This is a genomic window from Aquimarina sp. 433 (assembly GCF_054054605.1).
In genome coordinates, this window is record NZ_JBSWZK010000014.1 from 1 (window position 1) to 93,166 (window position 93,166).

The window sequence follows — 93,166 nt, forward strand, 5'->3', positions numbered from 1 at the left end:
AGAAAATCATTGCTCAATATGTAAAAAATCAAGGCAAGGAAAAAGAATATGAAGTGTTACATAAAACAGATCAGTTAGATCTATTCTAATCTAATGCCTCGGGGCTTGCCCCGAGGATTATTTACGATATTTTCCCTTAAAAGATGATAGTTTTTACAAGCTTGTAAAATGATTTTAAATAGTTAATCTATTGATTTACTGGGGTGTGTTTGATGGAAAAGATTAGGGTTTAGAAGGGTTTTTGATGTTTTTTATCCTATCTTTAAGATTGTTAAAACCAATTTAAAATTAAACACTGCTTCTTAACCAAGGCAGAACTTACACAAACACTCTTAAAACCATGAAGAAAACACTATCGTTTATCTTATGGATCGGTATGATCCTAAGTTATCCTATGTTTGCACAGCAAACTCCAAAAGAACAGGCTATTGAATATATAAACCTTAAAGGAGAAGTAATATTTGATATAACTATTAAAAACCCTTTGCAAATTCAATCTATTAGTCAGGGACTTTCAGTTGTTAATTATGATGAAAGCACTGGAATTCTAAAACTTATGGCTAATCAATCTCAATTTGATCAGTTTTTGCAAAGAAACGTCTCATTCACAGTTAGTAAAGAAGATAATATTGTTGGTTATCAAACCATGACTTCGGATCTTTCCGTAAAAGCTGCAACCTTTCCATTAACAGCCTATCCAACGTACACAGATTATGTAAGTATGATGAATGATTTTGCAACGAATAATCCTACTATTTGTCAGGTGGAAAATATTGGTGCAACTACAGAAGGGGATAAATCAATACTTTTTGTAAAACTTTCGGATAACGTATCGGCTAATGAACAAGAACCTAGAGTGATGTACACATCTTCTATGCATGGTGATGAGATCGCAGGATATCCAATGATGCTTAATCTTATTGATTTTTTGCTAAATACCTATAATGACGCTTCGCATCCAAGACATGCAGAAATTAAACAATTGTTAGATAATAATGAGGTATGGATTAATCCACTAGCCAATCCAGATGGAACGTTTAGAAATAGTGCGAATAATACTTCGGTAGCTAATGCTACCCGAGGGAATGCTAATAATGTAGATCTGAATCGAAACTATCCAGATCCAGATGATGGGCCAAATCCTGATGGGAATAGTCATCAGATAGAAACCCAACATTTTATGAATTTTGCAGCCGATAAACATTTTGTGCTATCTGCAAATTTTCACGGAGGAATTGAATTGATTAATTATCCTTGGGACACCTACGCTGGAGCACATCCAGATCAAGATTATTTTATTCACATCTCCGAGGAATATAGAGATTTTTGCCAGCAAAATAGTCCAAATGGATACTTTGATGCTCTTAACAATGGAATTACAAACGGATATGCTTGGTATGAAGTACAGGGAGGAAGACAAGATTATCAAATTTATTTTCATAAAGGAAGAGAAGTAACGGTAGAACTTTCGAATGCTAAAACTCCTCCCGCAAATCAATTGGTCAATTTTTGGAATTATAATCAAGAAGCACTTATCGGATTTTTGAAACAAGTCAATTATGGAATTCGAGGTGTGGTTACCGATGCAGTAACTAATCAGGCGATTGATGCAAAAATAACAGTAGTTGGAAAAGAGAATTATGAAACCTGGACTCCTACCGAATTACCAGAAGGAGATTATTACAGACCTATCAAAGCTGGAGTATATGACGTGCTTTATGAAGCAGAATGCTATGAGTCCAAAACCATTACAAATGTGGTGATCGCTGATGATCAGGCAGTCATACAAAATGTGCAGCTAACTCCAATTGGAGCGGTAGCTCCAACAGGATTAACCGCATCTGCAGTACAGTCTAGTAGCGCTAGTTTAAGCTGGACAGGAAGTGCTGGAGCCACCTTTGATCTTAGATATAGGGAAATAGGAACGACAAATTGGACAGTAGTAAATCTATCTACAAATACGACTACACTTAGTGGATTATTATCAGAAACTACTTATGAAGCTCAAGTTCGTAGCATCTGTTCGGGAGCTACTACATCTCCTTATAGCGATGCTATCTCATTTACAACAACGGCAACTCCAGCATGTGCTGGAATTAGCACATTTCCGTATACAGAAGGTTTTGAAACCGATTTGGGTGTTTGGTTAAATGCTAATAATGACGATATAAATTGGACAAGAGATAGTAATGGAACTCCATCCAGTGGAACAGGACCGTCTTCTGCTCAAGAAGGATCTTTTTATTTATTCACCGAAGCTTCAGGGAATGGGAGTGGTTATCCGGGAAAAGTCGCTTTGTTAAAAAGTCCTTGTATTGATTTAGGAAACCTAAGTGGAGCTACCTTGGAGTTTGCGTATCATATGAACGGTACTAATATGGGGTCGTTAGAAGTATTAGTTAGTACAGATGAAGGAGCAAGCTACACATCTCTTTGGTCTAGAAGCGGAAGTCAAGGGAATCAATGGAATCAAGCATCGATAGATTTATCGTCGTATGCCGGATCTGTAATTGAATTTCAGTTTAAGGGGACTACTGGAAATGGATTCAGAAGTGACATAGCAATAGATGATTTTGCGATTATGTCTAGCACACCAGATACGCAAGCACCTTCCATACCAACAAACCTTACAGCATCAAATGTTACAGGAACAACTGTAGATTTATCTTGGAATCCATCTACCGATGACATTGGAGTATCAGTTTACGAAGTGTATCAGGGAACAACACTCTTTGCTAGTTCAACTTCTGTAAACACCACAGTAAGTGGATTAACCCCAAATACTACATATACATTTGTTGTGATTGCTAAAGATGCTGCAGGTAACAGTTCAGCCGAAAGTAACGACCTTACTATTACCACGACAGGAGTTGTAATTACTTATTGCGATAGTCAAGGTAATAACGTAAATGATGAATTTATTGATTACGTAAGTATTGGAGGAATTGATAATATTTCTGGAGCAACAACAGGATACTCTGATTATACAAACCAAACAGGAACAATTGCTTATGGACAAAACACTATTGTTCTCAGCCTAAATTACACTGGTACGGTATATACAGAATACTGGAATGTATGGATAGATTATGATCAGAGTGGAACTTTTGAAAGTTCGGAGAAAATTGTTTCAGAATCTACCAGAAGTGATGCAAATCAATCTTATGATTTCACGGTGCCTTCTAGTGCATTATCAGGAACAACGAGAATGAGAGTGACTTTAAAATATAATGCTACAGCTACTCCTTGCGAAACCTTTACCTATGGAGAGGTAGAGGATTATACCGTAAATATTGGTAGCGCAAAGGTGGTAACAACTATAAACAATACGGATGATTTTGATAATAATGCAAAACTTCGGTTATATCCTAATCCTGTAACGAACGGAATTCTTTTTATTGATGGAGTTAATGATTCAAATACAGAAATAAAAGTTTATAATTACGCAGGTCAAATACTAATAAATTCAAAGTTCAATAACGGAAAAATAGATGTAAGTAATTTATCTAATGGTCTATATTTGTTACAAGTTGGTGATCAGTCTGATAAAAGAATAGAAAGATTTATAGTACAATAGTTTTTCTGTTTTATAAGCAATAAAATATCTTTTTTAGAAGGTCAAAATTCAAAGAGTTTTTCTTTTGAATTTTGATCTTTTTTCATCCCGTAGTTGCAGTAGGTAGTGGGCGAAATTTTTCTCAAAACCTTAATGTATTCGTATATTTGTATACGCTTTTCAAAGCACTGTAAATCATTGATTTTGATGACGATTCAATGATCAGAGTGTATTAACAGTTTACTGTGTAATGTGCAAAAAAAGAACGGGTTTTTGGGTTCCTGCAGGTATTATAATTAAGCCTAAAAACTTCACTCTTTTTAAGTGCAATTAACCAAGTTCTGCGTAATTAAAAAGATTCAAAAAAAAGGCAAACATATCACCAGTTTTCGGAGTGAATTAAGTGTTTTTTTGAACAATATTATTTACGTGGGAGTAATCAATCATTTTTAACATGTGAAATAAGCCATGATTACTATGTAGGTAGTAACCTAGGTGGTTAATGGCAAATTACATCTGATAGTCAAATAAACTAAAAAAACAAAAAACAGATGAATATTTTAGAAATGGCGCTATCTCAGTATGGCGTTACGGAGATTAATGGCTCCAAAGATCATCCACAGATCATTTCCTATTTTAATGAACTTGGCTTTGATGGCGCTCAATTGCATGATGAAACTGCTTGGTGCAGTGCATTTGCTAATTGGGTGGCTAAAAAATCTGGTTATTCCTATTCTGGTAAGCTTACGGCTAGGAGTTGGCTTAATGTTGGACAATCTACAAACACTCCAGGTGTGGGAGATGTTGTAGTCTTATGGAGAGAAAGCCGAACCAGTTGGAAAGGCCATGTTGGTTTTTTTATCAAAGAAACAAAAGGATTTGTATATGTTCTGGGAGGAAATCAAAACAATAAGGTGTGTATTCAGGCATATCCTAAAAATCGAGTTTTAGAGTATAAAAAATTAACAAAAAATGGATAAGATTATTAATATATTATTTTGGCTGCTTGCGATCCTGTCTCCAGTGAATGGAGTGATGATGACAATGGTCTTCCTGATTCTGGTGGATTTTATTACAGGTTCATATGCATCCTATAAAAACAAAGTTCCTATAAGTAGCGAACGAATAAGTAATACGATCTCTAAATTTTTTATCTATAATTTGGTAATTCTAGCATCTTTCTTATTAGAAACTTTTATCGTAGATGAAGTTCCTTTTCTTAAAATAATTGCTGGATTTATAGCCATTACAGAGATAAAATCAATTTTAGAAAACTTCAATAAAATTTATGGGATAGACCTTTTTAAAGCTTTAGTTAGTATGCTAAGATCAGGAGGTATTTCTGAAACCATAAATACCATCTCTAAAGAAGGAAAAAAATAGAGAGATGATCAGAATCACTACACTTTAGATAACACAATCTTAGGTAAGCATTTGCGTATGAGTAATACCTGGCAGGTAGTTGCGTGGACGATTATATGATAAATTTTAGGATTGATACTAGCAAAAGTGTAGTGGTTTTTTTAATGAAATAGAATAATAACTAATAGAAATACATAAAGAATGTCTATAAAAACAAAAGAAGAATTAAAATCATATTTCGAAACTGGGGATATTCCAACAGAACAGCAATATGAAGAATTAATAGATGGTTTTTATCATAAAAATGAGGGAAAACTTGTAAAGAAGATAATAGAAGATAATGATGAAGCTGTTGTAGTTGAATTTACGGATGGAACCGTACTAAATATTTCTAACTCTTGGGATATTGACCAGATAAACGGATTGTTAGAGGCACTAACGAATAAAGTAACTGTTGAGGATGGTAAAGGATTATCTTCTAATGATTTTACAAACGAAGAAAAACAAAAATTAGCATCATTATCTTCAACTGGTGGTAATATCACAGTGGATAGTGTGTTATCTGACGCTTCTGTGAACCCCGTTCGAAATAATGCGATTACAGTTGCATTAAAAAATAAGGTATCTATAAATGAAGGTGAATATAGAGCATTAAAGAATTCTGTTTTGAAACACAATGTTAGAACTTATGCTAACGTAAAAGCAGATGAAATTACTTTTGATACTGATTTTATCGAAGTTGATAAATTGCTTGATACTGATGGTACATCCATAGGGAGTTTTTTCTTTGTAAAAAACGTGTATTCTTCTTCTACAGGAGCATTTGCCTATTTTAAAAATAAAGGTAAAGTTAAAATCAGAGCGAACAAACATCCTCTTTCTTTAATTGTGGATACCACAAAAGAAACTGTTTCCTATAATAATTATAAGGGTTATAGGATGCAATCGTATAGTGGTCCAATTACTAATAAACTTTTGGAAGATGTCTCTCTAAAATTTGAATTGATTTTCATAGAAACAGAAGCGGATCAAATTGAAGTAATGAAAGATCGTATGATAGAAAACATTGATATCGTAAACGGAAATTTACAATTAACGACTGCAACAAACCCTAGAAAGATAGTTGCTCAAATATCTCTTAAAAGTTTGAAAATAGCATTGGATAATGTGGTCTAATTCTGAGTAGTTCATTAATTCAAATAACTCTAAAAATACCAGATTGATGTACTTCAATCTGGTATACCTTTCTAATTTAAAATATATTCGAATGTGGTATAAAATGTCGAGCAATAAAGTGCTGTTGATTATTATTTTAGTCTTGTCTGTATATATTTTGGCTCAAAAACAATGTTCTTCTGATCAAAATATACAATCAGAAAGTACTAAAGTTACTGTTATGACAGATACTGTTTATCAGGTTAAAATAGACACATTTTATTTACAAACCTAGAAATATAAAACAGTGTATATTCCTAAAAAGGTAGCATCTACAAAAATTAATCTAAATGTTAAGGAAAAAGAAGCTTTAACAAAAGAAGAACAAGTTCTTTTTGAGGAAGCTAGAGAATACCGGGATACTTTATTTAAGGATGATCTAGAGATTTATAGTTACAATTTGTTAAAGGGAGAATTACTTTCCAGTAGTTTTTCTTATAAATTAAAAGTCCCTAGAGAAATTAAAATAACAAATACTATAGAGCACCCGAAGGCTTATCGAAGTGGTTTGTATGCTTTTGGAGAAGTAGGTGGTAATCAAAGACAGTTTAATAATATTAGTTTGGGACTTCAATATAACAGGAAAGGAGACTGGTTCATAAGCTATAGATCTAATTTTAGTAGATTATCTAATGTAACCCATCATATAGGAGTAGGGTTTCGAATAAAATAACCGAAGAAGATAAATAATCAGACCAAGGTTTATGATGCTTTGGTCTGATATATGTGTATGATTTTAACTAGCTGATTAAAGCTTTTTTTGTAATAATTTCAATACCACTATCGATTAAATGAGCGATAGAAGGCTTTGCTGTTTTAATATGATCTAGATGTTTTAAAATATGATCCGCAAAATTAGGGTCTCGATCATGAATAAGCTCATATATCTCAATAGGTAATAACCAATCTTCAGAATGATCTTTTTTTATAATCGCAAAAACCGCTTCCAGAGAAAATTTTGTGTTTTCACCATTTCTAACATTTTTTACAGCCTGATATAGAGCGTGTAATTCTTTTTCCTGATCGGTATATGACCTTTTTATGGTATTCATATTGGGATTATGAGTAATCATATCAAAAGAATAATCATCTGCAGGACCCGAAAAAGCAGAAACAATTTCTTTCCCTACAGCTAGGTCAAAAGTTCCCCATTCAGGTCTGAATAAGAACTCATCTTTATATTTGATAGTACATTCTTTAAACTGAATAAGGATAAGTTCTCCTTTGATATTACGCATTCCAGTAACGTTGATTCCAGCTACCGTAATACCACTTTCAAACTCAAATTCAATATGTTCTCCATCATAAAAGTTATAAGCTTTTAAATCTCTTGGAGACATGTTTTCTATCGCTAGATTAATTCCTTTTAGTTTTCCTAATGGGGATCTAAATCCATTTGGGTGTGCATCAATTCCTTGTCCAATTAATTCTTTTTCTCTAAAAGAAAGAGCAGTAGGACCTTCGGTTTCAAAATAAATAACTTCATTGTCTTCATTCTTGATCATTCTAGTAAAAACACCAGAGACTTGTAGACCAGTACTCAACTCTATAGTCCCTAAGTTTTGAGATTCTATTAGTTTTGCAAGTCCTCGATGACCTCCTTTTCGTAAGGCCATTGTATCAGCAAACTCTTCTAATACCTGACATAGATAAGCAAAATCAGGAGTTACAAAAAGCTGAGGTTGAGGTTTCGTAATGTCAAAATCTTGAAACGCAGCATCTGGATGATAAGAAAGTTTTGTTACATTATCAGTCATACACCACTCACTTTCTCCAATAGATGAGAGTAATCCTGCACCATAAATTTTAGGATCTTCCACTGTTCCTATTAAACCATACTCAACCGTCCACCAATGCAGATTTCTTATCAGTGCCATTTCAGAAGGTTCTGATTTTTGGTTTTGTAGTTCGTTTACCCTTTTTTCCGCATTTTCAATCTCTCTAGGATCTGTATCAGGAGATTCTTTTAGTATGGAAAGCGTTCTTACAGCGTCATACATATCGTAGTCTCTCTTTGAAGAAATCGCTTTACAGCCAATTTTTCCAAAACGACGGAGGTATTCTGCATAATCCGGATTAGCGATGATAGGAGCATGTCCTGCTGCTTCATGAATAATATCAGGAGCAGGTGTATATTCTATATTTTCAAGTTGTCGAATGTCAGAAGCAATAACTAATATGTTGTACGCCTGAAATTCCATAAAAGCATTTGGAGGAATAAACCCATCTACAGCTACAGCTGCCCATCCAATTTCTTTAAGAATTCTATTCATACCATACATACTGGGAATTTCATCAATAGAAATTCCAGTCTTTTCTAACCCTTTTAAATATGATTTATGAGCTACTTTGCTTAATGTAGCAATGTTTTTACGCATTACATACCTCCAAACAGCCTGATCTATAGGTGTGTATTCGTCATAATTTTGCGGTTTGATGAACTGTTTAAGATGAGGTGGTAGTCTATCAAGTAAAGGATTAGATTCTATTGGTGATGACATGTATAAATCAAATTTTGTGTGCTAATTTTTGGATTCCGAAAAGTACTAGTTTTAAAACTAAGATTAGAATTAATTAACTAATTTTGTTAACGAACAGTAGGGTTTTATTCTAATATTATGTTATAATTATAGATAGTAGTTTAATTTTTGTTCGCTTTGTCCGTTATAAGAAAAAGATTGTCAATCTTATTAAGATTATATACAATGATAAGAAAATTTATATGTGTTAGCGTTTCATTACTTTTTACCGTAGTGGTATTTGGTCAGGTAACTAATGAACTTCCTAAAAGTTCAGAAGTACAATTTAGCAAAACATTAGATAATATAGAGATACCTTCTGTAAAGATGGCTTCTATAGATCTAGAGGCATTAAAGAGAGAAGACGCTATAAATGATCAGGATAAGTCTAAGGTATATCGATTCGGTCATGAGTTTAAAGTAGATCTTGGGATTGCAAATGCAGGAGTATGGACAGAATTGCCAAATGGAGATAGAATATGGAGGATACGAATCATATCGGAAGGTGCAAACACCTTAAATTTTGTGTTTAATTCGTTCAGACTTCCCGAAGGAGGAAAAGTTTTTTTATATAACGAGGATAAATCATTTCACCTAGGAGCCTACACAGATAAAATGAATAATCCAGATGAAACAATAGGAACCTGGCTTGCCGATGGTGATAATATAATAATAGAATATTATGAGCCAAAACCTGTTAGAGGTTTAGGAAAATTAAATATCGGTTCTGTAGTTCATGGCTACAGAAGTAAGAGTAACTTCCAGGCGTTTCAAAAGGGATTGAACACTTCTGGGGATTGTAATCAAGATGTAAATTGCCCTGTAGGATCTGATTTTGATAGTATTAAAGATATTGTAAAAAAAGCTGTGGGTATTATTCTGGTGGGAACAAATGGATTTTGTACAGGTACCTTGATTAATAACACTAGTAGAGATGGAGCACCATATTTTCTTACAGCGAATCATTGTGGTACTGCTAATGCTAATTGGGCGTTTCGATTTAATTGGATAAGTACAAATGCTGTTTGCGCAACCACAGAGGATAGTGTAGATAATGGTTCTTCTAATTATTTTCAAACTACAAGTGGTGCAACACCACTAGCGGTAAATCCAGAATCTGATGTGCAATTAGTAGAGATTACTGGCGGATTGGATCAAGATTGGGATATCGAATGGGCAGGATGGGATCGTACAGGAAATACTCCTGACTTTGTGGTCGGAATTCATCATCCAGATGGTGATATTATGAAAGTATGTCGAGAAGATATAAGTCCAACAATAGCTGATAATGTAAATATTGGAGGGATACCAGATCCCGTAGATACTTGGAGAGTAGATGATTGGGATTTAGGGGTAACAGAAGGAGGTTCTTCGGGTTCTGCGATTTTTGATCCACAAGGTAGAATAGTAGGGCAATTAGCAGGAGGAGGAGCCGCTTGTTCTGGAACAGATGATAATGGAGCACCTGATTTTTATGGACGATTTAGTATTTCTTGGGATTTCGGAACTACAGATGCTACCAGATTATCTAATTGGTTAGATCCAACAAATACGGGTCAAACAGCTCTTAATGCACTGTCACAAGGAAATGATCCTGATCCTGGAGAAGGTGGAGAACCGTCAACAGAGATTGTTCTTTATCCAAATCCTACGGAAGGAATGATTACAATTTCTGAAGAAGAAAGCACTTTTGATTATCTAGTATTTGATATTTTTGGTCAGGTAGTTGCTAGAGGACAAATTACTAATGAAAGAACCATAGACTTATCATCGATAGCTTCAGGAATGTATTTTGTATACATGGAAAACCTTTCCGAAGGAGGTGATTTTACTAAAAAGATTATAGTAGAATAAGAAAAGGATATTTTCCTTAAAGTTTTTTCTTAGCAGAAAGGATAGTTATGCCCTTGTGGTTCGTTAAATTAAGTGTATTGCCTTCTAAGTTTTTGTATTTCTCTTCTGCGAACACTTTAAAAAACTCTTTCTCTACATTAGATGTTTCTTCGCAATAGATTTTAGTACCTATTGGGAAACCAGTATTCAAAGAGTTTTTGTCTGCTATATAATCACAAGTGTAAGAATTACATCCCGAAAAACCAGAAATACTGTTTTTAGAAGTATCAAAAATCATAGTTAGTTTATACTCAGAAACGTCCTTTCCGTAGAGATTGGTAACCATGTAAGTACCATTAAGTTTGGATGTATCTTGGGCTTCTTTATTGTTAGAATTTACAGCATTTACGCTATTACAGTTAGTTAGTAATAGAAAAAAAGTAAACAATAAAGTATAATATTTCATAGGTTTTCGATTTTTATCAAAAAACGGAGTAAAGGATGTCGTATAATTTCTAATATAACAAATTTATTATATTTTTAGTGTTTAATCTGTAATCAAAACATGGAATAAGTTTTTTGTAATGTTTGATTAACAGTCGTAAAACCCCTGCGCCAATGAAACAAGAGAGTAGAAAGCAAGAAATTGTAAATGCTGCGGCAATTCTTTTTAAAGAGAAAGGTTATAGTGCAGTTACTATGAGAGATTTAGCCACTGCTATGGGAATCAAAGCTGCTAGCCTATATAATCATATCCAGTCTAAGCAAGAGATCTTATCCACGATTATAATAGAACTGGCTGAAGAGTTTACTACCGGAATGAATCAAATTGTAAATTCGGATCATAGTGCTATTCAAAAATTAGAAAACATAATAAGTCTTCATATAGATGTTACTTTGCGTAATTCGGATGGATTGGCTTCGCTAAATAATGATTGGATGCATCTGGAAGAAGATAATCTCCTATATTTTGAAAAAATGAGAAATGATTATGAGGAGAATTTTAGACAGATTGTGATTTCAGGGGTAAATACAAATGAAATAAAACCTAATAATATAGAGATCATAGTATTTTCAACTTTATCTACTCTTAGAACACTTTATTTATGGTATCCTAAGCAGAAGAATATAGAAGCAGATATTCTAAAAAAAGATATGATTTCGGTACTGTTAAAAGGCTTGGTTTAAAATTAACAATTAATTAGTTGTGTATAAAACTAACAATTGTTAGTTTTGTTATACTATAACGTTATAGTGTAGCATGTATGAGTGATTTTTACACAGTTAAAATAGCTGAGGTTCAGGAAGAAACAAAAGATTGTACCTCTATTACTTTCGAGATTCCTCAAAAGTTAAAAAACGTCTTTGCTTTCACACAAGGACAATATCTTACGCTAAAAACTAACATTGATGGAGAAGAAATAAGACGTAGTTATTCCTTATGTTCTAGCCCTGTTGAAGATGTTTGGAAGGTAGCGGTTAAAAGAATAACGGGAGGTGTTTTTTCTAATTACGCTTGTGACGTTCTAAAAGCTGGTGATGAATTAGAAGTGCTACCTCCTACAGGTAGTTTTTTTACTCCAGTAGATCATAATAGCGCCAAAAATTATATTGTTTTTGCTGCAGGAAGTGGAATAACTCCCATACTTTCTATTATTAAAACACATCTCGCGCTAGAACCTGATTGTACGTTTAAGCTGTTTTATTTGAACAGAAATGCGAAATCCATTATCTTTAAAGAAGAGATAGAAGCCTTACGAAATAAATATTTTGGTCGATTAGAGATATTTTATTTCCTAACTAAAGAGCATAGAGATATTCCATTGTTAAATGGAAGATTTACTTCTGAAAAGTTAGAGGATTTAACTACAAAAGTTTTTGATGTAAATAACATAGATGACTGCTTTATTTGTGGTCCTGAAGAAATGATATTTCTAATAAGAGACGAGCTGGTAAAGGCAGGAATGTCTAAAGAAAAAATTCATTATGAGCTGTTTTTTACTGGAGGTTCTGAAGAGAATCAGAAAAAGATAGCTGAGGTACTTGATAAAAAAGTTGATGGAACCGAAATAACGATTATCGATGGGGGAAAAGAATTTCACTTTGCCATGGATGATGATTACGATAATATACTAGATGGAGCACTTGCTGCGGGAGCAGATCTTCCTTTTGCTTGTAAAGGAGGTGTTTGTAGTACCTGTAAATGTAAGGTTGTAGAAGGAAGTGTGGAAATGAAAATTAATTATGCTCTCGAAGAAGATGAGGTAGCCAAAGGTTTAGTGCTTTCTTGTCAAGCTGTTCCTACTGCCGAAAAAGTGGTAGTAGATTTTGATGTTTAACATTCTTAATGACTCGCTTCGTTGCTAGGATTTGAGTCATAATAAAAACTATTGTTATGAGTGAAAAAGAAATAAAAAATCTAGAAGAAATCTTTGAACAAAAGATTGCCAGAGATGAAAAGATTGAGCCAAAGGATTGGATGCCGGAAAAATATAGAAAGACTCATATTCGTCAGATATCTCAGCATGCACATTCTGAGATCGTAGGAATGTTACCAGAAGGTAATTGGATTACAAGAGCACCTTCTCTAAGACGAAAAGTAGCATTACTAGCAAAAGTACAAGATGAGGCAGGACATGGGCTATACTTATATAGTGCTTGTGAAACCCTAGGTATTTCTAGAGACGAATTATATGATCAATTACATACAGGAAAAGCTAAATATTCGAGTATCTTCAACTATCCAACAATAACTTGGGCAGATATTGGAGCTATTGGTTGGTTAGTAGATGGTGCGGCTATTATTAATCAGGTACCATTATGCAGTACTTCTTACGGTCCGTATGCAAGAGCTATGATCAGAGTATGTAAAGAAGAAAGTTTCCACCAGAGACAAGGTTTTGAAATTATGATGACTTTAGCTAATGGAACTCCTGAACAGAAAGAAATGGCACAGGACGCTTTAAATCGCTGGTGGTGGCCATCTTTGATGATGTTAGGTCCTACAGATGCAGAGTCAGTGCATACAGCGCAATCTATGAAATGGAAGCTAAAACGTAAAACGAATGACGAATTACGTCAGCAGTTTATTGATCAAACAGTGCCGCAAGCTGATTTAATTGGACTAACGGTGCCAGACCCTGATCTAAAATGGAACGAAGAAACTGGTCATTATGATTTTGGAGAAATTGATTGGGAAGAATTTTGGCAAGTTGTTAAAGGACATGGTCCTTGTAATAAAGAGCGTATGAGCGCTAGAGTAAATGCTTGGGAAAAAGGAGAATGGGTAAGAGATGCAGCTATGGCCTATGCAAAGAAGCAAGAAGATAAAAAGCTGAGAGAAGCAATCTAAAATATAAGAAATGAAAAATAATTGGCCGCTTTGGGAAGTATTTGTTAGAAGTAAAAATGGCTTAGAACATAGACATTTTGGAAGCCTACACGCTGCAGATGCAGAAATGGCTTTAGAAAATGCCAGAGATGTATACACCAGGAGAAGTGAAGGAGTTAGTATATGGGTTGTGGAGTCAAAGAATATTACAGCTTCAAATCCCGATAATAATGGAGAACTTTTTGAACCTGCGCAAGATAAAATATACAGACACCCAACGTTTTATGATCTACCTGATGAGGTAAAGCATATGTAATTCTTCTAAAAAAGGGAGTTTTTAGGTAAAAAAAGTTAATTAAAAGATACCCGCTTTGGCGGGACAGTATCATGAAAAACGAAAATTTAGTTCAATATATATATGGTATAGCTGATAATGCCTTGATCTTAGGACAACGCTTATCAGAACTATGCGGTCATGGTCCTAGTTTAGAAACTGATATTGCAGGTACTAATATGGCTCTTGATCTTTTAGGTCAAACACGCAGTTATTATCAATATGTAGCCAGTCTAGTAGGTGAAGGAAAAACGGAAGATGATATAGCTTTTCTAAGAACAGAAAGACAATATAAAAATGTACTGTTAGTGGAACAACCTAATAGACATTTTGGATATGTAATCGCAAGACAATTTCTATTCGATGTTTTTCACCTTTTACTACTTCAGGAATTGCAAAGAAGCGAAGATGAAACCTTAGCAGCAATTGCTAAAAAAGGGATCAAGGAAGTAAGCTATCATAGAAGATTTTCCTCTGATTGGATAAAAAGATTGGGTGATGGAACAGAAGAAAGTCATCAAAAAGTTCAAGAAGCGATTAATGATTTATGGAGATTCACAGACGAATTATTCCATATGACAGAGAATGATATAATAATTGCTGATGAAGGAGTAGGAATAGATGTGAAACAACTAAGAGAAGATTATTATAGGATTGTAAAAGAAGTTCTCGAAGAAGCAACCTTAGCAGTTCCTGAAATAAAATATTTTCAAAAAGGAGGCAAGCAAGGAATTCATAGTGAGCATATGGGGTATTTGTTATCCGACTTGCAATATATGCAGAGAACTTATCCTAATATGAAGTGGTAAGAAATGTTTTTAAGTGCGAAAGAAAACCATTAGATTCTCATCTTTAATATAAAACAAGTAAACATTGACTATAGAATTGCAACCTCATATCGATCCAAAACTGATTCCAATTCTGGAAAAGGTTCACGATCCTGAAATTCCCGTGTTGGGAATTTTAGATATGGGTGTAGTTCGTTCCGCAATAATGAAAGACAATGTAGCTCAAATTAAAATTACTCCAACATATAGTGGATGTCCAGCGATGGATGTTATTGGTGATGATATTGTAAGCGCATTTGCTAAAGAAAACATTACAGCCAAGGTGCAATTAGTACTTTCGCCAGCTTGGACTACCGATTGGATAACTCCAAACGGAAGAAAAGCATTAGAGGAGTATGGTGTAGCAGCTCCACTAGGAGAAGAAGCTGATAAGGCTGTTTTATTAGAAGGAAAGAGGATTGTGAAATGTACCAATTGTGGTTCTACAAATACGAAAATGATCAGTCAATTTGGTTCTACGGCCTGCAAAGCATTGTTTCAATGCGAAGACTGTCTAGAACCTTTTGATTATTTTAAATGCTTAAAATGAATGTTAGGACTTAGAACTACCATATACAAAGTAAGTGATCTTGAAAAAGCCAAAAAATGGTATACAAAGGCTTTTGAAGTAGCACCTTATTTTGATGAACCTTACTATGTGGGGTTTAATGTTGGTGGATTCGAATTAGGTCTACAACCAGAAGAAGAAACTCCTGCAAAAAAAACTGAAAATGTGCTATCCTATTGGGGAGTTAGTGATGTTGAAAAAGAATTTCAAAGACTTATTGATTTAGGAGCTATATCTCATGAAAAACCAACTAATGTAGGAGGAGAACTCATGGTGGCAACAGTGAAATGTCCTTGGGATAATGTTATCGGAATTATTTATAACCCATACTTTAAAATAGAAACACAATAATCAAAAAAATAATCCTTAAAAATTTTTCTTCTTGAAAAAAATTAGGATACATAGTTTATGAGCTCAATACAAATAAAAATAGAAAACGGAGTTGCCTGGATTACCTTAAACCGTCCAGAAACATTTAATAGTTTTAATAGAGAAATGGCACTTTCACTTCAAAGTACGCTAGATGATTGTGAAAGTAATAATGAGGTAAGAGCTATTGTGTTAACTGGTAATGGAAAAGCATTTTGTGCAGGACAAGATTTAAATGAAGTTACATCTCCAGAACTAAATCCTGGTTTTAGAAAAATTCTAGAAGAACATTACAATCCTATTGTTCAACGTATCCGAAAAATTGAAAAGCCTATCATAGCTGGAGTCAATGGAGTTGCTGCGGGAGCGGGAGCAAATATTGCTTTAGCTTGTGATATTGTTATTGCGTCAGAGGCATCAAGTTTTATTCAGGCATTTAGTAAAATAGGGTTGATCCCAGATAGCGCTGGAACATTCTTTTTACCAAGACTTATTGGTTTTCAAAAAGCGTCAGCATTAATGATGCTAGGAGATAAGGTTTCAGCTAATGAAGCAGAATCCTTAGGTATGGTTTACAAAGTAGTTCCGATAGAAAGCTTCATGGAAGAAGTTGGGAAAATAGCAAATAAGATGGCAATGATGCCAACAAAAGCTTTAGGATTGACGAAAAGATTGCTTAATCAATCTATGGTTAATAATTTAGATCAACAACTCTCATTAGAGTCAGATCTTCAAATAGAAGCTGCTGAGACCGAAGATTATTCGGAAGGTGTTAATGCCTTTATAGAAAAAAGAAAACCTGTTTTTAAAGGAAAGTAAATGATAGTAGGTATTATAGGATCAGGAACAATGGGTAGCGGTATTGCACAAGTGGCAGCCACAGCTGGTAATACTGTAAAAGTATTTGATACTAGAAAAGAAGCACTGGAGAAAAGTAAACTCGCTTTAGAAAAAATATTATCACGTCTTGTAGTAAAGGGAAGAATAAACGAAGCTGATAAAGATCGTATTCAAGGTAATATTCAGTATGTTGATTCCTTAAAAAATTTGGATAATACCGATTTGGTAATCGAAGCTATTGTAGAGGACTTAGATATTAAACAAAAGGTGTTTTCTGAACTAGAATCATATGTTTCAGAAAACACCATTATTGCTTCGAATACATCTTCTTTATCAATTGCATCTATTGCCGCTTCATTACAAAAGCCAGAAAGATGTATAGGAATTCACTTTTTTAATCCGGCACCATTAATGAAGCTGGTCGAAGTTATTCCAGCAGTACAGACTTCAGGAGGTGTTACTCAAAAAGTTGTAGAAACTATTTCTGACTGGAAAAAGGTAGTTGCATTAGCAAAAGATACTCCTGGATTTATAGTGAATCGAGTAGCTAGACCCTTTTACGGTGAGTCACTGCGAATTTTTGAAGAGGGTTTAGCAGATGTCAGTACCATTGATAAAAGTTTAAAAGAGTTAGGAGGTTTCAGAATGGGCCCCTTCGAATTGATGGATTTTATTGGTAATGATGTCAATTATACAGTAACCGAAACCGTGTTTACGGCTTTTTATTATGATCCGAGATACAAACCATCTTTTACACAAAAAAGACTGTCCGAAGCAGGATATTTGGGTAGAAAATCGGGAAAAGGATACTACAATTATAATAACGAAGGGAAGATAGATTCACAAAATGTAGTAAGTCCTAAAAGCTCAAGTAAAGTCGAGAAATTATCCAAAGAAGAACTTCCGCAATATATTTTCAATCGAGTATTGGTGATGTTGATTAATGAAGCTGCAGATGCATTGTTTTGGAATGTTGCTTCAGCAGAAGATATTGATAATGCTATGACCAAAGGAGTAAATTATCCTAAAGGTTTATTGGCATGGGCAGATCAAAAAGGTATAGATTGGTGTGTGAATAAACTAGATAAGCTCTATAACGAATATCATGAAGATCGATATAGATGTAGTCCAATATTACGAAAAATGTTGAAAGAAAATAAACGGTTTTTCTCATAGGTATGAATGGTGAGGTATTAGGTTATAGGATTATCAATAGAAAATATGGAGTCTAAATATAATTTTAAGTTTGAGAATTTAACGGTCTATAACAAAGCAATGGAATTTGGAGAAGTTGTTAATTCTTTGACTAAGAAATTTCCAAAGGAAGAGCGATTTGAATTGACTTCTCAATTTAAACGTGCAGCTGATTCTATAGGTCTAAATATAGCTGAAGGTGCCTCAGGAAGTGATGCTCAGTTTCATAACCATTTAGGTATTGCTTGGCATAGTGCGCATGAATGTGTTGCTTGTAGTTCTAAAGCAAGAATGAGAACCTACATTACATTCGAAGAAGATGAAGAAAATAGAAGAATGATTACTGAACTTTCAAAAATGATTACCACTTTGAGAAATAGAATTTCAACCAGAATTAAAAATAAAATATGAAATGAGCCATAATAATTGGGTGATACCCATCGAAATGATTAATGGCGAATTCGATCTGACAATTGAAGAAAAAATATAATATAAACAGATGAAAAATCTAAAACCTCTTTCCTCAAACCTAATACCTATTAAAATGCTGAGCATTGATCCGTTTAGTCAATGGTTAGGTATCGAAGTTTTAGAAGTAGAAAAAGGTAGATGTAAAGTAGGAATGACGGTTAGAAAAGAAATGTTGAATAGTATGGGTAAAGCCCACGGAGGCATATCCTATAGTTTAGCAGATACAGCTTTCGGTTTTTCCGCCAATACTCATGGTAAGTACGCTGTCTCTATAGAAACATCTATCAATCATATCGAAGCCTTAGAAGAAGGAGATTACCTAACTGCAGAAGCCGTTACCGATATAGCAAAAACAAAAGTTGGGTTTAATATCGTAGAGGTAAAAAGAGGAGAACAAATTGTAGCGCTTTTTAAAGGAGTCGTTTACAGAACAAATAAAGATTGGGAATAGCTTTTTAACTAACTATTTATTATTAACACAAACAAATGAGAGTATTATTAACAACAGCAGTCCTGTTATTATTTTTTTCCTGCGGGAAAGAAACAAAGTCTGAAAAAGAAACGCTAGAAGGAACAGAACCAGTTACCACTGAAACCGCAGAACAAAGATCCGAAGAGGTAGAAAGTGCTTTGGGAGGGCTGTTTAATGATCAAATTGATATGGAAGTTGATGAATCCGTTTTCGTAATTGATAATGGAACGAATAGAGCAAATGAAGATATGTCGGCAGGTATCATGAAAATGTTAGCGCCACAACCCTATGAAGCGTTTAAAAAGAGAATGATGGAAGAACCCGAAGATCAAAATGGAGTTACTTCTTTAGGAATAGAAGAAGTGGATTTACGAGGGAAAACTGTTTTAGTCCAAAAGTCAAAAACGTTGGATGATGCTGGAGGAGAAATGATGATGATCATGCATGCTTTTGATGCAGGAGAGAACAAAACGATCATGATTTCTTCCTACTTTATGAAAGAGGAAGAATCCAAATATTTACCGCTAATAGAAAAATCAGTACTATCAGCAAAATTGAAAGAATAAAAAACAATGAAAGAAGCATATATCATAGATGGAGTAAGAACTCCGATCGGTAATTACAAAGGAAAGTTATCAGCTGTTCGTACGGATGATTTAGGTGCTTTGGTTATTCAAAAACTGGTAGAAAACAATCCTAATATCCCAAAAGAAGCCTATGACGATGTAATTATGGGATGTGCTAATCAGGCTGGAGAGGATAATAGGAACGTTGCGAGAATGTGTTCTTTGTTGGCAGGCCTACCTTTTACCGTTCCTGGAGAAACTGTAAATCGTTTATGTAGTTCTGGATTGTCAGCAATTATTCATGCTAATAGAGCAATTAAAGCAGGAGATGGAGATCTCTTTATCTCTGGAGGAGTAGAAAATATGACTCGCGGTCCTTACGTAATCGCAAAGCCATCTTCGGCCTTTGGTAATGACTCTAAAATGTATGATTCGAGCTTTGGATGGCGATTCGTGAACCAAAAAATGCACGAATTGTATGGTACTGATGGTATGGGGACTACGGCAGAGAACTTGGTGGAGAAATATAATATCTCTCGAGAAGATCAGGATGCATTTGCTTATTGGAGTCAAATGAAAGCTACAAAAGCAAAAGAATCTGGAAGGTTAGCAAAAGAGATTACGACAGTAGAAATTCCACAACGTAAAAAAGATCCAATCCTGTTTTCTGAGGATGAGTTTATAAAGCCAACTACAACAAAAGAGGTGCTTGCAAAGCTACGCCCTGCTTTTAAGAAAGAAGGTAGTGTTACTGCGGGTAACTCTTCAGGTCTTAATGATGGAGCAGCAGCAACCATTATTGCTTCAGAGGATGCAGTAAAGCAATATGGGTTGAGTCCTATTGCAAGAATAGTAAGTTCTGCCGTAGTTGGAGTGGAGCCGAGAATTATGGGAATAGGCCCTGTACAAGCATCTAATAAGGCGCTAGAAAAAGCAGGGATTACGATGGATGATATTGATATTATAGAATTAAACGAGGCTTTCGCTTCACAAGCACTGGCTTGTATAAGAGCATGGGGATTAAAAGATGACGATCCTAGAATTAACCCAAACGGAGGATCTATTGCAATAGGTCACCCTCTTGGAGTAACAGGAACTAGAATTGCCTATTCCGCAGCACTCGAATTACAAGAGCAAAATAAACGATATGCCCTTATTACGATGTGTGTAGGAGTTGGTCAAGGATATGCCTGTGTAATTGAACGAGTGAGTTAGTCGATTAGTTTTGAGTACACTCGCTTCGCTCGCTGTGAGGTTTGAGAATATAAGAAAAATTGTCATTCCTGCGGAGGCAGGAATCTATATAAGATTAGATTTTTTTGTTTCTTTTTTACATTACACAAAATGGAAATAAAAAAAGAAAAATAAAAAGCGAAAGCATGAAAATACTACAAAGCTATATCAATGGAACATGGGCAGAAGGGGAAGGTGATGGTATCATTATGCATGATGCCGTAACCGGAGAAGTAATTGGTCGTTCAACAACAGATGGTTTGGATATACCATCAGTATTACAATACGGCAGAACCAAAGGAGGTGAGGTATTAAGAAAAATGACCTTTCAGGAGAGAGGAAATATGCTTAAAAAATTAGCATTGTTCTTAACTAAGAGAAAAGAGCAGTTTTACGAGATAAGTTATCGTACCGGAGCAACGCGTATTGATAGTTGGATAGATATAGAAGGAGGATTCGGAAACTTGTTTGCCAATGCATCTCTTAGAAAATTATTTCCTAATCAATCGTATCATGTAGAAGGAGATCCTATAGATTTATCCAGAGGCGGAAGATTTATGGCGCACCATATTTTGGTGCCAAAACGTGGAGTAGCAGTGCATATTAACGCGTTTAACTTTCCTATTTGGGGGATGTTAGAAAAATGTGCAGTCAATTGGATGGCTGGTATGCCAGCAGTAGTATTACCTGCTCCTCAAACAGCTTATTTGACTGAAGCACTAGTACGTGTGATAATCGATTCTGGAATTCTGCCAGAAGGTTCATTGCAATTACTAAGCGGTATGACCAAAAATATTTTGGACACAGTAGAATCTCAGGATGTAGTGACTTTTACAGGATCTGCACATACAGGTAAATTGTTAAAAGCACATCCTAGATTAATTGAGGAATCAGTTCCTTTTACAATGGAAGCAGATTCTTTGAATGCATCAGTATTAGGTAAAGATGCAATACCAGGCACTCCAGAATTTAATCTTTTTATCAAAGAAGTTAGAAAAGAAATGACCGTTAAAACAGGTCAGAAATGTACCGCAATCAGAAGAATTATTGTTCCATCTAGTTTAGTAGAAGATGTTCAAATTGCATTAGGACAACAATTGGATAAGGTTACTATCGGTGATCCAAGGTTGAAAGAAGTAAGAATGGGAGCTTTGGCGAGCAAACAACAAGTAGAAAGTTTCCGTAATAATGTATCCGAAATAGCAAAAACTGCACAAATGGTATATGGTAGTTTAGATACCATAGAAACGGTTGGTGCTGATGCAGAAAAAGGAGCCTTTGTTAGTCCAATCTTGATGAGACAAGATGATCCCTTCAAAAATACAGAAGCACATATCATAGAAGCATTTGGACCAGTTTCAACCATCATGCCATATGATACATTGGATGATGCCATCACTCTTGCGCATATGGGTAAAGGATCTTTGGTATCTTCTATTTTTACCTATGATGATCGGATAGCCAAAGAGTTTGTAGTTGGAGCAGCTTCACATCACGGACGTATTTTAGTTGGAAATCGTGAAAACGCTAAGCAAAGTACTGGTCATGGTTCTCCATTACCAATGTTAACCCATGGTGGTCCAGGTCGAGCTGGTGGTGGTGAAGAGATGGGTGGAATGAGAGGAATTAAACATTATATGCAACGATGTGCCGTACAAGGTACTCCAACAACTCTCACTGAAGTAACCGGGATTTACCAAGCCAATTCAAAATACAAAGAAACGGATAAGCATCCATTTGCATATCACTGGGAAGATATCGAACCAGGAATGTCTTTAAAAACACATAAAAGGACAGTTACGGATACTGATATCATAAACTTCGCTAATCTTACTTGGGATCACTTTTATGCTCATACGGATATTACTTCATTGGATGGAAGTATTTTCGAAAAAAGAACAGCACACGGATATTTTATATTAGCAGCGGCAGCAGGTCTTTTTGTATATCCTAATAAAGGACCGGTAGCGGCAAATTATGGTTTAGAGGAGTGTAGGTTCCTGAGACCTATCTACCATAATGATACGGTATATGTAAGACTTACTTGTAAGCAAAAGATTGATCGTGATCATAGAGGTAAAGAGTTACCGAGTGGAATCGTAAAGTGGTTCGTAGAGGTATTTGATCAAGAAGATGAATTAGCCGCAATAGCTACAATTTTAACGATGGTACAAAAAAAATCACCATTTGTACAAGTGAACCGTTCAAATATTGAAGGATATTTAGCAAAGCTTACTGAAGATATGAAACCGAAGTGGGGCATCATGACACCACAACATATGATAGAACATCTAGAATATACAGTACGCATTGGAGCTGGTGAAATTCAGGATTTTGAGATCGCTACTCCAGAGGAGTATTTAGAAAAAGTACAAGAGATGGTTTATAATCATAAACCCATGCCAAGAGAACATCAACATCCTTTGATGAAAAAAGGAGACCTAGAAGTTTTAAGACATGAAAACCTTGCTACTGCTAAAACCAAATTGTTAGAAGCATTAGATAATTTGGAAATATTTTTCAAAGAAAATCCAGAAACAGTGACTAAAAATGCAGTTTTTGGGGAGATGAATAAGTTTGAGTGGGATCTACTTAATGTAAAACATTTGAATCATCACTTTGAACAGTTCGGATTATTATAAAATTTAAGAATAAAAAATTGACAGCACCTTACGTACATATAGATATAGAAAATGGGATAGGAACTATAGAGTTCTTTCATCCAGCGCATAATTCATTACCAGGAGATATTCTGGCTAAACTAGCACAAACAATTACTGAAGCTGGTGAAAATGACCAGATAAAAGTAATTATTTTAAAGAGTGGAGGTAATAGAACCTTTTGTGCAGGAGCTAGTTTTAAAGAGTTAATCAATATCAATGATGCAGAGACAGGTAAAATCTTTTTCTCTGGTTTTGCCAATGTGATCAACGCTATGCGTAAATGCCCAAAATTCATTATTGGTCGTATACAGGGTAAAACTGTAGGCGGAGGTGTAGGACTTGCGTCTGCTACAGATTATTGTATGGCTAGTAAATTCGCTTCGATTAAATTAAGTGAACTAAATGTTGGGATTGGACCTTTTGTAGTAGGTCCTGCGGTAGAGAGGAAAATTGGATTGTCTGCTATGTCACAAATAGCTATTGACGCGAATTCTTTTTATGAAGCAGAATGGGCTCGTGATAAAGGATTGTTTACCAAAGTTTTTGAAGATACAGAGACCTTAGATGAAGAGGTGAAAGCATTTGCAGCGCATCTATGCACTTACAATCCTGAAGCCATGTCAGAAATGAAAAAAGCATTTTGGACAGGTACAGAACAATGGGATACTTTACTGGCAGAAAGAGCAGTAATAAGCGGTAGATTAGTACTAAGTGATTTTACAAAAGAAACATTAAAAAGATTCAAATAAAAACCTGGTTGTCACACTGAGCTTGTCGAAGTGTAACAATTAGTGAATAGGAAAAGAGTCTTCCACAGGCTCAGACTGACAAAAATAAATATGATTTATAGCTTCAAAGGATACATACCTGTTGTACACCCAAGTAGTTTTGTGCATCCGCTGGCAGCGGTAACCGGTAATGTGATTATTGGTAAAAACTGTTATATCGGTCCTGGAGCAGCCATTCGTGGTGATTGGGGAGAAATCGTTTTAGAAGATGGAGTAAATGTACAAGAAAATTGTACCGTACATATGTTTCCAGGTAAATCTATTGTGCTTAAAGAAAGTGCACATGTAGGCCATGGAGCGGTAATTCATGGAGCTAATTTAGGACGTAATTGCCTTATAGGTATGAATACAGTAATTATGGATGATGCAGAAATTGGAGATGAGTGTATCGTCGGAGCGATGTCGTTTGTAAAAGCAAAAACAATTGTTCCCAAAAGAAGTCTTATTGTTGGTAATCCGGCAAAAGTTATTAAAGAGGTTACTGATGAAATGATTCATTGGAAAACCAAAGGAACCCAATTATATCAGCAGTTACCGACAGATTGTTTTGAGTCGTTACAAGAAGTAGAGCCCTTAAGAAAAATTCCTAAGGATAGACCAACTCAAGAAGCTTTTTATAAAACACTAGAAGAATTTAAAGAAAAAAGATGAATATAGATCAACTGATACAAGAATTAGAACCATTGCGATTACAGCTTGCAAAACATCCTTTGTATAATCAAATGAAGGAAGTACAGGATGTAAGAGTTTTTATGGAAAGTCATGTTTTTGCAGTTTGGGATTTTATGTCATTGCTAAAAAGTTTGCAAATACATTTGACAACGGTTGATCTTCCTTGGATACCCTCTAGTAATCCAAAAGTGAGAAGATTTATTAATGAAATTGTATTAGGAGAAGAAAGTGATATTGATCGATCGGGTAAATCAGTTAGCCATTTTGAAATGTATCTGGATGCAATGGAAGAAGTGGGAGCAAATACTGATCAGGTAAGTGCTTTGGTTAAGAATATCGCTGCAGGAGAAAATGTCCAAAATGCAATAGATAGCTTACCTATTTCTGAACAAGTAAAAATGTTTATGAAGTTTACATTCGAGGTTATCGCAACCGGTAAACCTCATATTATAGCCGCTGTATTTACGTTCGGTAGAGAAGATCTCATTCCTGATATGTTTATCGAAATAGTAAAAGGAATTCAAAACAATTCCGACGTTACTCTAGAAAAATTGGTGTACTATTTAGAAAGGCACATAGAATTGGATGGTGACGAACATGGACCACTTAGTTTAGAAATGATAGCGTCTCTTTGCGAAATTAAAGAGCATTGGGAAGAGGCATTGTTATATAGTAAAATGGCTCTAGCAAACCGAATAGCACTATGGGATAATATCTCGGAAGTGTTACAAAATAGTACAGTAACATAAGAAATTTTAATTTTAGATTTAAAACTAACAAACATTAGTTAACCAAATGTCGACGATAGAATTAAAAATGCCCAAAATGGGTGAAAGTATTTCCGAAGCAACCATTTTAAATTGGTTAAAAAAGGTTGGGGATCCTGTGGAAGAAGATGAAACTATTCTAGAAGTAGCTACAGATAAAGTAGATTCTGAAGTGCCTGCTCCATGTAACGGTGTTATTTCTAAAATTCTTTTTGAACCGAATGAAGTAGTAACAATAGGAAGCGTTATTGCTATTATAGATGCAGATGGTGAAGTAGCACAAAAAGAAACCAAAAAAGAAGAAAGCTCTATAGAAAGAGTTCAAGAAAAGGAATCAAGTTCAGCTTCTCTCCCTTTGGGAGAGATGTCCACTTCAAGTGGACAGAGAGGGCAATTTAAAGCAATAGGTTCTTCTGAGAATGATGGTTTTCTTTCGCCTTTAGTCATTAGTATAGCTAAAAAGGAGAATTTAAGCATAGAAGAAGTTCAAAATATAGCTGGAACAGGAGAAGGAGGACGTATCCGTAAGAGTGATATTATTGGGTATTTGAAAAACAGAAAATATCCATTGCCTAGTAGACCTCAACAACCTCAGGTTTCAAAATCAACCTATAAAGCACCGCCAATTTCTTTTGTTGAAGGAAAGGATCGAATTGTTGAGATGGATCGGATGCGTAAGATGATCGCTGATCATATGGTATACTCAAAACATACCTCTCCTCACGTAACCAGTTATATAGAAGTTGATGTGACCAACTTGGTTGAATGGAGAAATAATCATAAAGTAAAGTTTCAGGAAAAGTATGGAGAGAAACTAACCTTTACACCAATTTTTGTTGAAGCAGTGGCAAAAGCCATTCAAGAATATCCTATGATCAATGTGTCTGTTGATGAAAACAAAATCGTTGTGCATAAAGATATTAATATAGGAATGGCAACAGCACTGCCTAGTGGTAATTTGATTGTGCCTGTGGTAAAACAAGCGGATGAAAAAAATCTATTAGGATTGGCAAAACAAGTAAATCACCTTGCCAATAATGCCAGAACTAATAGTTTGAAACCAGAAGAGATTCAAGGTAGTACATTCACCATTTCTAATGTAGGAACATTCGGTAGTTTAATGGGTACACCTATTATTAATCAACCGGAAGTTGCTATTCTGGCTTTAGGAATTATCAAAAAACGTCCAGAAGTTATTACTACAGATAAAGGAGATGAAATAGCAATAAGAAGTATGATGTATTTATCCTTATCATTTGATCATAGGGTAGTAGACGGTTTCTTGGGAGGATCCTTCTTAAGAAAAGTAGGAGATGAGTTAGAAGCTTTTGATAGTAATCGAGAAATATAATATGCGCAAGGGATAGTAACGGCATCCTTTTTTTGCGTCAGTTCGAGTATCCTTCTTATTAAGGATGTATCGAGAACAAGTAAAAAAGATATAGTGAATAGCCCGACCCGACTAAAGAAGGGATGCGCCAAAAAAAATATAATTATGGAACAACAAATCAAAATTACAAGAACTTCAGATTCAAGATTAAAAGAAGTAGATTTTGATAATATTCCTTTAGGAACAGTTTTTACGGATCACATGTTTATATGTGAATATGAAAATGGAAGCTGGAACAATCCAAGAATAGAACCTTTAAAATTAATTTCTACGCATCCAGCAGCCATGGCACTGCATTATGGCCAAGCTATTTTTGAAGGAATGAAGGCAACAGTAGGAAATGATAATACGCCATTGCTATTCAGACCCGAAGAAAATGCAAAACGTTTTAATCATAGTGCAAGAAGAATGGGAATGCCTACCGTTCCAGAATCTTTATTTGTAGAAGCCGTAGCAAAAATTGTGGGAGTCGAGCATTCTTGGATTCCACCAATGGAAGGTAGCGCACTATATCTAAGACCATTTATGTATGCAGATGAACCTTTTATCGGAATGCGAGCAGCGACAAGTTATAAGTTCATTGTGATTTGCTCTCCTGCAGGACCATTTTTTACCAAAAAAATTAGGTTGTATGCAGAAACTGAATATATCAGAGCTGCCGATGGAGGTACAGGAGAAGCAAAAGCTGCGGGTAATTATGCAGCAGCTATTCTGCCTACTGAGAAAGCAAAAGCCAAAGGATATGATCAGGTATTGTGGCTAGATGCCAATGAACATAAATATGTACAAGAGGTAGGAACCATGAATATCTTCTTTAAAGTAGAAGGTAAGTTTATTACTCCTAGTACAGATGGATCTATCCTAAAGGGAATTACTAGAGATAGTGTGATTACGTTATTAAAAGATAAAGGATTTGAGGTCATAGAAAGACCAATTACAATCGATGAGGTTATTGAATATTCAAAGCAAGGAAAATTAGAAGAAGCTTTTGGTACTGGAACGGCTGTTGCTATCGCTATGGTTGAAGCAATAGGGTATAATGATGAGGTGATTACATTACCATCCGAAAATCCAGTAAGTCAGGATATGAAAAAGACCATGGATGAGATCAAAACCCAAAAGCAAGCGGATAATCATGGTTGGATTATTCCTGTACAGATAGAAGAAAAGGTAAGTTAATTTACGAATTATGATTTCAGATTTACGATGGAAAGGCTTAAAAAGTAATCGTATCTCGTAAATCCTACATCAAAAATCTAGATGATATGATAGTATCAACAACGGTAGCAAAGGAAGTTTTACAAAAAGCATTTTCTTTATTATGCACCGCCAAGTCTATGGCTGAGTTATATGAAGATAATTTCAAAGTAGTATCAAAGTATGTACATGCCACGTCTCGTGGGCATGAAGCTATTCAAATAGCTGCAGCAATGCAGTTGCTGCCACAAGATTATGCATTTCCTTATTATAGAGATGATGCTATGTTATTGGGTATAGGAATGCGTCCGTATGATCTGATGTTGCAATTATTAGCAAAAAAAGAGGATCCTTTTTCTGGTGGTCGTACCTATTATTCGCATCCAAGTTTAAAGGATGCTGATAAACCTAAAATTCCGCATCAATCTTCTGCAACGGGAATGCAAGCAATTCCGGCTACTGGTGTGGCATTAGGAATGCAGTATAAAGAGTTAGTAGATATTCCCCATAACGATTCCAGCAACAGTGAGATGTCTGAACAGCTTATGGCTGCACCACTAGTGTTGTGTTCGTTGGGAGATGCTTCGGTTACTGAGGGAGAAATTGCAGAGGCGTTCCAGATGGCAGCATTAAAACAATTACCAATATTATATTTGGTACAAGATAACGGATGGGATATTTCTGCAAATGAAGAAGAAACCAGAGCACAAAGTGCTTATGAATATGCGGCAGGTTTTCATGGATTAGAAGCCATTACTATTGATGGAGCTAATTTTATGGAAAGCTACTTGGCTGTTCAGGAGGTGATTAAAACAATTCGCGAAGAGAGAAGACCTATGTTGGTACATGCCAAGGTTCCGTTATTAAACCATCATACTTCTGGTGTACGGATGGAGTGGTATCGTGATGATTTGGAAGAAGCTCGATCTAGAGATCCATATCCAGTACTTAGGAATCAACTATTAGAAAATGGATTTACAGAAGAAGAAGTTCAAAAAATTGAAGCAGAAGCGCAGACAAATGTAAAAAAGGATTTGGAAGAAGCTATGAAAGCTGAAGATCCAACTCCTGAGGATTTGTTTACTCATGATTTTGCACCAACACCAATTCTTGAAGAATCTGGGGAACGCGCACCTGATGATAAGGATGAGGTGGTGATGGTAGACTGTGCTTTATTCGCAGTAGAAGAATTAATGAAGAAACACAAAGAGTGTTTGTTGTATGGGCAAGATGTAGGAGGAAGATTAGGAGGTGTTTTTAGAGAGGCAGCTACCCTAGCTCAGAAATTTGGAGATGAACGTGTATTTAATACACCTATTCAAGAGGCATTTATTGTAGGATCTACAGTTGGAATGTCTGCAGTTGGTTTAAAACCAATAGTAGAGGTTCAATTCGCAGATTATATTTGGCCAGGATTAAACCAGTTATTTACAGAAGTGAGTCGCTCTTGCTATTTGTCTAATGGTAAATGGCCGGTATCTATGATATTGAGAGTTCCTATAGGGGCGTATGGAAGTGGAGGACCTTATCATTCATCTTCGGTAGAATCCGTAGTAACAAATATTAGAGGATTAAAGATTGCGTATCCTAGTAACGGAGCAGATCTTAAAGGACTAATGAAAGCAGCGTATTATGATCCTAATCCCGTAGTGATTTTTGAACATAAAGGATTGTATTGGTCCAAAGTAAAAGGTACTGATGCTGCAAGAACTATAGAACCAGCAGAAGACTATGTCTTACCATTCGGTAAGGCAAATGTAGTACAACGCATCTGGCCACAAGATGAGAAAGAAACCATAACGATAGTTACCTATGGTATGGGAGTGCATTGGGCGTTGAATGCTTCTAGAGAAATAACAGATGTTGTAGAGATTATTGATTTGAGAACATTGCATCCTTTAGATGAAGAAACTATCATGGAATCTGTAAGAAAAACTAAAAAGTGTTTAGTGGTTACAGAAGAGCCTTCAAATAATTCATTTGCCAGAGCACTAGCTGGAAAAATACAGGAAGAGTGTTTTAGATCCTTAGACGCTCCTGTGATGACTATTGGGGCCGAAAATATGCCAGCGATTCCGTTAAATAGTACATTAGAACAGACCATGATTCCTTCAACAGAAAAAGTAAAAAATAAAATATATGAGTTATTGAAGTATTGATACGTACAAAATATAATAGTTTCATCCCTAGTTATTTATATAGCTAGGGATTTTTTTACTAGTAAAAATAAATAAAAGAAAGAAAAAACCTACAAAACATAATAATATTTGATTATAAATATGTTAAAAAGCATATTTTTTAGACAAAATACACGATTTTGTTTGGAGAATTAAAAAATGATCGTATCTTTACACCAGAGTTAATGAGTTAGCGCTTTCATTCCCCCCAAGATGAAAGCATTTTAAAAAAGTGAGTTTTAATTTTAGAATAAGCCCCTAAATTAAGATGATTTGTGTGAAGAAAAAGAGCGTGGAGACGCTCTTTTTTGTTTTTATAAGTTTATTTTGTTTTTTTCAATTACTTCTAAGTCTTATCTGATTAAACTAATGCCTTAATAATGCGAGTTTATCAAAGTAATAATGATGTTAAGATTTTTTATTGTAAAGTGTTTACTTTTTTGTTTTGAATGACATCAATACCCTTTCCTACACGGCAACTTTTCCGTGACTATCAGGATATATTAGAATCTTTGATATAATGATAAGGCTTCTTTAGTTCTATATACTAGTAGAGTAGAAAATCATATGTTCATTTACTGTTTTATATTCTTTATCAAATTCTTTTCTATATTTTAATTCCACTGTATTCCAATCAGATGCCCAGCCTTTTACAATATTATTCAGATATACAATTTTGAGCTTATGTTTTCCTTTTTTAAGTGCAATAGAGCTTTCTTCAGGATGTTTTTTTATTATTTTTTGGTAATCAATAACTAATTGATTACCAATCCATATTTGATCTTGCGTACTGGAGAAATAGTATATCCCGTCTTCCGGGATATCAATATATCCTTCTAAAAATACAGCTTTAAAATTTTCTTTATTTACTTCATGTCCCCAATCGAAAGTATTATTCGCTTCTCTAATATTTTTAACAACTGATACTTCTGAAGGGATCTCTTTTTTGATTTCATTTATGTTCAAGAAATGTCCCTTGATCGTTTTTATCTTTAATCCCGGTGATAGATCTACGGATTCTGAAATAGATGGGAGATACGATTGCTTGACAATATCTATAGTTCTTGTTTTACTAATTTTGCCATGCGGTAATATAGAAGCGATTTTTAATGTTGTACTTTTATGAAAAGTAAGAGGAGAAGTATATTCTTCGCTGTTGTACGTTGGGTTTGATCCATCTGTGGTGTATACCATTTTCACAGGATGGGTAGTGCTAAATGGCAAAGTCACACTATCTATAAATACTACGTGATCGGATGAAGGTCCTTCTGGTAATGGTATATGGTAATTTATTTCATGATCATCTAGTATTGGGTAAAGACTATTTAATCGGTTCAAGAAATTATTGAAGTTTTTGTTTTTACGAACTGTCCATCCAATTTCTGCAATCGCTATTAATCTAGGATATAGTTGATATTCTGCAATATTATCGTTATCCGTTTGCTCGGCCCACAAATTTCCTTGTAATCCTAAAATATGATGCCTTTTATCTTCTTTTATAGCATCCGGAATTGGATTGTACAAGTATGTTTTTTGTAATGGTGTATGCCCCCCAAAAGCCATGGGTTCAACTTGTTTACTACCTTGATAAAAATTAAGATATACATAATCCAATGGAGTCATTATTACATCATGACCTTGATTTGCCGCCTTTATTCCTCCTTTTTCGCCTTGCCATGACATAATGTTAGTAGTCTCAGTAATTCCTCCTTCAAGTATTTCATCCCAACCAATCATTACTTTATGATGTTTGTGCAATATCTTTTCTACACGTTCCATAAAGTAACTCTGTAGTTCTTCTTCGTCTTTTAACCCTTCTTTTTTCATCAACTTTTGACATAATTCTGATTCTTTCCAGTTGCGTTTGGGAACTTCATCACCTCCTACGTGAAAGTACTGATAAGGAAATAATGTTGCCATTTCTGCTATGACATTTTCTATGAAGACATATACATTTTCTTTTCCTGCACATAAGATGTTGTAATCCACACCCCAAATTTCTCTTATTTCAAAAGATTTTTTCTCGCACGCCAATTCTGGATATGCAGCAAGAATTGCTCTGGCATGGCCAGGCATGTCAAATTCAGGAATGACATCTATAAATCGCTCTTGAGCATACGCTACAACTTCTTTTATGTCTTCCTGTGTGTAAAATCCGTGATAGATAGTATTATTATTATCTCCTCTTTTAGCACCAATTTCAGTTAGTTTTGGATATTGTTTTATTTCTATACGCCAACCTTGATCATCTGTTAAATGCCAGTGGAATTTGTTGATTTTTAGGGTTGCTAAGAAGTCTAACTGCTTCTTAATAAATTCTACTGTAAAAAAATGCCTGGATACGTCTAATAAAACACCCCTCCATTTAAAAGCTGGTTCATCCTTAATATCTACCGATGGAATGATAATTTCGATGTCTGATGTATAATCTTCTCTTGATACAGACGGTAGTAATTGTAATAAAGATTGTGTCCCATAAAATAACCCCTTAGCGGTTTTTGCAGTTATTATGATGTGATCTTCAAAGGTTTTTAGCAAATAGCCTTCTTCGTTTATGGATAAAGAAGAATCTATCACTAAATGGATGGAGTTTTCTTTTTTTTCTTCGGATGTATTAAGAAGTAATCCGGTTTTTTCCTGAATCATTTCTATGAAAAAAGTGGCAATTTTCTTTGCTTCTTCTTCTTTTGAAAAGAATGAGGTCTCTTTGTCGATTGTAAAACCTCCTTGTTTTTCCAATAATGACAATGGCATTGGAGTAATTCTGGGGCTTGTATTAACGGCGATGTTTTGTTCATTTTTTTTGTAACAAGAGATGAATAAAACAAAAATGGATAGTATATATAGAATGGATCTATTCATATGTTAAGATGTTTTTTGCAAAGGATACTCATTAGAAACAATATGGTTAATTAGATTTTTAATAGGTTTTTTGACAAAGCTTTTGACCGAAAAACCCCTTTCCGATATCATTTTATTGATGATGTCTTGGGTAGAGTATGCTATGGAACCAACAAAATGTAAGGGATAATTTTGTAGCTCTTTTGCATAAAGCATTATATAATTGTCTAGGAATACCTTGATTCCTTTGTGTAAAATTCTTTCGATAAAAGGATGACCTCGATGCTCGAATAAAAAGATCGCATATGACGCCAAATAAGCATTAGGTCGTTTTAGCTCATATAAATTATACAAGAGTTGCTCTAGATCAGCGCCAAATTTGCTCTTAAAACCTATAGCAAGGCTGGAAGGCATATTCCGGAAATAGAAACTTTTTAGTAATTCTTTCCCAAAATAATTACCGCTGGCTTCATCGGCTAATAGATATCCTAAAGAAGGCGTATGCTGTATTACTTTCTTTCCATCAAAGTAGCAGCAATTAGATCCTGTTCCAAGAATAGCGATGACTGCGGGTGTTTTTGTTGTAGCGTGAACAGCAGCAATCATATCCTCTTCAATTTTTAGTAGTTTTAAGTTTTTAAAAATGGAATAGAAGGATGCTTTAATTTTTTGATTAGATGTATCAGTGCCACAACCAGCTCCGTAAAAGTGTATTTTATCTATTTGATTTCTCTTTTCGAATACCTCAGAAATTTCGAATATTATATTTTCAATTTTACTTTGTGACATGTTTAATGGATTGATTCCAATGGTTGTTTGTGAGGATATATGATTCCCCAGTTGATCAATTAAAGTCCAATCACATTTTGTAGAACCACTATCAGCAATTAGTATCATACTTTATAATTTTATAGTTTGCTTGATAATTGAGATGTAAATGATTTATAGCTTATTTCTAAATCTGAATTTCGTTTTGATCCAAAACTTTTGCCTTGGTTTTCTCTATAAAGTGATCTACATCTAAATCAATGGTTAGTCTTGTTATATTTTTCATCATGCACCTTTTAGATTCATAAAAAATGATGTGGTTATATGCACTAAAAATAATGCCTTTTAAAAGCTTCAATAGCTTCATAATCAGCTAACCCAAGTTTATCATATAATTCTGCAGTATTTTTGTTTCTTTCTTCCGCTCTTAACCAAAATTCTCTAGAATCTTCTCCTTGAAACATTACTTTATCCTTTTGTGATTGGTGAAAAAGAATGGCATTTGTCTTTCTATTTACTTCATCCGGACTTAGAGGTACAGCCATTTCGATATCATGGATATCCCATTCGTGCCAAGCTCCTCGATATAACCACAGCCAACAGTCATTCATAAATTCTTCCTCCTTCAGAATGGATACGGTTTCTAAAATGGCATCAAGACAAAGTTTATGTGTTCCGTGCGGATCTGCCAGGTCTCCTGCAGCATAAATCTGATGTGGTTTTATACCCGTTATAATATCTTTTATGATATTGATATCGACATTGTCGATTGGGTTTTTCTTTACTTTTCCAGTTTCATAAAAAGGAAGATTGAGGAAATGTACTTTATGATCGGGAAGCCCTAAATAACGAGTCGCTCCGTAAGATTCCATTCTTCGAATAAGACCTTTGGTTAATCTAACTTCTGCGGTATCAATATCTCTATTGTTTTTATGTTTTATTGCGTCTATTATTTTTTTGAAAATTGGATCATTTTCAGACAGACATCGTGCTACCTCACCAAATTTTAAAGCTTCCTGATCTGTTACAGCGATATTTCCAGAGGTTTGATAAGCTACATGTACATCATGCCCTTGATCAATAAGTCTGGAAAATGTACCTCCCATAGAAATTACATCATCGTCAGGATGCGGACTAAAGATCAGGACTCTTTTTTTAGCTGGGTTGGCTCTCTCTGGACGTTTGGTGTCATCAGCATTTGGTTTTCCACCAGGCCAGCCAGTGATGGTATTTTGTAAATGATTGAACATTTTGATATTAAGTTCGTATGCGGACCCTTCTAATGTGAGTAGGCTAGACATACCATGGTCATTATAATCTTTATCTGTTAGTTTTAACAATGGTTTCTGTACCTCCTGGCTTAGCCAGGTGACTGCCTTTAGCTTAAGCTTAGGCGTCCAGATACATTGATCTACCAACCATGGTGTTTTTATTCTGGTAAGATCCTCGGCAGCTTCATTATCTAGAATTATGGTTATGTTTTTGTGTTCCTGAAGGAAGGAAGCAGGAATCTGGGATGTTACTTCACCTTCGATCGTTTTTTTAACAACAGATGCTTTTTTATGTCCCCAGGCAAGTAAAAGAATACGCTTAGCTTTCATGATTGTGCTAATTCCCATGGTAATTGCTCTTTTGGGAACATTTTCTAAACCATTAAAGTCTGAAGCGGCATCTCTTCTTGTAATATGATCCAATGTTATAATTCTGGTTCCAGAATTACGATGTGATCCTGGTTCATTAAAACCAATATGCCCAGTTCTGCCAATACCAAGTAGTTGAAAATCCAGTCCACCAAGTTTTTTGATTTTCATCTCATAATCGATACAGTATTGATCGATTTCTTCTACATTAATATTTCCAGAAGGTATATTAATGTTTTCGGGATTTATATCAACGTGATCAAACAAATGTTGATGCATAAAGTGATAATAACTTTGCTGGTTGTCTGTATCCATTGGGTAGTACTCATCCAGATTAAAAGTAATTACATTATTAAAACTGAGTTCTCCCAGTCGATGCAATGTAACGAGTTCTTCATATACTTTTATAGGAGAGGATCCAGTAGCTAAACCTAAAACACAGGGTTTACCTTCCTTTTGTTTTTGTTTTATTAAGTCTGAAATTTCTAAAGCTGCCAATTTAGAAGCATATGAAGAATCCTGAAATATTTCATTATGGATTTTTTCAAACTTCGTATCTTCAAATTTGCCGACTTGTCTGAATTTAATTTCTTTAATCATTTTTAGTCTTTAATGGTACCATATTTATTTATGGAGGGTTAATAAGAGTTTCTATGATAATTATTCAATATCCCACCAGATGGGGGTGGTCATTGTATCTGGTCCTTGTCTTTCTATGGCTTCTTTTACGTTTTCTTCGTTTGCAACCAATTCGGTAGTAGAGTATTGCAGTCTTCTAGGGATTCTTCCATTGTTGGGTTCAGAAACAAAAAACATCGAATCATCCGTTAAGGGAGGAATCAATTCTGTCCTTCTAACCAGAGACCAAGCCTCATATCCATTCATTAATAATGCTAACCATCGCTGGTTCCAGACAGCTTCTAGTTGTTCTTCATTAGATCCCGATAAAGTCGCAATAGGTTCGTTCATAATAAAAGTTTCGATGTCGCCAGAATCGACTCCCCAAAATTTCATGCTAGCTCTTATACCTTCTTCATATAAGGCTTGCGGATTTCCTGTATATCCCAGAAGGGCTGCTTCTGCCTGTAAAAAGTACGACTCAGCTGCGGTGAGTATTTGAGTAGGCACTACATTAGTAATATCGGTTGTTGAAGTTCCTATGATTTTTTCAGATGGGATTGCAAGATTATTTCTTGGGATAATTCCTCTCATGGAAATTGCAGTGCCCTCAAAAGTATTATTCGGAGATGGGTCAGCCACTTGAAAGACTCTAGGGTCGTTGTTATTATTTAATAAATTCATATAACGATCGGAGAATACCCACTTAGATCCCAATCCACCAAATCCCCAATATACATCTTCAAAACTTCCATCGAGGAATGATAATATCAATGCAGATTCGGATTTCTTTAATAAAGCTTCATTAGAACTGTCTAGTAATGGATTACTTAGACATTCATTAATCACTGTATCTATAAAAGATTGGTCACCATCTCGCATAAAAGCATCTCTGGATCGTATCGCGATGCGTAATCGTAAAGTATTAGCAAAAGTTTTCCATTTTTGAGGATCACCATTATAGATAAAATCTCCCTCTGCACCAGCAATTATTTCTGATGATGCACCAATCTCATCCATTTGTGTTTTTAGGTCATTTAATAATCCAGTATAAATATCTTTCTGAGAATCATAAGCTGGTTGGGGATTCTCTAAAATTAATTCATCTCCAACAACTTTACTGTAAGGAATATCCCCATAAATGTCTGTCATTTTTTGATAAAACCATGACATCATAATTTTGGTAACAGCCGCACCATTTTTATCTCCTAAATCATTGTAGGTACCCAGCAAGTTTCTAATGTTTAAAGAGACTTTTTGATAAGAAGCATCAAATATAGCATTCGTCCAACCCTGATTATTTTGATAAGCATCGCCCGCAAACCAAGAACCTTCAGCATTATAACTAAACTGATGTGCGAATTGACTTGTATAAATTAGATTACCTCTCCATGTCAGGAAACGAGGTTCTGCAAATTCAAAATACTGTACTCCAGCCATGATCCCTTCTACGGTTGCAGTCTCAGGATTTATAGGATTTGTATTTATTTCTTCGAAATCTTCTGTACAAGAAATTGTGGTAATAATTAGTATAAGAAAACCAACAAATAGTCTTATCGTGTGTTTTGGAGTTTTCATAATTCTTTGTTTATTAATATCATTATTCATTTTTTAAAAAGTAACGTTTACTCTAAGTCCGTGGCTACTTGCAGAGGGAATTCCAAAAAATTCAACACCTCCAAAACTTGTATTAAACCCTGTTTCCGGATCAAAATTATCAGTATGGCTATGCAGTATGGCTAAGTTTCTTCCTACATAGCTTATGGATAGATTAGAAAGATGCAATCCTTTAATACTTTTTTCTGGGAAATTATATCCAAAGGTTAGTTCTCTGAATTTGATAAAGCTCCCATCGTACACCCAATTTTCTCCGATCTGACCAACTCTACCCCAATATATTTGAGGATTTACCCCTCTTTGTGCAACCTCCGGATCTAAAGTACCGTCTACAGTTGCGTTTTCAGGAACTACTATTCCTTGTCCTCCAGTAAAAAATTCTCTACCTTGTAATGTCTCGACTGCGGTGCCTTGTGTATGTCTTTGTATTTCGGAAAGCGAGAATACATCGCCACCAAATCTTGCATCAAATAAGAAACCTAAAGAGAATTGTTTATAGGTGAAAGAGTTTCCCCAGTTTACAAAAGCATCCGGAGCCACGTCTCCAATTTGAGATATTTCAGTATTCACTACTGGTAATCCATTCGTATCATATACTATATTTCCGTTATCATCTCTGGTAAAGGTAGTGCCGAATAATCCCTGAGCACTGGAGCCTACTTCTGCAGCTACCTGTACAATATCATTAAATTGTCGTATCAATATGTTTCTGTCTACTCCTTGTGCTAATTCTTCTACTTTATTTTCGTTTGTAGTCACATTTACGGTAGTGGACCAGCTAAAATCTTCGGTCTTTATAATATCAGCATCCAGAGAGAGTTCGAGTCCTTTATTTGTTACTAAACCTGCATTGATAATTTGATTTGCAGCGCCACTTGCAGGAGGAAGCGTCAATCTTAATATTTGATCTTCAGTTCTGATGGTATAATAGGTAGCAGAAAGTCCAATTCTATTGTCCATAAAACGGGCGTCTAGACCAAACTCAAGTGCATTTGATATTTCTGGAACTAAATTAGGATTATTAAGTTCTGGACCAGAACCTGCACCTTCTTCTGCATTTCCGAAAAAGAAAAAACGTTGTCCATTAAAGAGATTTGAAGATACGTTATACGTATTTACCAAAGAAAAAGCGCTGGTAGCATTTCCCGTTTGTGCAAAACTTCCTCTTAATTTTAAATTTGATAATACCCCACTATCTTGTAATGATGGAAAAGCATCGGTTACCACAAAACTTAGACCCACTGATGGATAAAAAAACGAAGCATCATTTATCGGCAATGTGGAACTCCAGTCATTTCTAGCTGTAAATTCCGCAAATAAATAATTATTAAATCCTAAAGTCATAGAACCGAAGACAGAATTTGATGAATTTTTAGCATTGCCTGGAACTACACTAATACTTTCAAAATTATTCAGTGAGAAAAAATTGGGTAGTAAAAAAGTTTCTCCAATAGCTTGTAGTGATTTAAAAGAAACATCAGAATGACTAAAACCTAAGGTGGCCCCTAAATTGAAATTATTGCTTAAATCTGTATTATACTTAAAAATCAAATCATAATTATTGGTTCTTGCAGTGGAATTGGTATCAGAAAAACGGCCATTACCTGCGATGTCAAAAGCTCCGAAAGGATTGAATATCTGCTGATTAGTTGTAATGTGATCCTGAGAAAGTCTCATAATACCCTTTAATCCGGGTAAAATATCTATGTTTAATTCTAGTAGCCCTATATATCGATCAACCTCATCCTCATTCAGAAGCGTATTTGATGTGTAAAAAGGATTTGTGATGAAAGCTCCAGCCCAGTTATTGGGTGTGCCATCTGGTTCTAAAAAATTATCTCTTAGCAAAGCATTAGAAATATTTCTGGGTCTTAGAGAAAGTGCACGTGTAATATTTGTTTGTCCTCCAGTAAGTTCAGGTCGGTTTTGTGCATCTTGGTGGATATAGTCAACTTTTCCCACGATTTTCAACCAGTTGGTAATAGAAGCTCCTGCTTTAATACTAAAGTTTTGACGTTTCAGGTTACTTCCGGGAACGATCGACTCATCATCTAACCTGGAATAACTAAACCTATAGTCAAATTTTTCCGTACCCTGTGAAACCGAAACTGAGTTTAAAAAAGAGAAACCTGTTCTAAAAAAATCTTTGAATTCATTATCATTTGCCGCATAAGGCGCTGTTCCAATACCATCGAAACGTTCTTGTAATGACCCATCCAATCTCGGACCAAAACTACTACCATTGGTAATGTCATATACCAATTGATTTGTAGAGGTATCGAATACACCTTGTCCATATTCATTTTGGAATTTTGGAGATACCAATATAGAACTGGCTGTTACAGCAGAATTTATTTCTACAGTAGGTTTATCAGAACGTCCTTTTTTTGTGGTTATGACTAAAACACCATTTATTCCTCTAAAACCGTAAAGTGCTGTAGCGTTTCCACCTTTTAATAAGGAGATGTTTTCAATATCATTAGGATTTAAATTAGAAAGTGTATTACCATAATCGAGCCCTGAAGCAAAATCTCCTTGACCGCCCTGATTATCATCAATAATAACACCGTCTAATACAATTAGAGGTTGATTATTAGTGCCTAATGAACTGATTCCTCTAACATTAATAGATATGGAGGATCCAACTCCTCCTGAGTTTGAATTAATATTAACACCAGCTAATTTTCCTCGAATAGCGGATCCTACATTAGGATCTGCTGTTTGTACAATGGATTCAGATTTAATTTGCTGTACGGAATATCCTAGTTTTTTTGATTCTTCCCTAATACCAAATGCAGTGATTACCACATCTTCTAGTTGTTCTGTGTCCTGTTCCAAGCGGATATTAATAGAACCGGATGAATCAACTAACTTTTCTATCGTTTTAAATCCGATATATGAGAAAACTAATACGTCACCTACAGAAGCATTAATAGTATACAAACCATCAAAATCGGTCTGTACTCCATTAGAAGTTCCTTTAACAATTACATTTACTCCTGGTAATGGAGTATCGTTAACCATATCTGAAACTTTTCCTGATATACTTTTGTCCTGAGCGGCAACTCCTATTATTAAAAATAAAAATGAAATGAAAGTTAATTTTTTTTGCCTCATGTTTTCCTTTTATTGATTATTTGTGTTGTTCTAAATTAATAGATAGAAGGTTTTCTTTTTTTTTTTTTATCCAAACAGCAGCATTTTGATAATGAACGACATGTAACCGTAGATAACCGTTATTGATATTTTTAGTGATTGAATTTTTTTTTGCTTTTTATCATATTTAATAATACTTTTTCACAGTTTTTTAATAAAATTAACATAATTCTGTGTCAAAAATTGAAGAAAACGCAATCCACAAAGATGTGGTAGGAAGATCAATTGAAACAAAGTACCATGTCTATTTTTGGATAACGTACTTTCTTTTTAATGTGATCAGATGGGGAAGTTATTTTAATGATTATTGGTATTCATTTAGATCTAACTTAGTTGAGTTTCCATTGCATTTAGTAATTGTTTATTTCAACATATATTATCTCATTCCTAATTATTTATTAAAGAAAAAGTATACAACTTACGTTACTTTTTTGCTTTTTAGTTTGGGGATCCATTATGTGGTAAGATCTACTTTGAATTATTGGTTAATTACGGAAAATATATGGCCAGAAGCTCAAGGTGAGAATGAACCTTTTGGGCTTAATCATATCATAGCGGTAGTACTAGGCGAACTCTACGTTCTTGCTTTGACCTTTTCTATAAAAATTAGTATAGATTTTATTATGGAAAGAAATAAAACAAAACAATTAACGGCATTACAGTATAAAACCGAATTACAATATCTCAAAGCTCAAATTCAACCACACTTTTTTTTTAATACGTTAAACAATTTATATGCGTTAACTATTCAAAAGTCTTCGAAAGCATCTGAGGTAGTTGTTAAACTATCAGAATTTATGCAATATATCATATATGATGCTAGTAAAAGAAAGGTTTCATTGATTCAAGAGATACAATATATTGATAATTATATAGAGTTGGAAAACATAAGATATGGAAGCCAAATTAAGACAGAAATTAATATAAAAGGATGTATCGATGATGTATTAATAACTCCTCTCCTGTTTTTACCTTTTGTCGAAAATGCTTTTAAACATGGTTTTAAAGATACAGGAGAAATGAGTCTGTTGGTTTCTTTTGAAGTTCGCGACGATACCTTGATTTTTATATCTGAGAATAGTTATGATGAAAAAGCCTCTTCAAAGTCAAAGAATGGAATTGGAATTAAAAACGTAGAAAGAAGGTTACAACTTTTATATAATGAAAATTACATGTTACTGATATCAAATGATAATAACCTATATAAGATTACTCTTAAAATCCCTACCTCATGACCATAAAAAGTATCATAATTGATGATGAACATTTAGCAATAAGTATTATTGAAACATATCTCAAAGAATTTAAAAATATTGAAGTTATAGCAGTGTTTAAGAATCCTTTGGAAGCATTACCTCTGTTGGAGGATGGGGGTGTCGATGTGGTGTTTCTAGATATAAATATGCCAAGGATGAATGGTTTGGAATTTTTAAAAACTCTGAAAGACTATCCACAAATTATTATTACTACTGCATATAAAGAGTATGCAATTGAGAGCTATGAATTAGAAGTACTTGACTATTTAGTAAAACCGATACCGTTTAGTAGATTTTTAAAATCAATTAATAAGTTGATGGCGAGATTGATAACACTAGATAAAGGAAAACCTTTCGCTGATTTCGAACAAGCTCCTCATATTTTTTTGAAAGTAGACAAAAAACTAATCAAGATTTTTCTTAAGGATATTCTCTATATAGAAAGTTTAAAAGATTATATAAAGTTGCGTAGTGTAGAAGGAACCTATATTTCCCATAAATCGTTGGCCAGTATAAGCGATGAATTACCATCTGAAAATTTTATTAGAATACATAAATCATATGCTATTGCTATTGATAAAGTAAAATCTGTAGAGGGGAATCTTGTAGAGATCGGAGACAAGAGAATTCCTATCGGGCGTAATTATTCAATTCACGCTAAAAAACAAATACTAAAAAACAAAGGAAATTTATTCAATGGGTAAATGCCAATTACATACAGGTTTTACAAGAAACCTTTTAAAACAAAGATAGAATCATATTTTTTACACGATAGGCATAACCATAATACAGCAAATATAATCACATGAAACTAAGCACACTTGATTACTCAATTATAATAGTTATTTTACTCACTACACTTTTTATAGGGATAATCGTATCAAAAAAAGCAGGAAAAAGCACTTCAGAGTATTTTTTATCAGGTAGAAATATGCCTTGGTGGTTATTAGGGTTCTCTATGGTAGCTACTACTTTCTCTACAGATACTCCAAACTTCGTAACTGATATTGTGAGAAAGGATGGAGTTTCTTCAAACTGGATGTGGTGGGCATTTTTAATTACTGGCCTTCTAACAGTTTTTATATATGCTAAATTGTGGCGAAGATCTAATGTAAGTACAGATATTGAGTTTTATGAATTACGTTACGGAGGAGCGCCCGCAGTTTTTTTAAGGTCATTTAGAGCTTTATATTTAGGTCTTATCTTTAATGTTTTTGCAATGGCAGGAGTTACATTGGCTGCGATTAAGATCGGTAGTATCATGCTCGGTTTAGAACCTTGGGAAACTATCGTGTATGCAGGGATAATCACCGTAGTATTTAGTGCTCTGGGAGGTTTTAAAGGAGTTGTTTACACGGATTTTTTATTGTTTTTTATCGCGATAGCGGGTGCAATAGGAGCAGCGTACTATCTGGTGAATATCCCTGAAGTTGGTGGACTTCAAAGCTTAATAACACATCCAAATGTGTCTGATAAATTATCTCTTTTGCCAGACTTTGATGATAAAGAAGCTCTCATTACATTACTGATTATTCCATTAGCAGTACAATGGTGGAGTTCTTGGTTTCCTGGAGCAGAACCTGGAGGTGGAGGATATATAGCACAAAGAATGTTAGCTGCTAAAAATGAAAATCATGCCATCGGAGCCACATTCTTCTTTAATATTATGCACTATGCATTGCGGCCATGGCCGTGGATATTGGTAGCCTTGGCCTCACTTATTGTGTTTCCTGATATTGCGAGTATCCAAGAAGCTTTTCCAAATGTAACCGAAGATAAATTAGGGCACGACTTAGCATATTCTGCAATGTTGACAAAATTACCAAGTGGGCTCTTAGGATTGGTTTTTGCTTCATTAATTGCAGCATATATGAGTACTATCTCTACACATCTTAATTGGGGATCTTCTTATATTGTTAATGATTTCTATAAACAACAGATAAAAAAAGATGCATCAGAAAAGGAATTGGTAATGGTTGGTAGAATTTCTACAGTAGTGCTTATGGTTTTAAGTGCACTTTTTGCATTATATCTTAAAAATGCAAAACAACTTTTTGATATTATCATAATGTTTGGAGCAGGAACAGGACTTATATTTATTCTTAGGTGGTTTTGGTGGCGAATCAATTCATGGAGTGAGATCTCGGCAATGATTATTTCTGGAGTTGTTTCATTAATTTTTGCATCATCAATTGGAGACAGGCTTTTTGGAAATGAAGCAATGATGCCAAGCTGGACAAAGCTTCCAAGTATTGTATTTATAACAACTGTTGTTTGGGTAAGTGTAACGTTATTGACAAAATCCGAAAGTAACAGTGTTCTGTACAATTTTTACAAAAAAATACAACCAGGAGGGCCTGGTTGGAAGAATATTATTAAAAAGGCAAAACAGGATAATATTGATATTGTAAAAAGCACAGACCGATGGAGTGTCCCATCAGGAATTTTAGCACTATTACTAGGATGTTTCTTAGTGTATGGAGTACTTTTTACAACTGGACATATAATTTATGGTAATTTACAGGAATCGCTCGTTTTGGGAACAGGAACCATCATTTCAGGAGTTTTGCTCTTGAGAGTATGGAGAAAAATTGGAAAAGACCTGATAGTCTAATAATATCATAGATTTAGCAAAATATACATAATGAATAGCACTGAAATTTCTCGGTGCTATTTTCTTTTCCGTAGCTAACACAAAGTATTTTTTTTTTAAACAAGGAGCAGAAGGAATTTGATGTCGTAATCTAGATTATTTTCTTAAGATCATCTTAAAATTACGGTCATAGGATTTTTGCTTCACAATATCTACAAAATGATGTCATTGATCCAATTAGTTTTTTGACTTATAGAGTTCTTTATACTTTAAGATCAGTTTAACATTAATTGTTCAAAAACTTTAACACAAATCATCATGAAACTATTAAAACCTTTATTGAAAAGATTTTCTTTTCATTTTGGCCTTTGGAAAGTGCCATTATTATTAATGTTTTGTATGCTCACAGGTACAAACTGGGGGCAAGTAAATACGGGTGGAACAGCCACTACTGCTAATCATTCAAAGCAGGTGATCGGTTACATTACTAACTGGGATGCTTGGAAAGCAGCTAGTGCAGGGGTCCCCTCTGCCGGAGCATTAACACAATTGAACATTGACTACTCGAAGTATACCATCCTAAACTATTCCTTTTTTGGGGTAGCGGTTGACGGTTCTTTACACAGTGGAGACCTTCGTAATAAAAATATATATCAACCAGGAGTAGTTCAAGAACCTGCAGATCTGTTATATGGCGACCCATACAGTAGTTGGGATTTTCATATTTTATTCGGAGAAATCGAAAATGTAAATTACATAAGTCCTGCTGTAAAAGAGAGAGCAGAAGCAATGGGCTATGTGGTCGAAGTAGGTGGCAGCACATGGTCACATCCCGAATGGGGTCTAAGCGGTATACTACCATTACCGCTCCCAAAAGAAGGAAGTGGAGCCAAGGGACTGTTAGAACTTGCTCACGATAATGGTGTGAAAGTGATGGCTTCTCTCGGTGGATGGAGTATGTGTAAACATTTTCCAGAAATGGCAGCTGATCCTGTAAAAAGAGCTCGCTTTATTGAAGATTGTAAAAAACTAATCAATATGGGCTTTGACGGAATTGATTTAGATTGGGAATATCCTGGACCATTTCCTGGTATGAATTTTACAGGAACAAACGCAGATTATGCAAACTTTGAAAACCTTGTGGAAGAAATCAGAGCTGCCATAGGACCAGATAAACTTATAACAGCTGCGATGGCTGCAGATTATAAAAAATTGGAAGGATTCAATTGGTCCAGATTATCCAATACTATGGATTATTTTAATATGATGACATATGATTTTAATGGAGGTTGGTCTAATATTGCAGGTCATAATGCACCGGTATATCCATATGACGGTGCGGAAGCCCCTGATTTTAATTGGCAAACATTGTTAACGAAAATGAAAGGTATGGGAGTGCCTGTGAATAAAATTAACTTTGGAGCGCCTTTTTATGGTAGAGGTGTCATTACAGATGGAGCAGCGGATCTAAATGCTCCTACAGTAAAAAGAAATGTAACTATACAACCTGATGGTCCGGTGAGCACTGCTGCTGATTATACCAATTGGCCTCAAGATGTATATGACGGAACACCTAATTATTTTTTCATTAAGCAAAAGACAGGTGCAGGAAGTGGTTGGACCAAAAAATGGGATAATCAGGCAAAAGTGCCGTATATGGTTAAAGGAAACTTCTTTTTGAGTTACGATGATGAAGAATCAATAACTGAAAAAGCTAAGTTTATTAACGCAAATAATCTAGCAGGAACGATCATTTGGACTGTTTTTGGAGATCTTGAGTTTTCAGGGGCACCACAGTCTTTTGGTACAAAATTAAAAAGGTGGTCGAATGTAAAGTCCCCTTTAGTAAACACCTTAAATGAAGTTTTTGCCAGTGGTGGAATAGGAAATAAACCTCCGGTAGTGAGCGTAACATCTCCTACAGATGGTGCTACTTTCGAAGCTGGAGACGCTGTACAAATTTCAGCAAATGCAAGTGATCCTGATGGTAGTATAGCTAAAGTTCAATTTTATAGAGGAACTACATTATTAGGGGAAGATACAACAGCGCCTTATACATACACTTGGAATAATAGTACAGCAGGAAATTACGAAATAACAGCAAAAGCGTATGATAATGATGGAGCAAGCGCTATAGCCTCGGTAAATATTTCTGTAACGGGTATAGGAGGGAATGAGTTGCCTACCGTTGCTATCACATCACCTACAGAAGGAGCAACTTTTACTGCTGGTTCCACAGTAGCTATCGCTGCAGATGCTTCAGACACAGACGGAACTATAAACCGCGTAGTATTTTATAATGGAGACACCCTACTTGGTGAAGACTCCACTGTACCTTACAACTATAACTGGGCGAATATATCTGAAGGAAGCTACACTATTAAAGTAAAAGCTATTGATAACGATAATGGTGAAGGAACTTCATCAATTTCAATAACTGTTACAGGAGGTGATTCTTGTACTACACCAGCTTATGTTGATGGTCAGGTATATGTAGGAGGCGATAGAGTTTCTTATCAAGGGAATGAGTATGAAGCGAAATGGTGGACGCAGAATAATGATCCTGTGACCAACCGTGAAAATGTATGGAAATTAATAGGTCCTTGCGGAGGTGGACAAAGTGCACCACAAGTATCAATTACCTCTCCAGCGTCAGGGCAATCTTTTATCCAAGGTAATACAGTTACTATCAGTGCGAATGCTTCAGATGCAGATGGAACTGTCTCCAAGGTAGCATTTTATGTGGATGGAAATATGATCGCAGAAGATACATCTGTACCATATACAACTAACTGGACAGCGACTTTAGGAAATCACAGTATTACGGCAATAGCAACTGATAATGATAATCAGTCAACCACTTCAGCAGCTGTTAGTATCATTGTAAATACTGATGGAGATGATGGTTGTGATCGTAGTGGTTTCAAAGTTGTTGGGTATATGCCTACTTGGCAAGGTGATGCCAATGCAATCCAATATGATAAATTAACACATATCAACTATTCTTTCTTATTACCTAATAGCGATGGTAGCTTACGACCGCTTGAGAATGTTTCTAAAATGCAGCAAATCGTTAGTTTAGGACATGCACAAGGAGTGAAAATATTAATTGCTGTAGGAGGTTGGATGGATGGGAATGATTCGGCATTCACAACGTTAGCAGCAAATCCAACTACCAGAGCTGCCTTTATAAATAACTTAGTCGATTTTGTCAATCAATATGATCTAGATGGCGTAGATATGGACTGGGAATATCCACGTGAAGGAAATGAACCTCAAAACTTTGAATTATTGATGCAAGAATTAGGTCAGGCAATGCACAGTCGAGGTAAGTTGCTAACTGCAGCGGTAGTAGTTTCAGGATGGAATGCTGATGGAGTTTTAAACGGAGTTTTTGATGATGTAGACTTCCTAAATATCATGGCGTATGATGGACCTGATCACGGTTCGATGGCCCAAGCTCAGGGTGGATTAGATTACTGGCTTGGACGCGGACTTCCAAAAGAAAAAGCGATATTAGGAGTACCTTTTTATAGTCGTCCTCAGGCACAGAGCTATGCTTCTTTATTAGCACAAGGTGCAGATCCAAATAGTGATTCTTTTCAAGGAAACAACTATAATGGAATTCCTACGATGAAAGCTAAAACACAGATGGCATTAGATCGCGCAGGAGGAATTATGATGTGGGAACTATCACATGACACATCAGATCCTAGCACCTCTTTATTAGCTGCAATTAATCAAGTAGCAGGGAATCCTTGTGAACCGGATAATGCAGCGCCACAAGTAGCTATCACTTCACCTGTATCGGGTGCATCATTCTCGGATGGCATTGATGTTTCCATAACAGCAGATGCTTCAGATGCTGATGGTAATGTGACTAAAGTTGACTTTTACATTGATGGAAGTTTGATTAGTTCGGATACTACTGCACCTTACACTGCAAGTTGGACAGCTACAAATGGGAATCATACGATAACAGCTCGTGCAACAGATAATGACAATGCAGTTACTACATCCACAGCAGTAGCCATTACAGTTACGGGAGGCAGTAACACTCCTCCTACTGTAGCCATAACAAGTCCAGCGGACGGAGCTTCTTTCAATGCAGGCGATAGTGTTACTATATCAGCAAATGCTGCGGATACTGATGGTTCTGTAACAAAAGTTTCCTTTTACCTGGATGGAAATATGATTAGCGAAGATACTTCTGCTCCGTATTCAGTAGATTGGATAGCTATCAGCGGAAACTATGCACTTACTGCTAGAGCAACTGATAATGATGGTGCTGCAACTACTTCTTTAGCAATTAATATAACTGTAACTACGGATAGTGGTGGATGTGATGAAGCACAATATGTAGAAAATGGAGGATATACCGAAGGCAGTATAGTACAAAATGAAGGGAATACCTACAAATGTAGACCATATCCATATTCAGGATGGTGTAACGGAGCTGCTTGGGCATATGCTCCGGGAACTGGTACATATTGGCAAGACGCTTGGACATTAGTTGGCACTTGTGACGATGGAGGTACTGATGGAAATCAAACTCCAACTGTAACAATCACTCAACCTACAAGTGGACAAACATTTACAGATGGTAGTACCATAACGATTAGTGCAAATGCATTAGATACAGATGGTACTATTACGAAAGTAGAATTCTTCAGCAATGGAACCAAAATCGGTGAAGATACGTCGAATCCATATAGCTATAGCTGGAATAATGTTTCATCAGGAAGTTATACACTAACAGCAAAAGCAATTGACAATCAAAATGGCGTAGGAGAGTCTGCTACCGTAAATGTTTCAGTGGGATCAATTAATCCACCTGATGGAGGAGATCTGCCAGACAGAATTTTAGTAGGATACTGGCATAATTTTAATAATGGTTCTTCAACACCAAAACTAAGAGACGTATCTGAAAAGTGGGATGTTATCTGTATCGCTTTTGCAGAACCAAAATTCGGTAGTAGATCTGATATGACATTTACTCCTTATGAGATTTACGGTAGCACTTCAGAATTTATAAATGATGTTAAAGCTGTGCAGGCAAGAGGACAGGAAGTGTTGATTTCTATAGGAGGAGCAAATGCGACTGTAGAGTTAAATAATACTACAGAAAAGAATGAGTTCATTACCTCAATGACTTCAATTATCAATACCTACGGATTTAATGGATTAGATATTGATTTAGAAGGAAGTTCACTTTCTTTAGCAGCAGGAGATACAGATTTCAGAAGTCCAACCACTCCGAAAATTGTTAATTTAATTGATGCAACCAAGCAAGTACGAAATAATATTGGTGCTGATAACTTTGTTCTAAGTATGGCTCCAGAAACATTATATGTGCAAGGAGGATTTAGTGCATATGGTGGAGCCAGTGGTGCTTATTTGCCAGTGATCTACGGATTGCGTAGTGAGATGGATTATATTCACGTACAGCATTATAATACTGGATGTATGTTAGGATTGGATGGTCTTTGTTATTCATCGGCTACTGCTGATTTTCACGTTGCGATGGCAGAGATGCTATTACAAGGCTTCCCGGCTGGAGGAAATCAATTCCCTGCTTTAAGACAAGATCAGGTGGCTATAGGGTTACCGGCTAGTCCAAGTGCAGCAGGAAGCGGATATACAGAACCTACGGAAGTACACAAAGCGTTGGATTATCTAATAAAAGGACAGTCTTTTGGAGGGCGTTACCAACTTCGTAATCCAGCTGGTTATCCCAACTTTAGAGGATTGATGACTTGGTCCATTAACTGGGATATCGTTGCAGGTTTTGGATTTTCTGATCCGCATCGAGCGTATTTAGATGCTTTAGGACAGAGAGCACCAGAGCAGGAGTTATTAGAAAAAGAAAGTTTAAAGACGTTTCCTAATCCTTTTTCTTCTGAAGTTAATATCACCTTCAAATTACATAAAGACAAGCCAATCACAGCAGTTGTGTATAATCAAATTGGTATTAAAGTAGCTGTTTTGAAGGAGAACGAAAGGCTAACTTCTGGAAATCACAATATTCAGTGGGATACCAATGGAATTCCTAATGGAATATATTTCTTAAAACTCTGGATGGGTAAAGAGGTAAGAATAATGAAACTGATGAAACAGTAATATTGTCCCCGATATTTCTTGAAATTTACCTCTCGACTCCAATTTTATATGTCGAGAGGTGAATTTTTCTATTTGTAATATTTTTTGATAGCATTTGCATCATCGAGGAATTTACACAACTACTCTTAAATAATAACCTTATGAAAATTCAATATATAATTTCAAAATATAGAATTTTGGTTCAAATTTTTATTTGGACTACTATCTTCGGATTTAAAATACAAGCTCAGCAAACCCCCGTAGATCAGAACGGACAACTAAAAGTCTGCGGAACGCAATTATGCAATCAATATAATAACCCAATACAGTTACGCGGTATGAGTACTCACGGGATTCAATGGTATGGTTGGGGAAATTGTTTGACAGAAACCTCTTTGGATGTATTAGCATATGATTGGGAAGCCGATATTCTAAGAATCTCCTTATATGTGCAAGAAGGAGGGTATGAAACGGATCCTACAGAATTTACAAATCAAGTATCTAGATTAATAGAAGAAGCTACAGAACGAGGAATGTATGCCTTGGTAGATTGGCATCAATTAAATCCAGGAGATCCTAATCTAAATCTAGATAATGCAAAACGCTTTTTTACTGATATAGCAAATCAACATAAGAATAAGAATAATATAATTTATGATATCTGTAACGAACCAAATGGAACAGGTGTTACCTGGAATCGAATTAAGAACTATGCAGATCAAATAATCCCTGTAATTAGAAGGGTAGATACAGATGCTGTTGTGCTAGTTGGTACGCACGGATGGTCTACTTTTGGAGTTTCTGGAGAAGGAACTCTTCAGGATATTGTTGATAATCCACTAAGTTTTGATAATGTAATGTATACCTTTCACTTTTATGCAAAAAGTCATAGAGATGCTTATTTAAATATGTTAGAACGAGCTTCAGGATTGTTACCGGTTTTTGTAACAGAGTTTGGTAGTCAGGAGTATACAGGAGATGGTCCCAATGATTTTGCGATGACACAGCAGTTTATTGATTTAATGAGGCAAAAGAAAATTAGTTGGACGAGTTGGAATTTTTCAGATGATTTTAGATCAGGAGCCTCTTGGAAATCTGGAACCTGCTCTGGAGGACCGTGGACCACAGGTAGTCTCAAACCAGCAGGAAATTGGATTAGAGACAAGATTAAATTTCCTGCAGATAATTTCCCTGGAGGTGGTGATCAAGGGAGTGAACAATCTCCATATGGAGGTACAGCCTGGAGCATTCCTGGTAAAGTTGAAGCAGAAAATTATGATTTCGGAGGACAAAATGTAGCATTTAACGACGCTTCTATAGCTAATGAAGGAGGGGTTTTTAGAAACGATGCTGTAGATATTGAGCCCTGTTCTGAAGGAGGATTTAATATCGGCTGGACAAAGTCTAATGAATGGTTAGAATATACCGTTGATGTAACCAACACAGGAGATTATGAAGTAGCATTTAGAGTAGCTGCTATTACATCTGGAAAGCAATTTCATCTAGAAATAAATAATGAAAATATCAGCGGAATCGTAACCGTTCCTAATACTGGAGGATGGCAAAATTGGCAAACCGTATCTACACGGGTTTCTCTTAATCAAGGAAAACAAATACTTCGATTGGTGATGGATAGTGATGACCTAAACATCAATCATATGATTTTTAGTAACCAATCAGGAATTCCTAATGAATCTCCTACGTGTATGATAACTTCTCCTTCTAACAATCAAGAGTTTGAAGAAGGCACCTCAATAACCATTAACGCAACAGCATCAGATAGTGATGGGACAATTTCTAAAGTTGAATTTTATAACGGATCAATAAGATTGGGTGAAGATTTAGTGGCTCCATATCAATATGTAATGACAAACGTTCGTAGAGATATTTTATATACGTTAATAGCAAAGGCTTTTGATAATGAAGGCGCTTCTACGAATTCACAATCTATTGATATTATCATAAATACCTCTGGAGGAGGAGATGGAAGTTGTGATATTCCAATCTATGTTGATGGAAATAGCTATCAAACTGGAGATGTCGTTCAAAATTTTGATAAAAAGTATGAGTGTTTAGTGGCTGGCTGGTGTTCTATTGGAGGACCTTATACTCCTGGAGGCATAGCAGACTGGGCGTGGCCTTCTGCATGGAAAGAATTAGGTGAGTGTAATTTTTTAAGGTCTGATAAGTTTAAAGCATCAAGAATAAGTTGTGATATTCCGCTGTATCAGAATGGTGCTACGTATCAAACAGGCGATGAAGTACAAAACTTCGGTAAAAAATATAAGTGTAAAGTTGGGGGTTGGTGTTCCATTGGCGGAGTCTATACTCCTGGAGGTTCTGATGACTGGGCGTGGCCCAGTGCCTGGGAGGAACTAGGTTCTTGTGATGGAGACATAGAAAATCAATTACCTATTGTTACTATCACAAATCCTATAGAAGGCGCTGAGTATCCATCAGGAGATGAGATTAACATTACCGCAGAAGCATTTGATGAAGATGGCAATATCGAAGAAGTTATCTTTTATATGGATGACATAGAAATTGGGTCTGACAGCATATTTCCGTTTGAGATCTCAATTTCTCCCGTAAACGGAGCGCATCAATTATACGCTAGTGCTACCGATGATCTAGGGGGTAGAACTGTATCCAATACTGTTAATATAACAGTGAAGCAAGATACCGGAGATGATGACTGTAATCTTGCCATTTATGTTGAAGGAAATACCTATCAAACAGGCGACGAAGTGCAGTATTTAGGTAATAAATATAAATGTAAAGTAGGTGGTTGGTGTTCTACAGGAGGTGCCTATATTCCAGAAGAAGGTTGGGCTTGGTCATATGCTTGGGAAGCATTAGGACTTTGTACAGGAACCCCCATAAATCAATCACCACAGGTGACCGTTTTAACCCCAGCCATAGTATATGCTGAAACTTTGCCAGTTACCATTCCATTGTATGTAAAAGCAATTGATCCGGATGGAACTATTGAACAAATTATAGTAGAAGTCGACGGAGAGACTTTACCTCTTACATCAGAAGGAAATGATATATATGTTGCAGACTGGTCTTTTTCAGAATACGGAACATATGCGTATCCAGCAAAAGCAGAAGATAATGAAGGAGCGTCTACGAATTTTAATTTCCAAATTACCATTAAAGAAACAGTATCAGGAGGAGATTTTTTAATTTCAAAAGAGGAATATAATGAGTTCTTCCCATATCGATACGGTACCGATTTAGCTACTTATGAAATAGATCCAGCACTGGACTTTTTTACGTATGAATCATTTATCGAAGCCATAGATCGAATGAGTGCTATAGAAGTAACTTTCGAAAGAAGAAAAGGAACCAACTTGTACAGGCTTACGCGTAGAGATAAAGTAACAAATCAATCTAAAATTATACGCACTGATCAGGATTTTGATGCTGATTGGAATCGGTCAAAACCAATTATTACTCAGGTAGTAGACTATGGTATGTTTGCCAGTGAGGGTGATGATACCACAATTAAAAGAGAATTAGCCGCATTCCTTGCAAACATCTCTCAGGAAACCACAGGAGGATGGGCTACCGCTCCTGGTGGTCCATATTCTTGGGGGTTACATTTTAGAGAAGAACAAGGATATGAAGGTACAGGTAATCTTGGATATCGTGATGAGGGTAATATCAATTATCCTGCAGCTCCTGGTAAATCATATCACGGTCGAGGCCCCATTCAACTTAGTTGGAATTACAACTACGGTCAGGTAAGTGAATTTCTATTTGGAGATAAAAATGTATTATTAAATTCTCCAGAACAAGTATTACAAGATGCCGCTCTTGCTTTCCAAACGGCGATATGGTTTTGGATGACTCCACAATATCCCAAACCTTCTGCACATGATGTTATGGTAGGTAACTGGATACCATCCCCCTATGATCAGGAACGAAACAGGAAGCCTGGTTTTGGGATGACGGTTAATATTATAAATGGTGGATTGGAATGTGGAAGTGGTACAGAAATTCCTAAAGTACTTGGTAGGATAGGATTTTATGAACGTTATACGGGCATATTAAATGTAAATAATGATTTAGATACTACAAATGACTGCTCCGAATGTGGCTGTGCTATGATGCAATCGTATCAAGGATTAGAACCAGAACCAGAGGTAGCATCTATAAGAACTAAGCCAATAGAAGATCAAATAGGATCAAAAATTATTATTTTACCAAATCCATTTAAAGATAAGCTTCAGATAACACTACAGTGTAATCAAAGAACTCAGATTACAGTAAGTATAGTGGATTTTAATGGATATCAGATCATTACAATTCCTGTTAAAAAGATCGAAAAGGGAAATCATCAGATCATTGAGGATGTTTCAGAACTACCTTCGGGAATGTATTTTCTTAGGATAGGAATAGGTGCAGAGATGAAAACCTTTAAAATAATAAAAAAATAATTTGAAGACCTCACGGGATATACTAAAATCAAGTCTGACAATATCTCGCGGGGTTTGATTAAAACAATTTAATATATAAGTTTACAACATTAATAATATCAATGAGTTATATGTGTTAAACGACTAGGTAAACATCAGATTTTTTATCAAAATATTGAAGGCTAAAATAATCTATAAAAGAATTGTGGATATTTCAGAATGGAAATCAGATGTATATTTTATTAAGCTCATCGATTTTCTGGAGTTATCTGAAAATTTGGAGTAAGAAGTCTTAATAAAATATTGAAGTTTGAATAATTATATATACTTATATCGGGTGTGGTAATTTCTTACGACAAAATACTAACAAAGGATATTAGAATTATTGAGTAGTTAATACGAAAACTAAGCGGGGTTTTAAAGTGGGGTTTTTACTAGATATTGATAGTTTTTTTAAAATATTGATTCCTTAACACCTTGAAATCAAGTAGTTAATAAATTGCACAAAAATTAAGATGATTTGTGTGAAGAAAAAGAGCGTGGAGACGCTCTTTTTTGTTTTTATGTTTTTTTCTATCCCTTCTGTGAGGTGAATATAAATTTTGGATTACTTCACCTTGACAAAAACGCTATTAACATTTGTAATAAAATTACTACAAAACAACATATTTATAATGGTAAAATATGTTAAAAAGCATTTTTTTTAGACAAAATACACAATTTTGTTTGGAGAGTTAAAAAATGATTGTATCTTTACACCAGAGTTAATGAGTTAGCGCTTTCATTTTCCCCAAGGTGAAAGCAATTTTAAAAAAGTGAGTTTTAATTTTAGAATAAGCCCCTAAATTAAGATGATTTGTGTGAAGAAAAAGAGCGTGGAGACGCTCTTTTTTATTTTTATATATTTTCCTGTTCACTTATTCAACTTACATAGTTTTATCAAAAAATAAAAAAGTAGGGTGTTTTTGCTTTTGTATGTTTTAGGAGATGTAAAACATAAACTAAAAAGATATAAAAGTAATTATGAAAAAAATCATTTTATTATTTGCAGCAATTTCAACAGTGCTAATCTCCTGTCAATCCGATGATGATGCAGGTCCGTCTGATACACAGGATAAATTTATTGGTGTTTGGAAGATTATACAAGAATTCGAGGATGGAGTAGAAGTAACCCTGGATGCCTGTGATCTTGAAGATACATTGACTGTAACTGATGATCAGAAATTTAGTGGCACTTCACATGATGAGCAAAATGGCACCTGTACATTGCAGGGAACGTTAACCGGTGGTTGGGAAAATCTTGGTAATAATATCTACAAAATTACACCAGATCTACCAGAAGCAGAAGAGATAGAAGCTACTATTACTTTTTCTGGTAATACTATGACGATCGTAACAAACGATGAAGATGGAGAATTGAAGGAGGTACTAACAAGATCTTAAAATTATTTATATACCGAGAAGACTGCAATAATATGCAGTCTTCTAGTTTATATACTAAAAATCAAAACGTAAAACCAAATCTGGAGTAAAACGAAGAGATTCATTGTCAAAACTTTCTATGAAGAAATTGAAGTTTTCATCAACATTTTCACGATATCCCTGACTAATCACATTTTTTCTATTATATAGATTCCTAATAGATACACCTACCATACCTTTCCAATCTTTATCTCTGTCAAGTTTAAAACGATATAAAGCTGAAATATCTAATCGATGATAATCTTTATACCTACTCGAGTTAATTCCTGTAGGATCGGTAATCGTACCATCCAAATCATTATCATCTCTAAATAATTTGGTAAAAGGTCGTCCTGTGGCGTAATTCCAACCCATTGCAAATTCAAAATTATTTACTGTTAGCGTTTGCGAAAAATTGAATACATGTCGTTGATCAAAATTTCCTGGAAAATAAGAATCCTGAACCAGTGGAAATGAACTGATGGTCTTGCTGTAGGAGTATCCTGTCCAGAATCTGTAATTACGAATCCGTTTCTTAAGGAGTATGTCAACCCCAATTCTCTCTTCTTCGCCATAAAAAACAGCGGTATCATCAGTATCTGGTTGTGTCAAATCAAGTATGATATCACTTAATGAAGAAACATCGTTTATCTTTTTATAATACCCTTCTAGATCAAAATTCCAACCTTTATATGTATACAATCCTCCTAAAGTAAATTGCATGCTCTTTAGAACTCGTATAAAAACATTTTCGACATCCAAATCGGGAGAAGAGTTATTCGATAATATCCAGACATTATCAGAAACCGGTAAAGTGGGAAAAGCTCCTCCAATACTGTTATATGTTAGGTAATTATTGAGTTGTTGATTCTTTAATTCTGCAGAAGTGTTTAACGTAAAATTATCCCATAATTGATAAGATGAAAACATTCTAGGTTCTACAAAAAAAGCATTGGCATTACTTAACTGAGATCCTCTTAGTCCTATATTGATAAAGGTTTTGGGAGTTTTATATTTATACTCTGAATAGATTGTATGATTGGTACCGTTTCCGTTTAAAACGATATTATCGTCTAGAAATGCACTTTCAATAATCTCATATTCTGTCCTGTTATAAGTAAACTGATACCCTAGATTGAGGCTATGTTTCTTTGCTATAGGCAGATGAAGTGCATATTCCCCACCAATATCATTAACTTCATTGTTAATAGCTAAACTTTGTTCATTATCTGTATCAGAGACTAAAGGCCTGTTGATATAACTATAGCGTTGATCGTAAGAGGAAAAGTAGAAGTTAATATTTTGTGATATATCATTACGATACTTTTTATCCCAATTGAGGCTAAATCCCGAATTCCGGATTTTAAGAATGTCTTTAATATTGGTTTGCGTAGTGGTTCCTGGGATTTGTAAATTTTTATTGTTGTCCAAACGATTTTCAGCAAAAATCGCACTTAGCTTTATCGTATTGTATTCATTTGGTTTCCAAAGCATTTTGAAGTTGCTATCGGAAAAAGAAAAATCATCTTCTCTAGAAGTTTCCAAAGGTGTTGGGTCTTCATTAGCATCGGGAATATTCGCTCTAGTGTTCTGAAATACTTTCCTTACCAGATTATTATAGGTAATATTTTGATAAATATCGGTGGTAGATCGCCGTCCAGCAAGCATGATTCCCAGTTTGTCAGATAGCGGTAGTTTTAAGTAAACATCTCCGTGGGTAAAATTTAAACCACCACCAACTTGTAGCTTATCAGTAAGATCATTGTCTGATTCAATGACAACAACTCCAGAAATACGATCTCCATAGCGAACACTTGTACCACCTCTGTACACCTGAACATTTTCGGTGATAAAGGGATTAAATGAAGATATTTGATTAAAAAAATGACCACTTTGATACATTTTGATACCATCCCAAAGCACTAGGTTTTGTCCGGGTGTTCCTCCTCTTATATATAACCCTGCAGGATCTTCTGTCGGGCTACTAATGCCTGGTAATAATTGAAGGCTTTGCAATACGTCAGGTTCTACAAGACCTGGTAACACACGCAGTTTTTTAGTTGATATATTTACCGAAGCGTCTTGATTTTTTTGAATTCCTCCAGTTAGATATTCCTTTACTAATACCTGACCTAAACTCTGAATTTCTGGCCGTAAGCTAATAGTATCACAAGATGTTGTAGTTAGTTCTGAAACTTTAATAGTTTTGTTTTGATAACCAAAATATCCTATCGAAATTGAATCCCATGGATGAACTTGTAACTCGAAATTCCCCATGTTGTCCGTAAGGTCAATGGTTTTACTATTTTGAATGATATCTGCTTGTGGTAACTCAAATTTGGAAATAGCATCTATGAGAACTCCGCAGATAGTAATTTTTTTAGTATTTTTTACTAAAATGTAGTCAGTCTCACTTACTTTTTGCAATAGGTAAGAGGTTTGAAGTGCTATAATGTTCTGAAGATTGGTAATAGATAGATGTGTATTCGTAAGCTTCAGTGCTATATCTTCGATAGCTTTTACATCATATGAAAAATTAAACTTTAATTGATCTTCAAAAGTTTCCAGTATAGAAACTAAAGATTGTCTTTCGGTAGTAGTTGGTAAATTTATTTCTTGAGAATAAGAAATAACAGTACAAAAGAGTAGTAGGGCTGGAATAAATCTGGATAATTTCACCTATTTCTTAGTGCTATGTTTTAAAATTTTTAAAGATAACTATTATAAACGATTCCCAAAGGAATCATTACTCTGTATGAAAACAAAAGAGATTAAATAATATTTTAAAAAAAATAAAAAAAAAGTAGGGTGTTTTGATTTTCGTATGTTTTAGGAGTCGTAAAACATAAACGTAAAAAGATAAAAACGACCATGAAAAAAATCATTTTATTATTAGCCGTAATCTCTACAATTGTAATTTCTTGTAAATCCGATGATGATGCTGCTGGACCTGTAGATATGCAAGATCCGTTTGTTGGTACTTGGAAAATAACACAAGAATTCGAAAATGGAGTAGAAGTGATGCAAGAAGCTTGCGATTTAGAAGAAACTATAACTGTCAAAAGCGATATGACATATAGTGGAACCTATTATATGATGGGAGCTTCTAGTTGTGAGGTAGGAGGAACTTATTCCGGGACTTGGGAGAATCTTGGAGACAACAAGTACAAAACTACTTTTGATGATACAGAAGGTGAAGGTACTTTAGAAATTGAAGCAACAGTTACATTTTCAGGAAATACTATGACCATTGTAAGGAATGATGAAGATGGAGAATTTAGACAGGTATTAACCAGAGTGTAAATTACAAAAGAGATAAAAAAGACAATGACTTATTTATAGTTGTTGTCTTTTTTGATTAAAAATTAAATCTCAAAACAAAATCTGGAGTAAAGCGTAAAGATTTATTTTCGAAACCTTGAAGATAAAAGTTGAAATCTTCATCCTGAACATTTCTGAAACCTTGACTAATAGTATTTTTTCGGTTGTAGATGTTTCTCAGTGAAATTCCAATCATTCCATTTGTTTCTTTTGACGTATCAATTTTAAATCTGTAAGTAACAGATGCGTCCAGTCTGTGGTAAGACTTAAATCTACTGGAGTTTATACCTCTGGGGTCGATCACTCCGCCATCGAGATCATTATCATCCCGAATTATTTGTGTAAAAGGTCTGCCGGTTGCGTAATTCCAGCCAAGAGCAAACTCGAAATCCTTTACTTTCAATGTTTGAGAAAAATTGAATGTATGACGTTGATCAAAATTCCCATCAAAATAAGTGCCTTGAACTAGTGGGAAAGAAGATATGGTTTTACTTAAGGAATATCCTGCCCAAAATCTATAGTTCTGAACCCTTTTCTTGATCAATACATCAAAACCTATTCGCTCTTCCTCTCCATAAAATATTAATGAATCATCATCATCAGGCAATGCTAAATCAAGAATTAGATCGGTTAATGAAGATACATCCTTTATTTTTTTATAATATCCCTCTACATCAAAATTCCATCCTTGATAAGTATATAAGCCTCCTAACGTAAATTGCATACTTTTTACCACACGTATAGGAACTTCTTCCAGAAATTCTCCATCGAAATTATTATTAGAAAGAATCCAAATATTATCTGCAACAGGAAGTGATGGAATTGTTCCGAACACACTGTTATATGTATTAAAGTTATTTAATTGTTGGTTTTTTAGCTCTGCAGAGGTATTCAGAGTAAAGTTGTCCAATATTTTATAAGAAGAAAACATACGGGGTTCAAGGAAAAAGGAATTCGTATTACTTAATTGTGATCCTCTTAACCCAATATTTATATATGTTTTAGGAGTTTTATATTTATATTCGGAATATAAGGTATGATTGGTTCCATTTCCATTAATACTAGCACCAAACTCATCTGTTCCAAAATCATCCGATAAAATAGTTGTAGTTTCATATCCCGTTTCATTGTAGGTAAACTGATACCCTAAGTCTATAGATTGTTTTTTAGTAACGGGAAAATGTACTGTATATTCTGCTCCTATATCTTTAACAGTATTATTAATAATTAGGTTTTCCGAAGAATTATTAAATGACCTTACATCAATGTTATTATATCTTTGATCATAAGACGAGAAGTAAAAATTAATATTTTGATAGATGTCAGTTGTATATTTTTTATCCCAATGTAAACTAAGACCAAAGTTTCTAATTTTTAAAACATCTTTTACATCGGCCTCGATATTGGCTGCGGGAACTCTTACGGTTTTATCATTGTCGAGTCTATTTTCTGCAAAGATAGAACTGAGTTTAATCGTATTTTTTTTGTTAGGTTCCCAAAGAAATTTAAAATTACTATCAGAAAAAGAAAAATTATCTGTTCTGGTGCGCCCCTCAGGAGTTTCTTCTTCATCATTGTCAGGAATATTCGATCTGGTATTCTGAAATACTTTTCGAACTAGATTGTTGTAAGCAATATTTTGATAGATATCGGTAGTGGATCTTCTACCTGCAAGCATAAAACCTACTTTTTTTGACAATGGTACTTTAATATATGCATCTACATGAGTAAAATTTAAACCACCTCCAGCTTGAAACTTATCAGTGAGATCATCATCGGATTCTATAGCTACCACTCCAGATATTCTATCACCATACCGAACACTGGTTCCACCTCGATAAACGGTTACGTTTTTAGTAATAAACGGATTAAAAGTAGAGATTTGATTAAAAAAATGACCGTTGTGATACATTTTTATTCCATCCCAAAGCACCAAGTTTTGACCAGGTGTTCCTCCTCTAATATATAGTCCTGCAGGATCCTCTGTAGGACTACTAATTCCAGGTAGTAATTGTAAACTTTGTAATACGTCGGGTTCTACAAGCCCTGGAAGAATTCGAAGTTTTTTAGTAGATATATTAACAGAAGCATCTTGATTTTTTTGAATACCTCCTGTAAGGTATTCTTTAACTAAAACCTGTCCTAAATTTTGAATTTCAGGTTGTAAACGAATAGTATCACAGCTATTAGTAAGATTGGAAACTTTTATAATTTTGTTTTTATATCCAAGGTAAGATATAGAGATGGAGTCCCAAGGATGAAGCTGTAATTCGAAAAAACCTTTGTTATCTGTAAGATCAACAGTTTTATTATATAGAAGTATATCTGCTTGCGGTAGTTCGAATTTAGAAACTGCATCAATAACAACACCACAGACATTTACTATTTTATCATTTTTAACAAGAATAAAATCCGTATCGCTTACTTTTTGAAGCAGATAAGAGGTTTGAGATTCTATTATTTTCTGTAGAGAATCAATGGTAATTAGTTCGCTGTCAACAGATAGTGTTATATCTTTGATAGTATCAGCATCGTAAGAAAAACTGAATTGATACTGATCTTTAAACGCTTCTAAAATTATTCTAAGCGATTGTTTTTCTGAAGAACGTACTACTGTAATTTCTTGAGAATAAATATCAATATGCCAGAAAAAAAATAAAAATAGTATTAGTGATAAAAACCTCACCTGTTTTTTAATTCAATAGTTTTAGAGGATTTAAATATATAATTAATATTCATTGGTTCAAAACAAGTCTTTAATGCGGTATTAAGATCTGTGTGTGTAAAGAAACCAGAAAACAAACGGTTTGTATCTACATCTCCTTTTTCTATAGTAATGTCGTATTGTCTTTCGAGTTCTGCAATAAGTCTGCCTAGCGATACTTGATTAAAAGTACTTTTTTGTTGCATCCATCCAGGCTTAGACTCTTTAATTTCAACCGAATTTAGTGCGCTTTTATCTATAGAAGTAACACCTTTACCAGGAGTTAGTATAGCTTCATTCTTTCCGTTATTTACAGAGACTTTACCTTCATAACATTGTACTTCTATAGTGGTATTTCTAGAATATACATTAAACTCAGTCCCTAATACTTTAATAGCTCCATTTTTAGTTTTTACTGTAAACTGAGATCCTTTGGCAACATCAAAAAATGCTTCCCCATCTAGCGTAATAGACCGATCATTTGTAAAGGAACGGTCATTGTATTCAATAGTAGATTTAGCATTAAGCGTTACTATAGAGTTATCTGGTAATGTCCAGGTTTTTGTTTCTGCAAAATTGGTATTGATCGTTGTAGTATTAAAAAATACGGTTCGTAGACCAATTAACACAAGGAAAACAGCTGCTGCCGCATATAACCAAGGACGTAATTTTATTACTTTAGAACCTTTAGATACGTTCTTTAGATATGTTTGGTTATATTCCTTCTGCTTTTGCAGATTTGCTTCAATATCAAATACAGGACGTTCAAATTTATCAACGCCTTTTAGAATATCCTTATAAGCCAGATATTCTGGAGTATTCTCAAACTCTTTTTTTTCTTTTTCAGAGAGGTCATTAGCCAACCATCTCCCTAAGAAATTATCATCACTTTTATTCATCTAAGAATGTTTTTATATTTTAAATCCTGTTTATAAACAGGTGTCTATTTACATGTCTAAATTTCACTTCTTTACTATATAAGTGGAACTTTAAATTTTCCCTATTTTTTTTCTTAACGTTACCAAGGCTAAATGCATTCTTTTTTCTACTGCTTTTACCGAAATTCCTAGCATTTCAGCAATTTCTTTGTAGGTTTTCTTTTCGATTCTATTCAAAAGAAAAACTTCTCTTTGTCCTTCTTTTAATGCGCTAATTGCTTGGTTTAACTTGTCCATGAATTCCTTTTCTTCCATCTGAAACTCAGGAGACTCATTGGTATATGTTTTTTGTGGTGTCGATTTGTATTTTAAGACGGTTTTTTGATGTATGGCTTCATTTATAGAGGCGTTATTAGCTATCTTATAAAGAAAACTCTTAGCAGCACCAAAAATAATTTTGGAACAATTCATCCATAGTTTGGCAAAACTATCTTGTACTATATCCTGAGCTTTTTCCATATCACCATATTTGTAATAAAGATAATAGCATATCTTTTCTGCATGTTCTCTATATAATTGATCGTATACGCTTTCATCACATACACTTACTTGCTGTTCAGGCATTTTTATTTTGTTTAGTTGGCATAAGTTAATAGATTATTTAATATTCAGGTAGTAAATAGTTATAATAATCAATCTACCTGTTCTAATACTCTACATCTTATTCTAAAGGTTTGTTGGTTTAACGTAAAAAATATTCATTTGCTATTGTGGTCAGATTATAATAGAATGGTTTCGGTTATATATTTTTAATTTCCACTCTGTAATATCTTAAAATTCACAACCCTAAAACAAAATAGAATACATATACCCTACCAAAAAAATGATTTTATTTAAATATTTTTTAAAATGAAAGAAAAAACTTACAAAATAACATATTTATGATAGTTAAATATGTTAAAAAGCATTTTTTTTAGATAAAATACACAATTTTGTTTGGAGAATTAAAAAATGATTGTATCTTTACACCAGAGTTAATGAGTTAGCGCTTTCATTTTCCCCAAGGTGAAAGCAATTTTAAAAAAGTGAGTTTTAATTTTAGAATAAGCCCCTAAATTAAGATGATTTGTGTGAAGAAAAAGAGCGTGGAGACGCTCTTTTTTGTTTTTTATAATTTGAAAAATAAATTGATATACCATCGCCATATAAATAAAATGTGCAGATAATACATATCCGCACATTTTTTTAATTACTTATTCGTAGAGAATATATCCTTCAGCTGTCTTAAGACTCCGTCATTTCCAGAAACTGTAATTTCACCAATTTTATCAGCGATTTTCTCTACATACTCCATTTCTTTTAGTTTGTAGAGCATAGTGTTTTCTTCCATAAGTTTTGCTGTATTTAGCAGACTTCTGGTTGATGCAGTTTCTTCGCGTCGAGTAATAGTATTAGCTTGAGCTTTCTTTTGCGCTATCAAAACCTGGTTCATGATTTCTTTCATCTCACCAGTAAGAATGATATCTCTGATACCACAATTCAATACTTTTACACCTAGTTTATTTGCTTGGTTTTTAGTAGATTCTAATATAGCAGTAGCCATATTTTCCTTACGTTCCAGCAATTCATCTAAGGTATAATTTCCTACGAAAGCTCTTAGTGCTAATTGCATCGCGATATATAATTGTCTCGAATAGTCTTTATTATCCAATAATGCTTTTTCTATATCTACCACTTTATACTGGACATCGAAATTAATACGAATAGCAGCTTTATCCTTAGTTAGTAGTTCCTGACCAGCTACTTCCAGTTGTAGTTGGCGTAGATCTACCTTCGCAATTTTAATAGTAGTGTCATTTTTCCAAAAACGATACGTACCACTATCTAATGTTTTGCTATATACGTCATCGACTATAAGTACTGCTTTTTCGTAAGCAGCTACTTCAAACGTTCTGATATAGTTTCTTAAAGCATAATTGCTAAACAATGACTTTTCAATTTTTTCAGTAATATAGATTTTGCTAAGATCTACTCTTGTAAATTCATAGGTTAATAGACCTTTCCACAGTGTATATCTTCCTGCAGGGAATACACTTTTGAAGTTTCCATTTTCATATACTAAAACAATCTCGTTATCTTTTACTTCAATCACATGTAGCATATCTTCCAATGTTTTATCTTTCAATAAGATTTCTAGTGCTACAGGAGCTGTAAATGGCTTGGAAAGATCGTATACAGTAATACGTTCATTCCATCCTAACCAATGTGTTCCTTGCGTAATTACACGATTGTAGTCACCTTTTCTGAAAACCAAGCCTATTGTACCAGCATTGATTCGTACTCGTTTCATTTTCTTAATTTTTGCGTCTGTAACTATACAGACAGATTTAACATTAATTGGATGATAACCCTGTAACGGAGGTATTATCGATTTCAGTTTATTTTATAAAAACAGTGAAAGCAAATCATCTTTCCAATACGGAAATTATAGGATGCTATATTATTGATAAATAGTTTTTAGTATCGAAATAGAAGACTAGATATTCTAAATTATATCATCACCTAATATTTGGATTCAAAAAAGTACCCATGTTTAATGATAACATGGCTAAAATCTCAAAGTACTTTTAAGATTGTTTTTATAGCAAGAGTACTATAAAAACAGATCTGCCATCACGGTTCTTGTCAATCAGTTTTACAAGATGATTAGCTTTTATCCTACATTATGAGTGTAGTGCTCTACCTAACTGAGCTACGAAACCTAAGTTGGTGGTCTCGACGGGATTCGAACCCGTGCAACGTAAAAGGCATTTTCAGTGCCTTGTTCGCTAGATCTCTAATCTAGTGCGTTTACCAATTCCGCCATATCTCTTGGAGATAGTGGGACTCGAACCCACATGAACAAAAAATCTATCGCTCTATCCACTAAGCTACGGGACCATGTTTAATATGATATAGTGGTCCCGGTGGGATTCGAACCCACGATCTATAGAAAGACTATTATTTGGTTAATAGCCAAACCTTCAAATCAAGTTGCATATGAAGCAATCATACAAAAACTGCAATTCTTCATACAGTAGTGCTATACAGAAACACTCAACAAGACCTGATTGATACTGTCATTCCAGCGAAGGCTGGAATCTTATTAATCAATTACGCTTTTCGGCTTTATTTTTATCAAAAGCCCTGCTATTTTTCATCCTCACTTTATAGCAGGGCACAACTTCAAACCCCAATTGTTTCCCCCATGTAAAAGGGTTTGTTTTAATTACTATGCAAATGTGTAATGTATTAGCGCAATGTATTTGCGTAGTAATTATTTATTTGTAAAAAATTCGATTTCTATTATTCTTAATAGGATAATCGGTTTCATAAAACAGTGTTGTTGTTATATTATTGATATAATTAATGAACAACTTATTAAGTAAGTTGTTGTTGGTTTGTTTTATGGTAGTTGCTAGTTGTGTTTTCATGATTTTAGATTTTTAAAAATATCTCATGGATTATATAATGTTTCATATTCGCGATCACGTCTGTCAATTTCTCCCAAAGGGCTTCCTTTAAAAGTGGAAATGTTGCGAAATCCATTTTCTTTGGAGATTAAAGAATCTTCCTTTTTAATGGCACCTCTTCTGGTGTTTCCGTAATCACCAGTAAGTTTTTTTGTTGCAGGATCCAGATCACCCCAAAGTTTATCTGGTTTACCATGATCTATTGGTTCTACGAAATAGGTAATACCAGTAATTTTGGATTGAACTATGAATCTGCCTGTGTCTTCAGTTTTGCATAAAAACCTTTGTAATAATTTATTTTTCATAGTTGTAAAATTTAATTGTTAGTGGAACAGACAGGAATCGAACCTGTATCTTCGGATCTTCAATCCGTTGCATTGACCAACTTTGCTACTATTCCTTTTTTGGGTGTACTCCGGGACTCGAACCCTGTTCCTCTCATTCACAGTGAGATGCTTTACCTGATAAGCTAGAGACACCATATATACGATTGTTTGATTTTCAGGATATTGATAATAAATCTTTATATTAGGCTATACATTCGAAAACAACCTAAATGGATAACATTTCAACTATTATATTGGCAGCATCCCTAATCATTATTATGCTGGGGATGGGATTATCTTTAGTTATATCTGATTTCAAAAGGATATTGATCTACCCCAAGGCTATTTTAGTTGGGCTTATAAATCAACTTATTATTTTACCTTTAGTAGGTTTTACTTTGGTATCTATACTATCGCTAGAACCAGAAATTGCAATTGGGATTATGATATTAGCTGCTTGTCCGGGTGGAGCAACTTCTAATTTGATCTCTCATTTGGCACATGGTGATACTGCATTATCTGTTACACTTACTGCTTTTAGTAGTTTGATTACTATTATTACCATACCCTTTATTGTCAATTTTTCATTACTTCATTTTTTGTCTGAGAATCAAACAATCCAACTGAATGTTGTAGAAACAATTATTCAAATTTTTGTGATTATCATTATACCAGTTGTAGTAGGGATGATAATCAGAAAATATAATGAGGTTTTCGCTCTTAAAATGGCAAAACCAGTAAGAATTGCTTCAGCTGTTGTATTAGCCTTGGTGATTGTTGGTATTTTGGTAAAAGAAAAAGATAATTTCCTTTCTTATTTACAAGAAGCAGGCTTTGTGGCCTTTTTATTAAATATTCTCACAATGGCTATTGGATATTATTCCGCTAAGCTTTTCAAAGTTCATCATAAAGGTGCTATTTCCATAGGAATTGAGTCTGGTATTCAAAATGGAACTCTTGCGATATCAATTGCCATTGCTATACTACATAATACTTCGTATGCAATTGCTCCAGCTGTCTATAGTTTATTAATGTTCTTTACTGGTGGATTAGCAATTTTTTTAGGGATTAGAGGTAATAAATAAAAATACTTCATATTTACACTAAGAATAGATGTAAACTTAACTTGGACAGTACACTCTCAAAACCTTAAATCTTGGTAGAGAGTGACTGCCAGTTCCACTATTCTAGAGTTATTTCAAAGGCATTGGGAATCGAACCCAAGACTCCCGCGATATGGCCGCGGTACTCTACCACTGAGTTATACCTTAGTTTGATGACCCGAAAGGATTCGAACCTTTACACCAAGAGTCAAAGTCTTGGATGCTACCTTTACATCACAGGTCAGTTTGTAAGTTCAATAGGACTTGAACCTATACTTCAAGGGTCGTAACCTTGGGTGCTTCCATTTACACCATGAGACTAAATTTGTACTCCACCTTGGATTCGAACCAAGACTGAACCGGGCTTAAACCGGATGCCTCTGCCATTTGGGCTAGCGGAGCGTTTGTACAGGAAGAGAGATTCGAACTCTCAGGATCTTGATTCTAAGTCAAGCGCGTATGCCATTCCGCCATTCCTGCATTAAAATTGTACTCTGTAGGAGAATCGAACTCCTATTTCCTCATAGAAAGTGAGGTGTACTAAACCATTATACGAACAGAGCAGTTTGTCTAGAGAGTAGGACTCGAACCTACAACCTCCCGCGTCCAAGGCGGGTAAACTACCATTGTTATATCTCTAGAATAAAAGCGGAAGAAGTAGGAGTCGAACCCAAACAAGTCATTAGCTCCTAACAGTTTTATTCACATCAGTTTTATCTGTTTAAGAGTTGATCTGTTCGCCTGCCCGGCTCGGGTCAAGACTGCGGCCACCGCCAATTGGCTTGCTCTTCCATAGTTTTATTGTCAATGAGAAATGATTGACAACATTTGTTGAATAAAGTCCAATTCCTTCATTCTTTATTGCAGTACCGACGGGATTCGAACCCGCAACCTTCCGAGAGACAGTCGGATGCACTAGCCGTTGTGCTACGATACTATAAATTCCCTTGGAAAAGAGGGGGTATTTTAAACGAATTCACATTGAATTTTGCGTGCTCACCAGGATTTGAACCCAGACTAAAGGTGTTGGAGACCTTCGTGCTACCTTTACACTAAAAGCGCATGCATGAGTTAGTGGAAGTAGTAGGACTCGAACCTACAAGCTCCGAAGAGACCAGATTTACAGTCTGGGGAGCCAACCAATTGCTCAATACTTCCAGATATTAGAGACAAGAACAGGATTCGAACCTGTAAAAAACGGAGTTGCAGTCCGTAGCCTTAACCCTTCAGCCATCTTGTCTTTTGCGATACCAGTGACTCGAACTTACATCTCGAGAGTTAACAACACTATAAATAAGTGACCATTACCCTACAGTATCAATGTTGCGGAGGACAAAGGAATTGAACCTTCACTGCAATTATGCAGACCTGTTTAGCAGACAGGCGCAACAAACCAATATTTGCCTATCCTCCATAGCGGAAGAAGTGGGAGTCGAACCCACACGAGTCATTTGCTCCTAACAGTTTTATTCACATCAGTTTTATCTGTTTAAGAGTTCATCTGTTCGCCTGCCCGGCTCGGGTCAAGACTGCGGCCACCGCCAATTGGCTTGCTCTTCCTTATCATTATAGTTGACACAGAGGGACTTGAACCCACATCACCTCGATTAAAAGTCGAGTGCTTTTCCAATTAAGCTACGTGTCAATTTTGGTTTTCAGTATGTCAATGAACTATTAGAATAAAAAAAGGCGCCTGATTCAGGCGCCTTTTATATATCTTGATGGTATGTCGAATTATGTTCGCATACACTTCTTTTCTATATAATAGACACCACTACTATTCCAATCGGAACAATATCCTCTTCGTTCACTAAAGAGTTGGATTAAACTATGTTTTAAATTATTCGGTATCATTTCTTAATTTTTATATTCTTGTAAATAGGTAATCGCTTCGTTGTTTCGTTATGATTACGGTGCAAAGATCAAAACTTTTTTTTAATCTCCAAATATTTTTTCAATTTATTTTATTGATTATCAGTCAGTTATGTTAAAATTTAAGCATAAGAATACCTGTTCGTTTCTCAACGAATTTTGGATTTTTTGGCAACTGTCTGTCTCCCTGATGCTTACTTTCCAAATGCTATTCTTTATGTCTTAATTAAGCTCTATTCATTTTTTCTAAAAAATTTCAATAAAAAAAGCGCCCAATTTCTTGGACGCTTGTGGTTTTATATAGTTTTTATTTAAATCACTTCATATATAAGGATTAAAATTAGCTACACAACGTCCGTTTTCGATGGGATAACTCTCCTATCCATCGATAATCACATTGACTAAACAGTGATCTCGGCGTAATATGTGCTTTGTTTTTCATCATTTCTATCACAAATATTATATAATCTTGTGAGATAATCCAAATTTTACTTGCATTTTTCAGACTTATGAGTATTATTTTTTCTGAATTTATTCTCTATATTACCAAAATATATACGAAAATCTATTTATTCTCTTATAAATGACAGTTCAAGATTTTATTAATTGGTTCGGTAACCATCCTAATATAGTATTAGGATATTTTGCGATAGTGATCATAATTTCTCTAATAGGTTTACTCTTTGTAAAACCCTCAAACTTCAAAGCCCCTATTAATTATTTTTATGGGGTTCTTATTTACGCAGTTACCATTCCTGGATTATTAGCATTAATTTTACTTCTCTATAGTTTTTTCTTTCTAAAAACGAATCTACTTCAGTTAGATTTGGTTACGTATTTTGTTCCTTTAATCGGAATGATAGCTAGTTTAATAATCATTAATAAAACGGTAGCCATGTCTCAGATACCAGGCTTTGGCAAATTGTCTGGACTTTTTATGTTGATCATGATAACCTTTGTGATCACCTACATATTACAAAGAATGTTTTTCGGAGTTTTCTTTGTCGGTAGATTCCAGTATTTAATAGGATTCTTCTTGTTATTATTAATAGGTATAAAAATTGCTTGGGATCGTATTGTAAGATAGCAGATGCTGTAATAACTGTAACATTTTAGAGTCAAATGATACCAATATAATATAGGGGAAGTAGGAAATACATATTTTAAAACCTTACCGAACACTTATTTTTATAAATTTGTTTAAATTCACTAACCATGCTAAAAAACTTAAAGTCTTTATTTATAGTAGAAGATGAAGCAGAGAATAAGCAGGCTTCAGAACCCAAAGAGAATAATACGGGTACCAATGAAAAAAAAGCAGCTCCAGCGGCTTCGACTCCACCGCCGCTTCCAAATAATCCTGTGCCTGTTTCTTCAGAAGGAGCGTTGGATAATAAAATAGTTGAAAAATTATTGCAAGCGATAGAAAAGAATAATCTAGATGGCTTTGACTATTTAGAATATAAGAAATCGCTAAAAGCATTGGAAAAAATGCCAATGGACGAAGCTACAAAGTATCGCTCTGCTTTTGCTACAGCATCTACTATGGGAGTAACGCTAGATAAGCTTTTGCAAACGACCAATTTTTATATTGGTGTTTTAGATAAAGAAAATGAGCAGTTTTTAGGGGCATTTAAAAATCAATTTGATAGTAAGGTGTCTGGTAGAGAACGAGAAATAGCACAGTTCGAATCTATCATTAAAGAGAAGTCAGAGCAGATTAAAAAATTGACTGAAGAAATTACGAAGCATCAGCAACAGATTAGTGATTTAAAAGCCAAAGTAGAGGAGAGTAATAATAAAATCAATAAAACACAGAACGATTTTAAAGTATCTTACAGTCATCTGAAGAAACAGTTTGAGGAAGATATTGTTAAAATGCAGAAATATTTAAAGTAAATGGACGACAACTCATTAAAACCAAAATCATTTTGGAAAAAACCCGAAGGTAAAACAGGGATGTTATTTATGGGGCTTTTAGGAGCCGGAGGATTATATGGTTTGTATAAAGTGCTGCCCTTTTTGATACAAATTGCAGAAAACACTCTGTATTTAGGGGTGCTTTTAGCTGTTTTGGGAGCTTTAATCTATATGGTATTAGATCCTAAGATGCGAAACCTGATTTTCTATATGTATAAATCTTTTATGCGCTGGATTACAGGTATTTTTATTCAAATAGATCCAATAGGTATTCTAAAAAGTTATATAGATGATTTAAAGAATAATCTTAGAAAGATGAATAAGCAGATCGCTGTGTTAAAAGGACAAATGAAGCGATTACAGCAAATCATCTATGACAATAAGAAAAGTATCAATAGCAATCTAAAACTAGCAAGTGCTGCAAAAGAAAAAGATAAAAAAGGAATTATGATCCTTAAATCTAGAAAAGCAGGACGTTTACAAGAATCTAATCTTAAGCTCGATGGGCTCTACAAAAAAATGGAAGTTCTATATAGAGTTCTTATTAAAATGTATGAGAATTCTGAAATTCTATTAGAAGATATCGAAGATCAAGTAATGGTGAAAGAGCAGGAAAGAAAAGCGATAAGAGCCAGTCATTCTGCAATGAAATCTGCCATGAATATTATTTCTGGTAATAATGATAAAAAAGAAATGTTCGATCGCGCTCTTGAGGTAATTGCCGAAGACGTGAGTATGAAAATAGGTGAGATGGAACGTTTTATGGATATGTCTACTAATTTCATGGATTCTATTGATTTGCAAAATGGAATTTTTGAAGAAGAAGGGCTAGAGCTATTGGAGAAATGGGAAAAAGAAGGTGTTTCTCTAATCTTAGGAAATCAAAAAGATTTATTAGTGCATGATCAACATAGTGTAGATTTAGATGCACCAATTGTAAAAACCAAAACACAAAATAATCAATATTCGGATTTATTCAATTTCGAAGATTAATAGTAATAACTAATCAAATATTATGGCAAGAGCTAAATTAACTCCATTTTCGAAACTTTTAATTGTAGCACTTATCCTTGGAGGGCTATATTTTCTTATAACTAAATTTGTAACCAACAATCCCGATGCTAAAGAACAAATAGAAAAACTCACTTCTAAGGACAAAGAAGGAAAAACAAAAGAGGGATATAAAGATGTAATCAATGTTGGAGTAGTGACTTGGGGTGGATATGCTGGTGGACAGTATTTCAATGAAGGATTCAAAGCGAATACAGATTCTAGGTTCTATAAAGATTATGGATTTAAAGTAAATTTTGAAGTAATCGATGATTTCGATGCTTCTAGAGATGCTTTTAAAAATGGTTCCATAGATTTAATGTGGGCTACGATTGATGCATTCCCAACAGAGGTAGAAGGATTATCTCAATATCAACCTCAAGTAGTGTTTCAGGCAGATTGGAGTAGAGGAGGAGATGCTATTGTGGCAGCGAGAGGCATAAATAAGGTAAGTGACTTAAGAGGAAAGAAAATTGCAGTGGCACCAATGACACCTTCACATTCTTTCTTGATCTGGTTATTAGAAGCTAGTGATATGACTACAAAAGATGTACAATTAGTAGAAGTTCCTAGTGCTATTGATGCGGCAGATTCTTTTAAAAGTAATACAGTAGATGCTGCAGTAGTTTGGAGTCCAGATGATGCGGATTGTGTAGCTAAAGTGGCAGGAGCAAAAGTGTTGGAAAGTACTAAGAATGCTACCCATATTATTGCGGACGTTTTTGTGTCTAAAAAGGAATTTGTAGAAACTCATAAAGAACAACTACAAGATCTGTATGAAGGATGGATGATTGGAGCTTCAGAATTAAATAGTTCAGATAGCAATAAGAGAAAAGCAGCTAAAATTTTAGCAGAAGGATTATCGCAGCCAGAAGATTTCTGCTACGATGCCATTAATAATGTTAGATTAGCTACTCATGGAGATAATAAAGATTTCTTTGGATTAAATCCTAGCTATAGTGGAGTTACTGGAGAAGATCTATACAATAAAATGAAAGTGAAATATAATAATCTTGGTTATAGTACAGCGGGTGCAAAAAGTTGGAGATTGTTATCTACAAAAGACTTAGTAAATAGAACAACACTTTCTGGGAATTCTCACAATGCAGAGCAACAGAAACAGTTTACCGCTGTGGATGAAACATTGGAGAAAAAAGAGTCCTTATCTTCTAAGAAAGTAAGTATTAGTTTTAGAACAGGAGAATTTCAATTAGATGAAAATTCAAAACAATTAATAGACCTACAGTTCACTCCAATTGCAAAGGCATTTGCCAATGCGAGAATTAGAATTGAAGGAAATACAGATAATGTAGGAAACCGTGCATCTAACATTGCTTTATCTAAGAAAAGAGCACAGTCGGTAGCTGATTATCTAGAAAAAGAACATCAAATGCCTCATAACCGATTTATCATTTTAGGAAATGGTCCAGACAAACCAGTTCCTGGTTGTGAGCGTAACCAAAATGCAGATTGTAAATCTAAGAACAGAAGAACAGACTTTGAATTGGTAGTAGACTAATGGCAGGGATCAAAAAACTTTTTGAGCTTAGAGGAAATTTAGCATCCAAAGACAAAGCAATACTAACAGCAATTGGAGCCATAATCCTTATCGGTTTATGGTTCCTCTTAGCTGAATTTCTGTCCACATCTGTAATTACTCAAGATGAATCCATTGATATTTCGAAAATAACGCAGAGTGAGCGAAAATATTACGAAAGTGATTCTTTGTTGGTAGCCAATTATGATGCACTAGAGAAGATGAGTTTAGAAGAATTGACTTCTTTTGGACTTAAGAAAAACAAAGTATACCCTTTACTACCATCACCCGTTAAGGTAATTAAAGCGTTTCCTGATTTACATAAGAATGATGACGTAGTTGGGAATACATTCTACTCTATAAAACTAAACTTTTTAGGGTATCTAGTAGCTATTTTAGTATCAATACCAATCGGTTTTTTATTAGGATTGATTCCATTGTTTAGAGGATTGTTTAGTCAGATCATAAACTCATATCGATTTATACCACTTACTGCTGTCACAGGTATTTTTATAATGTGGTTGGGATTAGGAAGTGATATGAAGGTATCCTTTTTAGCTTTTGGTATCATTGTCTATTTGATACCTGTCGTCATTCAGCGGATAGATGAGGTACAGAATGTGTATCTCAATACTGTTTTTACGTTAGGGGCTACATCATGGCAAACCATTAGAACCGTATATATGCCATATGTGTTTTCTAAGATTATTGACGATATTCGGGTGTTAACAGCAATATCTTGGACCTATATAACTATCGTAGAAATGTTGAATAAAGGAGGAGGGATTGGAGAATTAATCTGGACTGCGAAACGGCAGAGTAGAATCGATAAAGCTTTTGCGATTCTTATAATCATTGTAGTAATTGGAATTCTACAAGATCGACTTTTTGTGTTGATTGATAAAATATTATTCTCTTTCAAGCATATTAATAAAGGAAATAAACACTAGTATGGCATTACAGTTTACAGATGCTCCTCAGGCACCTAATGTGATTGAACTTAGAGGGATATCCCAATCTTATGATGGAGGGAAAACCAAGATTATAGAAAATTTGGATTTGCTGGTAGAAGATAAGCCTATGCAAGGTCAGTTTACTGTTATACTAGGTATGTCTGGATGTGGTAAGTCTACTTTATTGAGATATATTGCTGGTTTGCAAAAGCCTACCTCTGGAACGGTATTGGTTAATGGGAAACCAGTAAGTAAGGAGAATAGAGTGAGTATGGTGTTTCAACAGTATTCTTCTTTGCCCTGGATGACCGTATTGGATAATGTAGGATTAGGATTGCGTTTTAAAGGAATTTCAAAGAAGGAACGGGACGAAAAAGCGATGGAAATGATCCAGTTAGTTGGCCTGGAAGGTCATCACAGGAAATATGCCCAATATCCGACCCTTTCTGGTGGGCAACTACAACGAGTAGCCATAGCCAGAAGCCTAATGTCTAATCCAGAGATTTTATTAATGGATGAACCCTTTGGAGCTTTAGATATTAAAACTCGCTTGCAAATGCAAGATCTATTAATTGGTATTTGGGAAAAGTTTAGTCCTACGATCTTATTTGTTACCCACGATATTCAAGAGGCAGTGTATTTAGCAGATGATATTTATATTATGAAGCATGCACCATCGAATTTTGTAAAGCATATCGATATTGATTTACCTTTTAATAGAACACGCGAAACGAAAAGATTAGCACATTTTGATGAATTGGTTCATGAAGTTGAGGATGCTATGATGCAAATTGATGTAGGTAATTGATTTTGGAATTAAAAAGAAGAAAGCTGTTTTTAAAACAACTTTCTTCTCGAAATGCTTGTTTATTTAATATGATATTTTGAATGTCATATTAACCTGGAAAACCTGTGTTTCCAATGCAAGCACAATCAAACAAATACTCATTTGGTCCACATTCAGGTGGTAATTCGAGGCAATCAGAACCTAACGATCCCCCATGAATTGTGCTTTGGTTTTTCTTTGAAAGAATTGAAACATCCGATAAGTTTAAAATGCTTTTTAACATAATAAAAAATTAAAAATTAAAATGATTCCTGAACATAAGACACTCAGGTTTGTGTCAGAATCTTGTGTAAGATTCCATAGATACCTTTAGTTTTAGGAATATTTGTTATTGTTAAAAAGGTGTAATTTTCTGTTAAATTTCAGAAAAAGGAATGATTAAAAAATTAAAACAACTAAAATGAAAAGTGTAATAGGGATATTTTTGATTACGGTATCATTAGTGATATTTGGAGTTAGAATTTCAAAAAAAATACAGTTTAAACAAAATGTATCAGGATATCTAAAAAGAGCGGCGGATGCAAGTACAATTGAGATTGCAAATGAAGAACTGACTAAGGTAATTACGTATTTAGAAGCTAATAATTTAACAAGTGGATATACTTCAATGATGTGGGAAACTCCAAATGAAGATATTGGCTTTTGGTATAAAAACTTAAAAGCAAGTCAAAATGAGCTGCAGAATTTAAAATCCGAAAGTGCCTTAGAAAGAACCAATGTACTTATAAAGCTTAGAGAAACTTTGTTGGATACAGGTAAGAAAACAAAGGTGACAATTCCAAAAGGATTAGCGGTTTATCCTGATAATAAGTTATGGGGATTTTTGATAACAACAGCCTTATTTTCATTATTGATCGGTTTCGTACTAATTGCCATAGAAGCCGATAAAAAGGCTAAAAAGAAAGCAGAAGAACAATTAAAAGCATAATTCATTTTTCTTGAAAAAATCTTATGACCAACAGAAAATATCATAAAGCCACAGACCAGTTTTTTGCTAAATTAGATCAAAAACACAAAGCTTCTTTTTTTAAGGGAAAGTCTATTAATCCTTTAAAAATACTAACGATCTCTGAAGCCTTTCCTTCCTTAAAAATAAAAGTTGAAGACTTACTACTATTGTATTCTCTAAAGGAATCTATAGATGAATTAGATTTTATCATTACTACTCAGCATATTCATATTGCTGGTGCAACACTATCTCTAGATAAGGATATTTTTAAGGATGTAAAATTTAGTGCTTTTCCAAAAGAGCACATAGTATTATTAGATTCTCTGATGGAAGATCTTTTGCTTACTAAAAAAGACGAGAAAAAGACACTAGCTGATTTTACAAATAAATTCAAAGATTTTGTCAATCGAAAAGAAGATGTAGCGAAAGATTATGATGTGGATTATGAGTTTCTACAGATCTTAAAAAACGAAGGTGAAAAAATTCAAAATCTTGCTGAGGATCTTAATAATAATAAACGTTTTTCTAATACGATCAATGCTATCGTTCATAAGACTGATGATGCGATAGAGTTTAAAGCAGAACATGTGATTTTGCAGGATATTATTAAGGTATTTAATATGATTTATCCTTTAACGGATAAGGAAAATACTGTTGCCGATGCCAAGGTTAAATTTTTACTTGCATTCATGTTCGAAAAGTTGCAAGGCAATGATATCATAGCTTCACTTTCTATAGAGCGTATCAACAAATTTGTGCAGTCAGAAAAGTTTGAAGAGAATATCGAAATCATAAAAACAGCTAGTCTTTTTGATTTAGGAGAAGATTATAAGAACGAATTTTTATTACCCTCCTTGTTAAAGCGATTGGATAGTCAGCATTTTGCGAATTCAGCCTCTTTTTTATATCGGATTGCTTCGTTAATTGCAAAGGTAGATGATACTATTTCTGAAGAGGAAAAAACCTTGCTGAAGAAGATTAACGATAAGTTACAGCATCCTAAAGAAAAACTAGAAGGTGTAAAGCAAACTGAGATTGATGAAAATGAGACCTTGGATGATGTAATGGATGAGCTCAATGAACTAATAGGATTAGATAATATAAAAACGGCTGTTAAAGAGTTGTCTAATTTCTTGAAAGTGCAAAAGCTAAGAGAAGAAAAAGGGCTTAAAAATGTAAACAATTCGTTGCATTCTGTATTTATGGGACCTCCTGGAACAGGAAAGACCACCGTTGCACGTTTGGTGTCTAAAATCTACCGTCACCTTGGGTATCTAGAAAAAGGGCATCTGGTGGAAACAGACAGAACAGGAATGGTAGCTGGTTACGTAGGGCAAACTGCTCTGAAGGTGGAAGAAGTGATCAAAACTTCACTGGACGGAGTTTTATTTATTGATGAAGCTTATTCTTTAGCCAAGGATAACAAAAAGGACTTTGGTAACGAGGCAGTTGAAGTATTACTCAAGAAAATGGAAGATCATAGAGATCAACTAGTAGTGATTGTAGCAGGATATCCAGATGAGATGGAAGAATTTATTGAATCTAATCCAGGACTACAATCACGATTTAATCGATATTTCACCTTTGATCACTATAAGCCCAAAGAGTTAATAGGTATTTTTGAACTATTCTGTCTCAAAAATGATTTTGTGTTAGCGGAAGAAGCAAAAGAAAAATTGGAGTTTATTTTTGATAAACTTTACGAAAAAAGACATAAAAGTTTTGGAAACGCCAGAGTAGCACGTAATTTATTCGAAAAAATTATAGAGTACCAAGCGAATCGCATTGTAGCTATTACACCACTTACCGAAGAATTGTTAAAGACAATTGTTGAAGAAGATATTCCACCAATTAATCAAACGGTGGACGATTATCTTAGATTTCAAAAAGATGAAGAAGAAGCTTAAATTAGCACGCAATGCATATTGAAAAAGTCTTATCCTATTATCAGGATTGTTACAAACAAGAATTTAGAGATAATGATGTCCTTAATTTCTTAGGAACAAAGGTAGATAAACGGTTTTTCTTAAAAAATAGCACAGGCTTATATAGAGAAGAGGATCCTACGTTTATGAAAATCGATTTTGGTGAGGATTTATATAAGTATCTAGAAATTTACCGAAAAGAGAAAACCTTTGTCGCGTGTAGTTTTTTTATAACTGGTAAACTCACTTTTTTAGGGAGAAAAAGAACAATATGTGCTCCATTAATAGTAACTCCTGCTACCCTAGAAATTAATAGTGATGCACTCTATCATATCAACTATAATTTTGAAGAAAATAGAGTAAATGAAGCTTTATTAAATGTATTAAAAGCAAACTTTAATCTAGATGATTCCTTTTCTCTAGAAATAAAATCACTAATTAATAATCTGGAGCCTTCTGAACAAGATATCAAAGCGATTGCAAAAAAGCTAGAAGAATATATACCTATTCATACCAGCGAATTAGAAGTTTTACCAGCACTTTTAGAAGGGCAAAAAATTAGGGAACATTCAAAATCTCTTACTCTACAACTACTCCCAGCTATAGCTTTGGGGATTGTAGAAAAATCAAAATCGAGTCGCGACGTTTTGCATGAGATTGATGAAATCAAAGAAGGTCATTTGTTTAATGATACGCTTCGTGGATTTTTCTCCAGAAGGAAAACTGAGATTAACACTGATGCAATATCTAAGGAAGGAGTTTATGTGCCTTCTAATTTAAGTAGTTCACAACTTGGGATTATTCAAGCTGTAAAGACCAATGATATAACAGTGGTGATAGGACCTCCAGGTACTGGTAAGTCTTACACAATAGCCTCTTTAGCATTGGATCAGGTATATCATAACAAAAGTGTTTTAATATGTTCTAAATCTGATCAGGCGGTTGATGTACTGCAAGAAAAAATTGTACAAGACTTAGGAGTAAAAGGGCTTTCTATACGTGCTGGATCTGGCCGTAGTCATAAAGCGAAATTAAAAAAGAAACTAGAATCAATTAATGTTTTTCAAAAAGGAGGGAAGGATTACTTCATCCCTAAAAAACAAAAAGAGATTGATCATGCCGTAAATAAGATTAAGGAAATTAGTGATGAAATTCGAGATCGAGAGGAGAGAGAAATTAAAAACGCTGAGTTGTTTTTAGATTACAACCCTTCTTTTTTTAAGAGATTAAAACGTAAATATGTTTCTAAGCAAGTCTTAAAAGAATATCCATTTTGGCAGTTAATAGAATTGTTGGAACATTATATTCATCAAAAAAATAAATTAATTAAAGAAATCATTTCTTTAAAATATAGAGATAAGATTTCTGATTTGTTATCAAAGGATCAAACACTATCTAAGTTTTCAAAATTGGTAAAGACCAGAAATATCGAAGAGCGAGAACGTTTGTTTCAGGAAGTCGATTTTCAATCTGTATTGCAATGTTTGCCGATTTGGATAACAAAATCTACCGATGTTAGCGATGTTTTTCCATTACAAAATGATCTTTTTGATGTAGCGATCATAGATGAAGCTTCCCAGTGTGATATTGCTACGATGATTCCAGTCCTAGCTAGAGCGAAGAAGGTAGTAGTTGTTGGAGATCCAAAACAATTAAGACACGTTTCATTTTTGTCTAAACAAGTTATGCAAGATACAGCAAATGCTTATGGTTTGTTGAAAGGCGAAGAAGTGATGAATTACAGAGAAACTAGTTTTCTAGATTATGCTTTGGAGCGACTGCCTTCTCAGAGCAATGTGCATTTTTTAGATGAGCATTACCGAAGTGTTCCAAGCATCATAAGATATAGCAATCAAAAATTTTATTTTGAAAAGCTAAAGGTGATGTCGGACTTACAAATCCATCATAAAACCTCTGCAGTACATTGGGTTTTCTGTGAAGGTGAAAAATTGAAAAACGGAACCAATTTACAGGAGGCAGAACAATTATTAGAAGATATACAAAAAGTTATCGATGAAGAACATCAATTAGCTATTGGAGTGGCTACAACGATTGGAATTCTGTCACCATTTAGAGATCAGGTAAATTACTTGAAAGATAAAATCGAAGAGCTTGATCTTGCTGCTATCAAAAAACATAAAATTGCTGTAGGTACGCCTTTTGAATTTCAGGGAGAAGAACGTGATCAGATGTATATTACCTTCACTATAGATAACCAAACAAGTACTTCGGTGTTCCAATATCTAGATAGAGAAGATGTTTTTAACGTTAGTATAACACGTGCCAAGCAGCAGCAATTTCTATACTATTCTTTTGATCCTAAGAATTTTAAAAATAAACATTTAGTAATCGATTATTTATCGGAAACAAGGATCCAATATCCTCAAAATTCTGTGGAGGAATATATGGATAATTTTGCCGAAGAAGTATTAGAAGAGCTAATCCAGTTGGGCATTAAGCAAGAAGATATTATTGTAAATTATCCTATCGCAGGTTATGTAATGGATATTTTGGTAACACATAAACAACGCACCATTTGTATAGACTTGGTAGGGTATCCAGGAGCATTGGAAAAGACATTTTCAATAGATCAATATAAAACATTATTTAGAACGCAAATTCCAATTATTACGATACCTTACGTATATTGGTTACATAATAAAAAAGAATGTTTACATCATATTACTAAGAAAGTAAGAATTGCCAAATGATTACCGAGAAAGAAATATCAAAGCAAATCGGAAGAGTAGTAAAATCACCTATCAGAGTAGGAAGTGTTACTGATTTAAAGATTGATGTTAGTTCTTTTTTACATTTTTTTAGACCTTTCTTTTCAGAGCTACAAGACGATGCATATGTAGTTAGAGGAAAACAAATCGCCTTTTTAAAAGAAGTTTTTCCAGAGGATTCCGTATCAATAGAGAAGTTACATAAAGCGTATTTTGAAGGGACTAAGACCTTGGATGCGTTAGCCTATTGGTTACAACAACTTACCGATGACCAACAAAGGGAATTCGAGCAATTATCTACCATTACCAGACAGCGCAATATCTCAAGTTTTTTGATTGAAATTTGGGATGATCAATATTTTGTAGAACGGATCATACAGCAAGGTTTTGAACAAGATGTAGATGATTTTCGTGTTTGGAAACGTGTTTTCAAACAAGCATCCAGATCAGCTGTAGAAAATGAGATGTTTTTTGAGTTATTAAAACGAATGGCAAGATTGGTAAAACACATACATCCCGAAGTTCGAAAGATTCAAATCACCAGTCATTTTATGAGAACTATTTCTCATGAAAAAATAAAAGGAGAAAATGCTCCAGAAGGAGTCCATGAAGATGGAGCTCAATATATCATGTCTGCCTTAGTGGTCAATAGACAAAATATAACTGGTGCTGAGAGTCAGATTTACGAAAAGACAATGCCAGAAACCAATGAGCTGATCTTTAAAAAAGTACTACAACCAGGAGAATTTATTTTTCAAGCAGATACAGGAGAAGAATTTACTTTCGGAAATGATCTATGGCATTATGTAACACCCATAGAACCAGAAGATATTTCTAAACCTGGAATTCGAGATATTATAGGATTTGATATCGATATTTTAGAGTAAAGACATTCCTGTTTCTTCTTCTAACTTATCAGAGGTGGTTTCAATTTGTTTTTTAATGAGTCTAAAGCTGGTATTCTCATATACAGTTTTTAATTCATCTTTCCCAGCATCTTCAAACAGATACGCAAGTGTTTGAATACAAATTTTTCCTAATGATTGTGATGTAGCACCATAGTTAGAACCTATAGAAACAGCATAGCATCTTTCTAGAATATTGGATATGAGTTTAATACAGTTGTGATTATTTCTATACCCATGAAGCTGTATCAATCCCTTAACTAGATTTATATTCTCTTGGTAAACATGCTCATAAACACCATAGATAATATCTTTTTCGTTATTGTCCTCTTTTTGCCTTAGTGTTACATTTCGTAATCGTAAATAAGCAAATTTTCGGAGTATTGAGTAGCTAAAATCATCGAACTTCTTTTGATGTATCTTTTCTAAACATTCATTAATCTGTATAAAGGATTTTTGATGAATATTTTTGGAGAGAATTTTAAGGATTTTCGAAATATTATGTTGGTATTTTTCACTCATATTAGAGATCAATTTGTTTACATGAACTCCAAACGGATCTGGTAATAACTGAAAAACATATGCCGAAGGGATTAAATTGATTTTACTGTTTTCCAGAATGACTCTATGAATAATACTTTTAGCATCCATATGTTGTTTTATAGAAAGATATTGTATAGATCTAGAGCGTAAGAAAGAATGTAAGCTCACATTTAACTCAGGACTTATTCTATGATTAATGGAATGCTTTTTTAATTGCCTTAATAATGGGCGAAGTGGATAATCGTATGCGTAGGTGTCTTTCCACTTATGGAAAAAGTAAGTAAAATCCTGACTAGTAAGACGCATTTTAGAATTTAATAAGTGATATCCAATAGCATGTTTAAAATCTTGTGGGATTTTATCAACTAATTTACTCTCAGATTTGGAAGAGGATCTTCTGTTTTTAGAGCGTTCTTTTAAAAGATAATACAATACCTCTTTTTTAATTTCGGGATGAGAACCTAGTAAGGTTTTATGATGCTCCAAAGAGTTGAAAATTACCTTTTCTAGATTGTCATGATTGTAATCAAAAAGCGAAGTAGCATCTTCATAAATATTCGTTAGCATTTCTTCTGCTATAGGAGAGTCTTCATCTGAAAAATCAAGATCTATAATATAGGGGACGTTCTTTTCTTGGGAGGAAGTTTCAGAACTTAAATGTTCTAATTCTTCCTTAGATATTTCAAATGTTTTTTTGATTCCAAAGAATGATAATATGTTCTTAATGTTTATAGCCAAACCTATTCTTTATGAATTTTAAATCAAACTAATCCCCATTTGTTCTTTAAGTATTTTTGACTCTTTTTCTATTGTTTGCTTTATCTGTTTATAGGTAGTTTCTTGATAGAGATTTTTAATTTTTTGTATTCCGGTTTCTTCATAATGATTTGCTAATGTATAGACACATAGCTTGCCTAATGACTGAGAGGTTTGGCCTAGCCGCACTGCATTAGCATTAGAAAAAGAACGTTCGGTAATTCTAAGAAGATGAGGGATTGCACTTTTTTTGTGTTTGAAATCCGCTAATGAAATGATAATACTTTTGAGAATTGCTATGTTCTCTTTTTTAATGTATTGACAATTATATCTTACTTCTTTTCCTGTGTTATACGTTACTTTTTCAACCCTCAGATTGCTCATTTTAGGTTTGAATAAAGAGGCTTTTTTAATAAAATGCAACATTTGTATTTTATAAGCATTCCTTCCTATAGTATTTAGCTCTTCCTGAATGAGAACTATTAATTTAAAAGGATTGTAAAATTGTTTATTCTCCTCAAAAGTTTTGAATATATGGCAATAAGCATCTTGTTCTTTTTGATCACAGTTTCGAATAAATTTGTTGATGTAATCAGCAAAAGGGTCAGAAGCTAATAAAAATGAGGGTTGATTTTCATCATTGTCTTGAGCATATAAATGCAATATACGTTGTATTGTATTCCTAGGAGTTTTGTAATAGTTGTACCACTCATTATGAAACCTTGGGGTTTTTAAAAACTTTTGGAGATACTGATAAAACTCTTTACTTACTGTATCATTTTTTGTTTTTTTTCTCAGTCTAGAAGTTAAAGAAGCAATTGATACATAAGTGGGATATTTTACCCAAAGATTCATGAAGTATTCGAAATCATTTTCTTTAAAATGCAGATTCGATCTTAGGAGAAGTTGTAATATTTCCTGTAAATATTGGGTTTTTAAGGGAGGCTTAACTATGTTTGGAGTGGTTTCAAACCAAATAATTTCCTTCGAAATCCAATAAGCAAAATCTCGTTTGAAAGATATTTGTTGTTCAGATAGAAATATATATGAATCTAAACTCGTGAACTTCGGAGCCCAATAATTATATCTGTTGATTTTAAATTTATGTTTGGCTTCTTCAAAAATGGTTTTGGATAACTCTTCAAAACTGTATTTAAACAGAGGAGTAGTTATTACATCAATGATTTCTTTTTCATGCTTGTCATTTTCTTGATTTTCATCGACATCATCTGTTATTTTTTCCAGTTCACGTTCCGTAATCTCAAATTTGGATTTTTTGATACCGAATAAAAAAGATAGAATTTTGTCTAAAATCATTAACAAGTAGGTTTTACTAGAAATGGAAAACATTAAGACAACATACAACTGATATGATCTAAAGAAGAACCGTAGTCAAAACCAAAATCTATGTGTACTAAATCTCCGGCTTTTACTTCTTGAGTATTGGTAGTTTTTAATACTGTAGGAGGCATCAGACTATCAGTTCCTGTAAAATTAGCACCTTCAGTAACTTCTACATAGGATTCTAGGTACAATGCGTTTACCGTTCCCGAAAACAAAACAGGAACAGAAAAACTTAGTTTAACTCCTTGTTTCTTCTCTTTTAATAATTCGATTTCATTAACCAAAAATTGTTGTGTTAAGAACATTGGTTGATGTCTAGTAAAATTAACAGGGTAATGATGAATGTTTTCATCAATTTCCGCTTCGCAAAGTCTGGCAAAGTTTACGATTCGGTTTGGGAATAATTTTCCGCCAGGTTTTAAAAATTCACGCATATGCTGAAAAATCTGTACCTGAAATTCATTAGCACAATAAATACTCATTAATTCACCGACTACAAAGTCTACTTTTTCTGGTAAATCTACAGTGAGGGCATCTGCATAGATCACTTCTACTTTATCGGCCCAAGGATATTTGGAAATTTCTTCATTGATAAAAGGAATGAGATCTGGATTATTTTCGATCAGATATGCTTTTTTTACAAAGGGCATGTATAATTTGGTAAGAGGTAAGGTTCCTACGCCAATTTCACAAACAGTAGCATCTTTAAAATTATCGTTGAGCTGAAAAGCCTTATGAAAAGCATCTACACGTTGTTTATCTGTTTCCATAATCTTATAGTAGATTTCAGGGAAACCAAAATGAGATTCATCAAATGTCTGCGCTGTTAGTAAGCTATATTTTAGCGCATCATAATTGTCAACTACTTCCTCGAATAATTTGTCTTTCATCGTTGTATTGATTGTTTTGAGTAAATATAGTAATTAAACAAATGGGCGTAATAGATAAAAATAAAAGACCGAAAAAAAATAAAAATAAGGGGGTAGGGTATTTCTTATGTAGTACGTTTTATAGATAACTACAACTAATATAAATGAACAAAAACTACGCTGTAAGATGATCAAAACTACTAATAAACCGGCTCTTATTAGCATTTTAGAATCTATGTTATTGATTGCATTTATACTGATAGGAACAGCAAGTTTTTCTCAGCAATCTAATAACTCGTATATTTTTGGTCACAGTTTAGTAAATCATAGTGCCGATCAAGCGACTCAAAACAGAAGCAATATACCGGATTGGATGTATTTGCTTGCTCAACAAGCAGGTAACCAATATACAGTAGACGGTCAGTTTAATTTTTTACCACTACAACAGTTGCCACCAATATTTCAATGGGGGTTTATAGATGCGCCTAATACCAGAACCAATGAATCTAACGATGATTTTGGAAGTTGGAATTATGATAACGTAATTGTTACACTAGCTAACTTTATTCAGCAAACCTCCACACCTTCAGAAAATGCCTTTTGTGATCCACAATATATAGAAGATTGTAATGAAGATCCTAATGCGTTAAGTTCTGTGGAAGCAGTTTTGAGAATTTTAGATTATGCCGGAACAGAAGAGACTGGAATTCATTTCTATATTTATGAAAACTGGCCAGAGTTTAACGGGACATTTCCTCCAAATTCTCAAGCACAGGAAGATCAAGAGTTTGGAGCTTTTTATGATTATACTCGTGGAGATTTTCATGATTGGTGGATTACGCTCCAAGATGAGGTTTTAGCATTAAGACCAGATGCTGAGGTGAAATTAATTCCTACTGGACCAATTTTAGCAGATCTATTTTCTGATCAAGGAATATTATCAGATATTTCGGCAACTACACTTTATGAAGATTCAGCCCCACATGGGTATCCGGTACTTTATTTTCTTGCGGCATTGGTACATTATTCTGTAATATATGGAGAACGACCACCAGCTAATTTTCAGTTTCCGGATGCGGCATTAACTAGTCCCATTCAAATTCCTGATACAGTAAAAAATAATTATAATGTGATAGTAGACTTTATTTGGAACAGTCTTCAGAACTACACATTTGATAATGGCGATAGTAGAGTTTTTTTAGAAAATCAAACCCTATCGATAGAAGATATATCAACAAATACTCAAAAACCTATACTATATCCGAATCCCGGAAATGGTGTTTTTAATCTAGAACTTCCACAGACTACAATTTTCCCGGTTGAAGTAAAGATTGTAAATACCATTGGTCAAGTAATTGACGAAATTTCCATAACTGATCATCAATCGACAAATTTTAATTTAGATAAAAAAGGGACGTTTTTTCTAAAAATTATTGGTGATCAGTATTCGGATATCGTGAAAATAATTGCCAGATAAATGGTGATAGATAAAAAATCCTGCTAAGCTCATTGAATTAAGTTTGTGTTAGACGCTATTTTATTTGGGAAATAGTTATTTTCAATGAGCTCTAGCAAGATAATAGAATGTCCTATGCGTTTTTAAATTATATGTATTGTATTGATTTTTGATGATTTAACTACATCCCAGGTCGGCTTTCGATGCAGGATCACTATTTGGAAAGCAGTTTCCAGAGTTTACCTGATCTGGATCATATCTAGATAAATTAGGATCTCTTAAACTATTTTCAATAAACAATACAAGATTATCTATTTCGGTTTTGTTTAGTTTAATATCACCAAATTGAGGTGCTAGATTAGCAGTTGTGGCTTCAGAACTTTGGGGAACACCAGCAATTTTATATTCTATGACCTCTCTAACAGAGGTGAAAGTTCCTCCGTGACCGTAAAAACCACCATTGTCAACTAAATTGTAAAGTGTAGGAGTTTTAAATTTATATTCGTCTGCTGCTACTTTGGTAAATCCACCTCTTCCTTTTTTTACATTTTCAAACCCAACAGGATCTAAAACAACAGCATCGCTAGAATTATCAAAATCCCCCATTCCGAAGGCATAGAAATTCTTGTCAGTTAAAGCAGGTCCTGTATGACATTCATAACACTTTCCTTTCCCAAAAAATGCCTTTGCACCTTTCTTTTCATCATTAGATAACATGCTGTAATTACCTTTAAGCCATTCTTGCCAAGGAGATTGATTGGCTAATACCGTTCTTTCATAAGCCGCAATAGCTAAGGCTGCTGTTTGTGTGGTATACCTTTCAGAAACGGGAAGACTTGGAAAAGCGTCATCAAACATCTGTTGGTATCCAAAACTAGATACAAAATTACCATCAACTAATAATCGATGTACTCCTTGTCCTTTGATCGCTTGTACTTCTACACCTTCAAATCCTATAAAGTTTTCAGGAATGTTGGTCCAATTCGCTTCTGTACCCAGATTGGTACCTGATCCTCCGAATTGACCATTCCATAGCATGATGTCCTGATACGCTGCATTTAATACTGTCGGAGAGCGGATAGGTTGGATATCCGCATCACTTACTGCGATACCAGGATTAAAAACACGTGCTTCACCACTAGTACCAAAACCTACACCAGCTTCACCAATACCTTGTCTGATTCCTGCTCCAAAACCAGCTGCTGAATGATGGCAAGAGGCGCATGAATACGTAAATAAGTTAGATGCAGTCGTTGGGTTTCCTCCAGTTGCGGTTTCATGGAAAAGAAGCTTTCCTAAAGCTACTTTTTCATCTGTAATAGGATTTAATGGATCTTGAGGAATACTACTATATTGATCGCTATTTGGAAGAATAAAATAAGCAGCTCCAACGCCTCCAGAAATAGCATCCAATTCGTCTAGTATTTGTTTATCTAAACCAGTAGCAGTGTTGGAGTTTTTTGAAAATAAATTTTGATCTTCATTCGAGTTTAATGGAATGTACTCGTCTTGCTCACATGCCAATAGAGTGGAAATAAGGGCAAAAAAAAGTATTTTTTTCATAAGTTAAATTTAATAGTAGGTAATAATGTTAATAATAAAGTATTAAGGAACTTTATACACGAGTCCTACGGAAAATCCAGAGGCTCGATCATAATTCTTTCCACTCATATTGGTAGTGTATCCTGTAGAAACTCCAATACTCTGTTTATATACAGGGACATAGAGGTCAAAATAAAAGTTAGTGTAATCAACTTCTGTTTCTGGTAGTGCGGCCGCACCACCTGCTTCAGCAAACTCAGGAGTACCGATATCAAGACCGTCCAAAGAATTTTGAGTTCCTATTTTTGCATGAGCGTAAAACCATTTATTATAATATCCCAGTTTCGCACTGAAAAGAGTGGCATTTGGGATTTCAAAATCACCATTGTTACGCAAGCTGTAAGCTGCTTGCAATTCTACAAACAGATTTCTGGAAGCATTGATTTGTACAAACCCACACCCATCAATGGCAGTAGCTCCGTTTCCTAATGATAGAATTCCAGCTTCTTCATATCCTCCTACGGGAACGGATACACCAGCGGCGCCGCCTATAGCAATTTTCGATACGTTGTTAATTTGAGCATCTAAAACTCGGGCTTTAAAAAACATACTTAAGTCTTGTACTCCGCTTACCTGATCCGTCTGCGAAACAGGATCTACAACGCCTGTTTCATTTTGCATAGAGATGTAAGGAAGGGTGACTGTGGTTGAAAGCCAATCTAGGATTCCATATTCTCCATAGACACTAACTACAGAAGAGCTGATTTCTCCCATATTCATTGGGGTCGTTTCCGTTTGTGTATTTCCCATAAAAAAATTGTCATAGCTTTTGTACGAATATGATGAAGCTACTGTAAACTCGTTCTTTTGTGGAAAAAAACCATTGATGATTGTTTGTGCTGTTAATGAAGAAAAAGAAGTTAAGCAGAGTATAAATAGTGAGATTTTAAGGGTAATATTTTTATTCATAATAGAGGGTAATTTAGTTTTAAAAGTATATCAATTTAGTATTGATAACTACTCATGGTTTTTTGCTAAAGCTTACAAGCATAGCGTAAGGTTAGTTCATGATAGTTCTGGCAAAATATTTTTGAGGCAATTTTGGCTAATTATTACTAGTTATAGGGGTTTTCTCGTGATTTTTATTCAAATTCCAATCGTAGGTAACATATTTTTTCTTCATGTTTTTGTCGATGGTAATTGTAGAATATTCGTTTATAAAATCGATAACATCCACATTGTTACTGATAAAATCATCTTCATACCATTCGAATAATTGAGAAATTCTAACTGTCTGAGAGTTAATCTGATTTCTCTGAGGGTCATTGATGAACTCTCTTGTTCTTTCATCAAGTGCGTACTCAATATTCTCACTAGTATATGCTCTGTTCCATAGTCTTGGAGAGGACATGGATCCACAGTTTAGTAAAAAGTGAATTCTAGGATCTCCGAATTTTCTTAAGATCTTATGTTCGATATCATCTAAACTATAACGAACATTATTCGATTTGAAAACTTTTCTTTTCCAAGGATCTTCTAATTGATTGATGGATGTGATAGGATATTCATCAATAATCATTTTCATCACCGTTGCATTATATACATTTAGCCAATAAGCTAATTTTTCTTCTTTACTCCAGTGATTTTCGGGAGAAACATTTTGTAGGTATCTAAAATACTTATAAAATACTATGACATCATTTGTAACTCCATCGTAGTCTACTAAACCATCTTCTGTAACATTAAGAACTAGGATTTGGTCCCAAGGAGAATGGTCTACAGTTTCCTGGGAATTGATTTGGAACGATACTAAATAAAATAAAATTAGTAATAGGGATTTTGGGATCTTCATTTTGTTAGTTTTTTTGGGGTTATTTACATTTTTTTCAACGTTAGGAAGGACTAAATTAACAAAAAAACGGACGTAATACATTCATGTAACTTTACGTTAGAAATGATAATAATATAATTCTTACATAAGTTGAAATTAACTTGTAACTTCTTTACTGTTAAACCTTTTAGTGATTTACGGTCAAGATTAATTTCTGAATAGTGTTTTGTTCTTTCACAAAATTGGGTTCAGATATGCAAAAATGACTTTAAAATTTAAGTGAACTATTATGATCAAAATTCCCGTTAATATTGATACTGGAATTGAATTTAAGGATGCCTAAAAAGGAAGATTATTTAGAATTTTTCATGACGATTTTTTAAGTGTAGAATTGCTTGTATTTGATAAAATACAAGTAAAAAAACATCATTTTTGAAGTGAAAAATGAAGAAAAATGGTGAAAATTAGTGAACCTTAAAAAAAACACCACTTTAACATAAAATTAACATTTTGTTACGGTTTTCAAGTATCAAAATATTCTTTTTTATCGTTTGGAGAATGGCTTTGTAAGCGATGATAATAAGGGAAAACATCAAGATAAATGTATCTTGATGTTGTGAAGAGTGTTTTTTTGAATTATGAAAATATTATGATGTATCGCATCTTTTTTGTAAGAATTGATTTCTAGAATGTTATCTGTTTATCATTTTTTCTTTAACGAGAGACCATTGTAAAATTTTTGCAATGTTTTTCGCATCATCAACACCTCTATGATGGGTTCCTTCTAACGGAATATCAAGAATACCTAAAGCTCCTTTCATACCAACTTTTTTTCGTAACCCTCTGGTTTTTTGGAAAAGGTCCTTTACATTTATGTGGTTTTGCGATAAAGGGTATTCGATATCACGAAATTTACATTGCTTTTTCATCATATTTAGATCGTATAGCCCATAGCTAGCCCATGTAAGTTGATGTCCTTGGTACTCGGTCCTTACAATTTCACATGCTTCGGCAAAAGAAATACCTTCTCGATCCAGTAAATCCTGATTAATTGTTGTTAGTTCCGTGCAAAACGGACTTACTTCTGATCTTTCTGGTTTTACCAGGATTCCTCGATTTTTGGTAACCCCTCCAGTTTGCGTATCTAGTAAGCAAATACCAATTTCTATTATTTCATTGGTTTGTCCTGGAGGTATCTTACCGTTCCAGCAGGTTGCTTCTAGATCTATAATTATTATTGTGTTTTTGTTTTCCATTTTATTTATTTTTTAGAAGAGGTCTAAAAAGTATCTAAAGTTTTTGTTTGTCTGTCTGGGCCTGTCGAAGACAATTTGAAAATCAAATGATTAAAAACTTCGACAAGCTCCTTTAGATTTGTTTTTTAGATATTTATGAAAGAGAAAGGAAACAAAAGTAACCTATGACAAGGCTCTAAGTTTTAAGACTTATAAGCTGATTTAGACTTTTGTTTCCCTTT

Annotated in this window: 66 protein-coding genes and 16 tRNA genes; 45 read left to right on the forward strand and 37 right to left on the reverse strand. The window is 34.4% G+C overall.

Going from position 1 to position 93,166, the window contains the following annotated elements; genetic code table 11:
* The first annotated feature begins 340 nt into the window (after nt 1-340).
* The 5 genes from ACWNT5_RS22105 (at nt 341) to ACWNT5_RS22125 (ending at nt 6,806) form a co-directional block, all read left to right on the forward strand.
* Nucleotides 341-3,577 carry a M14 family zinc carboxypeptidase gene (locus ACWNT5_RS22105; RefSeq protein WP_456518598.1) on the forward strand — a complete coding sequence of 1,079 codons (3,237 nt, stop codon included), beginning with the start codon at nt 341-343 and terminating at the stop codon, nt 3,575-3,577.
* A 530-nt stretch (nt 3,578-4,107) separates the two neighbouring features.
* Complete coding sequence (locus ACWNT5_RS22110; RefSeq protein ID WP_299606127.1) at nt 4,108-4,536, forward strand: TIGR02594 family protein; 429 nt, start codon at nt 4,108-4,110, stop codon at nt 4,534-4,536.
* Nucleotides 4,529-4,939, forward strand: a complete 411-nt coding sequence (locus ACWNT5_RS22115; RefSeq protein WP_299606130.1) for a phage holin family protein — start codon at nt 4,529-4,531, stop codon at nt 4,937-4,939. Before ACWNT5_RS22110 ends, ACWNT5_RS22115 begins: the two co-directional genes overlap by 8 nt.
* A gap of 180 nt (nt 4,940-5,119) precedes the next feature.
* A complete protein-coding gene (locus ACWNT5_RS22120; protein ID WP_299606133.1) occupies nt 5,120-6,094 on the forward strand; it encodes a hypothetical protein in 975 nt (324 codons plus the stop codon).
* Nucleotides 6,095-6,380: 286 nt separating this feature from the next.
* Complete coding sequence (locus ACWNT5_RS22125) at nt 6,381-6,806, forward strand: hypothetical protein (RefSeq protein WP_456518599.1); 426 nt, start codon at nt 6,381-6,383, stop codon at nt 6,804-6,806.
* 67 nt (nt 6,807-6,873) lie between these two features.
* Here ACWNT5_RS22125 and ACWNT5_RS22130 read toward each other — a convergent pair whose 3' ends face one another.
* Nucleotides 6,874-8,634, reverse strand: coding sequence for an aromatic amino acid hydroxylase (locus tag ACWNT5_RS22130; protein WP_299606138.1), 1,761 nt, complete (start codon nt 8,632-8,634; stop codon nt 6,874-6,876).
* A gap of 204 nt (nt 8,635-8,838) precedes the next feature.
* On the opposite strand from ACWNT5_RS22130, the gene ACWNT5_RS22135 reads away from it, so the two are divergent.
* Nucleotides 8,839-10,506: a T9SS type A sorting domain-containing protein gene (locus tag ACWNT5_RS22135; RefSeq protein WP_299606140.1), complete on the forward strand. Its 1,668-nt coding sequence runs from the start codon at nt 8,839-8,841 to the stop codon at nt 10,504-10,506.
* Between the two features lie 16 nt (nt 10,507-10,522).
* On the opposite strand, the gene ACWNT5_RS22140 is transcribed toward ACWNT5_RS22135, so the two are convergent.
* Complete coding sequence (locus tag ACWNT5_RS22140) at nt 10,523-10,951, reverse strand: META domain-containing protein (RefSeq protein WP_299606142.1); 429 nt, start codon at nt 10,949-10,951, stop codon at nt 10,523-10,525.
* A 152-nt stretch (nt 10,952-11,103) separates the two neighbouring features.
* On the opposite strand from ACWNT5_RS22140, the gene ACWNT5_RS22145 reads away from it, so the two are divergent.
* The 20 genes from ACWNT5_RS22145 (at nt 11,104) to ACWNT5_RS22240 (ending at nt 30,326) form a co-directional block, all read left to right on the forward strand.
* A complete protein-coding gene (locus ACWNT5_RS22145; protein ID WP_299606144.1) occupies nt 11,104-11,673 on the forward strand; it encodes a TetR/AcrR family transcriptional regulator in 570 nt (189 codons plus the stop codon).
* 77 nt (nt 11,674-11,750) lie between these two features.
* Nucleotides 11,751-12,824 carry a 1,2-phenylacetyl-CoA epoxidase subunit PaaE gene (paaE, locus tag ACWNT5_RS22150; protein ID WP_299606146.1) on the forward strand — a complete coding sequence of 358 codons (1,074 nt, stop codon included), beginning with the start codon at nt 11,751-11,753 and terminating at the stop codon, nt 12,822-12,824.
* Nucleotides 12,825-12,880: 56 nt separating this feature from the next.
* Nucleotides 12,881-13,837, forward strand: a complete 957-nt coding sequence (gene paaA, locus ACWNT5_RS22155) for a 1,2-phenylacetyl-CoA epoxidase subunit PaaA (RefSeq protein WP_299606148.1) — start codon at nt 12,881-12,883, stop codon at nt 13,835-13,837.
* Between the two features lie 10 nt (nt 13,838-13,847).
* Nucleotides 13,848-14,132: a 1,2-phenylacetyl-CoA epoxidase subunit PaaB gene (gene paaB, locus ACWNT5_RS22160; protein WP_299606151.1), complete on the forward strand. Its 285-nt coding sequence runs from the start codon at nt 13,848-13,850 to the stop codon at nt 14,130-14,132.
* Nucleotides 14,133-14,203: 71 nt separating this feature from the next.
* The gene (gene paaC / locus ACWNT5_RS22165) at nt 14,204-14,959 is read left to right on the forward strand and encodes a 1,2-phenylacetyl-CoA epoxidase subunit PaaC (protein WP_456518600.1); all 756 of its coding nucleotides are present in this window, start codon (nt 14,204-14,206) and stop codon (nt 14,957-14,959) included.
* A gap of 64 nt (nt 14,960-15,023) precedes the next feature.
* Complete coding sequence (gene paaD, locus ACWNT5_RS22170) at nt 15,024-15,527, forward strand: 1,2-phenylacetyl-CoA epoxidase subunit PaaD (RefSeq protein ID WP_299606157.1); 504 nt, start codon at nt 15,024-15,026, stop codon at nt 15,525-15,527.
* Nucleotides 15,528-15,896: a VOC family protein gene (locus ACWNT5_RS22175; RefSeq protein WP_299606159.1), complete on the forward strand. Its 369-nt coding sequence runs from the start codon at nt 15,528-15,530 to the stop codon at nt 15,894-15,896.
* 57 nt (nt 15,897-15,953) lie between these two features.
* The gene (locus tag ACWNT5_RS22180) at nt 15,954-16,733 is read left to right on the forward strand and encodes an enoyl-CoA hydratase-related protein (RefSeq protein WP_456518601.1); all 780 of its coding nucleotides are present in this window, start codon (nt 15,954-15,956) and stop codon (nt 16,731-16,733) included.
* Complete coding sequence (locus tag ACWNT5_RS22185) at nt 16,734-17,930, forward strand: 3-hydroxyacyl-CoA dehydrogenase NAD-binding domain-containing protein (RefSeq protein ID WP_456518602.1); 1,197 nt, start codon at nt 16,734-16,736, stop codon at nt 17,928-17,930. It abuts the gene before it with no gap.
* A 45-nt stretch (nt 17,931-17,975) separates the two neighbouring features.
* On the forward strand, nt 17,976-18,359 hold the full coding sequence (locus ACWNT5_RS22190; RefSeq protein ID WP_299606165.1) for a four helix bundle protein: 384 nt from the start codon (nt 17,976-17,978) through the stop codon (nt 18,357-18,359).
* 88 nt (nt 18,360-18,447) lie between these two features.
* On the forward strand, nt 18,448-18,870 hold the full coding sequence (locus ACWNT5_RS22195) for a PaaI family thioesterase (protein WP_299606167.1): 423 nt from the start codon (nt 18,448-18,450) through the stop codon (nt 18,868-18,870).
* A gap of 35 nt (nt 18,871-18,905) precedes the next feature.
* On the forward strand, nt 18,906-19,457 hold the full coding sequence (locus ACWNT5_RS22200) for a hypothetical protein (protein WP_456518603.1): 552 nt from the start codon (nt 18,906-18,908) through the stop codon (nt 19,455-19,457).
* 6 nt (nt 19,458-19,463) lie between these two features.
* The gene (gene pcaF / locus ACWNT5_RS22205) at nt 19,464-20,672 is read left to right on the forward strand and encodes a 3-oxoadipyl-CoA thiolase (RefSeq protein WP_456518604.1); all 1,209 of its coding nucleotides are present in this window, start codon (nt 19,464-19,466) and stop codon (nt 20,670-20,672) included.
* A gap of 164 nt (nt 20,673-20,836) precedes the next feature.
* Nucleotides 20,837-23,332 carry a phenylacetic acid degradation bifunctional protein PaaZ gene (gene paaZ / locus ACWNT5_RS22210; RefSeq protein ID WP_456518605.1) on the forward strand — a complete coding sequence of 832 codons (2,496 nt, stop codon included), beginning with the start codon at nt 20,837-20,839 and terminating at the stop codon, nt 23,330-23,332.
* A 17-nt stretch (nt 23,333-23,349) separates the two neighbouring features.
* On the forward strand, nt 23,350-24,102 hold the full coding sequence (locus ACWNT5_RS22215) for an enoyl-CoA hydratase/isomerase family protein (protein WP_456518606.1): 753 nt from the start codon (nt 23,350-23,352) through the stop codon (nt 24,100-24,102).
* Between the two features lie 90 nt (nt 24,103-24,192).
* Entirely contained in the window at nt 24,193-24,792 is a 600-nt protein-coding gene (locus ACWNT5_RS22220; RefSeq protein ID WP_456518607.1) for an acyltransferase, read from the forward strand.
* Nucleotides 24,789-25,562, forward strand: coding sequence for a DUF3050 domain-containing protein (locus tag ACWNT5_RS22225; RefSeq protein ID WP_456518608.1), 774 nt, complete (start codon nt 24,789-24,791; stop codon nt 25,560-25,562). The genes ACWNT5_RS22220 and ACWNT5_RS22225 overlap by 4 nt, the downstream gene beginning before the upstream one ends.
* A gap of 46 nt (nt 25,563-25,608) precedes the next feature.
* Entirely contained in the window at nt 25,609-26,931 is a 1,323-nt protein-coding gene (locus ACWNT5_RS22230; RefSeq protein ID WP_456518609.1) for a dihydrolipoamide acetyltransferase family protein, read from the forward strand.
* 144 nt (nt 26,932-27,075) lie between these two features.
* A complete protein-coding gene (locus tag ACWNT5_RS22235; RefSeq protein ID WP_456518610.1) occupies nt 27,076-28,149 on the forward strand; it encodes a branched-chain amino acid aminotransferase in 1,074 nt (357 codons plus the stop codon).
* An 86-nt stretch (nt 28,150-28,235) separates the two neighbouring features.
* On the forward strand, nt 28,236-30,326 hold the full coding sequence (locus ACWNT5_RS22240; RefSeq protein WP_456518611.1) for an alpha-ketoacid dehydrogenase subunit alpha/beta: 2,091 nt from the start codon (nt 28,236-28,238) through the stop codon (nt 30,324-30,326).
* Between the two features lie 558 nt (nt 30,327-30,884).
* Here the strand turns inward: ACWNT5_RS22240 and ACWNT5_RS22245 are convergent.
* The 5 genes from ACWNT5_RS22245 to ACWNT5_RS22265 all read right to left on the reverse strand — a co-directional run bounded on the left by ACWNT5_RS22245 (nt 30,885) and on the right by ACWNT5_RS22265 (nt 40,945).
* Nucleotides 30,885-33,206: a family 20 glycosylhydrolase gene (locus ACWNT5_RS22245; protein WP_299606189.1), complete on the reverse strand. Its 2,322-nt coding sequence runs from the start codon at nt 33,204-33,206 to the stop codon at nt 30,885-30,887.
* Nucleotides 33,207-33,209: 3 nt separating this feature from the next.
* On the reverse strand, nt 33,210-34,082 hold the full coding sequence (locus ACWNT5_RS22250; protein ID WP_456518612.1) for an N-acetylglucosamine kinase: 873 nt from the start codon (nt 34,080-34,082) through the stop codon (nt 33,210-33,212).
* A 200-nt stretch (nt 34,083-34,282) separates the two neighbouring features.
* A complete protein-coding gene (nagB, locus tag ACWNT5_RS22255; protein ID WP_456518613.1) occupies nt 34,283-36,193 on the reverse strand; it encodes a glucosamine-6-phosphate deaminase in 1,911 nt (636 codons plus the stop codon).
* A 60-nt stretch (nt 36,194-36,253) separates the two neighbouring features.
* Nucleotides 36,254-37,789, reverse strand: a complete 1,536-nt coding sequence (locus ACWNT5_RS22260) for a SusD/RagB family nutrient-binding outer membrane lipoprotein (protein WP_299606196.1) — start codon at nt 37,787-37,789, stop codon at nt 36,254-36,256.
* Nucleotides 37,790-37,822: 33 nt separating this feature from the next.
* Nucleotides 37,823-40,945 carry a SusC/RagA family TonB-linked outer membrane protein gene (locus ACWNT5_RS22265; RefSeq protein ID WP_456518614.1) on the reverse strand — a complete coding sequence of 1,041 codons (3,123 nt, stop codon included), beginning with the start codon at nt 40,943-40,945 and terminating at the stop codon, nt 37,823-37,825.
* 212 nt (nt 40,946-41,157) lie between these two features.
* On the opposite strand from ACWNT5_RS22265, the gene ACWNT5_RS22270 reads away from it, so the two are divergent.
* From ACWNT5_RS22270 to ACWNT5_RS22295, 6 genes are all read left to right on the forward strand, one after another.
* Nucleotides 41,158-42,219 (forward strand): sensor histidine kinase, encoded by a 1,062-nt coding sequence (locus tag ACWNT5_RS22270; RefSeq protein WP_456518615.1) that lies wholly within the window; start codon nt 41,158-41,160, stop codon nt 42,217-42,219.
* A complete protein-coding gene (locus ACWNT5_RS22275; RefSeq protein ID WP_299606203.1) occupies nt 42,216-42,944 on the forward strand; it encodes a LytR/AlgR family response regulator transcription factor in 729 nt (242 codons plus the stop codon). The genes ACWNT5_RS22270 and ACWNT5_RS22275 overlap by 4 nt, the downstream gene beginning before the upstream one ends.
* 101 nt (nt 42,945-43,045) lie before the next feature.
* Nucleotides 43,046-44,854 carry a sodium:solute symporter family protein gene (locus tag ACWNT5_RS22280; RefSeq protein WP_456518616.1) on the forward strand — a complete coding sequence of 603 codons (1,809 nt, stop codon included), beginning with the start codon at nt 43,046-43,048 and terminating at the stop codon, nt 44,852-44,854.
* Nucleotides 44,855-45,151: 297 nt separating this feature from the next.
* Nucleotides 45,152-50,953, forward strand: a complete 5,802-nt coding sequence (locus ACWNT5_RS22285; protein ID WP_456518617.1) for an Ig-like domain-containing protein — start codon at nt 45,152-45,154, stop codon at nt 50,951-50,953.
* 140 nt (nt 50,954-51,093) lie between these two features.
* Nucleotides 51,094-55,377 (forward strand): glycoside hydrolase family 19 protein, encoded by a 4,284-nt coding sequence (locus tag ACWNT5_RS22290; RefSeq protein ID WP_456518618.1) that lies wholly within the window; start codon nt 51,094-51,096, stop codon nt 55,375-55,377.
* 1,002 nt (nt 55,378-56,379) lie between these two features.
* The gene (locus tag ACWNT5_RS22295) at nt 56,380-56,799 is read left to right on the forward strand and encodes a lipocalin-like domain-containing protein (RefSeq protein ID WP_299606211.1); all 420 of its coding nucleotides are present in this window, start codon (nt 56,380-56,382) and stop codon (nt 56,797-56,799) included.
* A gap of 54 nt (nt 56,800-56,853) precedes the next feature.
* Here ACWNT5_RS22295 and ACWNT5_RS22300 read toward each other — a convergent pair whose 3' ends face one another.
* Nucleotides 56,854-59,496: a TonB-dependent receptor plug domain-containing protein gene (locus ACWNT5_RS22300; protein WP_456518619.1), complete on the reverse strand. Its 2,643-nt coding sequence runs from the start codon at nt 59,494-59,496 to the stop codon at nt 56,854-56,856.
* Between the two features lie 192 nt (nt 59,497-59,688).
* Between ACWNT5_RS22300 and ACWNT5_RS22305 the strand changes: the two genes are divergently transcribed.
* Complete coding sequence (locus tag ACWNT5_RS22305) at nt 59,689-60,120, forward strand: lipocalin-like domain-containing protein (RefSeq protein ID WP_299606216.1); 432 nt, start codon at nt 59,689-59,691, stop codon at nt 60,118-60,120.
* Nucleotides 60,121-60,175: 55 nt separating this feature from the next.
* Here the strand turns inward: ACWNT5_RS22305 and ACWNT5_RS22310 are convergent, their stop codons facing one another.
* The 11 genes from ACWNT5_RS22310 to ACWNT5_RS22360 form a co-directional block, all read right to left on the reverse strand.
* Complete coding sequence (locus ACWNT5_RS22310; protein ID WP_456518620.1) at nt 60,176-62,824, reverse strand: TonB-dependent receptor; 2,649 nt, start codon at nt 62,822-62,824, stop codon at nt 60,176-60,178.
* On the reverse strand, nt 62,821-63,741 hold the full coding sequence (locus ACWNT5_RS22315; RefSeq protein ID WP_299606221.1) for a FecR family protein: 921 nt from the start codon (nt 63,739-63,741) through the stop codon (nt 62,821-62,823). The genes ACWNT5_RS22310 and ACWNT5_RS22315 overlap by 4 nt, the downstream gene beginning before the upstream one ends.
* 90 nt (nt 63,742-63,831) lie before the next feature.
* On the reverse strand, nt 63,832-64,344 hold the full coding sequence (locus tag ACWNT5_RS22320; RefSeq protein WP_299606224.1) for an RNA polymerase sigma factor: 513 nt from the start codon (nt 64,342-64,344) through the stop codon (nt 63,832-63,834).
* Between the two features lie 625 nt (nt 64,345-64,969).
* Nucleotides 64,970-66,070 carry a slipin family protein gene (locus ACWNT5_RS22325; RefSeq protein ID WP_456518621.1) on the reverse strand — a complete coding sequence of 367 codons (1,101 nt, stop codon included), beginning with the start codon at nt 66,068-66,070 and terminating at the stop codon, nt 64,970-64,972.
* A 417-nt stretch (nt 66,071-66,487) separates the two neighbouring features.
* Nucleotides 66,488-66,584 (reverse strand) — tRNA-Ser (locus tag ACWNT5_RS22330).
* 8 nt (nt 66,585-66,592) lie between these two features.
* Nucleotides 66,593-66,654, reverse strand: a tRNA-OTHER gene (locus tag ACWNT5_RS22335).
* 24 nt (nt 66,655-66,678) lie between these two features.
* Nucleotides 66,679-66,766 (reverse strand) — tRNA-Asn (locus ACWNT5_RS22340).
* Between the two features lie 274 nt (nt 66,767-67,040).
* Complete coding sequence (locus tag ACWNT5_RS22345) at nt 67,041-67,193, reverse strand: hypothetical protein (protein ID WP_456518622.1); 153 nt, start codon at nt 67,191-67,193, stop codon at nt 67,041-67,043.
* A 23-nt stretch (nt 67,194-67,216) separates the two neighbouring features.
* On the reverse strand, nt 67,217-67,537 hold the full coding sequence (locus ACWNT5_RS22350) for a hypothetical protein (protein WP_299606265.1): 321 nt from the start codon (nt 67,535-67,537) through the stop codon (nt 67,217-67,219).
* A gap of 22 nt (nt 67,538-67,559) precedes the next feature.
* Nucleotides 67,560-67,632, reverse strand: a tRNA-Phe gene (locus ACWNT5_RS22355).
* 6 nt (nt 67,633-67,638) lie between these two features.
* A tRNA-His gene (locus ACWNT5_RS22360) sits at nt 67,639-67,712 on the reverse strand.
* A gap of 76 nt (nt 67,713-67,788) precedes the next feature.
* Here ACWNT5_RS22360 and ACWNT5_RS22365 point away from each other — a divergent pair.
* Complete coding sequence (locus ACWNT5_RS22365) at nt 67,789-68,643, forward strand: bile acid:sodium symporter family protein (RefSeq protein ID WP_456518623.1); 855 nt, start codon at nt 67,789-67,791, stop codon at nt 68,641-68,643.
* A 114-nt stretch (nt 68,644-68,757) separates the two neighbouring features.
* Here the strand turns inward: ACWNT5_RS22365 and ACWNT5_RS22370 are convergent.
* From ACWNT5_RS22370 to ACWNT5_RS22420, 11 genes are all read right to left on the reverse strand, one after another.
* Nucleotides 68,758-68,829: transfer RNA gene (locus ACWNT5_RS22370), tRNA-Met, on the reverse strand.
* Between the two features lie 5 nt (nt 68,830-68,834).
* Nucleotides 68,835-68,905 (reverse strand) — tRNA-Gln (locus ACWNT5_RS22375).
* Nucleotides 68,906-69,068: 163 nt separating this feature from the next.
* Nucleotides 69,069-69,141 (reverse strand) — tRNA-Leu (locus tag ACWNT5_RS22380).
* Nucleotides 69,142-69,230: 89 nt separating this feature from the next.
* Nucleotides 69,231-69,302 (reverse strand) — tRNA-Pro (locus tag ACWNT5_RS22385).
* Between the two features lie 223 nt (nt 69,303-69,525).
* Nucleotides 69,526-69,598 (reverse strand) — tRNA-Asp (locus tag ACWNT5_RS22390).
* Between the two features lie 54 nt (nt 69,599-69,652).
* Nucleotides 69,653-69,723 (reverse strand) — tRNA-Trp (locus ACWNT5_RS22395).
* A gap of 13 nt (nt 69,724-69,736) precedes the next feature.
* Nucleotides 69,737-69,819, reverse strand: a tRNA-Tyr gene (locus tag ACWNT5_RS22400).
* A gap of 9 nt (nt 69,820-69,828) precedes the next feature.
* A tRNA-Cys gene (locus ACWNT5_RS22405) sits at nt 69,829-69,901 on the reverse strand.
* An 86-nt stretch (nt 69,902-69,987) separates the two neighbouring features.
* Nucleotides 69,988-70,074: transfer RNA gene (locus ACWNT5_RS22410), tRNA-Ser, on the reverse strand.
* A 4-nt stretch (nt 70,075-70,078) separates the two neighbouring features.
* Nucleotides 70,079-70,221, reverse strand: a tRNA-OTHER gene (locus ACWNT5_RS22415).
* Nucleotides 70,222-70,233: 12 nt separating this feature from the next.
* Nucleotides 70,234-70,306 (reverse strand) — tRNA-Lys (locus tag ACWNT5_RS22420).
* 810 nt (nt 70,307-71,116) lie between these two features.
* Between ACWNT5_RS22420 and ACWNT5_RS22425 the strand changes: the two genes are divergently transcribed.
* The 10 genes from ACWNT5_RS22425 to ACWNT5_RS22470 all read left to right on the forward strand — a co-directional run bounded on the left by ACWNT5_RS22425 (nt 71,117) and on the right by ACWNT5_RS22470 (nt 83,330).
* On the forward strand, nt 71,117-71,620 hold the full coding sequence (locus ACWNT5_RS22425; RefSeq protein WP_299606270.1) for a hypothetical protein: 504 nt from the start codon (nt 71,117-71,119) through the stop codon (nt 71,618-71,620).
* Nucleotides 71,621-71,748: 128 nt separating this feature from the next.
* Nucleotides 71,749-72,432 carry a hypothetical protein gene (locus tag ACWNT5_RS22430; protein ID WP_456518624.1) on the forward strand — a complete coding sequence of 228 codons (684 nt, stop codon included), beginning with the start codon at nt 71,749-71,751 and terminating at the stop codon, nt 72,430-72,432.
* Nucleotides 72,433-73,446 carry a PspA/IM30 family protein gene (locus ACWNT5_RS22435; protein WP_299606275.1) on the forward strand — a complete coding sequence of 338 codons (1,014 nt, stop codon included), beginning with the start codon at nt 72,433-72,435 and terminating at the stop codon, nt 73,444-73,446.
* A gap of 22 nt (nt 73,447-73,468) precedes the next feature.
* Nucleotides 73,469-75,022, forward strand: coding sequence for a phosphate ABC transporter substrate-binding/OmpA family protein (locus ACWNT5_RS22440; RefSeq protein ID WP_299606276.1), 1,554 nt, complete (start codon nt 73,469-73,471; stop codon nt 75,020-75,022).
* On the forward strand, nt 75,022-75,990 hold the full coding sequence (locus tag ACWNT5_RS22445; RefSeq protein WP_299606280.1) for an ABC transporter permease: 969 nt from the start codon (nt 75,022-75,024) through the stop codon (nt 75,988-75,990). Before ACWNT5_RS22440 ends, ACWNT5_RS22445 begins: the two co-directional genes overlap by 1 nt.
* Before the next feature lies 1 nt (nt 75,991).
* Entirely contained in the window at nt 75,992-76,801 is an 810-nt protein-coding gene (locus ACWNT5_RS22450) for an ABC transporter ATP-binding protein (RefSeq protein WP_456518625.1), read from the forward strand.
* Nucleotides 76,802-77,240: 439 nt separating this feature from the next.
* A complete protein-coding gene (locus ACWNT5_RS22455) occupies nt 77,241-77,768 on the forward strand; it encodes a hypothetical protein (RefSeq protein WP_299606283.1) in 528 nt (175 codons plus the stop codon).
* A gap of 23 nt (nt 77,769-77,791) precedes the next feature.
* On the forward strand, nt 77,792-79,696 hold the full coding sequence (locus ACWNT5_RS22460) for an AAA family ATPase (protein WP_456518626.1): 1,905 nt from the start codon (nt 77,792-77,794) through the stop codon (nt 79,694-79,696).
* 11 nt (nt 79,697-79,707) lie between these two features.
* Nucleotides 79,708-82,425 (forward strand): DEAD/DEAH box helicase, encoded by a 2,718-nt coding sequence (locus ACWNT5_RS22465; RefSeq protein ID WP_456518627.1) that lies wholly within the window; start codon nt 79,708-79,710, stop codon nt 82,423-82,425.
* Complete coding sequence (locus tag ACWNT5_RS22470) at nt 82,422-83,330, forward strand: 2OG-Fe dioxygenase family protein (RefSeq protein ID WP_456518628.1); 909 nt, start codon at nt 82,422-82,424, stop codon at nt 83,328-83,330. Before ACWNT5_RS22465 ends, ACWNT5_RS22470 begins: the two co-directional genes overlap by 4 nt.
* Here the strand turns inward: ACWNT5_RS22470 and ACWNT5_RS22475 are convergent.
* From ACWNT5_RS22475 to ACWNT5_RS22485, 3 genes are read right to left on the reverse strand one after another with little or no spacing between them, the layout of a single operon-like run.
* Complete coding sequence (locus ACWNT5_RS22475; protein WP_456518629.1) at nt 83,322-84,629, reverse strand: hypothetical protein; 1,308 nt, start codon at nt 84,627-84,629, stop codon at nt 83,322-83,324. The two genes, ACWNT5_RS22470 and ACWNT5_RS22475, sit on opposite strands and share 9 nt — an antisense overlap.
* An 18-nt stretch (nt 84,630-84,647) precedes the next feature.
* Entirely contained in the window at nt 84,648-85,964 is a 1,317-nt protein-coding gene (locus ACWNT5_RS22480) for a hypothetical protein (protein WP_456518630.1), read from the reverse strand.
* A 32-nt stretch (nt 85,965-85,996) separates the two neighbouring features.
* Complete coding sequence (locus tag ACWNT5_RS22485) at nt 85,997-86,881, reverse strand: rRNA adenine N-6-methyltransferase family protein (RefSeq protein WP_456518631.1); 885 nt, start codon at nt 86,879-86,881, stop codon at nt 85,997-85,999.
* Nucleotides 86,882-87,047: 166 nt separating this feature from the next.
* On the opposite strand from ACWNT5_RS22485, the gene ACWNT5_RS22490 reads away from it, so the two are divergent.
* The gene (locus tag ACWNT5_RS22490; protein WP_456518632.1) at nt 87,048-88,337 is read left to right on the forward strand and encodes a T9SS type A sorting domain-containing protein; all 1,290 of its coding nucleotides are present in this window, start codon (nt 87,048-87,050) and stop codon (nt 88,335-88,337) included.
* 156 nt (nt 88,338-88,493) lie between these two features.
* Here the strand turns inward: ACWNT5_RS22490 and ACWNT5_RS22495 are convergent, their stop codons facing one another.
* The 4 genes from ACWNT5_RS22495 to ACWNT5_RS22510 form a co-directional block, all read right to left on the reverse strand.
* Entirely contained in the window at nt 88,494-89,879 is a 1,386-nt protein-coding gene (locus ACWNT5_RS22495) for a cytochrome-c peroxidase (protein ID WP_456518633.1), read from the reverse strand.
* A 42-nt stretch (nt 89,880-89,921) separates the two neighbouring features.
* The gene (locus ACWNT5_RS22500) at nt 89,922-90,827 is read right to left on the reverse strand and encodes a hypothetical protein (protein WP_456518634.1); all 906 of its coding nucleotides are present in this window, start codon (nt 90,825-90,827) and stop codon (nt 89,922-89,924) included.
* A gap of 136 nt (nt 90,828-90,963) precedes the next feature.
* Nucleotides 90,964-91,710 carry a DUF547 domain-containing protein gene (locus ACWNT5_RS22505; protein ID WP_299606307.1) on the reverse strand — a complete coding sequence of 249 codons (747 nt, stop codon included), beginning with the start codon at nt 91,708-91,710 and terminating at the stop codon, nt 90,964-90,966.
* 671 nt (nt 91,711-92,381) lie between these two features.
* Nucleotides 92,382-92,945 (reverse strand): exonuclease domain-containing protein, encoded by a 564-nt coding sequence (locus ACWNT5_RS22510; RefSeq protein WP_456518635.1) that lies wholly within the window; start codon nt 92,943-92,945, stop codon nt 92,382-92,384.
* Nucleotides 92,946-93,166 lie beyond the last annotated feature (221 nt).

What these genes read in the sequence shown, in the direction of transcription:
- ACWNT5_RS22115 (WP_299606130.1), top strand. Translation starts at nt 4,529, where the DNA reads ATGGATAAGATTATTAATATATTATTTTGGCTGCTTGCGATCCTGTCT.
- ACWNT5_RS22120 (WP_299606133.1), top strand. Translation starts at nt 5,120, where the DNA reads ATGTCTATAAAAACAAAAGAAGAATTAAAATCATATTTCGAAACTGGG.
- ACWNT5_RS22445 (WP_299606280.1), top strand. Translation starts at nt 75,022, where the DNA reads ATGGCAGGGATCAAAAAACTTTTTGAGCTTAGAGGAAATTTAGCATCC.
- ACWNT5_RS22500 (WP_456518634.1), bottom strand. Translation starts at nt 90,827, where the DNA reads ATGAATAAAAATATTACCCTTAAAATCTCACTATTTATACTCTGCTTA.
- paaE (WP_299606146.1), top strand. Translation starts at nt 11,751, where the DNA reads ATGAGTGATTTTTACACAGTTAAAATAGCTGAGGTTCAGGAAGAAACA.
- ACWNT5_RS22495 (WP_456518633.1), bottom strand. Translation starts at nt 89,879, where the DNA reads ATGAAAAAAATACTTTTTTTTGCCCTTATTTCCACTCTATTGGCATGT.
- ACWNT5_RS22240 (WP_456518611.1), top strand. Translation starts at nt 28,236, where the DNA reads ATGATAGTATCAACAACGGTAGCAAAGGAAGTTTTACAAAAAGCATTT.
- ACWNT5_RS22230 (WP_456518609.1), top strand. Translation starts at nt 25,609, where the DNA reads ATGTCGACGATAGAATTAAAAATGCCCAAAATGGGTGAAAGTATTTCC.
- ACWNT5_RS22305 (WP_299606216.1), top strand. Translation starts at nt 59,689, where the DNA reads ATGAAAAAAATCATTTTATTATTAGCCGTAATCTCTACAATTGTAATT.
- nagB (WP_456518613.1), bottom strand. Translation starts at nt 36,193, where the DNA reads ATGATTAAAGAAATTAAATTCAGACAAGTCGGCAAATTTGAAGATACG.
- pcaF (WP_456518604.1), top strand. Translation starts at nt 19,464, where the DNA reads ATGAAAGAAGCATATATCATAGATGGAGTAAGAACTCCGATCGGTAAT.
- ACWNT5_RS22435 (WP_299606275.1), top strand. Translation starts at nt 72,433, where the DNA reads ATGGACGACAACTCATTAAAACCAAAATCATTTTGGAAAAAACCCGAA.
- ACWNT5_RS22200 (WP_456518603.1), top strand. Translation starts at nt 18,906, where the DNA reads ATGAGAGTATTATTAACAACAGCAGTCCTGTTATTATTTTTTTCCTGC.
- ACWNT5_RS22345 (WP_456518622.1), bottom strand. Translation starts at nt 67,193, where the DNA reads ATGAAAACACAACTAGCAACTACCATAAAACAAACCAACAACAACTTA.
- ACWNT5_RS22110 (WP_299606127.1), top strand. Translation starts at nt 4,108, where the DNA reads ATGAATATTTTAGAAATGGCGCTATCTCAGTATGGCGTTACGGAGATT.
- ACWNT5_RS22140 (WP_299606142.1), bottom strand. Translation starts at nt 10,951, where the DNA reads ATGAAATATTATACTTTATTGTTTACTTTTTTTCTATTACTAACTAAC.
- ACWNT5_RS22285 (WP_456518617.1), top strand. Translation starts at nt 45,152, where the DNA reads ATGAAACTATTAAAACCTTTATTGAAAAGATTTTCTTTTCATTTTGGC.
- ACWNT5_RS22175 (WP_299606159.1), top strand. Translation starts at nt 15,528, where the DNA reads ATGTTAGGACTTAGAACTACCATATACAAAGTAAGTGATCTTGAAAAA.
- ACWNT5_RS22250 (WP_456518612.1), bottom strand. Translation starts at nt 34,082, where the DNA reads ATGATACTAATTGCTGATAGTGGTTCTACAAAATGTGATTGGACTTTA.
- ACWNT5_RS22470 (WP_456518628.1), top strand. Translation starts at nt 82,422, where the DNA reads ATGATTACCGAGAAAGAAATATCAAAGCAAATCGGAAGAGTAGTAAAA.
- ACWNT5_RS22325 (WP_456518621.1), bottom strand. Translation starts at nt 66,070, where the DNA reads ATGAAACGAGTACGAATCAATGCTGGTACAATAGGCTTGGTTTTCAGA.
- ACWNT5_RS22235 (WP_456518610.1), top strand. Translation starts at nt 27,076, where the DNA reads ATGGAACAACAAATCAAAATTACAAGAACTTCAGATTCAAGATTAAAA.
- paaC (WP_456518600.1), top strand. Translation starts at nt 14,204, where the DNA reads ATGAAAAACGAAAATTTAGTTCAATATATATATGGTATAGCTGATAAT.
- ACWNT5_RS22130 (WP_299606138.1), bottom strand. Translation starts at nt 8,634, where the DNA reads ATGTCATCACCAATAGAATCTAATCCTTTACTTGATAGACTACCACCT.
- ACWNT5_RS22145 (WP_299606144.1), top strand. Translation starts at nt 11,104, where the DNA reads ATGAAACAAGAGAGTAGAAAGCAAGAAATTGTAAATGCTGCGGCAATT.
- ACWNT5_RS22220 (WP_456518607.1), top strand. Translation starts at nt 24,193, where the DNA reads ATGATTTATAGCTTCAAAGGATACATACCTGTTGTACACCCAAGTAGT.
- ACWNT5_RS22485 (WP_456518631.1), bottom strand. Translation starts at nt 86,881, where the DNA reads ATGAAAGACAAATTATTCGAGGAAGTAGTTGACAATTATGATGCGCTA.
- ACWNT5_RS22225 (WP_456518608.1), top strand. Translation starts at nt 24,789, where the DNA reads ATGAATATAGATCAACTGATACAAGAATTAGAACCATTGCGATTACAG.
- ACWNT5_RS22440 (WP_299606276.1), top strand. Translation starts at nt 73,469, where the DNA reads ATGGCAAGAGCTAAATTAACTCCATTTTCGAAACTTTTAATTGTAGCA.
- ACWNT5_RS22465 (WP_456518627.1), top strand. Translation starts at nt 79,708, where the DNA reads ATGCATATTGAAAAAGTCTTATCCTATTATCAGGATTGTTACAAACAA.
- ACWNT5_RS22510 (WP_456518635.1), bottom strand. Translation starts at nt 92,945, where the DNA reads ATGGAAAACAAAAACACAATAATAATTATAGATCTAGAAGCAACCTGC.
- paaA (WP_299606148.1), top strand. Translation starts at nt 12,881, where the DNA reads ATGAGTGAAAAAGAAATAAAAAATCTAGAAGAAATCTTTGAACAAAAG.
- ACWNT5_RS22490 (WP_456518632.1), top strand. Translation starts at nt 87,048, where the DNA reads ATGATCAAAACTACTAATAAACCGGCTCTTATTAGCATTTTAGAATCT.
- ACWNT5_RS22350 (WP_299606265.1), bottom strand. Translation starts at nt 67,537, where the DNA reads ATGAAAAATAAATTATTACAAAGGTTTTTATGCAAAACTGAAGACACA.
- paaZ (WP_456518605.1), top strand. Translation starts at nt 20,837, where the DNA reads ATGAAAATACTACAAAGCTATATCAATGGAACATGGGCAGAAGGGGAA.
- ACWNT5_RS22245 (WP_299606189.1), bottom strand. Translation starts at nt 33,206, where the DNA reads ATGAATAGATCCATTCTATATATACTATCCATTTTTGTTTTATTCATC.
- ACWNT5_RS22455 (WP_299606283.1), top strand. Translation starts at nt 77,241, where the DNA reads ATGAAAAGTGTAATAGGGATATTTTTGATTACGGTATCATTAGTGATA.
- ACWNT5_RS22185 (WP_456518602.1), top strand. Translation starts at nt 16,734, where the DNA reads ATGATAGTAGGTATTATAGGATCAGGAACAATGGGTAGCGGTATTGCA.
- paaB (WP_299606151.1), top strand. Translation starts at nt 13,848, where the DNA reads ATGAAAAATAATTGGCCGCTTTGGGAAGTATTTGTTAGAAGTAAAAAT.
- ACWNT5_RS22480 (WP_456518630.1), bottom strand. Translation starts at nt 85,964, where the DNA reads ATGATTTTAGACAAAATTCTATCTTTTTTATTCGGTATCAAAAAATCC.
- ACWNT5_RS22180 (WP_456518601.1), top strand. Translation starts at nt 15,954, where the DNA reads ATGAGCTCAATACAAATAAAAATAGAAAACGGAGTTGCCTGGATTACC.
- ACWNT5_RS22295 (WP_299606211.1), top strand. Translation starts at nt 56,380, where the DNA reads ATGAAAAAAATCATTTTATTATTTGCAGCAATTTCAACAGTGCTAATC.
- ACWNT5_RS22365 (WP_456518623.1), top strand. Translation starts at nt 67,789, where the DNA reads ATGGATAACATTTCAACTATTATATTGGCAGCATCCCTAATCATTATT.
- ACWNT5_RS22430 (WP_456518624.1), top strand. Translation starts at nt 71,749, where the DNA reads ATGCTAAAAAACTTAAAGTCTTTATTTATAGTAGAAGATGAAGCAGAG.
- ACWNT5_RS22190 (WP_299606165.1), top strand. Translation starts at nt 17,976, where the DNA reads ATGGAGTCTAAATATAATTTTAAGTTTGAGAATTTAACGGTCTATAAC.
- ACWNT5_RS22315 (WP_299606221.1), bottom strand. Translation starts at nt 63,741, where the DNA reads ATGAATAAAAGTGATGATAATTTCTTAGGGAGATGGTTGGCTAATGAC.
- ACWNT5_RS22290 (WP_456518618.1), top strand. Translation starts at nt 51,094, where the DNA reads ATGAAAATTCAATATATAATTTCAAAATATAGAATTTTGGTTCAAATT.
- ACWNT5_RS22260 (WP_299606196.1), bottom strand. Translation starts at nt 37,789, where the DNA reads ATGAAAACTCCAAAACACACGATAAGACTATTTGTTGGTTTTCTTATA.
- ACWNT5_RS22280 (WP_456518616.1), top strand. Translation starts at nt 43,046, where the DNA reads ATGAAACTAAGCACACTTGATTACTCAATTATAATAGTTATTTTACTC.
- ACWNT5_RS22450 (WP_456518625.1), top strand. Translation starts at nt 75,992, where the DNA reads ATGGCATTACAGTTTACAGATGCTCCTCAGGCACCTAATGTGATTGAA.
- ACWNT5_RS22460 (WP_456518626.1), top strand. Translation starts at nt 77,792, where the DNA reads ATGACCAACAGAAAATATCATAAAGCCACAGACCAGTTTTTTGCTAAA.
- ACWNT5_RS22105 (WP_456518598.1), top strand. Translation starts at nt 341, where the DNA reads ATGAAGAAAACACTATCGTTTATCTTATGGATCGGTATGATCCTAAGT.
- ACWNT5_RS22265 (WP_456518614.1), bottom strand. Translation starts at nt 40,945, where the DNA reads ATGAGGCAAAAAAAATTAACTTTCATTTCATTTTTATTTTTAATAATA.
- ACWNT5_RS22195 (WP_299606167.1), top strand. Translation starts at nt 18,448, where the DNA reads ATGAAAAATCTAAAACCTCTTTCCTCAAACCTAATACCTATTAAAATG.
- ACWNT5_RS22275 (WP_299606203.1), top strand. Translation starts at nt 42,216, where the DNA reads ATGACCATAAAAAGTATCATAATTGATGATGAACATTTAGCAATAAGT.
- ACWNT5_RS22135 (WP_299606140.1), top strand. Translation starts at nt 8,839, where the DNA reads ATGATAAGAAAATTTATATGTGTTAGCGTTTCATTACTTTTTACCGTA.
- ACWNT5_RS22425 (WP_299606270.1), top strand. Translation starts at nt 71,117, where the DNA reads ATGACAGTTCAAGATTTTATTAATTGGTTCGGTAACCATCCTAATATA.
- ACWNT5_RS22505 (WP_299606307.1), bottom strand. Translation starts at nt 91,710, where the DNA reads ATGAAGATCCCAAAATCCCTATTACTAATTTTATTTTATTTAGTATCG.
- ACWNT5_RS22320 (WP_299606224.1), bottom strand. Translation starts at nt 64,344, where the DNA reads ATGCCTGAACAGCAAGTAAGTGTATGTGATGAAAGCGTATACGATCAA.